Source organism: Belnapia moabensis DSM 16746 (genome assembly GCF_000745835.1).
In the GTDB taxonomy this organism is placed as follows: Bacteria; Pseudomonadota; Alphaproteobacteria; order Acetobacterales; family Acetobacteraceae; genus Belnapia; species Belnapia moabensis.
In genome coordinates, this window is record NZ_JQKB01000016.1 from 1 (window position 1) to 108,356 (window position 108,356).

A 108,356-nucleotide genomic window follows, 5' to 3' on the forward strand; every position below is an offset into this window, starting at 1 on the left:
GGACAGGATGTACATCACCCCGTTCAGCACCGCTCGTATGTCCACCGTCCGTTTGTTGCCGCCGCTCTTCGCCAGTGGGATCAGCGGACCGATGATCGACCATTCCTCGTCGGTCAGATCGCTCGGGTAGCGCAGTTTGCTGCGGTCGTATTTTGGCCGGCTCTCGGGCGTCCACATGGACGCCCTTCTTCCCGCACCCGCCGCTCGGAGCCAATCACAACCGATTCAGATGCCTCGATTTGTTCCCGGATGGACACTCAGACTTCCGCCTTCCTTAAGTCATGCACAAGCAGGAAGGAGACACCGCCGCCATGCCGCAAATGTTCGACTGGATCTTTTACGCGATCATGCTTCCCGTGCCGATTCTTCTGCTTTGGGATTGGATGAGAACCCGATAAGGTTCTTTCCAATCGGCCAGGTACGGCTTGGCCTGCCGCTTCCGTTGAGGCCGTTTTTCTCCGTCCCCTGCACGGACCCGCCTGTCCCCTCGGCCAGTCGGGTAAATAGCGCCGGCCAGGTGCTTCCACCCGGCCGGAGTTTGCTCTAGCACCCGCCCCCTTTTCACCATCAGGGGCGGCGCCCGGTGCAACCCATCATCGGCATCGATTTCGGCACCACCAACAGCGTCGTCGCGCGCCTCGCGCCCGACGGACGCGTCGAGGCCGCCCGCTTCCCCTTCGGCGGGGAAATGCTCGACGTCTTCCGCACCGTCCTCTGCTTCACCCCCGGCCCCGGCGGCGCCCCGCGCCATGCCGCCGGCCCCGCCGCCATCGAGGCCTATCTCGAGGACCCGCTGGCCAGCCGCCTCATCATGTCGATGAAGTCCTACCTGGCGCAGCGCAGCTTCAGCGAGACGCGCATCCTGACGCGCAGCTTCACGCTGGAATCGCTGATCGCCCAGTTCCTCCGCGCCCTGCTGCCCGCCGAGCCCGGCGCCCGCATCGTCGCCGGCCGCCCCGTCCGCTTCGCCGGCGACATGCCCGACGACGCGCTGGCCGAAGCCCGCCTCCGCGCCGCCTTCGCCGAAGCGGGGTGGGAGGATGTCGACCTCGCCCTCGAGCCCGAGGCCGCCGGCTATCGCTTCGCCCACACCCTCGGCGCGGCGGCGACGGTGCTCGTCGGCGACTTCGGCGGCGGCACCAGCGACTTCTCCGTCCTCCGCTACGAGCCCGGCGGCGTCACCCCGCTCGGCCATTCCGGCGTCGGCATCGCCGGCGACAGCTTCGACTTCCGCATCATCGACCATGTCGTCTCGCCCCTGCTCGGCCGCAACGACAGCTACCGGGTGATGGGCAAGCCCATGCCGATCCCCGCCGCCTGGTACACCGGCTTCGCCCGCTGGCACCGCCTGTCGCTGATGCGCGCCCCGCGCGTGCTGCGCGACATCGCCGAGGTCGCCCGCACCGCCGACCACCCGGAGCGCCTGCGCCACCTCATCGCGCTGATCGAGGAGGAGGCCGGCTACGCCCTCTACCGCGCCGTCTCCGGGGCGAAGGCCACGCTCTCCCGCGCCCCGCGGGCGACGCTCGCCTTCCGCCACGAAGATTTCACGGTGGAGGCCGAGATCGCCCGCGCGGATTTTGAGTCTTGGATCGCCCCCGACCTCGCCCGCCTCGGCACCGCCATCGACGCCGCGCTCGCCGAGGCCCGCCTGCCGCCCGAGGCCATCGACCGCGTCTTCCTCACCGGCGGCACCTCGCTGGTGCCCGCCGTCCGCGCCCTGTTCGAGGCCCGCTTCGGCGCGGCGAAGCTGAGCGGCGGCGGCGAGTTCGTCTCCGTCGCAGAGGGGCTGGCGCTGATCGGCCGGGCCCGGGCTTCTGCTTGACAGTAAAGGACAGTAGTCCTAGAATTCCCATCGCAACCAGCCCGGAAATTCGCTCTCTGCAAGCCCGCCCCGCCAGGGCCGGGTATCCCCGGGTTCGGTGTGCGGCCTGAGCCGCTTCAAACCATAAAACCCTTAAACGGCCGACCGGAACGCAGGCTTTTCAATGCCTTCGTCACTTCGTGCTTCAAGGGTTGAGGCCGGTTGAGGAGTTGAAGCCCCCGTTGCGCCGCTCCGCTCAATCCGGCTGAATGTGGCCTCACGGAATTGGGAGCAACCGCACGACCCCCGAACAGGCCGGCCTCGTCCAGGACAGCTTCCGCCAGGTGGCGCCGATCAGGGAGAAGGCCGCCGAGCTGTTCTACGCCCGGCTCTTCGAGACCGACCCGACCACGCCGCCGCTCTTCGCCGGCAAGGACATGCGCGAGCAGGGCGCGAAGCTGATGGCTACCCTCGGCATGGTCGTCGCCGGCCTCAGGCGGCCGGAGGAGATCGTCCCCGCCGCCCAGTCGCTGGCCCGCCGCCACGTCGCCTATCGCGTGACCGAGGCGCAATACGCGACGGTCGGCGCGGCCCTGCTCTGGACGCTGCACCAGGGCCTCGGCGAGGGCTTCACGCCGCAGGTGGAGGCCGCCTGGACGGCCGCCTACACCCTCCTCGCCGGGGTGATGATCGAGGCGGCGAAGACCGCCTGACGCTCAGCCCCGGAAACCGGCCAGCACGAAGAGGAAGATCAGGAAGCCGATGAAGGCGAAGCCCTGTAGCAGATAGGCGCCGGCGCCCATCCGCTCGTCCTGGTGGCTGGCATGCTCGCGGGCGGGGCGGACGGTGATCGGGGTGGCGTGGGACATCGATGGACTCCGTTCTGGGGTGGACCTGCCATCCACCCAGCAGCCGCCGTGCCATGCAGATTGCAATTAAGCCCCGCCGCGCGCCTCGGCGATCTGGCCCTTCATGCGGCGGATGACGGCGGGCATCCCCTCGAAGACGCTCTGGCCGATGAGGAAATGGCCGATGCTGACCTCCACCACCTCCGGCATGGCGGCGATCGGCGGCAGCGTCTCGTAGGAAAGCCCGTGCCCGGCATGGCAGGCCAGCCCGGCCGCCGCCGCCGCCGCGGCGCCCTGCCGCAGCCTTGCAAGATGCGAGTCTCGCTCGGCCGGGGCGGCGTCGGCATAGGACCCGGTGTGCAATTCAACGGCCTGCGCCCCCATCCGCGCCGCCGCCTCGATCTGCCGCGCATCCGCCTCGACAAAGAGCGAGACCTCGATCCCCACCCCGGCCAGCCGCGCAATTGCATCCTGCAAGGGCGCCCCGGCGGCGATGACGTCGAGCCCGCCCTCGGTCGTCAGCTCCTGCCGCTTCTCGGGGACGATGCAGCAGGCCGGCGGCCGCAGCCGCAGCGCGATGCCGACCATCTCCTCCGTCGCCGCCATCTCGAAATTCAGCCGCGTCGCCACCTCGGCCGAGACGCGCTCCAGGTCCCGGTCGCGGACATGCCGGCGATCCTCGCGCAGATGCATGGTGATGCCGTCGGCCCCGGCCGCCATGGCGATGCGCGCCGCCTCCACCGGGCAGGGGAAGGCCCCGCCGCGCGCGTTCCTCAGCGTCGCCACATGGTCGATGTTCACGGATAGGCGCATCGGCGTCATCGGGCTGAATTCCTGCGGTGTGCGGCGATCTCGACGGCGAGGCGCAGCGCGGCGACGAGGCTGCCGGGGTCGGCGATGCCCCGGCCGGCGATGTCGAGCGCCGTGCCATGGTCCGGGCTGGTGCGGACGATGGAGAGGCCGAGGGTGACATTCACCCCGCCCGCCATGTCGAGGGTCTTGATCGGGATCAGCGCCTGGTCGTGGTAGAGGCCGAGCGCCACGTCATAGCCCGGCCGCGCCTTGGCGGTGAACATGGTATCCGGCGGGATCGGCCCGCGCGCATCGATCCCCTCGGCCCTCAGCATGGCGACCGCGGGCGCCACGATGTCGCGGTCCTCGGTCCCGATCGTCCCATCCTCCCCCGCATGCGGGTTGAGCCCGGCGATGGCGAGGCGCGGCGCCGCGATGCCGAAATCCTGCCGCAGCCCCGCCGCCGTCAGCCGCCCGCATTCGGCGATCAGCGCCGGGGTAAGGCGGGCAATGGCCTGCTTCAGCGGCTCGTGGATCGTCACCGGCACCACGCGCAGCTCCGGGCAGGCGAGCAGCATCACCGGCGGCCGCCCGGTCCCGGCGATCTCGGCGAGATACTCGGTATGCCCGGGATGGGCGAAGCCGGCGGCATACAGGGCGGATTTCTGAATCGGATTGGTGACGATGCCCGCCGCCCGCCCGGCCTTCGCCAGCGCCACCGCCTCGTTGATGGCGGCGATGACGGCCGGCGCATTGGCCGGGTCGAGCTGTCCCGGCCGGGCCGGGCGGGGCAGGGGGCGGTGCAGCACCGGCAGCGCCTCGGGAAAGCAGTTGGCGGCCTCCTCCGGCGCCTCGATCCGGCGGAGCGGGACGCCGGCAAGCCGCGCCGCGTCGTCGATCAGGAAGAAGGCGGGCCCGCCCTCGCGCAGCGCCCGCCAGGCGCCGGCCGCGATCTCGCCGCCGATGCCGGCGGGCTCGCCCATGGTCAGGGCCAAGGGAGGCAGCGGGGAGGGGCTCATATCCCCTGATCTAGAGCAAACCCCGGGCGGGTGAAATCACCCGGACCCGGCATTCCGCGCCGCCGAAGCACAGGCCCGGGCGGCGGATCTGCTCATCCCGGTATCGAACAGGCTCGATTCCTGGGACGAATTCCATTAGAGGAGAGCAAGGAACCGCAATGCGTCACACGGCCAGGCAGGGTGACCACACCGCAATACGACCCCATGGCGCCCGCTCTGAGCGATCAGCCCCGCCGTCGCTTGGGGCTGAGCGCGCATCTGCTCGCCTTCGGCCTGGCGCTGCTGCTGCCGGTGCTGGCACTGGGCGCGGTTTCGGCCTGGCAGGTCGCGCTGTCCTATCAGGGTGCCTTCACCGCGCGGCTGCGGGACACCGCCCGTGCCCTGTCGCTCGCCCTCAACAGCGAACTGGAGGCGATGCAATCGGCGGCGCTCGCCGTCGCCTCCGCTCCGGCGGTGCGGCAGGAGCGCGACGATGCCATGCGCCGGGCCTGGCTGGAGGGGCTCGGCCAGGCGCTGGGCGATGCCAGCATCGCCATCCATACCGAGGCGACCGCGCCGGAGGACGAGGGCGGCGCCCTGGTCCGCCGCGTGCTGCGGACGCGGCAGTCGGGGCTTTCCAACCTCTACCGGGCAGGCCCTTCTACGGCCCGGCCGGAAGGCGGGCTGGCGATCTCGGTCGCGGTGGCGGTGCCGGAGCTACCGCAGGCGGTGCTGGTCACCATTGGCCCGGCGCGGCTGGCCCAGGTGCTGATGGCGCAGAGGTTGACCAGCGGCGTGGCCGGGCTGGCCGACGGCCGCGGCATCAACGTCGCCCGCTCGCACGGCAACGAGCGCTTCGTCGGCGCGCCGGCGCCCTGGTACGGCCTGGCACAGGGGATGACGGAGGGCGTCTTCCGCGGCCGGAATTTCGAGGGGGTTGAGATCCTCTTCGGCTACCACCGCCTCGCCATGGGCGAGGGCTGGGGCGTCGTCCTCGGCGAGCCCTGGGCGACCTACCAGGCGAGCTGGAGCGCGCCACTGACCCGCTTCGGAATCGGGGCGATAGTGGCGGTGGCGCTGGCCATCGCCGCGGCCCTGGTGCTGGCGCGGCGCATCCTGGCGCCGGTGCGGGCCTTGCGCCACCAGGCGGAGGAGGTCGCCGCCGGGCGCGGCCGGACCGAGAGCCTCGCCGCCGCGGTCTCTGCCGCGCGGATCGCCGAATTCGAGGCGCTGCGCTGCGCCCTGCTCCGCGCCGATGTCGCGCTCCGGGCCGGCGAGGCGGAGTTCCGTGCCGCCTTCGAGCAGGCGGCGATCGCCATGTCGCAATCAGACCCCGGGACGGGCCGGCTGCTGCGGGTGAATGCCGCCTATGCTACCCTGGTCGGCCGCCCCGCGGAGGCGCTGATCGGCCAGCCCTTCGCCGAGTTCATCCATCCGGACGACCGCGAGACGGAGATGGCAGGCTGGCGTGCCATGGCGCGGGGCGAGATCGGCGTCTTCGAGACGCACAAGCGCTATGTCCGGCCGGATGGCAGCATCCGCTGGGCGAGCGGCACCGTCTCCGCTGTGCGGGACCCGGTGACGGGGCGCATCGTCCGCACCCTCGGCGCCTCGCAGGATATCACCGAGCGGAAGGCGGTGGAGGAGCGCCAGACGCTGCTGACACGGGAGCTGGACCACCGGGCGAAGAACGTCCTCGCCGTGGTGCAGGCGGCGCTGCGGCTGACGCCGCGCACCAGCGCCGCGGACTATGCGCAGGCGGTGGAGGGGCGCGTCGCCGCCCTGGCGCGGGCGCATACGCTGCTTGCCGAGGCGCACTGGACCGGGGCAGGGCTGCGCGACCTGGCGACGGCGGAGCTGGCCGTCTTCCTCGGCGATGGCTCGGGCCGGGCGGTGCTGGAGGGGCCGGCGGTGACGCTCTCGCCGACCGCGGTGCAAGCCGTCTCCATGGCGCTGCACGAGCTGGCGACGAATGCGACGAAGCATGGCGCGCTCTCCGTGCCGGAAGGGCGGCTGCACCTGTCCTGGAGCCTGACGGAGCGGCCGGGCTTGCTGCTGCTGCGCTGGGTGGAGCGGGGCGGGCCGCGCCTCGGCGGCCCGCCAGCGCGGTGCGGCTTCGGCACGCGCGTGCTGCGGGCGACGGTGCAAGACCAGCTGGGCGGCCGCGTGGAGCAGCGCTGGCCGCCCGAGGGCATGGAATGCGACCTCGCCGTGCCGCTGGAGCGGATCGGCGCGGCCGGCTGATCAACGCGCCCGCTCGATGTTCCAGATCACCGGGAAGCCGAAATCGATCACGCCCCGCAGCTCCGCCCGCCACACCGCCGGGGCCTGGAACTGGCCGTCGAGCGGGAAGGTGACGTTCTCGATGGACAGCCGCTGCAACTCCGCCGCCAGCTCGCGGCGCCTGGCCGGGTCGCTCTCGGCGGCGAAGCGGTCGAGCACCGGCGTCATCTCCGGCACGCAATAGCCCCAGGGCTGGTTGTTCGAGCAGTTGTAGCCGATGCCCATGTTGGAGAGCGGGTCGGCCATGTCGAAGCCGGTATAGACCACCGAGATGAGATTCCAGCCGCCCTCGGCGATGGGCTGCCGCCCGACCCAGCGCTGCGCCAGCGAGGACCAGTCGGAGGCCTGGACATCGAGGTTGAAGCCGGCGCGCTTCAGCCGGTCGATGACGACGAGCGCCATCGGGTTGATGAGCGCGCTGTCGGCCGGCTGGAGGTAGACGATGCGCTCGTTGTTGTAGCCGGCCTCGCGCAGCAGGGCGCGGGCGCGCTCGAGGCTCGGCTTGCGGATGGCCTCGGCCCCGGCATCGGTGCTGTAGCGCGTGCCGCAGAGATAGACCGAGACGCAGTTCGGGTCCGCCATCCCCTCCGGCAGGCCATGGCTGGCGACGATCTCCTCGCGGTCGAGCGCCGCCTGCAGCGCGCGGCGCATCGGCAGCCGGTCGAAGGGCGGGAGGTAGTGGTTGATGCTGACGCCGCCGACGATATGCGCGATGCCGCCAGGTCGGGCGATGACGAGGTTCCGGTCGCGGCGGAAATTCGCCAGGTAGTCGATCGGCGCATATTCGAGATAGTCCACCTCGCCACGGGTGATGGCCGCCGCCCGCAGCGCGATGTCGGGCAGGGTGACGAACTCGACGCGCTCCATCTTCGCCACCTTGCCGCCGGCGAGGCCATCGGCCGGCTCGGCGCGCGGCACGTAGCGCGGGTTGCGGCGGAAGAAGGTGCGCTCGCCGGGCACCCATTCCTCCTTGATGAAGAGATAGGGCCCGCTGCCGACCACTTCCGGCACCGCCTGGGTCGGCGGCGTCGCCGAGGCGAGGCGGGCCGGCATGATGAAGGGGACGTGGACGCTCGGCTTGCCGAGCGCATCGATGACGCCGCCGAAGGGCTGCGCCAGTTGGAGAACGAAGCGGTTCGGCGCCTCGACGCGGAACTCCTTCGTCGCCGCGATCAGCCGCCGGCCGATGGCATCCCGCGCGCCCCAACGCTTGAGCGAGGCGATGACGTCATCCGCCGTGACGGGCGTGCCGTCGCTGAACTCGAGCCCGGGACGGAGGGTGAAGGTCCAGGCGAGCCTGTCCTCGCTCACCTGCCAGCCCTCCAGCATCTGCGGCCGGTATTCGCCCTTGCCGTCCATTGCGACGAGCGTGTCGTAGACCATGTAGGCGAAGTTGCGGGTGACGAAGGAAGGGCTGGCGATCGGGTCGAGATTCTGCAGCCCGACATTGAGGACGAGGCGCAGCGGCCGCTCGCGCGGCTGCGCGGCGGCCGAGAGGGCGAGGGCGGAGCCGGCGACGAGGCCAAGCAGCAGGCGGCGCAGCATCATCCGTCACTCTCCCTCATGCGCCGCGGACCAGGCCTCGGCGACCTCGGTGCCCGTCGCGAACCACACATCGGGGAAGGTCTTGATCCACTGGATCATCTCGCGCAGCAGCGCCACGCGGCTCGGCCTTCCGCTGACCTGTGGGTGCATCACCAGGTTGTAGAGCCCGCCCCAGCGATAGATCTCGCGGAACTCCTCCTGGAAGATCTCGCGGATATGGCTGTTCGGGAAGATCGGCCGCGGCGACTTGATCGAGAACAGCGCATGCGGCGCGTCGTCCAGGCTCCAGTGCCAGGGCAGCTCGATCGGGCCGGGGCTGCCGTCCGGCATGACGTGGCGGTAGGGGTTGATGTGATCGAGCAGGGAGCTGTCGTAGAGGAAGTCGTGCTTCTTCAGCAGCCGGATGAGGTTGTCGCTGGTCTCGCCGGCGGGCGAGCGGTAGCCCTTCGGCACCACGCCAAGGGTACGCTTCAGCGCCTCCAGGCCCTTCTCCATCTCCTCGACCTCCTTGTCGGGGAAGGCCGGGTCGATCCAGCTGTGCGAGTAGCTATGGTGGGCGATCTCATGCCCCTCGCGCAGGATCATCTCGGCCCGCGCGGTGTGCTTCTCCGCGGTCCAGCCGACGACGAAGAAGGTGGCCTTCACCCCCTCCTGCCGCAGCACTTCGAGGATCATCGGCACGCCGACCTTGGCGCCATAGGCGCCCTGGCTGAGGATGCCGGGGCGGCGGGCATTCTCCGGGTCGCGCGAGAGCCAGAGCGTCTCCGCATCGAAGTCGAAGGTCAGCATCACCGCGACCTTGGCGCCGCCCGGCCAGTTCACCTTCATGTCGATCATCGCTCGCCCCTTCGCCCGTTTCAGCCAGCCTCGCGCGGCGGGTGCCGCGCCGCAAGCCACCCGCCGTCGACGGCGATCACCTGGCCGGAGACATAGGCGGCATCCGGCGAGGCGAGGAAGGCGATGACGGCCGCGACCTCCTCCGGCTGGCCCGCGCGGCGCAGCGGCGTCGGCTCCAGCACGGCGCGGCGGTAGTGGTCCTTGGTGAGGTGCCCCTCGGTCATCGCCGTCTCGATGACGCCGGGCGCCACGGCATTGACGAGGATGCCCTCCGGCCCGAGCTCGGCGGCGAGCTGGCGCGTCATCTGCGCGATGCCGGCCTTGGCGACGGCATAAGCCGTGGTGCCGGGATAGCCTGCGATGCCGAAGGTGGAGGAGACGGAAACGATCCGCCCGCCCGGTCGCGCCAGGTGCGGAATGGCCGCGCGTGTCAGCCGCAGCACCGCCTTCAGGTTGACCTCGACGAAGCGGTCGATGAGGTCGTCATCGGACTCGACGAGCGGCTTCGACCCGCCGATGCCTGCATTGTTGACGAGGATGTCGAGCCGGCCGAAGGCATCGAGCGCGGTATCCACCACCGCCTCGCCAGCCCCGCGCGCGGCGAGGTCGATGCGCAGCCCGACGCCGCCGATGGCTTCGGCCTGGGCCATCACCTCCGGCGACAGGTCGGCGAGCAGCACCTGCGCCCCCTCCTCGGCCAGCCGTGCGGCGGTGGCGGCGCCGATGCCGCGCGCCGCGCCGGTGACAATGGCGGTGCGGCCGGCAAAACGCTCGGGATCAGGCAAGCCGGCCTCCATCGACGGGGAGCGCGACGCCGGTGACGAAGCTTGCTTCGGCGCTCAGCAGGTAGAGCACGGCATCCGCCACCTCCTGCGCGCGGCCGAAGCGGCCGAGCGGGTGGCGGGCGCGGAAGACCGCCTCGCGCGCGGCGCGGGCCGCCGGGTCGCCGGCGCTGGCGAAGGTCTCCTCCAGCATCGGCGTCTCGATCGAGCCGGGGCAGACGCAATTGACGCGGATGCCCTCCGCCGCATGGGCGACGGCGAGGCTGCGCGTCAGCAGCACCACGGCTCCCTTGCTTGCCGAATAGGCCGGCATGGTGGGCGAGCCGACCAGCCCGGCGGCTGAGGAGAAGGCGACCATCGCCCCGCCGCCGGCCGCGCGTATCAGCGGGAAAGCGGCGCGGGCGGCAAGCCAGGTGCCCTTCACGTTGACGGCGAAGAGCCGGTCCCAATCCGCCTCCTCCACTTCGGTCGCGGGGCGCACCGGGCCGAGCAGGCCGGCCGCCGTCGCCAGAAGGCGGAGCGGGCCGAGGCTCGCAGCCTGAGTGACGGCCGCCTCGACATCGGCAGCCTTCGAGGCGTCGCCGACGAGCGTCAGCGCGCCGGGACATTGCGCCGCGGTTTCGGCGAGGCCGCCCGCGTCGCGGTCGAAGAGCATCAGCCGGGCGCCCTCGCGGGCGAGGCCGAGCGCGGTTTCGCGGCCGAGGCCGGAGGCGGCGCCGGTGACGAGGGCCACCTGATCGGTGAAGCGGTCGGGCCTCATGCCGCGAGCATCCGGGCGGCGACCTGCTCGCCGATCATCACGCAGGTGAAGTGTGTGTTGGCCCGGCAGTCGGCCGGCATGATGGAAGCATCGGCGACGCGGAGGCCCGCGATGCCCTTCACCCGTCCGTCCGGGTCGACGACGCCGCGCGGCTCCTCATAGGCGGTCATCTTGCAGGTGCCGGCGGCGTGCTGGATGTCGCCGGCCTGTTCCAGCAGCAACTGGTCCAGCGCGGCCTCGGGCAGCACGGCCGTCTCGGCCAGCGACAGCACGGTGTCGCCGAAGACGATGCGACCGGCGAGGCGCCGCGCGGCGGGATGGGCGACGAGGGCGGCGAGCCGCCCCACGGCATCGCGCATGCGGAGCATGTCGCGCGGGTCGGAGAGCATGTTTTCCTCCACGATGGGGTCGTCCTCCGGCCGCGGCGAGGCGAGGGTGACGGTGCCGCGCGAGAATGCCTCGAAGACGGCGGCGCCGATGCCGCCCAAGGGGTTCGGCCGCGCGCCCGGGGCGGCGACGCCGCGATGGTTGAAAGCAACGAGGATCATATCCCGCCGCCCGGCTCCGCCGAGGCCGCTGCTGTAAGTGACGCAGCAATTGGTGTGGCGCGTGTCCGGGTCCGTCGGCGCGTAGTCCGGGCGGAGGTCGATGCTGGCGCGGATGATCGGATGGTCCATCAGGTTGCGGCCCACCTCCGGCAGGTCCCGCACCACATCGATGCCCATCGCCTGCAACGCAGCGCCCGCACCGATGCCGGAGCGGAGCAGGATGGCCGGGCTGTGGATGGCGCCGGCGGAGAGCACCACCTCACGCGCCGGCAGGTCCACCCAGCCCTGGCCCGCGAGATGGACGCGGACGCCGGTGGCGCGGCCATCCTCCACCAGCACCCGGTCCACCAGCGCCTCGCCGCGGATCTCGAGGTTGGGGCGGGTGCGGGCGGGCTCCAGGAAGGCCTCGTTGGCGGAGATGCGGCGGCCGTCGCGGCTGTTGATCGGGTAGCAAGAGACGCCCTCGCCCTCGGCGGCGTTGAGGTCGGGGTTCCAGGGATAGCCGCAAGCGAGCGCGGCCTCCTTCAGCGCCAAGTCCACCGGGCCCCAGCTTGCTTCTGGCGCGCGGTAGACCGGCAGCGGACCGCCGCGGCCGTGGCCGGGCAGTGGGTCGTCCTCGATGGCGTCGAAGACGGGTGCCACGGCGCGGGCCGACCAGCCCTCGCAGCCGGCCTCGGCCCAGGCGTCGAAGGCATCCGGCACGCCGCGGATGGCGATCTGGCCGTTGATGACGGAGCTGCCGCCGAGCGCCCGGCCGCGCCAGTAGAATTTCGGCGGCTGCGCGGCGGTGCGGCGGGAAAGCAGCTTCGGCCAGTGCCATTCCTGCTGCATGCCGGGGTCGTGGATCAGCGGGATGGGGTTGGGGCTCTTCACCGCCTGCGGCGCCTCGGCGGCACGCCAGTCGCGGCCGGCTTCCAGCAGCAGCACGCGGCGATGGGGATCGGTCGAAAGCCGGGCTGCCAGCGCCGCGCCCGCCGAGCCGGCGCCGACCACGATGACGTCATGCATGGGGAGGTCTCCAAGTCGCCGCCATGCTAGTGGCCGGGAGGGGGCTGGCAATGGGCGCGGCGCCAATCCTGCCCCGGCCAGTTGCGCGGGCGGCGGAGCCTCGGCATGAAGGCGGAACCCGCAACCCGCCTTCAGGGAGCGCCCTGCCTTTGCCCCGTATCCTCCGCCTCGCCGCCGCGCAGATGGGCCCCAACCAGCGGGCCGACAGCCGCGAGGCCATCCTCGCCCGCATGATCGCCCTACTGGAGGGCGCGGCGCGGGAGGGGGCGCAGCTGGTCGTCTTCCCGGAGCTCGCCTTCACTACATTCTTCCCGCGCTGGCTGCTGGAAGGGGCGGAGCTCGACCAGTATTACGAGAGCGGGATGCCCAACCCGCAGGTGCAGCCACTCTTCGACCGGGCGCGGGCGCTCGGCATCGGCTTCTATGTCGGCTATGCGGAGCGGACGCCGGAGGGGCGGCGCTTCAACAGCGCCATCACCACCAAGCCGGATGGGACGATCCTCGCCAAATACCGCAAGGTGCACCTGCCGGGCTCGGTGGAGCCGCGCGCGGCCGACCGCTTTCAGCAGCTCGAGAAGCGCTACTTCGAATATGGCGATCTCGGCTTCCCCGCCTTCCGCGGCCCGGCCGATTGGGGCGCGCCGGTGATGGGGATGCTGGTCTGCAACGACCGCCGCTGGCCGGAGGCCTGGCGCGTCTACGGCTTGCAGGGCGTCGAGCTGATGGTGATGGGGTACAACTCCGCGGCCTATGACCCGAATGGCGGCAAGACGGAGGACGGGACGCTCCGCACCTTCCACTCCACCCTCGCCGCGCAGGCCAATGCCTATATGAACGCCACCTGGGCCGTCTCCGTCGCCAAGGCGGGGGATGAGGATGGCTCCGGCCTCATCGGCGGCTCTTGCATCATTGACCCGAACGGGCTGTTGGTGGCGCAGGCGAAGACGCTCGGTGACGAGCTGCTGGTCGCCGATTGCGACCTCGACCTCTGCCGCCAGGGCAAGGAGAAGATGTTCAACTTCGCCGCTCACCGGCGGCCGGAGCATTACCGCCGCATCGTCGACCAGGTGGGCGCCGAGCCGCCGGCCTGAGGCCGGGGGCCGGCTTGGCGGGCGGTGGCGTGGCGCGTAGCCTGCCGCCGTCAATCAATGGAGCGTCCGAAGGCCATGATCCACGTCCTCGCCATCATCACCGCGAAGCCCGGCATGCGGGAGCAGGTGCTGGCCGCCTTCCGCGCCAACATGCCGGCCGTCCATGCCGAGCAGGGCTGCATCGAGTACGGGCCCGCCATCGATGCGGAGGGCATGGGCGCCATCCAGACGCCGGTCGGGCCGGACAGCTTCGTCGTGATCGAGAAGTGGGAGAGCATCGAGGCGCTGAAGGCGCATGGCGCCGCGCCGCACATGAAGGAGTATGCGGCGAAGACCAAGGAGATGCTGGCAAGCCGCGTCATCCACGTCCTGACGCCGGCAGCTTAGAGCCCCGCGAAGCCTTCCGCGGCGACGCCGCGGAAGGGCATTCGGGCCTTAACGTTTGAGCGCGGCGAGCACCTCCTCCGTGTGCTCGCCGAGCTTCGGCGCGGGGCGGGTGGACCAGGGGCGGGCGCGGTCGATGTTGATCGGCAGGCCGAGCACCTTCACGCCACTCTCTGGCAGGGTCTGCACCATGTCGACGGCGGCGAATTGCTCGCTCGCCACCAACTCGCCGATGTCGTTGACCGGGGCGCAGGGCACGCCGACCGCCTCGAGTGATGCGATCCAGTGGTCGCGCGTGTTGCCGCGCAGCGCCTCGGCGACGAGCGGCAGCAGCTCGGTCTTGTGGCGGACGCGGCTGGCGCTGCGGGCGAAGCGCGGGTCCTCGGCCCATTCGGGATGGCCGAGCACCTTCGCCGCGCGGGCGAAGAGCCGGTCATTGCCGGCGGCGAGGCAGAGCGGGCGATCCGCCGTCTCGAAGACCTGGTAGGGCACGATGACGGCGGCGCCGGTGCCGTGGCGCGTCGGCACCTCGCCGGTCGCGATGTGCTGGTTGATCTGGCCCTCGACCCAGAAGGAGGCCGTCTCCAGCAGCGAGGTGTCGATCAGGCAGCCCTGGCCGGTCTTGTCGCGCTGGCGCAGGCCGGCGAGGGCGCCGACCGCGCAGAACAGGCCCGTCGCCTTGTCGTTGATGGAGGCGCCGCAGAAGGTCGGCGGATCCTGCGGCCGGCCGGTGACGCTCATCATGCCGCCGAAGGCCTGCAGCAGCGGGTCGAAGCCCGGGCGCAGCCGCATCGGCCCCTGGTAGCCAAAGGCCCAGATGGAGCAGTAGACGAGGCGCGGATGGCGCGCGAGCATCGCCTCCGGGCCGATGCCGATCTCGTCCACCACGCCGGGACGGAGATTCTGGATGAGGATGTCGGCGGTTTCGCAGAGCGCGTGCAGCGCCTCGATGTCCTCGGGCTTCTTCAGGTCGAGCACGACGCTGCGCTTGTTGCGGTTCTGGCTGAAGAAGTAGAGCGAGGTCTCGCCATCCGGCCCGAAGGGAGGGCCCCAGATGCGGGCATCGTCGCCGCCATCGGGCTTCTCGATCTTGATCACGTCGGCGCCGAGGTCGGCCAGGATCACGCCGGCCAGCGGCCCGGCCAGGGCCTGGCCCACCTCGATCACCCTGACGCCCTCCAATGGCAAGCTCATTCCTTGGACCTCCCTCGATAGGTGGCTAAGCATAGTCGGGGATGGCGGGCGGGGGTATCCTCGCCGGGAGGAAACGGCCAAGGGAACGGTGCCATGAGCCACGCGAATTCGCATTACGCCCCGGTGCGGGAGGACTGGCTGGCCCGCCATGTCGAGGAACCCCTCGATGCCGGGCTGCCGATCGTCGACCCGCATCATCACCTCTGGGACCGCGAGGGCTGGCGCTACCTGCTGCCCGAGCTGCTGGCCGACACCAACCAGGGCCACAATATCGTCGCCACTGTCTTCGTGCAGTGCCGCGCCATGCACCGAGCCGATGGGCCAGAGGCCTACAAGCCGGTCGGCGAGACGGAATTCGTCAACGGCGTCGCGGCGATGAGCGCCAGCGGCGGCTATGGCCCGACCAAGGTCTGCGCCGGCATCGTCGGCCATGTGAATCTGATGATTGGGGCCGAGGCGCGCGACGTGCTGCAGGCGCATATCCGCGCCGGCGGCGACCGCTTCCGCGGCATCCGCCATATCACCAGCTGGGACCCGGACCCGGAGGTGATGAACCCAGCCTATACGCCGCCGCGGGACATCTACTTCCGCGAGGATTTCCGCGCCGGCTTCGCGCAGCTCACGCCGCTCGGCCTCAGCTTCGACGCCTGGCTCTACCATCCCCAAATCCCGGACCTGACGGCGCTGGCCCGTGCCTTCCCGGAGACGCCGATCGTTCTCGACCATGTCGGAGGCCCGCTTGGGATCAAGGCCTATGCCGGCAAGCGGGATGCGATCTTCACCGAGTGGCGGGCGGCGATGGCCGAGCTCGCCACCTGCCCGAATGTCTCGGTCAAGCTCGGCGGGCTGGGGATGCGGATCAACGGCTTCGGCTTCGAGGACCGCGCCGAGCCGCCGGATTCCGACACGCTCGCCGCGGCGTGGAAGCCCTACATCCACAGCACTATCGAGCTCTTCGGGGCCGAGCGCTGCATGTTCGAGAGCAACTTCCCCGTGGACAAGGGCAGCTACAGCTACGGCGTCTTCTGGAACGCCTGCAAGAAGCTGGCCTCCGGCGCCTCCGCCGAGGAGCGTCAGGCGCTCTTCAGCGGGACGGCGAGCCGCTTCTACCGGCTCGCCTTGGCGTAGATGCCCATGGCGTTGTATGGCGCGTAGGGCGGGAAGGCGCCGATCGCCGCCATGTCCACCTCGATCAGCGAGGGGCCGGGGGTGGCGACGGCGCGTTCCACCACGCCGCCGAGTTCGGCGATGGAGGAGACCTTGAAGCCGGGCAGGCCGGCAACGGCGGCAAGTTGCTGGAAGTCCGGCCCCTGCAGATCGCCGAAGAACATCCGCCCGTCCTGCAAAGCGCCCTGGATGTGCTTGATGACGCCGTAGCCGCGGTCGTTCATCACCATGACGATGAGCTCCGCACGCTCCTGCACGGCGGTCCAGAGCTCGGTCTGGTTCAACGCGAAGCCGCCATCGCCGACCATGGCGATGGTCTTGCGGGTGCCTCCCGCCATCGCCGCGCCGATGCCGAGCGGCAGGCCGGGGCCGATGGCGGCGCTCACCGGATGCACCGCGTCGCGCGGACCATAGACCGGGAAGATGCGGTTGCCCCAGGAGGAGTTGCTGAGCGTCACGTCGCGGACGAAGAGCGCGTCGCGCGGCAGGGCGGCCCGCAGCGCGGCGGGGAATTCGGCATAGGGGCCGAGCGTCGTGCGGTATTCCTCCGTCGCGCGGCGACGCATCTCGCCGAAGTCGGCGGCGAAGGCCGGATCGACGCTCATGCGGCCGGCGAGGCGATCGGCGAGGCCCTGCATCACCAGCGCGGCGTCGCCGCAGAGGAACAGCTCGCTTGGATAGGTGCGGCCATTGGCGCGCGGGTCGATATCGGCCTGGACCAGCGTCTTCGGCAGCTTGAGCGAGAAATCCATCGTCTCGTGCCCGCGCAGGCGGCTGCCGACGACGAGCATGGCATCCACCGTGCCGTAGAATTCCTGCACGCGGGGCGATCCGTTGCCATGCATCCCGCCGAGGGTCATTGGATGGTCCTCGGGGACGATGCCGCGCCCGTTCCAGGAGGAGACAGCGCCGAAGCCGAGCTCCATCAGCCGCATCGCCGCCGCGCCCGCCTCCTTCGCGCCATTGCCGAGCCAGAGCATGGGTCGGCGCGCCCTGGCGAGGATGGCGGCCGCTTCGTCCAACGCCGCCGGGTCGGGCGGCAGGGCCGGCGGGATGGGGAGCGCCAGCCGGTCCAGCTCCGCCGGGCGGGGGATGGCGGTGCGCTGGATGTCGATCGGGATCTCGATGCTGACCGGGCCGCGCGGCGGCGTCAGGGCGAGGGTCGCGGCCCGCGTCAGCAGGCCGAGCGCCTCCTGCGCCGAGCGGATGCGGAATGCCGACTTGCAAACGGCGGCGAGCATCGCGGTCTGGCCCGGCAGGTCGTGCACCGTGCCCATGTCGCGGTCGATGTACTTCGTCGCGGTCTGGCCGGTGATGTGCAGCACGGGGCTGCCGGCGAACTGCGCCTCGGCGAGGCCGGGGACGGTGTTGGCGGCACCGGGCCCTGTCGAGGAGAAGATCACGCCGAGATGGCCGGAGGCGCGCGCATAGGCATCCGCCATGTGCCCGGCCCCCATCTCGCCGCGCGCCATGACGTAGCGGATGGCGTTGCGCCGACCGATTCCGTCCAGCATCGGGATGTTGTGGACGGAGACGATGCCGAAGCAGGTGGTGACGCCGATGCGGGCGAGGAATTCGGCGACCAGGTCGCCGACGGTGTAGGGGCTGTCCGCCATGTCTCTGCTTCCTCCGGGTTTGGAGGAAGTCTGCCAGCGATCAGGCGGGGAGGAAACGCAGTCCGCTCGCCCGCGCCCCGTTCACGGTGAAGCCGGCGACGCGGCCATCGGCGCCGCGCTCCGCCAGCGCATCGACCCAGCCCTGGAACAGCATGCCGGGCGTGCGGATGCGGAAGGCGTCGCCCGTGATCGCCTGTAGGGGCCAGGGGCCGGCGCTGGCGACCGGGCCGCGTACGCACACGGCGAGGCCGCCTTCCTCCGGCGCGATGGTCCAGGCCGCCCCCAGCTCCTCGCAGTGCCAGGTGCCGGTGAGCCCCTCGGGCAGGCTGGCCTCGGCCGGGGCGCGGCGGAAGCGGGTGAGGGTGCCGGCATCGGTCTCGAGGGTAAGGCTGTCGCCCTCCGGCAGGCCGACGGTGAAGGGGAAGACGCCGCGCATGGCGGCGAGGCGGCCATCCCCGGTCGGCGCGAGGGGGAAGGGGACGCCGTGCTGCGTCGCCACTGGCCCCTCGGCGAATTCCACCGTCGTGCCGCTTTCCGGCGCGACCCAACGGCCGAAAAGGCCATCGAGGCGGGGCATGGGCGGGACGGCGTGGAAGCCGGGCATGCCCTCCAGCGCCGCGTCGAGCAGGCGGTGGGCGAGGGCATGGGTATCGATCCCGCCATGGTTGGCGATGGCGATCACCGTCATCTCCCGCTCCGGCACGCGGAGGAAGCAGGTCTTGTAGCCGGGCCAGAGGCCGCCGTGGTTCACGGTGCGGAGGCCGCGATAGCTCGTCACCTCCAGCCCGCGGGCGTAGAGGTTCGGCTTTCCGTTGGCGAAAGGCTGCTGCTCCACCAGCGTCTCGGCGAGGCCCGGGACGCGGTGGATGGTGAAGTTGCGGTCCCACAGCGCCAGATCCTCGACGCAGGAGACGAGGCCGCCCTCGCCACCGAGGGGGAAGCCGTGCTGGGCGCGGCGGAAGCTCTCGCCTTGCGGCAGGTAGCCGGTGGCGAGGCCAGGCACGACCTCGGCGATGCTCGGCGTGTGGCGGGTGCGGGTCATGCCGAACGGGGTGAAGATGCGGCGGGCGAGGAAGTCGTCCAAGGACTCGCCGCTCACCCGCTCGACGATGCGGCCGAGCAGGAGGAAGCCGGTGTTGGAATAGCGGAAGCGGGTGCCGGGGGCGAAGTTGAGGCTCCGTTGCCGGCCGATGGCGGCCAGCAGGTCCTCGGTGTGGCAAGGGTGGGAGAGGTCGGCGCCGCCGAAGCGCATCAGCTCCAGCATGTCGCGCAGACCGGAGACGTTGTGCATCAGCTGGTCAATGGTGATGCGGGCGCCGAACTCCGGCAGTTCGGGCAGGTGGTCGTGGACGGAATCCTCGACCGAGAGCCGGCCCTCAACCGCCAGCAGCAGGATGGCGGCGCAGGTGAACTGCTTGCTAACCGAGGCGACGCGGAAGCAGGTCCCCGGCCCGATCGGCACGCCCAATTCGAGGCTGGCGAGGCCGGCGCTCTCATGCAGCACCAGCGCACCTTGGCAAACCAGACCGAGCGTCGCGCCGGGCGAGCCGGGCCGATCCCAGGGGGCCAGCAGGCGGCGGGCCTGGCGGCGGAGCGCGAGGTCGTCGAGCCCGGCCATCAGTGCAGCCTCGGCGGCTTGAGGAAGCTGCGCCGGTCGATGGAGGCGATGGTGAGGTCGCGCGGCATCGCGTCCCGCGCGATGCTCACCGGCACCCGCGCCCCGGCCGAGCCGCAGGCCCAGACCGCGCGCCAGAAGCCGGCGAGGTCGGAGACGCGCTGGCCACCGACGGAGACGAGGCGGTCGCCCTCCATGAGCCCCGCCTTCTGCGCCGGCCCGTTGCGGGCGGTGGCGGAGACCAGCACGCCCTCCTCGTCCTCGCCGGCATAGAGGCCGAGCCAGGGCCGCGCCGGGCGGTTGGGGCGGCCGTAATTCAGCAGGTCGTCCAGCACCGGGGGCAGCAGGCTGGCGGGGACGACCATGTTGAGGTCCACCCGGCGCCCCTTGCCGTCCTGCTGCTGCATGACGAGGGAGCCGATACCCATCAGCCTGCCGTCGCCGCCGATCAGCCCGGCACCGCCCCAGGAGGGGTGGGCAGGGGCGGTGAACAGCGCCTCGTCCAGCATGTATTCCCAATAGCCGGCGAATTCCTGCCGGGCGGCGATGGTGCAGCGCAGCGCGTGCTTGCGGCCGCCGGCGCTGGCCAGCACGCAGACATCGCCCGGTTGCGGCGCGTCGCCGGCCTCCATCGGCAGGGCGGGCAGGGCCAGCTTGCCGAGTGCCTGGATCAGGCCGAAGCCCGTCTCGAAATCATGGGCGAGGGCATGGCCGGGGATGGCGCGCCCGTCATGCGTCGTGAGCCAGATGCTCTCAGCCTCGGTGACGATGTAGCCGATGGTGGCGATCAGCCCGTCCGGCCGGATGACGACGCCGCTGCCGACCCGCTCCGTCCCCAGGCTCTGCGCGGTGAAGGCATCCGGCGGGACCAGCGCCTTCACCCCGACGACGGATTGCAGCGCCACGTCCAGATCGAAGGCGTGATCGGTCGGGTCCGGCTGCAATTCCGGCGGGATCTCCCATTCGCTGGATGCCATGCATGCCTTCCGTTCCGGTGGGGGTGGTGTTCTCGGGGTCAATATCGGCGGTCGAGGGCACTTCGCCAACGCGGGAGATGCGATCCGCGGCAATCGGATGACAATCGCCAGTGTGGGTGTTATATTATAACAATGATGCTCGCCCCCCGCCGTGCCCTCCTCGCCCTGCCTGCCCTCCTGCTGCCGGGGAAGGGCCGTGCGCAGGCGCGACCAGACGGGCGGCCCGTGGTGGTCGCCTCCTTCTCCATCCTCGGCGACATGGTCAGGCAACTGGTCGGGGATGCGGTGGAGCTGCGGGTGCTGGCCGGGCCGGAGACGGATGCCCATGTCTTCCAGCCCAGGCCCTCGGAGGCACGGGCGATCGAGGGGGCGGCGCTCGTCATCCGCAACGGGCTGGGTTTCGAGCCCTGGCTGGACCGGCTGCTGCGGAGCACGGGCTATCGCGGGCCGTTGGTGACGACGAGCGAGGGTATCACGGCACGCGGCACCGATCCGCATGCCTGGCAGGACGTGGCGCGGGGGCGGGCCTATGCGGCGGCGATCGCGCTCGGGCTCGGCCGGGTGCTACCGGCGGGGGCGGTACGCGCCGAGGCCTATGACGCGCGGCTGGCGGCGCTCGATGCCTGGGTGCTGGGCGAAGTCGCGCGCGTGCCGCCGGAGCGGCGCGTCGTCGTCACCAGCCATGAGGCCTTCGACTATTTCGCCGCTCGTTACGGCGTGCGGGTCCTGGCGCCGCAGGGCATCGCGCCCAATGCCCAGCCCTCGGCGGCGCAAGTGGCGGCGCTGATCCGGCAGATCCGGGCGGAGCGGGTCTCCGCCGTCTTCATCGAGGGACGGGGTAGCCAGGCGGTGATGGAGCGGCTGGCGCGGGATGCGGGGATCGCGGTGCGGGGGCGGCTCTATGCCGATACCCTCTCGGCGCCGGATGGGCCGGCGCCGACCTATGAGGCGATGATGCGGCATAATCTCGGCCTGCTGGTCCCCGCCATGCTGGGGGCAACCGCGCCCTGAGTCCGGGCGTATCGGCCTGCATGGATTTGCCGCCCGACTGGATCGACCCGCCCGACCTCGCCACCGCCCGCGCGGCGCAGATGGCCCTCGCCGCCCGGGTGGTGACCGAGGATGCGCTGGGCCCGGTGCGGCTGATCGGCGGGGTCGATATCAGCAATACCCGCTTCGATCCTGAGAACCTGGTCTTCGCCGCCGTGGTGGTGCTGAACTGGCCGGGGCTCGAGGTGGTGGCGAGCGCCTCCGCGGTGCGGCGGGCGACGATGCCCTATATCCCCGGCTTCCTCGGCTTCCGCGAGGTGCCGGCGCTGCTGGAGGCCTGGGCGAAGCTCGGCGAGCGGCCCGACCTGGTGCTGGTCGATGGGCATGGGGTGGCGCATCCGCGGGGGCTCGGCATCGCCTCGCATCTCGGGGTGGTGCTCGATGTGCCGAGCATCGGTGTCGCCAAGTCGCCCCTGGTCGGGCGGCCGGAGGGCGAGCTGGGCGCGGAGCCCGGCGCCGCAGTGCCGCTGGCCTGGAAAGGGCGGGCGCTCGGCACGGTGCTGCGGACGCGGTGTCGGTCCAACCCGCTCTATATCTCGCCGGGGCACCGGGTTTCGCCGACGGCGGCCGTCGAGTGGGTGCAGCGCTGCGGGACCGGCTACCGGCTGCCGGAGCCGACGCGGCAGGCGCATCTGGCGGCCAATGTCGCGCGGCGGGCGCATGGGGTCGTCAAGCCGGAAGGGCCGGAGTAAACCGCGACCCATGCATCGTCTCTGGATTGCCCTTGGCGCCGTCGCCGGGCTCACTGCCGTCGGCCTGGCGGCCTGGGCTGCGCATGGGGCGCCCACAAGGCTCGACCCGGCGCGGCTCGGCATGCTGGCGAACGGCATCCAGATGCAGGGTTGGCATGCGCTGGCCCTATTGGCGACGGGGCTCTGGGCGGAGCGGCGCGGTGGGGTGCTGGTGCAGCTTGCCGGGGCGGGCTTCGCGCTCGGGCTGATCCTGTTCTGCGGCGGGGTCTATGCCGTGGCGATCGGCGGAGTCTCGCTCGGGGCGGTGGCGCCGGTTGGGGGCATGACGCTGATGGCGGCCTGGGCGCTGCTCGGCCTCTCGGCGCTGGTACGGCGATGATCGGGGCGGCCTATCTCGCAGCCGAGGGCTTCGAGGCGGAGCTGGCCGAGGAGTTGCGCCTGGCCGGAGGGAGCATCAGCGCCTGGCACGGGCGCCTCGCCCTGTCGCCGGAGCCGCCGCGGAGCCTGGCCTGGGCGCTCGAGGCCTGGACGGCGCCGGAGGAGGTGCCGGCGCCTTCGGTGAAGGCGGCGGCGGATGCGCTGCGGGCGATCCAGCGGAATTGGGCGCTCTATGCCCATGGCCAGCATCGGCGGGCGGCGCTGATCGCCGAGCGGTTGCCGCCGGTGAAGGCGAGGCCGCTGCACTTCCCCGAGCCGGCGCCGGCCGCGCATCTTGGCGCCTGGACCTTGCTGGCACCAGACCGTCTGCTGCTGAGTGCGACCAAGACCAGTCCCTTCGTCAACGGCGCCGTGCAGTTCGTCGAGGACCGGGAGGGGCCGCCGAGCCGGGCCTATCTCAAGCTTTGGGAGGCGCTGACGCGGGCCGGTCGTTGGCCTTTGCCGGGGGAAAGCTGCCTCGACCTCGGCGCCTCGCCCGGCGGGTGGACCTGGGCGCTGGCGCAGCTTGGTGCTCAGGTGATTGCGGTGGACAAGGCGCCGCTCGACCCGGCGGTCGCGGCACTGCCGGGCGTCTCCATGCGGCAGGAGAGCGCCTTCGGCCTCGACCCGCGGCAGATGACGCCGGTCGATTGGCTGTTCAGCGATGTCATCTGCTATCCGCAGCGTCTGCTCGCCCTGGTGCGGCGCTGGCTGGAGGCGGGGCGGGTGCGGAATATCTGCTGCACCATCAAGTTCCAGGGCGAGACGGACCATGCGGCGGCGGCCGAATTCGCGGCCATTCCCGGGGCGATGGTTTTCCACGGCGCGCGCAACAAGCATGAGCTGATGGTGGTGCGGCTCGACTGAGTTGGCACGGCGGATGCTGTGCAGCCCGGCGCTGCGGACCGGCATAGGGCCGGGGGCAGCGGAGGCAGGACGGCCATGCAGGTCTCAAGCGCGGGCAGTGGCGGCAACACGGCCTTGATCCAGCAGATGTTCAGCCGCGCCGACAAGGACCGCGACGGCAGCATCTCACTCAATGAGTTCCAGGCCTTTGCCAGACCGGCAGCTTCTGCCGGGACGAGGGCAATGGATGCCGTCTTCAAGGCCCTTGATACCGATGGCGACGGCAAGCTCGGCGCCGCCGAGATGGCCAAGGTCAGGCCGCACCACCATCATGGCGGGAGCCGGCCGGTCATGGGGGTGGATGGCCTGTCGGCGCTGCTTGGCGCGCAGGAGGGCGGCCAGGCCGCGGCCGGTGGTGGAATCGAAGGCGTCATGGCGCGGATGCTGCAGGCCTATGGCGGCAAGGTGGCCGCCTGATCGCGCCCCGCATGCCGGGGCCAGGACCGGAAGACCCGCCGTGGCCCCGCATTCCCTGGCGCTGAGGCTGGACCTCTTGCCGCCCGGCGTTACGATGCCGCGCATCGGACCTGCCGGGGATACCTGCCATGCGCGCCTTATTCGTCGATGCCAACCCGTCGCTTGCGGCGGTGACCGAGCGGCTGCTGCGCCCGGGCGATCCGGAGGTGGTCATCCACCGCGACCCGGACATCAAGGCCGAGGACCTGCCGCGGCTCCTGGCCGGCTATGAGATCGCCATCGACGACCATACGCCCTTCCCGACCGATATCGTGAAGCAGTGCCCGTCGCTGAAGCACATCGTCTTCCTCGGCACCGGCGCGCGCAGCTACATGAATCCGGAGGAGCTGGAGGCGCTCGGCGTCACCGTCCATATCATCAAGGGCTATGGCGATACCGCGGTGGCCGAGATGGCCTTCGCCCTGATGTGGGACGCAGCACGGAAGACTGCGCATATGGATGGCGCCATCCGCGCCGGCGGCTGGCCGCGGGTGGTGGGGACGCAGCTGACTGGCAAGACGGTCGGCCTGATCGGCGTGGGCGGGATCGGCGCCGAGATGGCGCGGCTCTGCGCCGGAATCGGGATGAAGGTTATTGCCTGGAACCGCTCAGCCAAGGCAGTGCCAGGGGTGGAGTTCGTGGACCTTGACCGGCTGCTGGCGGAGAGCGACGTGGTGTCGCTGCACCTGCTGCTGAATGACGAGACGCGCGGTTTCCTCTCCAGCGAGCGGCTGGCGAAGATGAAGCCGGGGGCGATCCTGGTGAACACCGCCCGCGGGGCCATCGTCGATGAACTGGCCCTGGCTTCGGCGCTTGAGGCCGGGCATCTGGGCCATGCGGGCCTTGATGTCTTCACTGAGGAGCCGCTGCCGGCGGGCCATCCGCTGACCCGCCTGGAGAATGCGACGCTCACCTCCCACGCCGCCTTCCGGACGCCGGAGGCGAGCGACAACCTGATCGGGGCTGCGCTCGACCATTGCCGCCGGATCCTGGCAGAAGGGAAGTAACCCCTAAAGCCAGAGGAAGGCGCTGGAGTCCAGATCGGCGAGGTTCACGCCGGTCAGGACCATCTTCATGTCGGCCGTGCCGTCGCCGCCGAGATCGATGGACAGGACCTTGGTCGTGTCGTCGAACCGGGCCTGCGTCGACCCGCTTGCAGTCATTGCGGCGGAGCCAAGGAAGGAGAAGGCGCCCGTCAGCATTCCGGTGAAGACCAGCAGATCGTTCGCCGGGTTGAAGTCCGTGATCGTGTCGCCGGCTATGATTGGCGAGTCGTTGACCGCGCCGAAGGTGAAGCGGTCCACCCCGGCACCGCCCGTCAACACATCATTGCCAAGTCCGCCGCTGATCTGATCGCCGCCACCGCCGCCGACCAGCGTATCGTTTCCGTCGCCGCCCGTGATCCGGGTGGAGACGGAGCCGGTGACTGTGATGGCGTCGGCACCGCTGCCGCCGGTGATGACCTCGGTATTGGTGACGGTGACCGTATTGGCGCCGTTGGCGAGCACCAAGCGGTCCGTCCCTGCGCCAAGATCGATGCTGGATCCCGAGATTGCAGCATTGAAGCTAATAATGTCGGCGCCTGTGCCGCCTGTGATGGTCTCGGCGCCGGAGACGGTGAGGGTGTTGGCGCCGCTGGCCAGGGTGAGGGTGTCGGTGCCGGCGCCGAGGCTGATGGTGGCGCCGGAGATGGCGGCGCCGAGGGTGACGTCGTCGTCGCCGGTGCCGCCGGTGACGGTCTCGACGCCGGTGACGGTGACGGTGTTGGCGCCGTGGGCGAGGGTGAGGCTGTCGGCGCCGGCGCCGAGGCTGACGGTGGCGCCGGAGATGGCGGCGGCGAAGGTGATGGCGTCGGCGCCGGTGCCGCCTGTGACGGTCTCGACGTTGCCGAGGGTGAGGGCGTTGGCGCCGCTGGCGAGGATGAGGCTGTCGGCGCCGGCGCCGAGGTTGATGCTGCCGCTGGTCTGGGCGTCGGTCAGGGTGACGTCGTCGTCGCCGGCGCCGCCGGTGACGGCCTCGACGGCGCCGATGCGCAGGGTGTTGCCGCCATCGGCCAGGGTGAGGCTGTCGGTGCCGGCGCCGAGCCTGACGGTGGTGCCGGAGACGGCGGCGGAGAGGGTGATGGTGTCGGCGGCGGAGCCGCCGGTGATGGTCTCGATGTCGGCGCCGAGGGTGAGGGTGTTGGCGCCGGCGCCGGAGAGGACGAGGCTGTCGGTGCCGCTGCCGAGGGTGATGGTGGCGCCGGAGACGGCGGCGCCGAGGGTGACGGCATCGGCGCCTGTGCCGCCTGTGATGGTCTCGGCGCCGGAGACGGTGAGGGTGTTGGCGCCGCTGGCCAGGGTGAGGGTGTCGGTGCCGGCGCCGAGGCTGATGGTGGCGCCGGAGATGGCGGCGCCGAGGGTGACGTCGTCGTCGCCGGTGCCGCCAATGATGGTCTCTACATTGGATACGGTCAGCGTATAGCCACCGTTACCTAGGGTCAGCCGGTCCGCGCCGGCGCCAAGATTGACCGTGCCTCCGGAAATCGCGCCGGTCACCGTGACGATGTCATTGCCAGTTCCACCCGTCAGGCTGTCGAAGCTGCTGAGGGTGATGATATTGGCGGAGTCTCCAAGCGTGACCGTGCCGGACATGGGCTGATTCCTGCGTTCTGATTGCAGAGATCGGCATCTTGCCGACGGCGAGACCCTTTGGGCCGATGCAGCGGTATAATGGGCTACTGGTAACTTTCCGCTTAACGTCCGGGGAGCCGTTCGGCGATTTCTGCGACTACGCTTGCCCAATTACCCGGAGCGGGCTGACGCCAGAGCCGCAGGCTTTCGTACCAGGCGCAGCTTTCGCCTTGCTGACCCCAGCGCCAATCCGGCGCGAAGGGCAGCAGCAACCAGCACGGCAACCCAAGCGCGCCGGCAAGATGGGCCACCGCGGTATCGACGGCGACCAGCATGTCGAGCTGCGCCAGGGCCGCCGTCGTCTCTGCGAAATCGGTCAGAGTAGGTGCGAGGTCGACCAACCGACTGCCGAAGCCTGTCGAAGTGATATCTGCGGCACGAGGCCCGACCTGCAGCGACACCCACCGCAGATCGTCCCGCTTCAGCAGCGGCGCCAGCAGGCCGAGCGGGACAGAGCGATTTCGGTCATTCGAGTGGCATGGATTGCCGGCCCAGACCAAGCCGATCAGGGGGGCCTCGCCCTGCAGCCTTGTGGCCCAGCGCGCCGCTCGTTCAGGTTCCGCGAAAAGGTATTGCTGAGCGGGAGAGGGCGTCGGGTCGTCAAGCAGGTGCGGCATGCTCAGCAGCGGCGCATGGGCTGCATGGGGCGGCAGCGAGGTGCCAGTAGGCAATACGAGATCAGCGCCGGGCAAATTGTGCAGCAATGGAAGGAGAGGCCGCTGGACTTCCAGCACCAGTCGGCCGACGCGCCTGCGCGCAGCTTGAATATAGCGCAGGAATTGGATCGTATCGCCCAGGCCTTGTTCCCAATGCAGCAGCAGCGTGCCGTCCATCGGGTCGCCGTCCCAGACCGGGCTGTCGAAACGCCGACGTGGAGAGAGGAAGCCAGGCGCCCGCCAACGCCATTCATGTTCGCTCCAACCCGCTGCCCAGCGGCCCATCAGCATCAGCAGCAGCGAGCGGTTGTAACGAAGATTGGCATGATCCGGTGCGAGCGCGATGGCATGGTCCAGCAGCGGCAGCGCCGCGTCGAGCCGGCCGGCGGCTTGCAGGGTGGTGCCGAGGTTGTTCAGGGTTTCCACCGCATAGGGTTTTACGGCCAATGCCTCGCGATAGGCGGCTTCGGCACCGGCCAGGTCGCCGCGGGCTTGGCAGGCGCGGCCGAGGCCGTGCCAGCGCTCCCAGCCCGGGCGCAGGGCAGCGGCCCGGTGGAGATGCAGGAAGGCCTCGTCCACCTCACCCTGATCGAGCAGCAGCCGGCCCAGATTCCAGCTGGCATCGGCATGCTCCGGAACGGCGGCGATGGCCTGGCGGTAGCGGCGCAGCGCTGCCGCCTGCGCCCCCTGTTGACGGAGCAGCACGCCGGCATTGTTCGCCGCATCGGCTGCACCAGGATCCTGCGCCAGAACCCGGTCGTAGAGGGAGAGCGCATCGGCCGCGCGCCCGGCGGCGGCGAGGCGATGCGCCTCCGCCAGCAGTGGCCCGGTCATGCTGCGACGGGACGCAGATCGACCTGCCAATCCGCCGAGCGGACCGGCGGCAGGCCGTTCACGGTGAAGCCGGGCGGCGCCGCCAGCAGGTTCACCGCGACGATGTTGCGGAAGAACTCCACCGGTCTGCCGTAGAAATTGCCCGTCTGCACATAGGGCACAACATGCCAGTAGGGCGCATAGCCGAGCGCGGCCACCTCCTCGAGCAGCGCTGGCACGCCCTCCTTCAGCTCGGCTTCAAGATAAAGCAGCGGGCGATGACGAGCGATGGTCTCACGGGCGCCGCGCAGCACATGCGCCTCCATCCCCTCCACATCAGCCTTGATGAGGCGGCAAGCGGGAAGATTGAGGCCATCCACCGTCATCACCGGAACCAGCACGCCGCGGGCCGCATCCGCTGCATCATCGCGCCGGTTGGGGTCGAGCGCCACGCTGCCGAAGCTGTGACGTGCGTTCGGGTCCATCCGTGGCACCTCGATGGTGCCAAGCGCTTCGCCCACCGCGGCGTTCCAGCATTCAAGCTGGTCGAGCTCGTTGAGCGCCGCATTGGCGACGAGGTTGCGATAGACATGCGGCTGCGGCTCGAAGGCATGCACCCAGCCGCGCGGGCCGACCTGCCGCGCCATGGCAACGGAGAGGCTGCCGATATTGGCGCCGGCATCCACCGCCACATCGCCCGGCCGCAACAGGCGGGCGAAGAGCGCCACCTCATGCTCGGCATACTCACCATAGGTGTCGAGCAGCCGGCCGACATTGGTGTCCTGGCTGTTGAACAGCATCAACCCCTGGCGGCAGGATTTCAGCCGAGTGCGGCCGATGGGCGGGATCAGGCTGCGGTCGGCCGCACCATGCAACATCGGCGCTGGCATGGCCTCCGACCGGCGGCGCAGTACCAACTCGATCGCGCATTCGGCGACCGGGCCCATGGTCTGGTCGCCAGGCACATCCGGGCGGAAGAAGTCACGCACCACCTGGATGCGCTCCAGTTCCACCAGCCCGCCGACTTCACGGACGAGATCGACGATGTTCACCGATTTCGGCGCCCAACTCTCGGCCTTGAAGGTGGTGAAGCTCCATTTGTGGTCGGCATTGGCACGGCTCGGCCAGTGGCCGCGCTCGTACATGTCCTCGTCGGGGATGGTGATGACGAGATGGCCGCCCGGCTTCGTCACCCGGATCCAATGGCCGAGCGCAACCCGCGGATCGACCATATGCTCCAGGCAGTGGCTGGCATGGACCAGGTCGAAGCTGGCATCGGCGAGGCCCGCCAGGTACTGCGCGTCCCCATCCGGCATGTCCCATTCGCGGACGCTCTTCAGCAGCGGGAAGGCGCCGATATGGCGCGAGAGCCCGTCCGGCCCGGCGCCGATATCGAGAGCGTCGCCGACTATGTAGCGGATGAGGAACGCAGCATCGGCGATGCGACGCTTGGCCGCCTTGGATTGCTCATGCATGGGGCTACTCCGCGGCCAGGGCCGGAAAGGGGGCGAGTTGGGCGAGATCGGCGGCAAGGGCCGAAAGCGGGGCCGACCAGTCGCCCGGCCGCGCCTGGCGCAGCAGGCGGCCGGAGGGGTACCAAGGCGTGTCTTCCCAGCCGAGCATCCAGCGCCAGTCCGGCGCGAAGGGCAGCAGCAGGCGGAAGGGCCGGCCGAGCGCGCCAGCGAGATGCACGACCGAAGTATCGACCGAGACCAGGAGGTCGAGCCGCGCCAGCGCCGCCGCCGTCTCGCCGAAATCGGTCAGCTGGGGGGAAAGGTCCTCGATCTGCGGCTCGAGGCCGAGCCTGGCGATATCCGCTGCCCTCGGCCTGGCCTGAAGCCCGTAGAAGCGCAGCCCCGGCATGGCCAGCAACGGGGCGAGGGCGGCCAGGCCGATCGAGCGGTTGGCGTCGTTCTTATGCGTCGGCCGCCCGGCCCAGACGAGGCCGATCCGCGGCGGGCCGCCATCGCTTGGCAACCGCCCGCTCCAGCGCGCCAAGGCCTCGACGGGCGGGGCGAGATAGGGTGAGGGGAGTACCGTCTCCGGCAGGGTGGCGAAGGCGCGAGGCAGGCTGAGCAGCGGGCAATGCAGGTCGAAGCCCGGCAGCGGCGTGCCGGCGGCGATGACCTCCACTGGCAGGCCGGCGGCCAGGGGCAGCAGCGGCGCGGGCAGTTCCAGCAGCACATGGGAGCCGCGGGCGGCGACCAGCGGCAGGTAGCGCAGCATCATGATGCTGTCGCCGAAGCCCTGCTCGGCATGCAACAGCAGGGTGCGGCCCTCGATCGCCTCGCCGCCCCAAAGAGGCTGGGTGAAGCCGCGCGGCCGGGCAGGGAAGCCGGGAACGCGCCAGCGCCATTCCGCCCCGTCCCAGCCCGATGCCCAGTCGCCGGACAGCAGGTCGGTGACGGCGAGGTTCCATCGCGTCTCAGCATGGTCCGGGGCGATGGCCAGGGCAGCGCGATAGGCCGCCCGCGCCTCATCCAGGCGGTTCTGCCCACGGAGCGCCCAGCCAAGGTTGGAATGCGCCAGGGCATGGTGCGGGTCGAGCGAGAGGGCGTGGCGCAGCGCCGCCTCGGCCTCCTCCGCCTGATTGAGCATGAGCAGAGCGGTGGCGAGGCTGTGCCAGGCCTCCGGTTGATCCGGCGCCAGGCCGGTGGCGCGGCGCAAGGGCGCCAGCGCCGCCTCGGCCTGGCCGCGATGCTGCAGGGCAAGACCGAGATTGGCCCAGCCGACCCACCAGCCCGGTGCGGCATCGGTGGCCGCGGCGAATTCCGCCTCGGCTTCCGCGGCCAGCCCGCGGTCCAGCAGGACGCCGCCAATGCCGGTGCGAACGGGAGCGAGGCCGGGGGCGAGGACGCGAGCACGGCAAAGGGCGGCCATCGCCTCGCCCGGCCGACCGAGGGCTTGGAGGGCAAGGCCGGCGCCGGCCCAGGCTGCGGCATCTTCCGGCACGAGGGCCGTAGCGTGATCGAAAAGGGAGAGTGCCCGGCGATGATCCCCGGCGGCCGCGCAGCGGCTGGCCATGGCGATCAGCCCGGCGGGATCCCGCGCGGGCACCGGCGGCAATGGCTTTTCCATATCCGCTCCTGCGCCGGCGCGCCGGGGAGCGGTATGCCCCAGGATCGTGCCGGACCGTATCCGGCTGCGACCCTAGGGTACCGAAAGCTTAGGAAGCGTTAAGCCGTTCCTTGGGCGTTCCCGCCTCAGCGGATGTAGAAGCCGAAGCCGGGCGGGGGCGGCGGAGGGGCGTAGTAGCGCGGCGGCGGCGCGTAATAGACGGGCGGCGGCGGCCGATAATAGACCGGCGGCGGAGGCGGCGCGTAATAGCGCGGAGGCGGCGGGCCCCAGTAGCGTGGCGGCGGCGGGCGATAATGGCCATAACCATGGCCATGCGGGCGGCCATACCAGTAAGGTTGCGCCTCGCCCGGCGAGGGTGCGAGCGCCAGTCCGGCGACGAGACCGGCCAGGGCGAGAATGGTCAGTCGAAGGGCGCGCATCGCAGCCGATCCTCCTTGCATGCAGGGAGAATAGCGCCCCGCTTGCGGCGGAAACGCGGCAACTGCGCGGTACCACCGGGGCCGCGGATCACTCCGCCGCGAAGACCCGGTCGAATATGGTGCGCACATGGGCGAAGTCGCGCGTCGGGTCCATGGCCGCGTCCAGCTCCGCCCCGTCCATCACCGCCGCGACGCCTGGCTCGGCGAGCAGGTTGTCGCGGAACCGTCGGAAGTCCGGCCGGCCGAGCGCCCGCCAAGTGGCCATGGCGGCGGCCTGGACGGCAGAATAGGCGGCCTCGCGGCTCATCCCCGCCTGGGTCAGCGCCAGCAGTACCTTCTGCGAATGGACGACGCCGCCGAGGCTCTCCAGGTTCTCCGTCATCCGCTCGGGATAGACGGTCAGCTTCTCCATCATGCCCGTCAGCCGGACGAGGGCGAAGTCGAGGCCGATGGTGGCATCCGGGGCGATCACCCGCTCGACGCTGGAATGGCTGATGTCCCGCTCATGCCAGAGGGCGACATTCTCCATCGCCGGGACGACATGGCTGCGAACCAGCCGGGCGAGGCCGGTCAGGTTCTCCGACAGCACCGGGTTCCGCTTGTGCGGCATGGCGGAGGAGCCCTTCTGCCCGGCATGGAAGAACTCCTCGGCCTCGCGCACCTCGCTGCGCTGGAGGTGGCGCACCTCGGTCGCCAGCCGCTCGATCGAGGAGGCGACGACGCCGAGGGCCGCGAAGAAGGCGGCATGCCGGTCGCGGGGGATGACCTGGGTGGAGACCGGCTCCACCGCGAGGCCGAGCTTCCCGGCGACATAGGCCTCGACCCGGGGATCGACGCTCGCGAAGGTGCCGACCGGGCCGCTGATGGCGCAGGTGGCGATCTCCGCGCGGGCGGAGACCAGCCGGTCACGGTTGCGGCGGAACTCGGCGTAATACCCGGCCAGCTTCAGCCCGAAGGTGGTCGGCTCGGCATGGATGCCGTGGCTGCGGCCGATGGTGGGAGTGAATTGGTGCTCGAAGGCACGCGCCTTCAGCGCCGCCAGCAGCGCGTCGAGATCGGCGATCAGCAGGTCTGCCGCCCGGGTCATCTGAACGGCGAGGCAGGTGTCCAGCACGTCGGAACTGGTCATGCCCTGGTGCATGAAGCGCGCCTCCGGCCCGATTCCCTCGCCCATCCAGGTGAGGAAGGCGATGACGTCATGGCGGGTGACACGCTCGATGGCGTCGATCGCCTCCACCTCGGCCGGGCCGATCGAGGCGGCGCGGGGCGCGCCCTTCTCGCGGATGACCCGGGCGGCCTCCTCCGGGATGGTGCCAAGCTGGGCCATGGCCTCGGCAGCCAGCGCCTCGATCTCGAACCAGATGCGGAAGCGCTCTTCCGGCGACCAGATCGCGGCCATCTGCGGGCGGGTATAGCGGGGGACCATCCGGGCCTCGGGCGTCAGGAGTGGGGAGGGGGGTTTGAACCGCACGGAGGCGGATGGCAAGACCGACAGCTTGTTGCTGATTGGGCTTGCACAAAGATTGCTTGATATTTATCTGCGGCCGGCTTCCACAAGGAACCTTCTTCCATGCCCGAATGGCTCGTCCCGCTCGCCCAGGTGCTGTTCATCGACCTCGTCCTGGCTGGCGACAATGCCATCGTCGTCGGCATGGCCGCGGCCGGGTTGCCGGCGGAGCAGCGGCGGAAGGCAATTCTCTGGGGCATCGCCGCGGCGACGGTGATGCGCATCGGCTTCGCCGCCATCACCGCACAACTTCTTGCCATCGTTGGCATTACCCTGGCGGGCGGCGTGCTGCTGCTCTGGGTCTGCTGGAAGATGTTCCGCGAACTCCGCTCGCATCACGAGGTCCCGTCCGAGGCGGCGCTCGCCGAGGCCGAGGTCACGGCGCCGCCGAACAAGACGCTCGGGCAGGCCATCCTCCAGATCCTGATCGCCGATGTGTCGATGAGCCTCGACAACGTCCTCGCCGTGGCCGGGGCGGCCAAGGAGCACACCTGGGTGCTCGTTTTCGGCCTCGCCATCTCGGTGGTGCTGATGGGGGTGGCGGCGACGCTCATCGCGAACCTGCTGAACAAGCACCGCTGGATTGCCTGGGTGGGTCTCGCCGTCATCCTTTACGTGGCGGTGGACATGATCTGGGAAGGGACGCATCAGGTCGCCGGTCAGGTGCCCGGGGCCTATGCCTACCTGCTGCTGCCGCTCGGCTATCTCGCCTTGCCGCATGTCTTCCCGGCTTGGATCTGGGCGGCGGCGACGGCGCTGCAGGTCATCGTGGTCGCCGCCCTGGCAACGGCGACGGTGACGTTGCTGCGCCGGGCCGCCGACCGGGATTGATGAAAAATTGGCAATGTAATGAGCTACTTGGCGCCCGGTCGTATGCCGGGCGCCGACTTCACAGGCTGGAATCGCTCCCCTAGGGTGCGCCGCGCCGGAAGCCCGGCCGTTGTCGCCATCGTCACCCGGCCGGAGCCCGCCGCATGGATTCGTCGTCTATCGCCGAGAGTTGGAATTGGCTGCTGCTGGGGCAGATCCTCGGCGTCAACATCATCCTCTCGGGCGACAATGCGGTGCTCATCGCCCTCGCCGCCGCCGGCCTGCCGGCCGAGCAGCGCGGCAAGGCTATCATGTTCGGCATGGTGCTGGCGGTGGTGCTCCGCATCTTCCTCAGCCTCGCCGCGGTCTGGCTGCTTGCGGTGCCGGGCCTGTTGCTCGTGGGCGGGCTGGTGCTGCTGTGGATCGCCTACAGCTTCTTCAAGGAGCTTCGGAACGAGGACAAGGCCGATGCCGAGGGAGCTCACGCCCCGCAAGAGACCAAGACCATGGCCACGGCGCTGCGCCAGATCGTCATCGCCGATGTCTCGATGAGCCTCGACAACGTCCTTGCCGTGGCCGGAGCCGCAGTCGGCAACATGCCGATGCTGATCGTCGGCCTCATCATCTCCATCCTGCTGATGGGTGTTGCGGCGACGCTGATCTCGAAGCTGCTCGAGCGCTACCGCTGGATCGCCTATCTCGGAGTCGCACTGATCGTCTGGATCGGCGTCAGGATGGTCTACGAGGATGCGCACCGGCTGGTGGGGATGTACGGCGCCGGCCATGCGGCGCTGGAGCGAAGCCCCGCCCTGGTCCACCAGCGGGAAGGTTGAGGGGTGAGGCCCGGCCGGGCGGCCATCGCGGCCGCGCTGCTGCTGGCCGGCTGCCAGATGCCGGCCCAACCCCCCGCCAGCACGGCGGCCGCTCCCGTTGACCTGGCTGCTCGCCTGCCGGAGGAGGCAGCCGGCTTCCTCCGCGGTGCCACCACTTCGCTGCCGCGCGGCGAGGCCGGGCGTGAGATCGGCTATCGCACGCCGGGCCTGATCGCCGCCGGTGCCACGGTGGAGCTCTACCGCCAGCCCGGTGTGACGCTGCCCGAGGGCGCCGGCAGCGCCGATGCCGAGGCGGCCTTCAACGAACTGGTGCAGGAGGCGCTGCGCCCCGTGCCGCCCCGCCGGATGCGGGAGGAGGGGCGCTTCACCCTGCCCTCCCGAGGGCCCGCCCTGCTGCGCTGCGCCGAGATATCCGGCTCCTACGGGCGAGAGCGGGTGCAGGGTCTGGTCTGCGCCGGCGCGATGGGCGGCGGGGTGCTGCGGCTGCGAGTGGCGATGCCGCGGCGGGAGCCGCCTCCGGCCGATGCCCGTGCCTTTGCCTCGGCCATCCTCGCCGCGCTGCGTACCCCGTGACTTCGGCGCCCCGGCGCCCTACCTGCGGGAGATGAGCAGCCCCGACCCGATGCGTGTCTTCGACCGCCGCCTAGTGCGCCTCCGTCGCGACCGGGCCGCCGCCACCGTCGCCCAGGTGGCGCCGGTGCTGGAGGAGGCGGCCGACCGGCTGCTCGACCGGCTGGACGATATCACCCGCCGCTTCACCCGAGCGCTCGACCTCGGCGGGCGTGGGGCGGTGGCGCCGCGGCTGCGGGCACGGGGCATCCCCTTCGTCGTCTCGATGGACCTCTCGGCGCGCATGGCGGCCGGGGCGGGTGGCCTACCGTTGGCCGGTGACGAGGAGGTGCTGCCCTTCGCGCCGGAAAGCTTCGACCTGATCGTCGCCAACCTCTCGCTGCATTGGGTGAATGACCTGCCGGGGGCGCTGGTGCAGATTCGCCGGGCGTTGCGGCCGGATGGGCTGTTCCTCGCATCCTTGCCGGGCCTCGGCACCCTGCAGGAGCTGCGCGAGGCGCTGGCCGGGGCGGAGAGCGCGTTGCGGGGCGGCCTCTCGCCGCGGGTCTCGCCCTTTCCCGAATTGCGTGACCTGGCGGGGCTGTTGCAGCGGGCCGGCTTCGCCCTGCCGGTGGCGGATGGGGAGACTTTGCCGCTCCGCTATCGGACGCCGCTCGGCCTGCTGCGGGACCTGCGCGCGGCGGGGGAGGCCAATGCCGTCCTTGCCCGTGACGGCCGAACCCCCCCCCGCGCCCTGCTGCCGATGGCGCTGGCCGGGCTGCCGCAGGAGCCGGAGGGCATCCCCGCCTCCTTCCGTCTGCTGATGATGACCGGCTGGGCGCCGCATGGGAGCCAGAGCCGGCCGGCTCGCCCCGGCAGCGCCAATGCCCGCCTTGCCGATGCGCTCGGCGTCGAGGAGCGCAGCGCGGGCGAGCGGGCCGGGGGCTGACCTCGCGCGTCCGCGACATGTCGTGGGCCTCGCAAGTATTGCGCCCGGGGCGCCCCGCGATCATCTTGGGCGCAACCGCCGAATGCAGAGACAGTCGAAGACCATGGACCAGCAGGGCGGCGACGCGCGCCGCATCACCCTTCATTCCGCCGATGACTTCGCGGGCATGCGGCGGGCCGGCCAGCTGGCCGCCGAGACTCTCGACCTCATCACCCCGCATGTCCGCCCGGGCGTGAGCACGGCGGAGCTGGACCGCATCTGCCACGAGCACATCCTGTCGAAGGGGGCCGTGCCGGCGCCGCTCGGCTATCGCGGCTATCCGAAGTCGATCTGCACCTCGATCAACCATGTGGTCTGCCACGGCATCCCCGGCGAGCGGGTGCTGATGGATGGCGATGTGGTGAATATCGACGTCACCGTCATCCTCGATGGCTGGCATGGCGACACCAGCCGGATGTATGTCGCCGGCACCGCCTCGACCAAGGCGCGGCTGCTGCTCGACGTCACCTATGAGTCGCTGATGCGCGGCATCGAGGTGGTGAAGCCAGGCGCGACGCTCGGCGATATCGGCTATGCCATCCAGAGCTTCGTCGAGCGCAACCGCTTCGCCGTGGTGCGGGACTTCTGCGGCCACGGCATCGGCCGGCGCTTCCACGAGCCGCCAAACGTGCTGCATTTCGGCCGCCCGGGCGAGGGACCGACGCTCCGCCCCGGCATGTTCTTCACCATCGAGCCGATGGTGAATGCCGGCCGGCCGGAGGTGAAGGTCCTCGACGATGGCTGGACGGCGGTGACGCGCGACCGCAGCCTTTCCGCTCAGTTCGAGCATATGGTCGGCGTCACCGAGACGGGGGTGGAGGTCTTCACCTATTCCCCGGCCGGGCTGCACAAACCGCCCTACGAGGTCTAGCCGCTTTTCGTTGGCGTGCCGCATCGTGTAGTCTGGCTCCGTTCTGGTGGGGCCAGCGATGTCGAGGGGCGGGAAAGCGAAGGGCTTCGCCGATATGGGGCTGATCGCCCTGCCGCTCGAGATGCCGGGGGCCGAGGCGCCGCCGGGCCATCTCGGCCATCGCGCCCGCATGCGCCAGCGCCTGCTCACCGCCGGGCCCGAGGCGCTCGCCGATTACGAGCTGCTGGAGATGGTGCTCTTCCTCGCCCTGCCGCGGCAGGACACCAAACCGATCGCCCGCGCGCTGATCGCCCGCTTCGGCAGCTTCGCCAATGTCATCGCCGCGCCGGCGGCCGAGCTTTGCCAGGTCGACGGGGTGAAGGAGGCCGGGGCCGCCGCGCTGAAGACCGTCCAGGCCGCCGCTCTTCGTCTGGTGCGGGCGGAGTTGCTGGACCGGCCGCTGCTGAACTCCTGGGAGCGGCTGCTCGAATACCTCGCCGCGAGCCTCGCCCGGGCGCGGGTGGAGGAGGTGCATGTGCTCTTCCTCGATGCCCGCAACCGGCTCATCGCCGATGAGGTGCAGGGCCGCGGCACCGTCAACCACGGCCCGCTCTATCCGCGCGAGGTGGTGCGGCGGGCGCTGGAGCTGCAGGCGACGGCGCTGATCCTGGTCCACAACCACCCCTCCGGCGATCCGACGCCGTCGCGCGCCGATCTGGAGATGACGGCGGAGGTGAAAGCCGCGGCTGCGGTTTTCGACATCCTCCTGCATGACCATCTGATCATCGGCAACGGGCGGCAGCTCTCCTTCCGGCGGGAGGGCCTGCTTGGGGCGTGAGCGAGGCGAAGCTGTTGTGATGTTGACCCGAACCGTTTGGCGGTCGCAGGCTCGCGCCATGCGAAAGCTCGTGCTGCCCGCTGCAATCTGCCTGATCGCCACCGGGTTCGGCCCGGCTTGGTCCCAGGGGAAGCCGCCGCCGCTCGGGGTGGAACCTGCTCCGGCCCCGGCAGCTCCCAGCGGCAAGCCTCCGCCGCTCGGCGCGGCCCCGCCCCAGGGGCCGGCCGTGGCTGCCGTGCCTGGTGGGAAGCCGCCGCCCTTGCCGCCGGGCAGCGGGCCCTTCGGTGTGGCGCCGGGCGGGCGGCGCGCGGTCTCCTCCGGCACCGGCTTCGTCGTCGCGCCCTCGCGCATCCTGACCAACCACCATGTGGCGCGGGAATGCTCGGAGATGCGCGTGCGCACCTCGACCGGGGCGGAACTCACCGCGCGCGTCGGGGCGACGGACGAGCAGCGGGACCTCGCGCTGCTGACCGTGCAGGGCGGTGACCCGGGCCCGGTTCTGGCCTTCCGCAGCGGGCCGGAGGTGCGGCGCGGCGAGGGGGTCGTCACCTACGGCTTCCCGCTGGCCGGCCTGCTCTCCTCCGGCCCGACGCTGACCACCGGCGAGGTTTCGGCGCTGGCCGGGCTGCGCGACAACCAGAGCCAGTACCAGATCAGCGCACCGGTGCAGCCGGGCAATTCCGGCGGGCCGCTGCTCGATCTCGGCGGCAATGTCATGGGCGTCGTCGTCTCCAAGCTGAACGCGCAGCGCATCGCCCAGAGCACGGGCGATATCCCGCAGAACGTCAATTTCGCGGTGAAGGGCAATGAGGCGGTGGATTTCCTGCGCCGGAACGGCATCCAGCCGCGCCTGGCGCCAACCAGCGGCTCTGCCCTCCGCGGCGCGGCCGAGGTCGGCGAAGTCGCGCATCCGTCGACCGTCTTCCTCCGCTGCATGCGGTGATGCCTCGGCCGCTTGCGCGTGCTAGGAATCGGCTCAGGCGGGGGCGTGCCGAAACGGTAGCCGGAAGGGACTTAAAATCCCTCGGGCGCGAGCCCGTGCGGGTTCGAATCCCGCCGCCCCTACCATCTTCACGACGCATTCTCCTGTCGGCGCTAACCTCCCCAGCGTAGATGCCGGCGCGAGAGGGGTTCGTCGATGCCTTCGGTCCGAGAGGTCGTACGAAGCGGTTGAACCGCCGCTTTGGGGTCTGTTGATCGTGCTTGGCTTCTGCATCCTGTCGCTCGCCGTCATCCTGGAGATGCGGGCGATCGCTGGGCTCAGGCGACCGAGGCGGCGTTGAACCTCAACCGCGCCGTCGGCCAGGACATCGCCCGGATCATCGGCGCGCTCGACCTGGCCTTGCGCGGTGTTGCCGAGCGATTGCGCTAGGACGAGGGCGCCTACCAGGAGGACATCCTCAACAACCCGATCTTTAAGCGTTCGACGACGGCACGGCATCTCGGCTCGGCCTTCGTGCTGAATGCGGCATCGCAACCGTCGGCGTCGGCTTCGTTGCAATGTAGCTCGCCTCTGCCGTGCTGCCTGCGGGCTGGGGTCCTGTTCGAAGCCGCCGACCGGGCCCCCTACCGGGCCAAGCAGGGCGGAGGGAACCGCGTCATGCGCACCTCTTGGGCCGGCCCGCTCGGTCCGGCCTCTGTCCTTGACCGGAGGTTGCCATCCTGTGCTGACCTTGGAATGCCTCATGCCGTTGGGCCTTACGGATGCGGATGTCCCTACCCGCACTGCCCCGGCCGGCCCTCGATGAAATCAAGCAGGCAGGGCGCGTAGCGATCGGTGAAGGTCGGCTCCGCTCCGCCGCCATGGCCGGCCAGCCCTGCCGGCCGGTCGAGGAAGAGCAGCCCCTTCACCCGCCGCGTCAGCGCCCTAAACAGCCGGGCGCGCGCCGCTGGGTCCGGGTCGTACTCATCGCCCTCGAAGGTGGCGACAGCGACGCGGGCTTCCTGGTTGCGGGCGCGCTCCAGCACCTCGCGCAGCTCCGCCACCGCCCAGCCCCAGGCCGGGCTGCCGCGCGGCCCATGCGCCGCCGGGGCGATGGCCACCACGCCATCGACCAGCCCCGGCTCGTCCAGCGCCTGCAAGGCGTTCCAGGCGCCGCGCGACTGCCCACCGACGACGATGCGCTGGTAGCCCTGTGCCCGCAGCGCCCGCAGGGCGCCGCGCAGCCAGCCGGCGGCGATCTCGGTCTCGTCAAGCATCGGGTCGCGGTCGAAGCGCAGCACATCCCAGCCGGCATTGTTGAAGACGCGGACATGCGGCTGCGGCTGGCTGCCGCGGCTGTCCTGTCCGCCGGCGGCGCGGCCATGCGCCCAGACATAGGCGCCGCGCGCCGCCCTTGCTCCCTGCCAGAGGAAGCGCCCATCCGGCACCAGCGCCCAGCCCGGCCCGCCCTGCATCGGCCGGGCCGGCGCTGCCGGGGCTGCCCCTTCCTGCCCCGGCCATACCACGGCGAGGTCCCGCGCATAGATCCGGCAGCCCTCGTCCCGCTTACCCTCGCCGACCCACTGCGCGCAGAGAGCGATGGCCCGCGCCTCGGTGGTAGCGAGGTCCAGCTGCGCTGCTGCCCAGCCCCAGGCGCCGCTCGGGCTGAGGGCGAAGGCGCGCGGCGTCGATTGCTGCAGGAACCGGACATAATCGGCATGGCCTTCGGTGCCGAGATGCGGCACCGCGCCGACATCCAGGACGGAGGCGGGTTCGGCGGCGGCAGGGGAGGCAAGGGCCAGCGTCAGGGCTAGCCACAAAAATATGTGATATCCCATGATTGTGATGAAACCATGAGCGCTGCCGCCAAATCAACATATTTGGTGTTGGTCAGCCCCGGCGCGGCACCACCAGCCGCGGCACGATTACCTGCACCGGCTCATCCCGCTGGTTGAGTGTGGTGCAGCGTGTCCGGAGCATCCCCTGACGCGGCTTCGACTGGCTCGGCCGTACTTCCAGCACCTCGATCTCCAGCCGCAGCTCATCACCCGGCCGGACCGGCCGCGGCCAGGCGAGTTCCTCCATCCCGCCGCCGATGATGCCGCCCACCGGGCGGAATTCGCTGCCGACCAGCAGCTTCATGGTGAGTGAGGCGGTGTGCCAGCCACTGGCCGCCAACCCACCGAACAGCGTGCCTTGCGCCGCCGCGTCATCGAGATGGAAGGGCTGCGGGTCGTACTCGCGCGCATAGGCGATGATCGCCTCCGCCGTCACCACGAGCCGGCCGGAGCGGAAGATCTGCCCCGGCGTGAAATCCTCGAGGTAAAGCTCCGCCATCGCCTCGCTCCTTCAGCTGCGGGCGGAGTTTGCCCTCGCCGCGAGCGCCAGCGCCAGCACCCCGCATCCGGCGACAGCGAAGGCGGCACGGTAGCCGATCACCGCCAGCCCCAGGCCGAAGGCGAGCGAGCCGACGCTCTGCCCGAGAAACAGGGCGAGCGCGAAGGCCCCGACCGCCGTGCCGCGCGCCTCCGGCAGCGCTTCCGTCGCCCGCGTCTGCAAGACGCCGTGGAACATGTAGAAGGCGAGGCCCAGCACCACCTGCAGCCCCGCCACCACCTCCCACCGTCCGGCGAGCGCCAGCATGCCAAGGCAGAGGCCGATCGCTGCACCGCCCAGCGTCAGCAGCCCACGCTCGCCGAAGCGCGCCAGCAGCGGCCGCGCCATCCGCGTATAGGCGAAGGCGCCGAGGCCGAAGCCAGCGACGATCAGCCCCGCCTCCGCCGCGTTGCGGCCGAAGCCCTCGATCAGGAAGGAGCCGGTGAAGGGAAAGGCGCCGCCGAACAGCAGGAACCCGTCGAAGAAGGCAAGGCCGATCAGCCATCGCCCAGAGGGTTTGCGGAGCAGCTCCAGATAGGCCCGCATGCCGCGCCCGCCGCCGCTCCCCTCCGGCCGCTGCCAGAGCGCCGGCCCCAACCGCCAGGCGAGCAGCCCGCCCACCGCCAGCGCCATCCCGCCCAGCAGCAGGAAGGGCAGGCGCCACCCCGCCGCCTCCGCCACAACGCCGCAGGCCGGGCCGGCGAGGAGCTGCGCCATCACCATCCCGGTAAGGAAGCGGCTGATCGCCACCTGCCGCTCCGCATAGGGCACCGCATCGGCGATATGCGCCATCAGCAGCGGAATGACGGCGCCGGCGAAGAACCCGCTCCAGGCCCGGAGCGCGATCAGCCCGGGCAGGGTCGTGGCGAAGCCGCTTGCCACCAGGCCGAGGCCGAAGAGCAGCACCGCGAAGCAGGCGATCCGCACCTTGCCCAATCGGTCGCCGAGCGGCCCGGCGACCAGCTGCACCAGCCCATAGGGCAGCACGAATCCCGCCACCACCGCGCTGGCATGGGAGACGCTGACATCGAAGGCCCGGGCGATGGCGGGCAGCAGCGGGTCCAGCATCCGCATGCCGGAGCCGGTGGTGAAGCCGGCAAGGGCCAGCAGGGCGATCGGGATGGCAGGTGGCATGTGGGGGCGATAGGGGCTCGGCCGCCGCGGCGCGTCAAGCGGCGGCGCTTCCGTTGACAGCGGCGCAACGGGCGCCGAGCCTGACAGGCGGGAGGGATCATGACGGATCGGACGACTTTACTCGGGCGCGGCTTCACCTGGCAGCAATTGCAGGTGGGACAACGCTTCCGCACCTTCGGCCGCACCGTCACCGAGCATGACTTGATGGGCTTCGTGGCCCTCACCGGCATGCAGGAGCCGCTCTTCGTCGATGCGACCCATGCCGGTGCGCTGGGGCCCCGCCCGGTGCCCGGGGCGCTGACTCATGCGCTGATCGAAGGGTTGGTGCTGCATGGCATGGCCCACGGCACCGGCCTCGCCCTGCTCGAGACCCATATCCGCCCGCTGGCGCCGGTGCGGGTCGGCGACACGATCCATGCCGAGATCGAGGTTACCGACATCCGCCCCACCAGCCGAGGCGGCCGCGCCGTGGTGCGGAGCGCCGTGCGCGTGCTGAACCAACGCGACGAGCCGGTGATGGACTACGATGCGACGCGACTGATCCGGGGAGAGGACGCAACATGATCCACCGCCGCCACCTGCTGGCGCTCGGCGCTACAAGCCTCGCCGCGCCGGCCATGGCGCAGGGCAGCTTCCCCGACCGGCCGGTGCGGCTCGTCGTCGCCTTCCCGCCCGGGGGGCCGACCGATGTCGTCGCCCGAATCCTTGCTGAGCGCATGGCGCGTGAGTTGGGCCAGGCGATCGTTGTCGAGAATCGCGGTGGCGCCAACGGCAACATCGCCGCCGAGGTCGTGGCGAAGGCGGAGCCGGATGGCTACACGCTGCTCTACAACACCTCCTCCATCGTCATCAGCCGGGCGCTCTACCGGCGCCTCAGCTACGACCTGCTGAAGGATTTTGCACCTGTCTCGCTGACCGCCGCCTCGCCGCTGGCGCTGGTGGTGAATCCGGCTGCGCCGCCGCGTACGCCTGCCGAGTTCGTCGCCTGGCTGCGCGCCAATCCAGGGAAGCTGAGCTATTCCTCCGGTGGCGTCGGCAACATATCGCACCTCGTCACCTTCCTGGTGCTGAACCATATCGGCGGCGAGGCGGTGCACGTCCCCTATCGCGGCACCGCCGCGGCGCTGACCGACACGGCGGCGGGCAACGTGCAGTTCACCTCCGACACGGTGGTGACGGCGCTGCCGGTGATCCAGGAGGGGCGGGTGCGCGCCATCGCCGTCTCCAGCGCCGAGCGCTCGCCGCTGCTGCCCGAGGTGCCGACCATGGGCGAGGCGGGGCTTACACCGCCCGGCTTCGATCTCGGCGCCTGGCAGGGCATCCTCGCCCCGGCGCGGACGCCGCCGGCAGCCATCACCCGGCTGAATGCGGCGATGGCCGTGACGCTTGCCGATGCGGATGTCCGCGCCCGGCTCGCCGCCCAGGGCGCCAAGCCGACCGGCGGCAGCGCGGCCGACTATGCCGCCTACATCCAGTCCGAGATCGGCCTCTGGACCAAGGTGGTGGCCGATAGTGGCGCGACGGCGGAATGAGCGGCGGCATCACCATCCGGCCGGTGGAGGAGGCTGATCTTCCGGCGCTCCCTAGCCTGCTGGCCCAGCTTGGCTACCCGATGGCGGCGGAGGAGGCGGCTCGCCGTCTTGCTGCCGTCCTCGCTGCGCCCGGCCATGCCGTGCTGGTCGCGGTGCGGGACGGGGCGGTGCTCGGCCTGATGCACCTCTTCCTGCGCCCGGCGCTCGAGAAGCCGCCTGAGGTTGTGGTGCAGGCGCTGGTGGTGGAGGCGGGGCTGCGCGGCTCCGGCCTCGGAGGACGGCTGCTGCGCGCCGCCGAGAACTGGGCGCGGGCGCAGGGCCAACCCTCCGTCTCGCTGCATTCCGGCGCACAGCGCGAGGTGGCGCACGCCTTCTACGTAGCACAGGGCTATGCGCGCGTCGGCGGCGCGGTGCTGTTCCGCAAGGCCGTCTAGGCGACGACGCGCCGGGCCCGCTCGCTCTCCGTTTTCAGCTGCCCACAGGCCGCCAGGATGTCCCGTCCGCGCGGCCGGCGGATCGGGCTGGAATAGCCGGCATCGTTGAGGATGGTGGCGAATTTTGCCGTCTGCTCGTAGGTGCTGGTCTGGTAGGGGCTGCCCGGCCAGGGGTTGAAGGGGATCAGGTTGATCTTGGCCGGAATGCCCTGGAGCAGCCGCACCAGCTCCCGCGCCTCGGCCTCGCTGTCGTTCACCCCGCGCAGCATGACGTATTCGAAGGTGATGCGCCGCGCATTGCTCGCGCCTGGATAGCGCCGGCAGGCATCGAGCAGCTCCTTGATCGGGTACTTGCGGTTCAGCGGCACGATCTCGTCGCGCAGCTCGTCCGTCACCGCATGCAGCGAGACGGCGAGGTTGACGCCGAGCTCCTGCCCGCAGCGGTCCATCATCGGCACGACGCCCGAGGTGCTCAGAGTGATGCGCCGACGCGAGAGGCCGATGCCCTCGCCATCCATGACGATGCGCAGCGCTTTCGCCGTGTTCTCGTAATTGTAGAGCGGCTCGCCCATGCCCATGACGACGATGGTCGAGAGCAGCCGCGGCTGATCGTCCTTCGGGCTCGGCCATTCGCCGTAGCTGTCGCGCGCCGCCATGAACTGGCCGACGATCTCGGCGGCGCCGAGGTTGCGCACCAGCTTCTGCGTCCCCGTGTGGCAGAAGCGGCAGGAAAGGGTGCATCCCACCTGTGTGCTGATGCAGACGGCGCCGCGGTCAGCATGGCGGTCGGGGATGTAGACAGTCTCCACCTCCTGCCCGTCGCGCCAGCGGAACAGCCATTTGCGCGTCTCGTCGGCGCTGGTCTGAACCGTCGCCGCCTCGGGCCGGCCGACGGTGAAGCGCTCGGCGAGCTTCGCCCGCATCGGTCCGGCAATGCTGGTCATGGCGGCGAAGTCGGTGACGCCCTGATGGTAGATCCAGTGCCAGAGCTGCTTCGCCCGGAACGGCTTCTCGCCGAGCGTTGCCAGCTCCGCCACCAGCTCCTCGCGCGAGAGGCCGACCAGCTCCCGCCGCCCGTCCGGCAGCGTGGCCTCGGGCGGGTTGAAAAGCGCGGACTTGGCGAGGATGCGCTCGCGCTCGGCGCTGGTAAGATCGCTCATCCACGGCCTCCCGACGGACATTCCTTGCTGATCGCCTCATAGGCAGCGGTGAAGCCGGCGAGGGGGAAGGTGTCGGAGGTAGTGCCCCGCCCGTTCGCCCCCGGACCGCGCAGCAGCATCTCCCGCCCGTTGCGCATCGCCCGGACCGTGGCGCTGCCATCCCGCGCCGCGGCGGTGGAGCCGGCGGTGTAGAAGGGCAGGTCCGTGCCGCCGATCACCGCCATCGCCTCGGCATTGCGCGGATAGGTGTAGCCGGCCGAGACCGTCACCGTATCCCGCCGCCCCGGCCGATGGGTCACCGTCAGCAGCACCCCCTGCCGGGTGGTGCGGGTGAAGGCGTAGCAGACCTTCTGCCCGCCCTCCGTGTAGGTCGCCGCAATCCAGGACTGGTAGTCGCCGAGCTTCTGCGGCCGCGCCTGTTGCGCATGAGCCGCCGGAGCGAGGGCAAGGGCGAGGAGGAGGCCGGAAAGCGCACGCATGCCGCTGGAAGCACCTATCAAAGCCGGACCAGCACGGCCGCGGGGGAGGCGGCGCCGGGTCGGCGGAGGTCGGATGAAGGTGGGGCCGCGGGGGAAGCGGTCTTGGTCGCTAGATAGGCCCGCTGTCGCGCCGCAGCAACCGGGCTGGTGCCCCGGCGCGCCCCGCCTTATGCAACCCGGCCATGACCGACGCTCCCGACCGGCACCTGGCCGCCCAGTACGAGGCCTTTCCCTACCCCGCCCGCGACCCGCGGGAGGAGGCGCGCCGCCTGATCGTCGGCAGCCCGAGCCACCTTCGAGAGATCGACCACTGGATCTTCGGCAGCCGGCGTCCGGCCTCCACCCCGCTGCGCGCCCTCTTCGCCGGTGGCGGTACAGGCGACGGAACGATCATGCTGGCGCAGCAGATGGCCTGGGCCGGCCGGCCCGGCGAGGTCACCTGGCTCGACCGTAGCACCGCCGCCCGCCGCATCGCGGAGGGCCGCGCCGCCGCGCGCAAGCTCGGCAATATCCGCTTCGAGAACGGCTCGCTGCTCGACCTGGGGGAGAGCGGCCTCGGCCCATTCGACTACGTCGATTGCTGCGGCGTGCTGCACCACCTGCCGGACCCGCTGGCCGGACTCCGTGCCCTGGTCTCCGTGCTGGCGCCGGGCGGCGGCATCGGGCTGATGGTCTATGCCCCGCATGGCCGCACCGGCGTCTACATGCTGCAGGACGCCCTCCGCCTGCTCGCGCCCGAGAGCGAAGCGCCCCCGGCCCGGATCGACATCGCCCGTCGGCTCTGGCGCCAGGTGCCGGAGACCGCCTGGCTGAAGCGCAACCCCTGGCTGACCGACCACATCTCGGGCGGCGATGCCGGGCTCTACGACCTGCTGCTGAATCCGCGCGACCGCGCCTACACCGTTCCCGACCTCGCCGCCCTCGTCGCCGCGGCGGGCCTCCGCATCGCCTGCTGGGTGGAGCCGGTGCGCTACGACCCGGATGCCTATCTGCCCGATCCCCGCCTCCGCGCCAGGACCGCCGCGATGACGCCAATCGAGCGCGCGGCGCTGGCCGAGGCCATCACGGGCAATATGGGCATCCACATCCTCTATTGCCGCCGCGCCGAGGAGCCGGAGCCGGAGCGCCTCTGGGAGGATCCGGATTCCGTCCCCACCCTCCGCGAGATGGATGGCGCGGCGCTGGCGAAGGGCCTGCCGCGCGACGGCACGTTACCTGTCACTTTCGACGGGCTCCGGGTGAACCTGCCGCTGCCGCGCCTTGCCGGAGCCATCCTGCAACGGGTCGATGGCCGCCGCAGCTTCGGCGCCATCGCCGACGAACTGGCGACGAACGGCGTCTCCCGCGAGGCCGTCTGGCGCGACCTCGCCGGCCTTCGCCGCAGCATGGAGGCGATGAACCGCCTGCTGATCGCTGCCCCGGCGTGAGGGCGGCGATCATCATCTTCGGCGCCGCCGTCCGCCCCGATGGCAGCGCCAGCCCGACGCTTCGCCGCCGCGTCGAGGCCGCCGCCCGCTTCGGCGCCCGGCTCGCGGACCCGCTCTACATCCCGACCGGCGCACAGGGCCGCTTCGGCCCCGCCGAGAGCCATGTCATGTCGGAACTGCTGCAATCTTTCGGCGTGCCCGCCGGCAGCATCGTCGAGGAGCCGACGGGGACCGATACGCTCTCCTCCGCGCTCGCCAGCGAGGTCCTGCTGCGCCGCCTCGGCCATGCCGGCCCGGTCTATGCCGCGACCAGCCGCTTCCATCTGCCGCGCTGCCTGCTGCTGCTACGGGTCATGGGCCTGCAGGCGCGCCCGGTGCCGATCGGCGGCTCCGCCGGGGCGGAGGGCTGGCGGCGCCGCTGGTACTGGCGCCTGCGCGAGGTACCGGCCATTCCTTACGACGCTGCCCTGGCGCTCTGGCACCGGCTGCGCGGGCGGTAGCTCGACAGCCCCGTCCCGCCTTGCCATCCTCCGCGTGCGGAGGAGAACCAAGAATGATCCAGCCTGTCGCAACCGCGGCGGCCTGGCGGCCGGCTGCGCTCGAAGCATCCGGCGCCTGGCTCCGCCGCCTCGCCCCCGCCGAGATCGAGGATCTGCGCAGCGCTTTCCGCCACCTCCAGGCGTTGGGTAAGCCGATGCTGGAGATTACCCGCGAGGACTTCCCCCTCGGCCCCTTCGGCGCCGTGCTGGCCGAGGCGGCGCGGGAGCTGGAGCGGGGCATCGGCTTCCGCACCCTGCGCGGCATTCCCGTCACCGACTACACCGCGGAGGAGGCGCGGCTGCTCTTCTGGGCGATCGGCACGCATCTCGGCGTCGCCCGGCCACAAGGCAAGGCGAGTCAGCTCATCTCCGACGTGCGCGATGCCGGCGGCACCTACCGGGGCCATGGCGGCCGTGGCTACAACACCAATGCCGAGCTCGACTTCCACACCGATGGCAGCGATGTCGTCGCCCTGCTGTGTCTCAAGACGGCGAGGAGCGGCGGCCTCAGCCGCCTCGCCAGCTCGGTCGCCATCCATGACGCGCTGCTGGCGGAACGCCCGGAGCTGGTCGAGACGCTCTACGGCCTCCTGCCCCATAGCCGACAGAAGGAGGAGGCCGCCGACGAGACGCCGACCTACATGGCGCCCGTCTACAGCCTGAAGGATGGCCATTTCGCCGCCCGCTACATCCGCAACCACATCCGCGCGACGCAACAGATCGAGGGCGAGCCGCGCCTGACCGAGCGGCAGCACGAGGCGCTCGACGCTATCCAGGAGATGGCGAGCAGCGATGCCTTCTGCTTCTCCATGTGGCTGGAGCCGGGCGACCTGCAGCTCGTCAACAACCACGTCCTCATCCACAGCCGCACCCATTACGAGGATTTCGAGGAGCCGGAGCGGAAGCGTCACCTGCTCCGGCTCTGGCTTGCCGTGCCGGAGGGCCGCCCGCTCTGCGACGCGATGCAGGAGGTCTACAAGAGTACAGCCCCCGGCAGCGTGCGCGGCGGCTTCAAGGGGCAGAACCTGCCGCCTGGCCTCGCCGCCTAGCAGGCCCGCGCCGCCGCCGCGCTCGGCATGCGCGACACCCCTTACTGAGGAGCAGGCCGATGACCGTCACGCGCCGCGCCGCCCTCGCCACCGCGTTGCTCGCGGGCAGCGCGCGGGCCCAGCCCGCCTGGCCGAGCCGCCCCGTCACCATCATCGTCCCCTATGCGCCGGGCGGCGGCACCGACATCTTCGCCCGCGCCCTCGCCGAGGGAATGCGTGACGGGCTCGGCCACCCCGTCGTCGTCGAGAACCGCGCCGGCGCCAATGGCGTGGTCGGCGCGGAGTTCGTGCAGCGCTCGCCGCCCGACGGCCACATGCTGATGATCGCAACCGGCGCGCATGTCATCAACCGTTACGCCATGCCGGCCATTCCCTTCGACCCGGTGAAGGATTTCGCGCCGATCTCGATGCTCTCCGGCTACCCGCTGGTGCTCGCCGCGCATGGCGGCCAGCCCTACAGCGACATCGCCGGCCTCATTGCCGCAGCGAAGGCGCGGCCCGGCAGCATCGCCTTCGGCTCCACCGAGGCGGCGACGAGCTACGCGGGCAACGCCTTCGCCCGCCAGGCCGGCATTCAGCTGATCGAGGTGCCCTATCGCGGCAGCGGACCGCAGTTGAACGACCTGGTCGCCGGCCACATCCTGCTCGCCACGACCAGCACCGTCGCCGTGCTCCAGCATGTGGCGAGCGGCGCGGTGAAGGTGCTCGCCGTCACATCGGCACGCCGCTCCGCCCTGCTGCCGCAGGTGCCGACGATGCAGGAGGCCGGGATGGCCGGCTACGAATTCAACGGCTGGTACGGCCTGTACGGCCCGCCCGCGCTGCCGCCGGCGCTGGCCGCACGCATCTTCGCCGCCGTGCAGGCTGCGCTGGCGAAGCCTGCCATCGGGCAGCGCCTGGCCGAACTCGGCGCCGATCTGGCGACGCTCGGCCCCACCGATTTCGCAGCCTTCCTCGAGCGCGACAACCGCCGCTGGGCCGAAGCCGCCGCCGCCGGGCTGATCACCACCGCCAACTGACCGATCCCTTACGCCGGACGAAACTCCTCCATCCCACGACTTCTCTACCCCAGCCCGCGCCATCGCATCCTCGGCGCGCAGAATGCGCCGCGGCGGGACCAGAACGCGGGCCTCCTGAACCCGCCGCCCACCGCTCACGGTACGCTGCCCAATCTCCGCTGCGCCTGTTCCGACGCGCATCGCTGCCTCGAACCAGGAATTGCATCTTCCAGACTTACGGCTTGCCGGTTTGGACACCCTGGCTGTTCGGACCCTGGATGGGACGCACGGATTTATTTCGGTGCCGGGCAGGGCCGCGATACAAGCTTCGGAGATGGTCCGAACCCGATCCCCCGGCTTCGATGCCGGCTTCGGCCGGCGCCATGCCGTTCTCGGGCGTTAACAAGATCACCGGCAGCCCATGCTCAGCTTCGGTGTATATCGCTGCTGCGCGGCATGTGGGTTGCCCTGGCCTAGCAGCCGGTGATGCGGCCGGAGGCGATGCAATCCTGGTAGCCCATGACGGACTGGATATGGGGAAAGAGGAAGTATCCGCCGACCAGCACGCCGACAATGAGAAGCAAGGCGATCAGGCCGATCAGGTCGGGGCGTGAGCGATTCGACAAGGCGGGGGTCCGGAGGGGAAAGGCGCCAACCTATCCTCTGCGGCTGGACCCTTCCAGGCTGGCCGCATAGGCTTGGCTGAGAACGATAAGCTTTCGAGGAACCGTCATGGCCCGTCATCGCTGGCCCCTGCCGCCCGGCGATGCGACCGCGGGCCCGCCACCCGTTGAGCCACCCATGCCCTGGGCGCTGCTGGCCGCGGCCTGTTTCGGCATGTTCGCCGCCTCCTCCAGCGGCACTACCCGGGCGCCCTTCCTGCTCGAGATGTCGCGCGACCTGGCGACGAGCCTGCCGCTGGTCGGCAACCTCATGGCCGTGACCTCGGTCGCCTGGGGCATCGCCTCGGTGCTGGCGGGGGCGGGGTCGGATCGATGGGGGCGGCGGCCCTTCCTCATCGGCGGGCCGGTGGCGCTGGCGCTCTGCCTGATGGGCGTGGCGGGGGCGGGAAGCTTCCTCTGGGTTGCGGTCTGGGGTGCATTGGCGGGCGGCTGCGCGGGCGCCTTCACCGGGGTGCTGATGGCCGAGGCATCTGCACGGGTGGTTGACCGGCAGCGCGGGCGGGCGCTCGGCTGGGTGATGGCGGGGCAGTCGCTGACGCTGCTGCTCGGCGTGCCGATGGCGGCCTGGATCGGCGCCTCGCTCGGCTGGCGCGGGGTGAACCAGGTGGTGGCCGGGGTGGCGCTGCTGGCGGGATTGGCGCTGTGGGTGACGACGCTGCGGCCGGCCCCGGGTGGGGGCGGCCTGCGCAAGGCGGGGACGGTGCGGGGCAAGGCGCTCACCGGGCCGGTGCTGCGGCTGCTGACGATGGGGGTGGCGGAGCGGATCTGCTACGGGCTCATCGCCGTCTATTTCGCCACCTTCCTGCAGTCGTCCTATGAGCTGTCGCTGGCCGGCGTGGTGGTGCCGCTGGCGGTCTTCGCCATTGGGAGCATCCTCGGCACGGTGCTTGGCGGGCAGCTGGCGGACCGGCTCGGCAACCGGCGGCTGACCTTCGCCGGGGCGATGTTCGGCTCGGCAGCGCTGGCCATCGCGCTGTTCGGCTGGCTGCCGGGGCTGGAGGGGTCGGTGGCGCTCGGCTTCGCCTATGTCTTCGTCAACGCCATCGCCCGGCCAAGTCTGATGGCGGCGCTGGCTGAGGTGCCGGAGGATGTGCGAGGGACTGTGCTCGGGCTGAACGTCACCTCGGCGAGCGTCGGATGGCTCGGCGCGGCGGCGCTTGGGAGCTGGATGATCGCCCAGCACGGCTTCGCCGGCTTCGGGCCGCTGGCGGCGGGGATCGGCATCTTCGGCGGGTTGCTGGCGGTGGTGGGGCGGCGCTAGGCCTTTTCCTTATCCGCCGCCCGCTTCTCGGCGATGACATCGGCCAGCGCCCGCAGTGCCTCGGGCACGCCCTCGCGCGTCGCGCCTGAGAGCAGCAGCACCGGACGGCCGACGGCGCGCTCCAGCGCCTTCAGCCGGCTGCTGCGGGCCTGCGGCGTCATGGCGTCGAGCTTGTTCAGCGCCACCAGCTCCGGCTTGTCGGCGAGGCCGTTGCCATAGCCTTCCAGCTCCTCGCGCACCGTGCGCCAGGCGCCGGCCGGGTCCGGCTGGCTGCCATCGACCAGATGCAGCAGCACGGCGCAGCGCTCGACATGGCCGAGGAAGCGGTCGCCGAGCCCGGCCCCCTCATGCGCGCCTTCGATCAGGCCGGGGATGTCGGCGAGGACGAATTCCTCCGAGGCGTTTAGACGGACAACACCGAGCTGCGGATGCAGCGTGGTGAAGGGGTAGTCGGCGATCTTCGGTCGGGCGGCGCTGACGGCGGCAAGGAAGGTCGATTTCCCGGCATTCGGCAGGCCGACCAGCCCGGCATCGGCAATCAGCTTGAGGCGCAGCCAGAGCCACTTCTCCTCACCCGGCCAGCCCTTGTCGGCACGGCGGGGTGCGCGGTTGGTGCTGGTCTTGTAGTGGGCGTTGCCGTGACCGCCATCGCCGCCGCGGGCGATCACCACGCGAGCGCCGGGCGTGTCGAGGTCGGCGAGCAATGTCTCCTTGTCCTCGGCGAGGATCTGGGTGCCGATCGGCACCTTGAGGACGACATCCTCGCTGCCGGCACCTGAGCGGTCCTGGCCGGCGCCGTTGCCGCCCTTGCGGGCCTTGAAATGCTGGGCGTAGCGGTAGTCGATCAGCGTGTTGAGACCATCGACCGCCTCGATGACGACATCGCCGCCGCGGCCACCATTGCCGCCGTCAGGCCCGCCGAACTCGATGTACTTCTCGCGGCGGAAGGCGATGACGCCGTCGCCGCCGTCACCGGCCTTCACCCAGACCTTGGCTTCGTCGAGGAATTTCATGGGGGATTGGACCCTTGGAAACAAAAAAGGGGGCCTCGCGGCCCCCTTCGCGTCACCGCTGGCGGTGAGGCTTATTCGGCCGCCTGGGCGACCGGCAGGACGGAGACGTGCACGCGACCTTCGGCCTTGCGCTCGAACTTCACCGTGCCGTCGACCATCGCATGCAGCGAATGGGTGCGGCCGACGCCGACATTGCGGCCCGGCAGCATCTTGGTGCCGCGCTGGGTGACGATGATGTTGCCGGCGCGGACAACCTGCCCGCCGAACAGCTTCACGCCGAGGCGCTTGCCGGCGCTATCGCGCCCGTTGCGGGAGGAGCCGCCCGCCTTCTTATGTGCCATGGAGAATTCTCCTTCTGCTTCAGGCCGCGGCGATGTCGGCGATGCGGAGGACCGTCAGATCCTGGCGATGGCCCCGCTTGCGGCGGCTGTTCTGCCGGCGGCGCTTCTTCAGGATCAGCACCTTCTCGCCGCGGGCGTGCTTCTCGACGGTCGCGGTGACGCTGGCGCCGGGGACGGTGGGAGCGCCGAGGGTCAGGCCGGCCTCGCCGCCGATAGCCAGCACGTCATGGAAGGTGACGGTGGCGCCGGGCTCGGCTTCGAGCTTCTCGACGGTGAGCACGGCGTTCGGCGTCACCCGGTACTGCTTTCCGCCGGTGCGGATCACTGCGAAGGTCATCGTGCGGCCTCAACTGGTCGCGCCAGGATCATAGGCCGGGGTCGGCGCTGCCCCGGGCAAGGGTTCGGTTATGGGATCGGCCAAAACAGGCCGCCGGCGGAGCCAGGGCGCCGCCGGGAGGCGAGGCATATAGACGGGACTTCCCCTCCGGTCAACCACGGAGGCCTATCCGGCGCGGGCGCGGAACAGCAAAGCGAGGCCGGACAGCGTCACCAGCCCGCCCGCCACATCGGCCCAGCCCAGCACCTCGCCGAGCAGCGCCCAGCCGAGCAGGGCGGCGACCGGTGGGGCGAGCAGCTGCAGGGCAGCGGCCGTCGCCGGCGGCAGGCGCTTCAGCATGGTGAAGTAGAGCGCGTAGCCGCCGATGCCGACCACCACCACGCCATAGGCAAGGGAGAAGAGGGCGACCGGGCTCGGCGCCCCGGGCAGGCGGGTCTCGACCAGGCTGGCGAGCAGGGTCAGCGCCAGCGCGGCGACCGCCGCCTGCACGGCATTGGCCGTCCAGGCATCCACCCGCCCGCGTGCCGGGGCAAAGATCAGGATGCCCGCCGCCTGGGAGAGCGCCCCGCCGAGCGCCAGCAGCACGCCATGCAGCTCGAACCCCGCCGCGCCGCGCCCGATGCCGAGCACGGCGACGCCGAGCCAGCCGAGGGCGAGCCCGGCCCAGGCCATCGCCGGGACACGGCGGCCGAGGAAGATCACCTCGCCGAGCGCCACGAAGAGCGGCGCAGTGGAGGAAAGCAGGGCGATCAGGCCGGAGGGCAGCGTCAGCGCGGAAAGCCAGGCCCCTGCGAGATAGCCGGCCGAGCCGAAGAGTCCCATCGCCCCGAGCCGCGCCCCGTCGCGCCGCCCGGGCCAGCGCAGCCCGCGCCAGGCGAGCACGCCGCCGAGCAACAGGGCGACCAGGCAGAAGCGGATGGCCAGCGCCCAGAGCGGCGGCCATTCCGGCACCAGTCCCTTGATGGCCGTGAAGGCCGAGGCCCAGATCAGGACGAAGAGCAGGCCGAGGCCGAAACCCGCCAAAGGAGTCACTCCGCCGGCAGGCTCCGCCGGGCGAGCGCGGCCTCGAGCGTGTTCTCGAGCAAGCAGGCGATGGTCATCGGCCCGACGCCGCCCGGCACCGGGGTGATGGCCGCGGCCCGCGGCAGCGCCTCGGCGAAGGCGACGTCGCCGACCAGCTTGCCATCGGCCCTGCGATTGATGCCGACATCGATGACGGTGGCGCCCTCGGCCACCCAGTCGCCTCGCACCAACTCCGCTTGTCCGACGGCGGCGACCAGGATTTCCGCCCGCCGGCACTCGCCCGGCAGGTCGCGGGTGCGGGAATGGACCACGGTGACGGTGCAGTCGGCGGCGAGCAGCAATTGCAGCATCGGCCGGCCGACGATCTGGCTGCGTCCGAGCACCACGGCGCGGGCGCCGGGCAGGGGCATGCCTGCCTCCCGCAGCAGGTGCATCACCCCCTTCGGCGTGCAGGGGACGAGGCCGGGCTGGCGGCTGGCCAGCCGCCCGGCACTGACCGGATGGAAGCCGTCCACATCCTTCGCCGGATCGACCGCGGCGATGACCGCATCAGCCCTGATCTGCGGCGGCAGCGGGAGCTGAACGAGGATGCCGTCCACCGCCGGGTCGGCATTCAGCCGGGCGACCAAGGCCAGCAGGTCGGATTCGCTGGTCGTCTCGGGCAGGTGGATGGTGGCGCTGTCGAAGCCGGCGGCGAGGGCTGCGCGGTCCTTGTTGCGGACATAGACGCCGCTCGCCGGGTCCTCACCGATGCGGACGACGCGCAGCCCGGGGCGGAAGGGCAGGGCCGCGATGCGCTCGGCGAGGCCGGCGCGCAGCCGCTCCGCCACGGCCTTGCCGTCGATGATCCGTGCCGTCATGCCCAATCCCTCACCCTTGCGGCCAGCGCCTCGGCGTCTCCCGTGACCTGCACCAGCTTCTCCCGCGCGGCCGGGCCCTGGAGGATGCTCACCGCCGAGGCGGGGAGGCCGAGCGCCGCGGCGAGGGCAGCGCAGACCGCGCGGTTCGCCCGCCCATCCTCCGCCGCCTCGGTGACGGCGAGGCGGAGCCGGGGCCCGTCCACTCCAGGCGCCAGCCCGCTGATGCCCGGCCGCCGTGCCCGGGGCTGCACCTTCACGCGGACGGTGATGCCATCCGGGCCCGGCCGCCACCAGCCATCGGTCAAAAATACATGCCGTTCAGGAAGAGCGAGCGGCGGATGGCGCCGAGCAGCATCTGACAGGCGGTGATCAGCAGCAGCACCACCAGCGGCGAGAGATCGACCGGTCCGAAATTCGGCAGCACGCGGCGGACGCGGCCGAAGAGCGGCTCCGTCACCCGGTAGAGGAAGTCGGCAATCATCCAGACGATGCGGTTGCGCGTGTCGAGCACGCCGAAATTGACCAGCAGCTGCACCACGACGGCAAGCATCACCGCCCACCACAACAGGTCCAGCACCGCGCCGGCCAGGTAGAACACCACATCCAGGAACATGCCGATGACCTTGTCTCGTTGGCGGGGTTTGGGCCGGAGCCGTGAACGCGGGCGCAACCTAATGACGGGTCCCGCTGCGGACAAGCGGGCTTGACTCAGGGGCCGCGCAAGGGCATCTAGCGCGCCCTGCGGGACCCCAAGCCCGCGGGTTGGTACGGGGCTGTAGCTCAGTTGGGAGAGCGCGTCGTTCGCAATGACGAGGTCAGCGGTTCGATCCCGCTCAGCTCCACCACCCGCCCTTCCGTGGCGCTCCTGGCCGAAGCCTTCCGCCGCAACCGCCACTGGGGTCTGCTGCCATCATGACATCACCGCCCGACTTCCGGCCGCTCCGCACGGAGCGTCTGGTCCTGCGCCCGCTGCGCCTCGAGGATGCGACGGCGCTGCACCGCCTGGTCAATGACTGGGAGGTGGCGAAGAACCTTGCCCGCGTGCGCTACCCCTATGAGCTGGCCCGCGCCGAGGAATGGATCCGCTCCACCTGGGCGCAGATCGAGGCCGGCGAGGCCTGGCACCTGGCAATCGTCGGCGAGGAGGAGGGCCCAGGGGGCCAGGTCGAGCGGTTGGTCGGCTGCGTCGCGCTGACGCTCGACACGGACCGCAAGGGGGCGGAACTCGGCTACTGGGTCGGACGGAAATTCTGGGGCCATGGCGTGGCGCCCGAGGCGGCCGCGGCGCTCTGCCGCTGGGCGCTGGAGACGCGGGAACTGCAGGCCATCCATGCCAGCGCGTTGAAGGACAATGCACGTTCCGCCGCCGTGCTGCAGCGGGTCGGGCTGCGGCCGGCAGGGGAGGCGATGCAGACCTTCCTCTCCCGCGGCGGGCCGATGCCGGTGCTGCTCTTCCGGGCGGAGCGGGAGGCGCTGCTGGCCTCTCCTGTCACCGAGGTTCCGCGGGCCGAGAAGCCGATCCTCCTTGTCGCCGCCGTCGCGCTGGTCGATCCGGATGGGCGGGTGCTGCTGGCGCGGCGGCCGGAGGGCAAGCCGCTCGCCGGGCTCTGGGAATTCCCCGGCGGCAAGGTGAAGCCGGGCGAGAGCCCCGAGGTGGCGCTAATCCGCGAGCTGAAGGAAGAGCTCGACATCGATGTCAGCGAGAGCTGCCTCGCGCCCTTCACCTTCGCCTCGCATGGCTACGAGGCCTTCCACCTGATGATGCCGCTCTATCTCTGCCGCAAATGGGACGGGGCGGTGCGGCCGGTGGAAGGCCAGGCGCTGGCCTGGGTGAAGCCGCGGCAGATGGGTGGCTATGCCATGCCGCCGGCGGACAAGCCGCTGGTGGCGATGCTGCAGGACTTCCTGTAGCCGCCAACGAAAAGGGGCGCCCGGAGGCGCCCCTTCCCATCTCGACGCCGATCGTCGCTGCTTAGCGCAGCACGATCTCGACGCGGCGGTTCTGCGGCTCGCGCACGCCATCCGCGGTCGGGACCAGCGGGCGGCTCTCGCCGAAGGCCGTCACGCTGATGTCGTTGCGGCTGACGCCCTGCGCCACCAGCTCGGCCGCGACCGCATCGGCGCGGCGCTGCGACAGGCGCTGGTTGTACTGCGGCGTGCCCGAACGGTCGGCGTGGCCGGCCACCTCGATGCGCGTCGCCTGCACGCGGCGGGAATTCTGCGCCGCCTCGCTGATGATTTCGCGGGCGCGGGTGGTGAGGTCCGCCCGATCCCAGTCGAAGAACACCAGATAGGTCCGCGCCGGAGCCGGAGCCTGGGCGGCCTGCGGCGGCGCGGCGACGACCGGCGGCGGGGCCGGCGGCGGCTGGAACAGCGCGTAGCGCAGGCCGAGCATGACCGAGTGGTTGTAGTTGTCGGACTCGATCTTGCCGGACTGCAGCCGGGCACCGGTCGCGGTGCTGACAGTGGTCGCCAGCTCGGGCTGCAGCGTGCCGAAGAAGCGGTATTCGGCGGTCAGCGACAGGCCGGTGACGCCAACCCAGGTGAGCGGCACAGCTGCGCCGACGATGCCCTGGAAGGCGAACTGGCCGTCGTCGCCATCGGCGCTGATGACCCGGTTGCCCGTGCCCACGCCACGGATGTTCTGCCAATCGGTCCAGGCATAGCCGGCGCCGATACCGACATACGGCTGCACGACGCTCTGGCCCAGGCCGAAATTGGCGAGGTCGAAGTCATAGAAGACGTTCGCCATCACGCCATAGGTGGTCTGGAAGCCACCGACGCGCGACACCGGAGCCAGGCCGAAGCCACGGATGCTGTCGATCTCGTTGCTGCGGTAGTTGCCTTCGATTTCAGCCCGGACACCATTGCCGAAGCCCCAGCCGAGGCTCACCACGCCGGTCCAGCCGACGTTGAAATTCGCCTTGCCGACATTGTTGAGGGTGGTGTTGGGCGCCAGCCCGAAGTTGCCGGGAACAGTCTCGCCGCTCAGGTCGAACTTCGAGGGATTGTTGATCCAGTTCGCACCGGCGCCGACGCCGATGTAGAGGCCGGTCACCGGCTGGGCGCTGGCCGTACCAATCGACGCCAGCAGGGGGGCCGAGACCAGGGCGGTGGCCAGCAGTGCCCGTTTCAGACTCATCCGTATTGCTCCAAGCAAGAGACACAACCCGCCGGGCACCGGCCATCCGGTTCGGCGCGGGGTGCGTTCCCTCGTCTGAAGAAAAAATTTGCGGTCTAGTTCACTGTCGAAAACGCGACCGGCAGGCTTGTGGCATCCAAGCCACAGTTAGGTTACATGGCGAAACAGGCCGTAGGACGCAGTATCCCGGAACGAAAAAAGGGGCGCCCGAGGGCGCCCCTTCCAATCTCCGTGAGGAGGAAGTGCTGCTTAGCGCAGCACGATCTCGACGCGGCGGTTCTGCGGCTCGCGCACACCGTCCGCGGTCGGGACCAGCGGGCGGCTCTCGCCGAAGGCGGTGACCATGATCTCGTTGCGGCTCACGCCCTGGCGAACCAACTCAGCGGCGACCGCATCGGCGCGGCGCTGCGACAGGCGCTGGTTGTACTGCGGGGTGCCCGAACGGTCGGCATGGCCAGCCACTTCGATGCGGGTGGACTGCACGCTGCGGGCGGCACCGGCGGCCTCGGAGATGATCTGCCGGGCGCGGTCGGTCAGGTCCGCCCGATCCCAGTCGAAGAAGACCAGGTAGGTACGAGCGACCGTCGGCGCCGGGGCGACCGGCGGGGCGGCCACGACCGGCGGCGGGGCGACCGGCGCATTGAAGGCGTAGCGAATGCCGACCAGCGCGCTGTGGTTGTAGTTGGTCGGCTTGTAGCTGCCGCCCGGGGCGCCGACGACGCTGGTGCGGTCAACATTCAGCGACGGCTCGAGCGTGCCGTAGAAGCGGTACTCGGCAGTCAGGGCGAGGCCCGGAACCGGAAGGTTGAAGGCAGCGCCGGCGATGCCCTGGTAGGCGAAGCGGCCGTCGGTGTCCTCGATCCGGTAGCGGCTGCCGCCCGGGCCGGCGATGTTCGCCTTGTCCACATCGACCCAGCCATAGCCGACGCCGACGCCGAGATACGGGACGATCGGCAGGCCGAGGTTGAAGTCATAAAGGACATTGGCCATCGCCGCGTAGTTGCGGAGGTAGCCGCCGTTGCCGCGCACCGCACCGCCGTTGGAGGTGATGTTGCGGATGTCGTTGGTGCGGTAGCTGCCCTCGATCTCGGCGCGGAGACCGTTGCCGAAGCCCCAGCCGATCGAGGCGAGGCCGACGGCGCCGACATCGTCGAACTTCGTCCTAACGCCGTTGTTGTTCGAATCCTGGTGGAAGTTCAGACCACCGCCGGCGCCGATGTAGAGGCCGGAGACCGGCTGCGCCTGCGCGGCGACCGGCAACGCCAGCACCGTCGCGGCCAGGAGGGCCTTCCTGAGGGTCATCGAAATCTCTCCTCGGTTCACAAAACGCCTGTGTCGCGACGCCTACCGTGAATGTGAGACGGCGACAGCGCTGCGTTCAGGGAACCTAGCACCGCCAGCGTGAACCTGCATCGGGGGCCTAACCATTTCCGCATCGATGTGGCAAAGACGCCACAGCGGATGATGGCAAATACGTCACAGCCCCTTCAGGGCAGCCGCGTCATCGAGGGTGGAAAGGCTGCCGAAGGGCAGCAACCTGTTGGCATGGCCTAGTTTCCGGCCCGGCCGGGCTTCGGACTTGCCGTACCAATGGGGCACCACGCCTGGCTCGCGCAACAGGGCGGGCCAATGGGCCATGCCATCAGGCCCGACCAGGTTCTTCATGACAACGTCGTGATGGCGCGTGGTTGCGGCCAGCGGCAGGCCGGCGACGGCGCGGACATGCTGCTCGAACTGGCTGGCGGCACAGCCATCCATCGTCCAATGGCCCGAATTATGAGGCCGTGGGGCGATCTCGTTGCCCAGCAGACGGCCATTGGGCAGGACGAAGAGCTCCAGCGCGAGGACACCGACCAGGCCGAGCGAATCGGCGACCCGCATGGCATGGCCACGGGCCGCCTCGGCGACCGGCAGGCGCGCCGGGGCGAAGCTGAGGTCGAGGATGTGGTCGCGGTGCCGATTCTCCACCGCGTCGTAGACCTCGGCCGAGCCATCCTCGCCGCGGGCGGCGATGGCCGAGACCTCGGCGACGAAAGGGACGAAGGCCTCAAGGATCAGCGGCTTCGGCGCAAGGCGGGCGAAGGCGGAAGCGGCATCCTCCGGGCGGCGGATCACCGCCTGGCCGCGGCCGTCATAGCCGAGCCGCGTGGTTTTCAGCACGGCGGGAAGGCCGATCTCGGACATGGCGGCGGCGAGTCCCGCCTCGTCTTCCACTGCGCGCCAGGGGGCGACGGGAACGCCGGCGCGTTCGAGGAAGGCCTTCTCCGCGAGCCGGTCCTGGCAGATGCGCAGCACCTCGACGCCCGGCCGGCAGGGAGCGAGGGGGGCGAGGGTGGCGAGCGTCCCAGCCGGGACGTTCTCGAACTCGAAGGTGACGACATCGACCGCGGCGGCGAAGCGGGCCAAGGCCGCTTCGTCCTCATAAGGGGCGACGGTGCAGTCGGCGGCGACCTGCATGCCGGGGCTCTCCGCCTCCGGCGCATAGACATGGCAGCGATAGCCGAGCTGCGCCGCAGCCATGGCGGACATCCGTCCGAGCTGCCCGCCGCCGAGGATGCCGATGGTGCTGCCCGGCGGCAGCGGCGCGGTCATGCCGGCTCCTCCGGAACGCCCTCGGTCTGCGCCGCGCGCCAGGCATCGAGCCGGGCGGCGAGGGCCGGGTCGGAGAGGGCGAGGATGGCGGCGGCCATCAGCCCGGCATTGATGGCGCCTGCCTTGCCGATGGCGAGCGTCCCGACCGGAATGCCGCCCGGCATCTGGACGATGGAGAGAAGGCTGTCCATGCCCTTCAGCGCATGGCTCTCGACCGGCACGCCGAGCACCGGCAGCGGCGTCATCGCCGCCGCCATGCCCGGCAGGTGAGCCGCCCCGCCGGCACCGGCGACAATCACTTTGAGCCCCCGGCCGCGCGCCTCGGCGGCATAGGCGTGCAGCCGTTCCGGGGTGCGATGGGCTGAGACCACCCGGGTCTCGTGCGGGATGCCGAGCTTCTCCAGCACCTCCGCAGCATGGCGCATCGTCTCCCAGTCGGAGCGACTGCCCATGATAACGCCGACGAGGGGGAGCACGGTACTCATGCGCTGATATCGGGCAGGAGCCGGCTTTCCAGCCAGGCAATTTCATCCTTCAGCTTCAGCTTGCGCTTCTTGAGGCGTTGGACCTGGAGTTTGTCCGTCAGGCTGTCCGACAGCCGGGCGATGACCGTGTCGAGGTCGCGGTGTTCACTTCGCATCTCGTGCAGGCGTCGCAACAGGCTGTCTCGGTCATCGAGCATCGGCGTGCAGGCTCGTGGCTGGACGGTGAAGGAAAGGATGCAATCCGGGCGCGGAGGCCATTACCATGCTCCGGCGCAGGCGCAACAGCGGGCGACAGGCCGCCGAAGCGTCTGACGCATCCCAGGACGGCAAAGGAGATGTCCGCATGATGACTTCGCCACGGCTCCGGTCCCTCGAAGACAAGCATGCCATCCTTGAGCGGGCGATCGGCGCACAGGACGCCCGGCCCCGGCCGGATGAGCTGGAGCTGGCGCGGCTGAAGCGGGAGAAACTGAGATTGAAGGAAGAGATCGAGAAGCTGCGCCGGGCCGGCTGAGGCCCGGGGTGCGGCCGGGCTCTCGGCCGCACCGCCTTCTCAGGCCGCTGAATCCTCGGCGGTGTCCTGCAGCGGGGGCGGCACGGCGCCCGGCCGCTCGCCTGCGGCGATCAGCGCGGCATTCAGGTCCGATTGGGTGCAAAGACCGAGGATCACCGGATCCCGCGGCTTGATGTTGGCGCTGTTCCAGTGCGTCCGGTCACGCACCTTGGCGATGGTGTCCTTGGTGGTGCCGAGCAGCTTGCCGACGGTGGTATCCGAGAGCTGGGGATAGTGGCGGATCAGCCAGGCGATGCCGTCCGGCCTGTCGTTCCGCTTGGAGACGGGCGTGTAGCGGGCGCCCTTGCCGCGCGCCTTCGGCGCCGGGAGGCTGGAGGACTGGATCTGCAGCCGGAGGGCAGGGTCGGCCTCGCAGCGGGCGATTTCCTCACGGGTGAGCTGGCCGTTCAGCACCGGGTCATAGCCGATGATGCCCTGGGCGACCTCGCCATCGGCAATGGCCTGGACTTCCAGCGGATGCATGCCCACGAAATCGGCAACCTGTTCGAAGGTCAGGGAGGTCTTGTCGATCAGCCACACGGCGGTGGCCTTCGGCATCAGCGGCTGGGTCATTGAACGAACCTATCAGAGCAGTGCCGGCGGGGCGGGGCCCTTCACTGCGGCTTGGCGTGGCATATAGAGGCGGCATTGGGCGGGGTCAAAGCCCGCGCGTCATACGAGGTGCCGCATGATCGAGGAGGAAATCCCGCGCCCAGCCGCCAGCCGCTTCACCCCGGCTGTGCTGGACCGATGGGACGTGGCCGATCTGCAACGCTATATTGCCGAGTTGCAGGCCGAAATCGCCCGGGCGGAGGCCGCCATCGCGGCGCGACAGGCGCATCGCAGCGCGGCAGATGCCTTCTTCAAGAAACCGGGGACATAGAAAAGCCGGCGGGGTTGCCCCCGCCGGCCGGTCGAGAACCACTCGCCTTGCTTAGGCGGCCTGGGACTGCGGCGCCTGGTCTTGGCTGCCCTCGTTGGCGATCACCGGGCGGCCGGGCTGCACCGGGATGCGGCGGGGCTTCAACGCCTCGGGCACCACGCGCTTCAGCGAGAGCTGGAGCAGGCCATGCTCGAGATTCGCACCATCGACCACGATATGGTCGGCCAGGGCGAAGCGGCGCTCGAAGGCGCGGCCGGCGATGCCGCGATGCAGGTAGCTGCGACCTTCCTCGGCCTGCGGGGCGCGGCCAGCGACGGTCAGGACGTTGTCCCGCGCGACAATCTCGAGGTCGTCCGGGCCGAAGCCGGCGACGGCCATGGTCAGGACGTAGCTGTCCTCACCGACCTTCTCGATGTTGTAGGGCGGGTATCCCTGAGGGTCCTGCGAGGCACGCGCGGTCTCGAGCGTGCGGGCCAGCCGGTCGAAACCGATGGCGGTGCGGAGCAGGGGGGCGAAATCGAGGGTATTCATACGCGGAACCTCCTTGATGGAAGCAAGGTCCTGATTGTGCCGGCGGCTCCTGCCTTCGTCGGCCCCGTCCGGGCGCCGCGAGTGGCGATGAACCGCGCCAGAAGCCCCGTTCGGGCGCCTCTGACAGAGCTAAAATTAGCAAACGCCGCCCCCCGTTCAAGAGGGGGCGGCGTTCCTAAACAGCGCAGGCGGTGAGGCCGGAGCTTACTTCTTGCGGGCACCGATGCCGGCGAACTTCTTGTTGAACTTCGCCACCTGGCCGCCCGTGTCCATCACGCGCTGCACGCCGGTCCAGGCCGGGTGCGACTTCGGGTCGATATCGAGGCGGATGGTGTCGCCTTCCTTCCCGTAGCAGGACCGGGTCGTGTAGGTGGTCCCGTCGGTCATGACGATGGTGATGTCGTGGTAATCGGGATGGATATCGGGCTTCATGGCGCGCTCGCGGAATAGGGCGCAGCCGATACCGACCGGCCGCGGGAAACGGCGCGTATAGGGGAAGGCGCCGGCTGGCGCAACCTCATCGCCGCCCGCGCTGACTCCCGCTGACATGCCCGCCGTGGAAACCCCGGTGGATGCCGCCACGGCCAATCAGCCCGCTGCGGTAGTGGCCCTGATGGCTGCCCAACAAGTGCCGCGGCGGATGCCGGTCCCGACGCTCACTGCTGGCCCGGCTTAGGGCCAGGAATAGGGGCCGTAGCTGGATAGGTCTCGGGTGACGGAACCCAGGGCAGGTCCTCCAGGCCACAGGGTGGGCCGTGCTCCTCCTCATGGGCTGCGAGGATTTGCGGGTTGGGAAGGAGGCGGTGGTCCGGCCGGCGCATTTTGCCAGACCGGCCAGCAGCAGCACCGCGGCCGCGGGTTTCAGGACGATGAAGCGCCAAATGGCGCGCGCCTCACCCCGGCGCCATCTCCCCGCGTTCGATCACATAGGTGGCCTGGACGAGAGGACGCAGCAGTTCCGGGTTGCTCTCGGTGATGAGGATGGCGACGTCGGGCAGTGCCTGGCGCAGCCGGGCCAGCGCCTCGGCGTAGCGGAGGGCCAGCGCCGGGGCGAGGCCCTGGAATGGCTCGTCCAGCAGCACCGCCCGGGTGCCGACCATCAGCGCCCGGCCGAGCGCCACCATCTTCCCCTGGCCGCCCGAGAGCCCTGCGGCGCGGCGCGGCGCGAGGTCGCGCAGCTCCGGCAGCAGGGTGAAGACCGCCTCCAGCCGCCGCGCCGTCTCGGCCGCGGGCAGCCTGAGCACCTGAGCCGGCAGCAGCATGTTCTCCTGCACCGAGAAGCTGCCGAAGAGCCGCCGCTCCTCCGGCGCATAGCCGATGCCAAGCCGGGCACGGTGGTGCGCCGGCACCGAGGTCGCCTCCTGCCCGTCGATGACGATGCGGCCCTCGCGGGTGGGCACCAGGCCCATCAAGGTGCGGAGCGTCGTCGTCTTGCCGGCGCCGTTGCGACCAATCAGCGCCACCCGGCCGCCGGGCGGCACGGTGAGCGAGACGCCACGGAGGACGGGGATGCCGGCGATGTCGGCTGAGACGCCGGAAAGCTCAAGCATCGGCCGCGATCCCGATTACCTCGCGCCGCACCTTGGGGTCGGCCAGCACCTCGCCGGGTGGGCCGAGGGCGGCGATGCGGCCCTGGCTCCAGACCGCCACGCGGTCGGCGAAGCGGGCGACCACATCCATGTCGTGCTCGACGAAGACGGCCGTGACGCCGGTGCTGCGCAGCACGCGCACGAGCGTCTCGACGATCACCATCTTCTCGGCCGCGGCGACGCCGCTGGTCGGCTCGTCCATCAGCAGCAGGCTCGGCTCGAGTGCCACGGCCATGGCGATGTCGGCCAGCTTGCGGGCGCCCTCGTTCAGCGCATCGGCCCGGAATTCGGCGACAGCGCGGAGGCCGAAGCGGTCCAGCAGGTCCATCGCCTCATCGCGCCAGCGCGGGCGGAGCAGGGGATTGAGCGGCGACCAGATGCCGCGCCGGGCGGCGATGGCGAGCGCGGCATTCTCCAGCACCGTATGCTCGCTGAAGAGCTGCGGCAGCTGGAAGCTGCGGCCGATGCCCCGCCGGACGATGGCACGCGGCGACAGGCCGAGGATCGGCTTGCCGTCGAATTCGATCCGCCCAGCTTGGGGCCGGAGATAGCCGGTCGTCATGTTGATGAAGGTGGTCTTGCCGGCGCCGTTCGGCCCGATGATGGCGAGGAACTCGCCATGCCGGACATCAAGGTCGATGCCGTCCGCCGCCTTGACGCCACCGAAGGCGAGGCGGAGGCCCTTCGCGGAAAGCAGCACTTCGCTCATGCCCGCCACCGCCGCGAGAGCAGGCCCCAGACGCCACCCGGGGCAAAGAGAATCACCAGCAGCAGCACGGCGCCGAGGATCATCTGCCAGGCCTCGGCAACGGCCGCCGCGGCATAGACTCGCACCAGCTCGAAGGCCACCGAGCCGAGGAAGGGCCCGAGCGCGCTGCCCGCTCCGCCGAGGATGGCGATGAAGACCAGCTCGCCGGAGGATGTCCAATAGGCGATTTGGGGTGTGACGTGGCGCGTCGTCATGGCGATGAGCGCGCCGCCGACGCCACCCATCAACGCCGAGAGCACATAGGCGAAGAGCAGCACGCGGCGGGCCGACACGCCCATGAATTCCAGCCGCGTCTCCCGCGTCTTGATGCCCGCCAAGGCCCGCCCCATGGGCGAGCCGAGATAGAAGCGGACCAGCAGGCCGAAGAGGATGGCGAGCCCGAGCGCGATGCCGAAAACGACCCACTCCTGCGTGCCGCGCTCCGGCTCCGTGCCGGCGAAGGTGAGGGCCGCGACGCGGATGCCATCGGTTCCCTTGGTGAAGTCGTAGAGCTTCTCCAGCAGCGAGTAGAGCACCATGGCGAAAGCAAGGTTGAGCATCCCGAAGAAGATGTCGCGGTAGCGCACCAGGAAGAGGCCGATGACGAGGCCGACGCCGCCTGCAACCAGCGCCGCGGCGGGCAGCAGCAGCAGGACCTCGTTCTCGGCCGGTGCCAGGAAGGCCACCGTATAGGCGCCGAGCGCGAGGAACATCGAATGGCCGAAGCTCACCTGCCCGGCGCGCAGCAGCAGCAGGATGCCGAGCACGGCGATGCCCTTGGCCAGCGCAATGGTGAGGACGAATTTCAGCCAGGGCACCGCCCAGGCGCAGGCGACAAGGCCGATGGCGCCGAGCGCGGCGAGCAGGCTCTCGCGCTTCATACCCGCCGTGTCTCAATCACGCCGAAAAGCCCCTGCGGTCGGACCAGCAACACCGCCACCATGATGAGATAGGGCACCACCACCTCGAATTCCGGGGCGAAATAGACCGCAATGCTGCGCCCGAGCCCGATCAGCAGCGCAGTCAACGCGGCGCCCTCGATCTGGCCGAGCCCGGCCGTCGCCACCACGGCGAAGGAGAGCACGATGGTCTGCGCCCCGATGCCCGGCACCAGCGCCAGGGTCGGCGAGGCCAGCGCCCCGCCGAGGGCCGCCAGCCCGGCGCCGAAGCTGAAGGTCAGCAGGGTGATGCGCGCGGCGTCGATCCCCATGGCCGTCGCAGCCTCCTTATCCGTCGTCACGGCGACGATGACGCGGCCCGTCAGCGTCCGCCGGAGGAACCAGGCGAGGCCGAGCAGCGTGACCACGGCAACGCCGGGGATGACGAAGAGCTGGTAGGCGGTGAAGGGGATGACATCCTCGCCGAAGGGGATGTCGACGGTGCCGAGGAATTTCAGCGGCGCATCCTGCGAGACCGGCTGCACGCCCCAGACCAGCTTCTGCACATCCTCGAGAATCATGAAGAGGGCGAAGGTGACGAGGAGCTGCAGCACATCCTCATGCCCGTAGATGCGGCGCAGCAGCAGCCGCTCGATCAGCGGGCCGAGCACGGCTCCGATGGCGACGGCCGCCAGCACCAGCGCGACGTAGCCCGTCCAGGGCGGCAGGCCGCGCGCGGCGAAGAACATGCCGATCGAGGCCGCCGTGTAGGCGCCGATGGCGAAGAGGCTGCCATGCGCCACGTTGACGATGCGCAGCACGCCGAAGACGAGGTTCAGCCCGACCGCCACCATGAAGATCAGCGCCGCATTGGCCAGCCCGTCCAACAGGGCGAGGCCGAACAGCAGGCTGTTATCGGCGAACCAGTCCGTCATCAGCCGGCGATCGGCGCCGGGATCTGGTTGAGGAAGTCGGGCGTCAGCGACTTCAGCCAGTCGACGCTCTTCCGCCCGACCGGGGTCGAGACCATGGCGGCGGGGAAGAGGATCATGTCCTTCGGCACGGCAAAGGGATATTGCGTGTTGAAGCTGCTGATGCCGACGATCTGGTCCTCAAGCCCCTGGCCATCCTCGCGGAGGGTGATGCTGGAGGTCGGCGTGTCGAAGGTGAGGCCGCGGAAGGCGGCCGCCAGCTCAGCATCGTTCGGCCAGCCGCCGCCCTTGGCCGCGATGGCCTTGGCATAGGCCGCCTGCGTCGCCGAGATGGCCTGCGCCATGTGGTGGCAGGGATAGATCGGGTACTCGTTGTACTTCGCCCGGTAGGCATCGACGAAGCGCTTCAGCCGCGCCGGGTCCTTGGGCGAGGGGTGGTTGTTCCAGTGGTCGCCTCGGGTGCCGATGATGTGCCCGGCCGCCATGGTGCGGCCGAGGGTCGGGAGCGATGGCTCGCAGACCGGCAGGACGAAGGTCGAGCGGTCGAAGAGCCGCCGCTCGGCGGATTGCCGCAGCAGGGTGACGAGGTCGCCACCCCAACTTGTGGAGAGAATCACGTCGGGCCGGGCGGCCAGCAGCCGCGTCACCTCGGTGCTGTAGTCGGTGGCGCCGAAGCGAGGGAACATCTCCGCCACGACGCGGACACCGGGCTTGAGGACGTCCATCGCCGACTTCCACAGCTCCCAGCTGTCGCGGCCCCAGGCGTAATCCTGGTTGATGACGGCGAGCGTGCGGAAGTCCGGCTTGTGCTTCAGCAAGTAGAGCAGCGGCGCCAGCACCTCTGGCGTGCCGTAGCCCTGGGTGCGGAAGGCATAGGGGTGCTGGCCCTCCTCGAAGATGCGCTGGGTGCCGCAATCCCAGAGGATCGTCGTCTTTTTCATCTCGTCCGAGAGCGGTGTGCAGGCAAGGCAGGAGCCTGACGAGATGGAGGCGAAGATGAGCTGCACGCCCTCGTTCTGCACCAAGCGGCGGAACTCGCCGACCAGATGGTCGGTGCCCGGCGCCTCGTCGACGAAGATCGGCCGCACCGGCACGCCGCCGATGCCGCCCGCCTTGTTCAGCTCCTCGAAGAGCAGTTCCGCCGCCTGCTTCGCCGGCACGCCGAAGACGCTGGCCGAGCCGGAGAGGAAGGTGGTGATGCCGACCCGCAGCTCGCTCGGCTTGCCTTGCGCCTTCGCGCCGCTGCCGGCGAAGAGCAGGCTTCCGGCGGTGGCGCCGGCGCCAAGCATGGCGGCGCGGCGGGTGACGGCTTCGGTCATGGCGGCTGGTCCTCCCTGGGGTGCCCACTCTGCCCGGGCTTTCCACGCATCCTGCCGGGCGATGCGGAAGGAGGGAAGGGGCCTCCTCACTCATTGACCTTCGAAATGTTCCAGTAGACCGGCACCGGCGCGTCGAGGATGCCGGCGAGGCGGGCGGAATAGCCGCGCACCAGACTGAACTGGCCGAGCGGCACATAGGGCACGCTCTCCAGCGCGCGGGCATGGTAGGCCGCTGCCGCAGCCCGCCGCGCATCGGCGTCCGGCGCCGCAAGGAAGGTACCGCGCAGCCGCTCCATCTGCGCGTCGCAAGGCCAGCCGGGCAGGCCGGTGCGCTCGCAGGCGGAGCGCATGGCATTGTGCCCGGCCGGGTCCATTGCATCGAGGCCGGAGGGTGCCGAGACGAAGAGGTTCCAGCCCTGCGGCCCCGGATTGCGCGAGAGGCGGCGCTGCACCAGCGTCGTCCAGTCCATCGCCTGCACGTCGACGGTGAGCCCGGCCTGCTTCAGCAGGTCGGCCGAGACGAGGGCGAGGGTGTGGCTGATGGTGCTGTCCTGCGCGTCGAGCACCACCACCGGCGTGCCGTCATAGCCGCTGGCGGCGACGAGGCGGCGGGCTTCGGCGAGGTCGGGAGTCACCCAACCCGCCTCGGTATGGTAGGGACTGCCGCAGACATAGAAGGAGCGGCAGTCGCGCCAGAGCGAGGGATCGTTCAGATAGGCCGGCAGCACCTTGGCCGGGTCGACCAGCCGCAGCATCGCCTGGCGCAGGCGAGGATTGTCGAAGGGCGGCACCGCCTGGTTCATGCGGAAGATCGGCTGCACCCCGACATTGTCCTGAGGCCCGAGCCGCAGGTTGCGGTTGCGCCGCACGACGGGAAAGAGGTCGGGCGGCAACTCCTCGAAGATATCGATCTCGCCGGAGGAGAGTGCGTTGAGCGCGGTCTGCGCATCCGGCAGGTAGACCCACTCCACCCGCTCGATGCCGGCGCGCTTGCCGCCGGCAAGCCCGTCCGGCGGCTCGGCGCGCGGGACATAGGCTGGGTTGCGGCGATAGGTGACACGGTCGCCCGCCCGCCAGTCCTCGCGCCTGAGGGTGAAGGGACCGGAGCCGGTCGGGTCGGTGATCGGCGTCGCGGCGGGCGTGGCGGCGACGCGTGCGGGCATGATGAAGGCCGGCTGGCCGGAGGGCTTGGCGAGCGCCTCCAGCATCAGGCCGAAGGGCGATTTCAGCGTAATGCGGAAGGCATCCGGCGCGGTCGGCTCGATCGCCGTGGCGAGGCCCATCAGTTGCTGGCCGAGCCCGTCCCGCACCGCCCAGCGGCGCAGGCTGGCGACGACATCCTCGGCGGTGACCGGCGCGCCGTCATGGAAGCGCAGCCCCTCGCGCAGGGTGAAATCCCAGCTCAGGCCGTCGGCGGAGGTGGCCCAGCGCGCCACCATTTGCGGCTGCGGCCGTAGCTTGGAGTCGAGCGCGAAGAGCGTGTCGTAGACCATGTAGCCATGGTTGCGCGCCATGTATTCGGGGCTGATGAATGGGTCGATGGAGCGCAGGTCGCCGAACAGCTTGACGCGGAGCGCATTCGGGTCGCCACGCCCCTGCGCAGCGGCCTCCGGCACCGGCAGCAGCAGCGCCGCCGCCAGCAAAGCGATGATGCGGCGCATCGGCCGTCTCTCCCCAGGTTTTCGTTGCAGGCAGGATGCCCTAGCCTTGCCGGCGTGAACATCCTTTCGATCCAGTCCTGGGTGGCCTATGGCCATGTCGGCAATGCGAGCGCCGTCTTTCCGCTGCAACGGCTGGGGGCGGAGGTCTGGGCGGTCAACACCGTGCAGTTCTCCAACCATCCGGGGTATGGCGCCTTCCGCGGCTCGGTCTTCCCGGCGAGCCTCATCCGCGACTGCGTGCAGGGCATCGAGGAGCGCGGCGTGCTCCCGGCCTGCGACGCCGTGCTCTCCGGCTATATCGGCGATGCCGAGACGGGGGAGGCGGTGCTCGATGCCGTCGCACGGGTGAAATCCGCCAACCCTGCCGCGCTCTATTGCTGCGACCCGGTGATCGGCGACGACGGCCGCGTCTATGTGCGGCCGGGGATCGCCGAGCTGCTGCGCGACCGCGCCCTGCCGATGGCCGACCTCGCCACGCCCAACCAGTTCGAGCTGGAATGGCTCACCGGCGGCGCGATCGGCACGTTGGCCGCCGCGAAGACTGCCATCGTAGCTTTGCAGGCGCGCGGGCCGCGCTGCGTGATGGTGACGAGCCTCCGCACCGAGGAGACGCCGGACGATTCCATCGATCTGCTGGCAGGTGAGGGCGGGCGCTTCTGGCGGCTGCGGACGCCGCGGCTCGGGCAATCCTTCAACGGCGCGGGGGATGCGATCGCGGCGCTCTTCCTGTTCCACCGGCTGCGCGGCGAGGCGGCGGGGGCGATGGCGGCGGCGGCCTCCTCCATTCATGGCCTGCTGCGGCGGACGATGGAGGCCGGCTCGCGCGAGTTGCTGACCGTCGCGGCGCAGGAGGAATTCGTCCATCCGTCCCGCTGGTTCGAGCCGGAAGGCGTGTAGCCCCGCTGGTCAGGCGCCGATGAAAGCGGTCGGCAGCCCGGCCGCATCGCCACACAGGGTGAAGAGGCGCGTCCCCGGCTTCCGCCCCGTCCGCAGCGGCGAGACGGGCAGGCCCGCTGCCCCGAGCCGCGCATGGCTGGCGGCGACATCCGGCACGCGCCAGGTGAGGCCCCAGAGGCTGTCGGGCCCGTCGCCGATCCCGCTCTTCAGTTCATGCGACACCTCGATCACCAGGTCGCCGCAGCGGAAGAAGAGCAGCCGCGTGCCCCAGTCCGGGTTGCTGCGGTCGAGGCGCAGTTCGAGCCCGAGCCTGCCGCCCAGTAGGGCGAGCGTCCGCTCCGGGTCGGCGCTGCGGATGACGGCGTGGTCGAGGCGGATGGCGGAGGCCGGGTCCCCGGCTGGCCGCGCGCCGATCACCAGGAGATGGAGGCCGCGGGCGGCGGCGGGGTCCAGCGACCAGGTCTCCGCTTCTTGCCAGGGCTGCACCGGACCGCCGGGCAGGCCGCGGCGGTCCAGCAGGCGAAGGACGCTCTCCGGCTCTGCCACGGCGAGAGCGAGGCCCGTCCGCACTTCGCCTTCGGTCAGTACCAGGCCGGTATTGGCCAGGTTGAAGCGCATCCAGGACCCACCTCGCGCGGCGGGATGCTGCTCGAACAGCAGTTCATAGGCCGCGACCGCGGCATCGAGCCGCGGCACGGCGAGGATGACGTGGTCGAGGCCGAGGATGGGGCCGGCGGCTCCCGGTGCCATGCGGCTTCAGCCCCGGACCAGCGGGCAGCCGCCCTCGGCGAGCGGCCGCATCGCCTCCTCGGCCTCGATGGTGCCGGCGAGGCGGTAAAGGTCCCATTCGGCTTTCACCTCGCCGGGTGCCTTCACCTCGAAGAGATAGACCGGGTGGATCTTGCGGCCGTCCTCGCGCACCCGGCCGGGGCCGAAGCAGTCGTCATCGGTCGGCAGCGCCTTCATTCGCGCGATGGTGGCGCGGCCGGAGGCCTTGGCCCCGGCCGAGCCCATGGCGGCGGCGGCCTTCAGGTAATGGGTCACGGCCGAATAGGCGCCGGCATGGTTGGTGCTCGGGTAGATGTTGGGCGGCATCCTCGGCAGCACCCGCCGCGTGAAGGCGCGGGTGCGGTCGTTGAGATCCCAGTAGAAGGGCTCGGTCAGCATCAGGCCCTGCGCCGCCTCGGCCCCCATCGCCCGGACATCGCCGAGCAGGCAGAGCAGGCCGACCAGCTTCATCCGCCGCGTCAGGCCGAATTCATGCGCCTGCTTCACGCAGTTGACGGTGTCCGTCCCGGCATTGGCGAGGCCCAGCACCTTGGCGCGGGAGGCCTGGGCCTGCAGCAGGAAGGAGGAATAGTCGGTGGTCTGCGGGAAGGGGTAGCGCGACTGGCCGAGCACCTTGCCGCCGGCCGCCTCCACCGCGCGCGCCGTGTCGCGTTGCAGCGCATGGCCGAAGGCATAGTCGGCGGTGAGGAAGAACCAGCTGTCGCCGCCCGCCCTGACAGCCGCGGTGCCGGCACCATGCGCCAGCATCCAGGTGTCGTAGGTCCAATGCACATGGTTCGGGCTGCAGCGCGGGCCGTGCAGGTCGGCGGTGGCCGGGCCGGTGGCGAGGAAGACCTTGTCCCTCTCCCGCGCCAGGTCGGCGACGGCGAGGGCGATGGCGGAGTTGTTCACCTCGAGGATCGCATCCACCCCGTCGCGGTCGTACCACTGCCGGGCTATGGCGGCCCCGACATCCGGCTTGTGCTGGTGGTCGGCATGGACGACCTCGACCTGGAGCGGCAGGCCGGCATCCTCGATCGCCTGCCGCACGCAGGCCATGGTGCCGAGGCCGGAGAGGTCGCGATAGGGGCCAGACAGGTCGCCGAGGATGCCGAGGCGCAGCGCTGGAGCGGATTGGGCACGGGCCGCGCCGGCCCCGGCCAGCGCGCCGCAGGCCGCCAATATGTCCCGCCGGGTATTGAGCATTGTCGTGTCTTCCTCCCATCCCTCGCCGACAGCCTTGCGCCTTCGGCCTGAAGGCGCAATGGGCTGCGCCGCTCAGCCGGGACGGAAGCCTTCCATCACCCGCAGCACTTCCTGGCGGAGCGCGGCCCAGTCGGCCTCGGGCGCCGAGGCGATCAGCAGGTAGCTCCGCTCCCGCCCGTAGAGGCCGACGGCGCGGACCGTCACCGCCTGGCGGCTGCCGATGCCCATGGCCCGCGTCTCGATGGCGGCGCCTGGAAGGCCGGCAAGCTCCACCCGCTCCTCCGCCGGCAGCGCGGCGAAGTGGAAAGGGCGGAAGGCGCGGAGCGTCGCCGCCAGATGGCCTGGCCGACTCGCCGGCGGCACCGGGCGCTGGGCGCGGATCAGCACCATCCCCGTCTCCGGCGCCTCGCGGCTCGGAGCCCGGTCGCGCAGGATGGTCCAGCCGAGGACGCGGCCGGTGAGGCGGAGATGCTCGCCCTCCGGCACCTGGAAGGGCAGGGCGGCAGCGAGGAGGAGATGGCGGCGGTTCATGGGAGCAGGCCAAGCCTAGCCTTGGGGCTAAGGGTTGCCCATCATGCCCGACATCACCGGGAGATGATGGATGAAAGCCTTCCTGCTTGCCGTGGCGCTCGCGGCCGGCCTTGCTCCGTTCGCCGCCGAGGCCCAGACGCAGAGCGCCGGGCCGACCCTGGCCGCGGTGCGGCAGCGGGACCTGCTGGTCTGCGGCACATCGACGGGTGCGGCCGGCTTCTCCCTTCCCGACAGCCGTGGCGAATACCGGGGCCTCGACAACGATCTCTGCCGGGCGCTGGCCGGCGCCGTGCTCGGTGATGCGACGAAGATCCGCTGGGTGCCGCTGACCACGACGGCGCGGCTGCCGGCGCTGCAATCCGGCCAGATCGACGTGCTGATCCGCACCGTCACCTGGACACAGTCGCGCGACACGGCGAACGGGCTGAACTTCACCGGCGTCAGCTTCTATGACGGGCAGGGCTTCCTGCTGCGAAGCTCGCTCGGGCTGAAATCGGCGCTGGAGCTGGGCGGCGCCTCGATCTGCGTCGTCGCCGGCAGCACCAACGAGCTGAACCTGACCGACTGGGCGCGGACCAACAAAATCGACTACCGCCCCGTCGTCTTCGAGCAGAATGACGAGGCGCGTCGCAGCTACCTGGCCGGCCGCTGCGACGCCTACAGCACGGATGCGAGCCAGCTCGCCGGTCTTCGCGCCTCCTTCCCGCATCCGGAGGAGCATGTGATCCTGCCGGAGATCATCAGCAAGGAGCCGCATTCGCCAGTAGTGCGTCACGGCGACGACCAGTGGTTCGACATCATCCGCTGGACCTTCTTCGCCCTGCTCACGGCGGAGGAGCTCGGCATCACCCAGGCGAATGTCGACAGCTTCCTCACCAACCAGAATCCGGAGGTGCGGCGGCTGCTCGGCCTCGTCGGCGACCATGGGCCGCTGATGGGGCTCGACCGGCGCTGGGCCTATTGGGCCATAAAGGCGGCGGGGAATTACGGCGAGATCTTCGAACGCAACCTCGGCATGGGCAGCCCAATCGGGCTCCGGCGCGGGCTGAACGACCTCTGGACCCGCGGCGGGCTGATGTATGCGCCGCCGATTCGGTAACGGCGGCGCGTCCGCTTTCGTACCGCCTTCGGCGCAACTAATCCGGCCCTGATCGCTTCTGTGCCGGCGGCGCGATCCCGGCCTGTGGCGGCACTCAGCCGCCCAAGCCAACGGAGGCGCATCGGCACGACAACGAGAGGGAAGGCACCGCATGAACACCGACAAGATCGAAGGCGTGGCGCGCAATGTCGTCGGCAAGGCGCAGGAAGGCCTCGGCAACCTCGCTGGCGATAGCAACAACCAGGCGGAGGGCATGGCGCGGCAGGTGGCCGGCCGGGCGCAGGAAGCCTATGGCGACGTGAAGGACGGCGCGCAGGACGCGCTGCGCCAGGTCGAGTCGGCGGTGGAGAAGCAGCCGCTCCTGGCCCTGCTGGTGGCCGGCGCCGTCGGCTTTGCCCTGGGCAGCCTGCTCACCGCCTCGGCCCCGTCGCGCCGCTGGTAGGCGGCACCGGCCTGGCTATGGCACCGCCACCGGCGGCGCCATCAGCCAGGCCGTCGCCGGGAAGGCGAAGGTGGCGATCAGCGTGGAGAAGAGCACCACGGCGGAGACCTCGTCGGCCGCCGCCTGGTTGCGCTGGGCGAGGACGAAGGCATTGGTCGCCGTCGGCATCGCCGCCAGCAGCACGCCAGACTGTACCCAGATAGGGGCGAGGCCGAGGGTCTGCCCCAGCACCAGCCAGACCAGCGCCGGGTAGAGCAGCAGCTTCGCCGCCACCGCCCCGCTCGCCGCGGCTAGCAGCCGCCGGTCAATCCGTAGCCGGGCGAGGGTGCCGCCGAGGGCGAAGAGCGCCGTCGGCCCCGCCGCGCCGCCGAGGAAGCCGAGGAAGCGATCGACCGGTCCCGGCAGCGAAATCTCCATCGCCCCGAGCAGCGCGCCGCCGCCGATGGAAAGCAGCACCGGGTTGCGGATGAGGATGCGCCCGACCCGGCCCATGGTGCGGAGCCCTGCCCCCGGCGCCATCAGCACCGAGCCGAGCGCCAGCACCACCGCGACCTCGGACATGATCGACATGGCGATGGGCCCGGCGCCGCGCTCGCCGAGCAGGGGCAGCAGGAGCGGCGGGCCGAGATAGCCGACATTGCCCATGGCCGCCGCCGCGCCAATCGCCGCCGCCGGTGCCCGCCGCCGGAAGGGCAGGGCGGCCGCCATCACCAGGGCGAAGACGGCGAGGCAGGCACCGAGATAGCCGAGGAAGAAGCCCAAGTCGAAGCTGCGGCTGAGCGGCTGGGCTGCCATCAGCCGCAGCAGCAGCGCCGGCAGGGCAAAGAAAAAGGAGAAATGGCCTACCGCATCGACCATCGCCGGGGTGATCGTGCCCCGCCATGCTGCCGCCCAGCCCACTCCGATGACGGCGAAGATCGGCAGGCAGAGGGCGAGGAAGGCGATCACGGTCCCTACCATAGCGGCAGCGGCGCGGCAGGGAAGCTTGCCCCGGCCGGCCCGTCGCGCTTCGCTGAGGGAAAGGGCGGAGGGAACAAGCTTATGGAATTCGGCATCGCCATGGCGACGGACGCCGAAAGCTGGCGGCTGGCGCAGCGGGCGGAGGAGCTCGGCTTCCGCTCCGCCTGGTTCTACGACACCCAGATGCTGAGCGCGGACTGCTTCGTCGCCATGGGCGCGGCGGCGGTGAAGACCAGCCGCATCCGGCTCGGCACCGGGGTGCTGATCCCCTCCAACCGCATCGCGCCGGTCACCGCCAACGCCTTCGCCTCGCTGAACAAGCTGGCGCCGGGGCGGATCGACATGGGGCTGGGTACCGGCTTCACCGGGCGGCGGGCGATGGGGCTCGGCGCCATGAAGCTGAAGGATTTCGAGGAGTATCTACGGGTGATGCTCGCCCTCCTCGCCGAGGAGACGGTGGAGGCGGAGGTCGAGGGGCAGCGGCGAAGGATCCGCCTGCTGAACCCCGACCTCGGCCTGATCGACACCCGGACGCCGATGAGGCTGCATCTGGCCGCCGCCGGGCCGCGGGCGCGGGCGCTGACGGCGCGGCTTGGGGCGGGGTGGATCAACTTCTTCTCCGATGTCCCGGCCGCCGTCGCCATGCTCGGCGAGATGCAGCAGGCCTGGGTGGTGGCCGGGCAGGCGAAGGCCGACCTGGAGGCGACGGCCTTCGTCCTCGGCTGCGTGCTGGAGGAAGGCGAGCCGGCGGACAGCGACCGCGCCGTGGCCCAGGCCGGGCCGCGTGCCGCCGTATTGCTTCACCGGGCGGCGGACGAGGTGCTCTCCGGCCTGCCCAACATCTCGCCGGTGCCGGAGAGCTGCCGCGCGGCGGTGGAGGGCTATGTGGCGGTGGCGCGTGGCTTCGAGCCGAAGGATGCCCCATGGCTGCACAACCACCGGGGGCACCTGATGTTCGTGAAGCCGGAGGAGCGGCCCTTCGTCACCGCGGAGATGATCCGCATCAGCAGCTTCACCGCGACCGAAGCGGAGCTGAAGCGCCGCGTCGGTGACCTCCGGGATGCCGGCTATACCGAGTTCACCGTCCAGATCGTCCCCGGCCAGGAGGCAGCGATCGAGGACTGGGGGCGGATCATGCGGGCGTTTCGCTGAGCGCCGCCTCCACCGCAGCGGCGGTGCGGAAGAGGGCCGCATCCGCCATCGTCTCGCCAGTCAGCATCAGCCCGACCGGCGCCTCACCGGGCCGGTGGATCGGCAGGCTGATGCTGCAGCGGTCGAGGAAATTGCCGACCGCGGTGTTCCGCAGCAGCAGCAGGTTGATGCGGTTGTACTCCGCCTCCTGCTCCACCTCGGCCAGCGCCGGGGGGATGATGGGGCAGGTCGGCGTCACCATCGCGTCGAACTCCCGGGTGCGGCGGGCGACGGCCTCGCAGAGCCGGGCGCGGGCGGCGACCAGGTCGATGTAGTCGGCGGCGCCCATCCGCTCGCCGCGGCGGATGCGGGCCAGGATGCGAGGGTCGTACTGGCTGGACTTCTCGGCGATCAGCGACCGGTGCCAGGCCCAGGCCTCGCTGGCCGCAAAGCCGCCGGTCGCGTTGACCGCGGGCAATTCGGCAAGCTCGGGGATGTCGAACATCTCGATCCGGGCGCCGGCGGCGGAGAGCCGGGAGAGGGCACGCTGGAAGGCATTGCCGACCGTGGTGTCCACGTCGTCCGTGAGGAAGGTCCGCCGCGGCAGGCCGAGCCGGAGGCCAGCGAGCGGCTGGGCCTGCAGGGGTGCCGGGTTCTCCTCGCCACTGATGACGGCATCGAGCAGGTGGCAGCAGGCGACGCTGCGGGCCAGCGGGCCGACCGAATCGAGCGACGGCGCGAGTGGCAGGACACCCGCGATCGGCACACGCCGTGCCGTCGGCTTGTAGCCGACCACGCCGCAGAGCGCCGCCGGAACCCGGCAGGAACCGCCTGTATCGGTGCCCAACCCGCCGAAGCCCATATGGTCGGCCGCGGCGACCGCGGCGCCGGAGGAGGAGCCGCCCGGCAGCCGCCCCGTCGCCCGGTCCCAAGGCGAGAGGGGGGTGCCGTAATGCGGGTTCACCCCGAGGCCGGAGAAGGCGAACTCCACCATGTTGGTCCGGCCGATGACGACGAAGCCCATCCGCCTGAGCCGCGCCACCGCCGGGGCATCCTGCGCCGCCGCGGGTGCATCCTTCAGGACGACGGATCCGGCCGGCGTCGGGTGGCCGCGCTCGTCGAAAAGGTCCTTCACCGTGATGGGAATGCCAGCCCAGGGACTCGGCGCACGCCCGGCATGGCGTAGCGCGTCCATGGCGCGGGCCTCAGCCCGGGCTGCCTCGGCGTGGACGGCAGTGAAGGTCCGGCGGCCCTCGCCCTCAGGGGCGGCTATGCGGTCGAGCGCTGCGTCGACCAGGGATTCGGCGGAGATGCGGCCGCTGGCGAGGGCGGCCGCGGCATCGGCGATGTGCTGCATGGGCGGGATGCTGGCCAGGATCGCCGGCCCGGGCAAGCCCGCCTGACGCCTTCAGTCCCGGTCGTTGGCGGCCGGGACCCGTTCGATCTCTTCCATCGCCAGCGGGAAGAGCAGGGCGCCGAGCATCCAGCCTTCCAACAAATGGAACTCGGTATCGTTTTCGTCGTCGGTCACGGGAATGCCTCTCGATCAAGGCAACCTACCGACCACTCGTTAAAACATCGAGACACGCTTCAGTGAATTTCTGGCTCCGGCGTCGGCGCCCCATGCCCGAGGAAGTCGAAGTCGCAGCCCTCGTCGGCCTGGCCGACATGGTCCAGGTAGAGCGAGGTCCAGCCGCGGGTATAGCGGCGGGGCGGTGGGGTCCAGGCGGCGCGCCGCCGCTCCAGCTCCGCCGGCTCGACCAGCAGGTCGAGGCTGCGATTCGGCACGTCGAGACGGATGAGGTCGCCGGTGCGGACCAGGGCGAGGGGGCCTCCGACATGCGATTCGGGCGCGACATGCAGGATGCAGGTGCCGTAGCTGGTGCCGGACATGCGGGCGTCCGAGAGCCGGACCATGTCCCGCACACCCTGCTGGAGCAGCTTCTTCGGGATGGGCATCATCCCCCATTCCGGCATGCCGGGCCCGCCCTGCGGCCCGGCCTGGCGCAACACCAGCACGCTGTCAGGCGTCACCTCGAGCGCCGGGTCGTCCAGTCTGGCATTCATGTCGTTGTAGTCCTCGAAGACCACGGCCGGGCCGGTATGGCTCAGCAGCCGCGGGTCGGCCGCGCTGGTCTTGATGACCGCGCCGCGCGGGGCGAGCGAGCCGCGAAGGATGGCGACGCCGCCCTCCGCCTGGAGCGGCCGGTCCAGCGGGCGGATGATGTCCTCGTTGTAGCACTCGGCGCCCTCCAGGTTCTCGCCGAGCGTGGCGCCCGTGACGGTGCAGGCCGAGAGGTCGAGATAGGACGCGAGGCGGGCCAGGAAGGCGCGCGCCCCGCCGGCATAGTAGAAGTCCTCCATCAGCCAGGTGTCGCCGTTCGGCCGGAGGTTGGCGATGAGCGGGGTGCGGCGGCTGATGGCGTCGAACCGGTCGAGGTCGAGCTGGAAGCCGCCGCGCCGGGCCATGGCGATGAGGTGCGGTATGGCGTTGGTCGAGCCGCCGAACGCCATGGTCGCCGTCACCGCGTTGTCGATGCTGGCCTGGGTCAAGAGGCTCCCGGGCGTTGAATCCTCCCAGACCATCTCGACGATGCGGCGCCCGGCGGCCGTCGCCATGCGCGGATGGGCGGAATCGGCCGCCGGGATGGAGGAAGCGCCGGGCAGGGCGAGGCCCATCGCCTCGACCGCCAGCATCATCGTCGCCGCGGTACCCGCCGTCATGCAGGTGCCGAAGCTGCGGGCGATGCCGCTCTCCATGTCCTTCCACTGCGCCTGGGTGATGTTCCCGGCGCGGAGCTCGGCATTGTACTTCCAGACGTCGCTGCCGCTGCCGAGCTTCTTGCCGTGCCAATTGCCCGACAGCATCGGGCCGGCCGGGACGAAGATGCAGGGCAGGTTGGCGGAAAGCGCGCCCATGACGAGGGCGGGGGGCGTCTTGTCGCAACCGCCCATCAGCACGAGCCCGTCGCAGGGATGGCTGCGTGCCAGTTCCTCCGTCTCCATCGCCAGGAAGTTGCGATAGAGCATGCTGCTCGGCTTCTGGTACTGCTCCGTCACCGGATGCGCCGGCAGCTCGACCGGGAAGCCGCCGGCCTGCCAGACGCCGCGCTTCACCTCTTCCGCCCGGGTGCGGAAATGGGCGTGGCAGACGCTGAGGTCGGACCAGGTGTTGATGATGCCGATCACCGGCTTGCCGCGGAAATCCGCCTCGGCGAGGCCGGTCTGCAGCAGGCGGGAGCGGTGGCCGAAGGCACGGAGGTCGTCCACCCCAAACCAGTGGTGGCTACGCAATCCCTCGGGCCTCTTGCGGGGCATGACATTTCCTCGACGGCAATGACTTCCAGCCTACCCTGCCAGCTGCTATAGCAGTTGTCCATGTCCGCTGGCGCAATCCCGGTCGAACCGCTTGCCGAGGAGGAGACGCTCTCGCTCGGGGAGCGGGCCTACCGGCGGCTGCGCGACGGCATCGTCCAGGGCACGCTGCGGCCGGGCAGCCGGATCTCCGAGCGCAGCATGGCCCATGCCCTCGGCATCTCCGCCCAGCCGGTGCGGGAGGCGCTGCGGCGGCTGGAGCAGGACGGCATGGTCGTCACCCTGCCGCGCCGCGGCACGGTGGTGGCAGAGATCGGGCCGGAGCGCCTGGCCGAGCTCGGCCGCATCCGCGCGGCGCTGGAGGGCGTGGCCGCGGCGCTGGCCGCCGAGCGCATGTCGGGCGAGGTCCTGGCGGAGCTGGCGCAGATCGTGCGCGGCATGCGCAGCGCGACGGCCGCGGCCGACACCGAGGCACTGGCCGAGCTGAACGAGCGCTTCCATGCCATTCTCCAGGGTGCGACGGGCAACCTCTTCCTGGTGAAGTCGCTTGAGGCGCTCCGGGCCTATGACGATCTTGGCCGGTTGCGCGCTCTCGGAAGTACGCCGAAGGATATGCCGAAGGCGCTGCGCGAGCATGCCTCGATCCTCGCCGCTCTCAAGGCGCGCGATCCGGCGCTGGCCGAGGCGCGGATGCGCCATCACGTGCTCCGTTCCCTCACGACCAACGGCGTCCTAGCCGCCCCGCGCCAGGGACGTTGACTTCCCTTCCGGGCGGGGCGCAGACTGCTATCTGCTATTGCAGTTGATCGGGCGGCGGAGATCGCCCCGCTGGAGGAATGATCCAATGGAGAGCGTCACCATCCGCCGCCGCCTCATGATCGGCGCCGCCCTTGCCGCCCCCTGGATCGGTGGCCGGGCCAGCGCCCAGGGCGTCACCCTCCGTGCCGCCGATGTCCATCCCGATGGCTACCCGACCATCGAGGGCGTGAAGTACATGGGTAAGCTGGTCGAGGAACGGACCGGCGGGCGGATCAGGATTCAGATGTTCCACTCCCGCCAGCTCGGTGACGAAAAGGACACGCTGGAGCAGACGCGCTTCGGCGTCATCGACATCACCCGCGTCAACACCGCGCCGCTGAACAACTTGGTGCCGGAGACACTGGTTGCGGGCCTGCCGTTCCTATTCCGCGACACCGCGCATATGCAGCAGGTGATGGACGGACCGATCGGCGAGGATATCGGCAAGGCGACCTTGCCGCATGGCCTCGTTACCCTCGGCTACTACGATGCCGGCGCGCGCAGCTTCTATACGCGCGGCCGCCCGGCACGCAATCCGGAGGAGATGAAGGGCCTCAAAATCCGCGTCCAGCAATCCGACATGTGGGTGGCGATGATGCGGGCCTTCGGCGCCAATGCGACGCCGCTGCCCTATGGCGAGGTTTACTCCGCGCTGCAGACCGGCGTGGTTGACGGTGCCGAGAACAACTTCCCCTCCTTCCTCACCGCCCGCCACTTCGAGGTGGCGAAGCATTATGCGATGACGGAGCACAGCCTGACGCCCGAGATCGTGGCGATGAGCAAGCGCAGCTTCGACCGGCTTTCGAAGCCCGATCAGGAGATCATGCGTCAAGCGGCGAAGGAGAGCGTGCCGCATATGCGCGCCCTCTGGGTCAAGATGGAGCAGGATGCACGGAAACAGGTCGAGGCCGGCGGTGCACAGGTGGTGGAGGCCGACAAGCCGGCCTTCGCCAAGCTGGTGCAGCCCGTCTACGATCAGTTCGTGCGCGACGCCAAGCTGAAGGCACTCGTCGACCGCATCCGCTCGGCCTGAGCGCATGCAGGCACTGCACCAAGGCCTCTCCTCGGCGCTGGCGGTCGCGGCGCGGGCTGCGGTCCTCATCGCCGGCATCGCCATGGTGGCGATGACCGCGGTCGTCGCCTGGGGTGTCTTCGGCCGCTTCGTGCTGAACGATACCCCGGCCTGGGCGGAAGCCTCGGCACTGCTGCTGATGGGCTGGGTCATCCTCGGCGCCGCCGCGGCGGGCGTGCGCGAGGGTTTCCACATGGGCTTCGAGACGCTGCGCGACACGCTGCCGCCGGGCCTCGCGCTGGCCTTCCATATCATCTCGGACGTGACCATCACCGTCTTCGGCGGGGCCATGGCCTGGTATGGCAGCGACCTTGCGCTCACCGTCTGGGACGCGACCCTGCCGACGCTCGGCCTGCCGGGCACGGTGGAATACATGCCGATCACGCTCGGCGGCGCGCTGATGGCGCTGTTCGGGCTGGAGCGGCTGGTAGCGCGGCTGGCGACGGGTCGGGCACCGGTCGGCCTTCCCGCCGATACCGTCCTGACCGATAGCTGAGGGGCACGCGCCGTGGAACTCACCCTGCTGCTCGGCAGCTTCACGCTGCTGCTGCTGATCGGCGTGCCGGTCGCGTTCTGCCTGGGCGCCGCGGCCTTCGCCACGGTGCTCTACATGGACCTGCCGCCGATCGTGGTGTTCCAGCAGCTCTCCTCCGGCATGAACGTCTTCTCCATGCTGGCGATCCCCTTCTTCATCTTCGCCGGCGACCTGATGATGCGCGGCCAGATCGCCGACCGGCTGGTGGCGCTAGCCGCCGCCATGGTCGGGCATCTGCGCGGCGGCCTCGGACAGGTGAACATCGTCGCGGCCACCTTGTTCGGCGGCGTCTCGGGCTCCGCGGTCGCGGATGCCAGCGCGGTCGGCGGCGTGATGATCCCGCAGATGAAGGCGCGCGGCTACGCGCCGGACTATGCCGTGAACATCACCGCTAATGCGGCGCTGATCGACCTGCTGATCCCACCCAGCCACAACATGATCCTCTACGTCATCGCCGCGGGCGGCGCGATCAGCGTGGCGGACCTCTTCACCGCCGGCATCGTCCCCGGCATCGTGATGATGGCCTCGCTCATGGTCGTCGCCTGGCTGGTGGCGGTGAAGCGCGGCTATCCGCGGGAGGCCTTCCCCGGCTGGTCGATCCTGGCGCGGCTGGTCTTCAACGCCATCCCCGGGCTGATGCTGATCGTCATCATCTTCGCTGGCGTCCGCAGCGGCGTCTTTACCGCGACGGAGAGCGCCTGCGTCGCGGTGATCTATGCGTTGCTGGTGGTGCTGCTGGTCTATCGCAGCCTGAGCTGGCAGGGCTTCGTCCACGCCGTCGGCGGGGCGGTGCGGACGACGGGCATGGTGATGCTCATCATCGGCACAGCCTCGGCCTTCGGCTGGCTGATGGCGCTGCTGCAGGTGCCGGCGCAGACCGTCGCGTTGATGAAGGGCATCACCGACGACCCGTTGATGACCCTGCTCATCATCAACATCGTGCTGCTGCTGCTCGGCACCTTCATGGATATGGCGCCACTCATCATGATCGGCACGCCGATCTTCCTGCCGGTGGTGAAGGCGATCGGCATGGACCCGGTGCAGTTCGGCATCGTGCTGATCGTCAACCTCGGCATCGGCACCATCACGCCGCCGGTCGGGCCGGTGCTTTTCGTCGCCTGCGCGGTCGGCAAGGTCTCGATGTGGGACGCGACGAAGACCTCCGCGCCCTTCTATGCGGCGATGGTCGTGGTGCTGCTGCTGGTCACCTATGTGCCGGCGCTGAGCCTCTGGCTGCCGGCGCTGTTCAGATAGGCAGCGCGCCGGGCACGGCATTGCCGTGCCAGAGCGCCTCGAGCAGGGCCGAGGCTGGGCCTGCGCCGAGAACTGGGGCGACCAGTTCCTCGAACTTCGCCGAAAGATCGGCATCGGAGAGCGGGGCGTCCGGATCGCCCTTGCGGGTCGGCTGGAAGCGGTCCAGCACCCGCCCGTCGCGCAGGGTCAGCCTCACCTTGGCGGCTCGGCGGGCGGGGTAGGCATCGGCCAGCTCCGGATCCAGCTCCACCGTCACCCGCGGCATGATGGCGCGGATGGTGGGGTTGCTCAGGTTCTCCGGCGCGAAGGCGGCGAGGCGGACGCCGCCGAGCACCAGCAGCGCGCCCATGCAGTACTGGGTGGAAAAGCGGCATTCCTGCTCGGTCTGCGCCTCGGGCCGATCGCAGACGGTCTTGGTCGGGCCATAGCCTCCGACATGGATGGCGGCGACGTCATCGGCGCTGAAGCCGTGCTCCCGCCGCAGGTCGTCCACCGCGTCGAGCGCGGCGAAGATATGGCCGCAGCAGCCATGGTTCTTGAAGGTCACCTCGGTGATGCAGATGCGCCGGCCGAGATCGGCGAAGGCCACCTCCCACTTGCCGGTATCCTCGCTCGTCGCCGCCGCGAAGCCCTTCGGCCCGTGCAGCACGTCGAGCGCGCCGGTCACGCCCGCCGCGGCGCCGATGGCGGCGAGGGCCCCAGCCTCGGCGGCATGGCCGGGATGCAGAGGCTTCGACATGCCGTCGGAGAGGAAGGCCTGCTGCAGCCCGCCGGCGAAGGTGGCTGCCGTGGCAATGGCATGGGCCATCTGCCGGGCGTCGCAGCCGAGCACCAGCGCGGTCGCCGCCGCGGCGCCGAAAGTGCCTACGGTGCCGGTGGTGTGCCAGTTCTTGTAGTGGCTCGGCTGCACCGCCATGCCGATGCGGCAGGAGACCTCATAGCCCGCGGTGATGGCGCGGAGCAGCATCTCCATCCCGCCGCCCTGCTGCTGGATGGCGGCGAGGGCAGGGGGGATGGTCGGGCAGGCCGGGTGATAGCCGGCATCACGGAAGATGTCGTCGAACTCGACCGTGTGGCTCGCCGTCGCGTTCAGCAGCGCGGCATGGCGCAGCGGCCCGGGCTTGCCGTCGACGTAGCAGATGGAACGGCCGGGGCCGCGTTCCGCCGCCAGCGCCGCGGCGAGCAGCGTGGCGGGCGGGCGGGAGCAGCCGGTCAGGAGGGCCGCGAACCAGTCGATCAGCGCCCGCCGTGCATGATGCGCGACCTCCAGCGCCAGCGGCCGGTCACGCCAGGACACGGCGTGATCGGCGAGGACCAGCAGCGGATTTTCCATGGGCCGCCGCTACGCGTTACCGCGCAGCACCTCCTGGTTAATGACCACATCCGGATCGAGCTTGCCGTCGAAGACCTGCAGGATGCTCTCGGCGCAGGAGAGAGCCATGCGGCGCAGGCTCTGCTCCGTTGCCGCGGCGGTATGCGGAGTGACGATGACATTCGGTAGCTTGAGCAGCGGGTTGTCGGCGGTGGCGGGTTCGTCCCAGAACACGTCGAGGCCGGCGGCGGCAAGGTGCCCGCTGGTCAGCGCACCGGCCAGCGCCTTCTCGTCGACCAGGGTGCCGCGCGCCGTGTTCACCAGCACGGCGCCGCGCTTCATGCCGGCGAGGAACTCGCCATTGACGAAGCCACGGGTCTTCTCGCTGCTCGGCACGTGCACCGTCACCACATCGGCCTCGGCGAGCCCAGCGGACAGGTCCTTCACCGGAATGAAGCCGGCGCCCTTGATGGTGTTCTGCGGAATGAATGGGTCCCGCACCAGCACGCGCATGCCGAAGGCGGCGCAGAGCCGGGCGACCCGGCCGCCGATCCGGCCGAAGCCCATGATCAGGATGGTGCGGCCGGCGAGGTCGAAGGTGCCGGGAACCGGCGGGTTGCTCCAGCGCAGCTCGCGCGTCGCCTTGTCGTAGAAAGCGGTCTGCCGGGCGATGTTCAGCAGCAGCATCATCGCATGCTCGGCGACGCTCTGCGCATTCGCATCCGGCGTGACGGTGAGCGGGATGCCGCGCTCGGTCAGCGCCGGCACATCGACCGCGTCATAGCCGACGCCGTGGCGGGCGACGATGCGGAGGTTCGGCGCATGGGCGAGGAAGGCGCGGTTGATCGGCGTGGCGCGGACGATCACCGCCTCCGCCTTCGGGATGGAGGCGGCGATGGTTTCCTCGTTCACCGGGTCCAGCACCTCGACCGTCACGCCCTCGCGGGCGCCGAGCAGGGCGAGGGCCTCCGGATGGACGGGGCGCAAGCAGACGACATGAGGCATCGGGGCGGCCTTACTGAAGGTGGGCGGCGGGGCCCATGATGGCCTCGCGCATGCGGGCCTGGAGGATCGAAGCCTCGCGCGGCGGCAGGACCAGCGGCACCGGCGCCTCGTCGATCTTGACCTGGGCGAAGAGCGGGCCCGCGCCGGCATGAATTGCCTCGCGCAGGGCGGTGACCTCCTCGGCGGTCTTCACCAGGCGGCAATCACCGATGCCGGCGCCGCGAGCCATGGCGGCGAGGTCGACGCCGTGCCGCGTGGCCGTCTCCTGCATGCCGGTCTCGCCGTAATGCTCGTTGTCGAGCACGATGATGGCGAGGTTGCGCGGCCGCTGCACGGCGATGGTGGCGAGGCTGCCGATGCCCATCAGCATCTCGCCGTCGCCGGTGATGACGGCGACAGGGCGGGAGGGCTGGGCCAGCGCCAGGCCGAGGCCCATCATCGCGGCGGCGCCCATGCCGCCCCAGAGCGGCAGGTTCTCCGGCACGTCGCCGGCGGCGGTGATGTCCCAGGCCGGGGCGCCGAGGCCGCCGATCGCCAGCAGGCCACCGCGGTCCCGCAGCAGTTCCGCGACCACGTCGCGGCGGAGGAGCTTGCCCGTGGGTCCGGTGCGCATGGCTGTCACTTCCCGAAGGTCTTGGCGCCGATGACCCGCTGGCCGATCAGGGTCGCGGTCGGGCGATAGGTGTTGAAGGCCATCCGAAGCGTGGCGTTGACGGTCGGCGCCACATCCTCCGGCGCGTCGGCGCGCTTCACCAGCGTGCCCATCGCCTCGAGCACCTGCTGGGTGGCATTGCCCATCGGCACCTGGAAGGGGTTGAACTCGCCGTAGTCGCCGCGCATCGTCACGATCATCGGCAGCGGCGTGCGGTGGGCGATCGGCACCGAGAGCATGTTGATGCAGTTGCCGACGCCAGAGCTCTGCATCAGCAATACACCCTTCTCGCCGCCGAGCCAGGCGCCGAAGAGCATGCCGATGCCCTCCTCCTCGGTGGTCAGCGTGACCACCCGCATGTCGTTGTCGGCGAGGCAACGCTTGATGAGGCGCGAATGTCCGGCATCGGGCACCAACGCCACCTGGCGGATGTCGTGCTCCTTGAGCAGGCCATAGATCTGGTCCGGCCAATCTTCGGTGGCGTCCGGCATGCGTTTCCCCTCGGTCCTTGCCGGCATCCTCCCGCCGACCGGTCGCGCTGGCAAGAGCGGCCCGGGGCTTGCTAAACCGTTTGCATGGGCTTCGCGCATGCCGTGGGTGGCACCCGCTACCTCTTCCCGGACCTTCGGACCCTGCTGGCGCGGGCGACGCCGCTGCGCTCGGGCGACGTGCTGGCCGGGCTGGCGGCGGAGACGGCGCAGGAGCGGGTGGCCGCGCAACGGGCGCTGGCCGACCTGCCGCTGCGGCATTTCCTGAACGAGGCGGTGATCCCCTACGAGGCGGATGAGGTCACAAGGCTGATCCTCGACCGGCACGACGCGGCGGCCTTCGCCCCCGTCGCGCATCTGACCGTGGGCGGCTTCCGCGATTGGCTGCTGGCCGCCGAGCCGGCGGCGCTCGCCGCCCTCCGCCCGGGTCTGACGCCGGAGATGGCGGCCGGCGTCTCCAAGATCATGCGGCTGCAGGACCTGGTGGCGGTCGCGGCCCAGTGCCGCGTCACCAGCCGCTTCCGCAACACGCTCGGCCTGCCGGGGCGGCTCTCCATTCGCCTCCAGCCGAACGACCCGGTGGACGACCCGCGCGGCGTCGCCGCCGCCATCCTCGACGGGCTGCTGCTTGGCGCCGGGGATGCGGTCATCGGCGTGAACCCGGCGACCGACAATCTCGAGACCACGATCCGCCTGCTCGACCTGCTGGATGCCGTCCGGGACCGCTATGCCATCCCGACCCAGAGCTGCGTCCTCGCCCATGTCACCACCAGCCTGCTGGCGATGGAGCGGGGCGCGCCGGTCGACCTCGTCTTCCAGTCGATAGGCGGGACGGAGGGGGTGAACCGCAGCTTCGGCGTCTCCCTCGCCCTGCTGCGGGAGGCGCATGAGGCGGCGCTCGCCCTCGGGCGAGGCACGGTCGGCACGGATTGCATGTATTTCGAGACCGGCCAGGGCAGCGCCCTCTCGGCCGAGGCGCATCAGGGCTGCGACCAGCAGACCGTCGAGGCGCGGGCCTATGCCGTCGCGCGGGAATTCGCGCCTCTGCTGGTCAACTCCGTCGTCGGCTTCATCGGCCCGGAATACCTCTTCGACGGCAAGCAGATCACCCGTGCGGGGCTAGAGGACCACTTTTGCGGCAAGCTGCTCGGCCTGCCGATGGGGGTGGATGTCTGCTACACCAACCATGCCGAGGCCGATCAGGACGAGATGGACTCGCTGCTGACCCTGCTCGGCGTGGCCGGCGTCACCTATGTGATGGGCGTGCCCGGGGCGGATGACGTGATGCTGGCCTACCAGTCCACCTCCTTCCATGACGGGCTCTACCTGCGGGCGGCGCTCGGGCGGAAGCCGGCGCCGGAATTCGAGGATTGGATGGAGCGCATGGGAATCGAGGCGGCGAGCGGGGCAGGGCAGCTGCCGCTGGCCCCGGCGCTGATCGGCCTGCGATGACGACGCCGACGCCTTGGGTGGACCTGCGCCGTTTCACCTCGGCCCGCGTGGCGCTTGGCCGGGCGGGGCATGGGCTGCCGACCGCGGCGCATCTCGACTTCCAGGAGGCGCATGCGAGGGCGCGGGATGCGGTGCATTCGGCCCTCGACCTCGATGCGCTGGAGGCGGCGCTCGGCCAGCCCGCCATCCGCGTCGCCAGCCAGGCGGCGGACCGGCGGACCTATCTCCTGCGTCCCGATCTCGGCCGCCGCCTGCGCGAGGCCGACCGCGCCCGCCTGCCGCCGGCGCCCGGCGCCTTCCTCTTCGTCGTGGCGGACGGGCTCTGCGCCATCGGCGTGCAGCGCCAGGCGCCGACGCTGATCGCCGCCGCTCGGCCGCTGCTGGTGGCGAACGGCCTCGCCCTCGCCCCCATCGTCATCGCCAGCCAGGCCCGCGTCGGCCTCGGCGACGAGATCGGCGAGGCGATGGGCGCCGCCTTGGTTGCCGTGCTGATCGGCGAGCGGCCCGGCCTCTCGGCCACCGACAGCCTCGGCCTCTACCTCACCCTCGGCCCCCGTCGCGGCCGCACCGATGCCGAGCGGAACTGCATCTCCAACATCCGCCCCAGCGGCCTCTCGCCAGCCGCGGCGGCGGAGAAGCTGGCCTGGCTCAGCGGCGCAGCGATGCGCCTCGGCGCCACCGGCGTCGCGCTGAAGGACGAGCAGCCGGGCGGGCCGCTGCTGCCATGATCCGGGTGACTCAACGCATCGCCATCGCCGAGGACGAGCTGACCGAGGATTTCATCCGCGCCTCCGGCCCCGGCGGGCAGAATGTCAACAAGGTGGAGACGGCGGTGCAGCTCCGCTTCAACGCCCGCCTCTCGCCCAACCTGCCTGATGCGGTGCGGGCGCGGCTCGAGCGGTTGGCGGGGCATCGGCTGACCCAGGACGGCGTCGTCATCATCACCGCCCAGCGCTTCCGCACGCGGGAGCGGAACCGGGAGGATGCGCTGGAGCGCCTGCTCGAGCTGATCCGCGAGGCGGCGACCCCACCCCCTCCGCCGCGCCGGCCGACGCGGCCGACCCTGGCCTCGAAGAAGCGCAGGCTGGAGGGGAAGGCGAAGCGGGCGGATGTGAAGAAGGGGCGGGGGCGGCAGCCGATGGACTGATCCTGGGGAAGGCCTTGCCTTCTCCAGACCCCATCCACCAGGCCGGAACCCGGCCTGGACCGGCCTGAGTTCGCTATTCCTCCAAAGCTGAGGCGCTTTCTATCCAGTTCCCAAGGGCCAACCCACCATCGACGGGCAGCACCGAGCCGGTCACATAGGGCATGCAACGGTCGGAGAGCAGGGGCACGACCGCCCGGGCGATGTCCTCCGCGCTGCCGACCCGCCCCATCGGTACCTTCCGCGCCAGCGCCGTGAAATCGCCCTGGAAGCCGCCGGGGATCGCCCCCGGCGCGACGGCGTTCACCCGGATGCCGGCCGGGCCGAAATACCGCGCCAGCTCCCGCACCAGCATGACCTGCCCGGCCTTGGCTGCACTGTAATGCGGCAGGTTCCGCGGCGTCGCCGCATGCAGCGAGGCAATGAAGACCATCCGCCCGCGCAGCCCGGCCTGCACCATCTGCTGGCCGAGCTTGCGGGCGAGGAAGAAGCCGGAGCGGAGATTGGTATCGACCATCGCATCCCACTCCTCGGGTGTGACGGCGCCGACCGTCTGCCGCTCCATGCGCGGCGGCGAGGCGCTATGGACCAGCATCGACACCGGCCCCCGCGCCGCGGCTGCCTCTGCCAGCGCCGCATGGCCGTCCGGGCTCGCCAGGTCGGCCTGCAGGAAGGCCGCGCGGCCACCGGCGGCCCGCACGGCTCCAGCCACCGCCTCGCCCCGCTCCGGATGGAGGTCGCTCGCCAGCACCGTCGCCCCGCAGCGGCCGAGCCATTCCGCGACGCCCCGGCCGATGCCGGAACCCGCGCCGGTCACCAGCGCCACCTCCCCGGCGAAGAGATCGGTGGAATAGGGGTTGTCCTGGCTCATCCGCGTCTCCTCCGTCATCGGGCCGCAACCAGCGCGGCGAAATGCCGCTGCATCCGCCCCGCATCCGGCTCGATGCCGGTGAAGAGGCGGAAGGCGCCGACCGCCTGGAACACTGCCATGCCGCCGCCATCCAGAGTCCGGCAGCCGAGCGCGCGCGCCGCCCGCAGCAGCGCCGTCTCCAGCGGGAAGTAGACGATCTCGGCGACCCAGAGCGCCGGCCTCAGCAACTCCGCCGGCAGCGGCAGGCCGGGATGGTTTGCCATGCCGACCGGGGTGCAGTTCACCAGACCGTCCGCCCTGGCGATCGCCGAGGCCAGGTCGCCCCCAGCCACTGCCCGCCCTGCGCCGAAGCGGGCGGCAAGCGCCTCGGTCAGCCGGGCCGCGCGGTGCGGATCGATGTCGAACACAATGAGCCGCTCCGCCCCGAGCACCAGCAGCGCATGCGCCACCGCAGCTCCGGCGCCGCCGGCGCCGAGCTGCACCACCTGCCGCCGTGCCGCATCCGGCAAGCCGCGGCGGAAGCCCTCCGCGAAGCCAAACCAATCGGTGTTGTGGCCGATCCGCCGGCCGTCCCGGAACACCACGGCGTTCACCGCGCCCAGGGCCCGCGCCTCGTCCGACAGCCCGTCGAGCAGCGGGATGACGGCCTGCTTGCAGGGATGCGTAACATTCACCCCGGCGAAGCCCAGGCGCTGCGCCGCGACCAGCAGTTCCTCCAGCGCCTCGGGCCCGAGGCCGAGCGCGGTGAAATCCAGCAGGCGGTAGATGGCGCGCAGACCCTGCTCCGCGCCTTCCCGCTCATGCATGGCAGGCGTCAGCGAGGCGCCGATATCGCTGCCGATCAGCGCGGCCAGATAGGCGGGCCTCCGGTCCCAGCTCTCGGCCACCGCACGCTCCCCGCCTTCCCACTTGCGGGGCACGGTACTCGCGGTTAGCTGCGGGTCAAGGAAAGCGGGAGGACCCATCGCAATGACCCTGCATCGCCGTGCCGTCCTGGCCGGGCTCGTCCCGCTCGGTGCCCGCACTGCCCTGGCGCAGGGCGAGCCCTGGCCCGCACCGGGCCGCCCGATCACCATCGTCGTCGCCTGGGCTCCGGGCGGCTCCACCGATTTCGTTGGCCGGGTGGTGGCGCAGCAACTCTCGAAGGAGATCGGCGGCAATGTCGTGGTGGACAACCGCCCCGGCGCCTCGGGCACCGTCGGCCATGCGAGCGTCGCCCGCGCCCGGCCGGATGGCTACACGCTGCTGCTCGGGGTGAATTCCACCTATGCCATGTCGCGCCACCTCTTCCCGCAGCGCGGCTATGACGACGAACGCGCCTTCGCCCCGATCGGGCGCATCGCCGTCTCGCCCATCTTCCTCTGCGTGACCCCGAAGCTCGGCACGCCGACCATCGCCGCCTTCATCGCCCGCGCGAAGTCGATGCCGGGCAAGCTGAGCTACGGCTCCTCCGGCGCCGGCTCCTCCGCCCATCTGGCGACGGAGCTCTTCCTCCGCTCGGCTGGTATCACGGTGCAGAACGTCACCTATCGTGGTGGGGCGCCGGCGGTGCAGGCGCTGATCGCCGGCGAGGTGGAGATGGCCTTCGTCGATGCCGTCACCGCCCTGCCGCTGATGGCGAGCGGGCAGATCGCCGCCATCGGCGTCAGCACGCCGGAGCGCAACCCCTTGGCGCCCGATGTGCCGACCATCGCCGAGAGCGGCTTGCCCGGCTTCCAGGCGACCAGCGACTTCGCCCTGCTGGCCCCGGCCGGGACGCCGGAGCCGATCATCCACCAGCTCTCGGCCGGACTGGCCGCGACGATGCAGAACCCGGAGGTGCTGGGCCGGCTGCGCCAGGGTTCCATCTTCCCGACCTTCGGCACTCCCGAGGAATTCCCGGCCTACCTCGCCACCGAGAGCGCCAAGTGGGGCGAGGTGATCCGCAGCCGCGGCATCATCCTGGAATAGGCCCTGGCCGCGGGGATCTAGTCGAGGCTGATGCCAAGCTCCCGGATGAGCGGCACCCAGACCGCCCGCTCCGCCTCGATCAGCCGGCGGAATTCCGCCGGCCCGCCGCCCAGCGACTCGAGCCCGATGCTGCGCAGCTTGCCGCTCACCGCCTCCTCCCGCAGCGCCGCGGCGAGTTCCGCCGTCAGCCGGCCGGCGACGGGCTCCGGCGTGTTCGCCGGCACGACCAGTCCCTGCCAGGCATAGGCCTCGAAGCGGGCGAGGCCGAGCGCCTCGGCGATAGTCGGCACGTCGGGCAGGTCCGGATGGCGCTGCGCCGAGCAGAGGGCGAGCGGCTTCACCCGGCGCGAGCGCAGGTGTTCGAGGCCGGATGGCAGGTCGAGGATCATCGACTCGATCGTGCCCGCCAGCAGGTCGTTCAGCGCCGGCGCCGCGCCGCGATAGGGCACATGGGTGAAGCGCGCGCCCATCTCCTTCGACAGCCGCTCCATCGCCAGGTGATGCGGCGAGCCGATGCCGGGCGAGCCGTACTCGATGGTGCCGGGCCTGGCCTTCGCCGCATCGAACATCGCGCCGGCATCGGCATAGGGCGAGGCCTGCTTCACCACCAGCACCAGCGGGAAGCGCGCCATCAGCCCGATCGGCTGGAAGTCGCGCGCCGGGTCGTAGGGCAGGCGGCGGAACAGCGCCGTGTTGAAGACCAAGGTGCCGTTGTCGGCCGAGAAGACGGTATAGCCGTCCGGCGCCGACTTGGCCGTGGCCTCGGCGCCGATATTGGTGGCGGCACCCGGCCGGTTGTCGACCACCATGGGCTGGCCGAGCCGCGCCGAGATGGCGGCGCCGAGGATGCGCGCCAGCGTGTCCGTCCCGCCGCCCGCTGCATAGGCGACGATCCACTTGATCGGCCGGTCCGGATAAGACTGGGCTCGCAGGGCACGCAGCGGCAAGGCGGCACCGAGGCCGGCCACGAGGGCGGAGCGGCGTGAGATTTCCATTCTCGTTGTTTCCTCCCGGATGCAGCGGTCAGGGCGATGGCAGGATGGTGCCGCGGCACTCGCCGAAGCCGATGGAGGCGAAGCCCTCGCGCCGGGCGCGGGCGCGCAGCACCAGCGCATCGCCGTCCTCGAGGTAGCGCCGCTCTTCGCCCGAGCCGAGCCGCAACGGGTGTTGGCCGCCGCGGGTGATCTCCAGCAGGCTGCCGAGGGCGGTGTCCTCCGGGCCGGAGAGGGTGCCGGAGCCGAGCAGGTCGCCCGGCTGGAGGTTGCAGCCGTTGCTGGCGTGATGCGCGACCATCTGCGCCACCGTCCAGTACATGTGCCGCGTGCCGCTGAGGCCGAGCCGGTGCGGCGGCAGGCCCTGCTCGCGCAGGCCGGGGGTCTCCAGCAGCACCTCCAGCTCCAGGTCGAGGGCACCCTCGCGCTGGTCGGCCTCGTCGAGCAGGTAGGGCAGGGGGGCCGGGTCGCCCTCCGGCCGCGGCGGCTGGGCGGTGCGGAAGGGGGCCAGCGCCTCGGGCGTGATGACCCAGGGGCTGATCGTCGTGCCGAAGCTCTTGCCGAGGAAGGGGCCGAGCGGCTGGTACTCCCAGGCCTGGATGTCACGCGCCGACCAGTCGTTCAGCAGGGAGTAGCCGGCGACGTGCCGCGCCGCCTCGCCGATGGGCACCGGCTCGCCGAGCGCATTGCCGGGGCCGACCCAGATGCCGAGCTCCAGCTCGTAATCGAGGTTGCGGCAGGGGCCGAAGCTCGGCGCATTGTCTTCCGGCCGCTTGCGCTGGCCCTGCGGCCGGCGGATCGCCGTGCCGGAGGGCACCACCGAAGAGGCCCGACCGTGATAGCCGATGGGGACGTATTTGTAGTTCGGCAGCAGCGGGTTTTCGGGGCGGAAGACCTTGCCGACATTGGTCGCGTGGTGGATGCCGACATAGAAGTCGGTGTAGTCGCCGATCCGTGCCGGCAGGTGCAGCGCGCAGCCTTCGGCAGGGTGGAGGCAGGGTCCGAGTCTGGCCCGCTCCGCACTGCCTTCGGCCAGCAGTGCCGAGAGCCGGGCACGCAGCGCCCCGCGCGGGCCCGCGCCGAGGGCGAAGAAGGCGTTCAGCGTACCGCCTGCCATCGCCTCGACCGCACGGGCCGCCTCGCCCTGGAACAGCCCGGCCGCCCGCGCCGCACCGAGATCGAGGATCATCGCCCCGATGGCGACGCCGGCCCGCGGATCGCCACCCGGCGGCGCGAAGATGCCGAGCGGCAGATTCTGGATCGGGAAGTCCGGATGGCCGTTGGCCGAGGCCACCCAGCTCCGCAGCCGGGCGTTGTGCGTCGCATCGATCATGGGCACGCTGCTCACCACTCGCGCCGGCTGGGGTCGAAGTGGCGCTGCAGCGCCTGGCCGTAGCCGCCATAGTCGCGCTGCAGCTCCGGCAGGCCGGCGGCATAGGCGGTGACGCGCTGCATGAAGCGCGTCTCGAACATGAAGGCCAACGTGCCCTCCAGCTTGTGCGGCTTCAGCTCCGCCTTGCTCGCACCCTCGAAGGCGGACATGTCCGGCCCGTGCGGCAGCATGGTATTGTGCAGCGAGAAGCCGCCTGGGGCGAAGCCGCCGCCCGTCTTGGCGTCATAGACGCCGTAGATCAGCCCCATGAACTCCGACATGACGTTCATGTGGTACCAGGGCGGGCGGAAGGTGTTCTCCGCCACCATCCAGCGCTCGGGGAAGATGACGAAGTCGATGTTGGCCGTGCCGGGCGTGTCGCTCGGCGAGGTAAGCACGGTGAAGATCGACGGGTCTGCATGGTCGAAGAGCACCGGCCCGACCGGCGAGTAGCGCCGGAGGTCGTATTTGTAGGGCGCGTAATTGCCGTGCCACGCGACGACGTCGAGCGGCGAGGCGGGGATCTCCGCCTGCCAGAGCGTGCCGCCCCATTTCACCGTCAGCCGGCTCGGCACCTCGCGGTCCTCATAGGCGGCGACGGGGGTGAGGAAGTCGCGCGGATTGGCGAGGCAGTTGGCGCCGATCGGCCCGCGCTCCGGCAGGGTGAGGGCGCCGCCGTAATTCTCGCAGACATAGCCGCGCGCGCGGCCGCCGCGGAGCTCCGCGCGGAATTTCACCCCGCGCGGGAGCACCGCGATCTCGCCAGGCGCGATGTCGATCATGCCGAACTCGGTCGCCAGCCGCAGCGCGCCCTGCTGCGGGACCAGCAGCATCTCGGCATCGGCATTGTAGAAATACTCGTCTTCCATGGAGCGGGTGACGAAGTAGAGATGCGCCGCCATGCCGGTCTGGCTGCCGGCATCGCCCGCGGTGGTGACGGTATGCATCCCCTCGATGAGGGAAAGGCCCCGCTCCGGGATCGGCACCGGGCTCCAGCGCATCGGCGCGGGCGGCACCTCCACCTCGGTGCAGGGCGCCGTGCGCCAGTGCCCGGCATCGATCCGGTGGAACTGCCCCCAATTCGCGACGGTCGGGCGAATGCGGTAGAGCCAGCTCCGCTCATTCGCCGCCCTCGGCGCGGTGAAGGGAGAGCCACTGAGCTGCTCCGCATAGAGCCCGTAGGCGCAGCGCTGCGGCGAGTTGCGGCCAACCGGCAGGGCGCCCGGCAGCGCCTCCGTCTCGAACTGGTTGCCGAAGCCGGAGAGATAGGCCGGCTCCGCCGTGCCCGCGCCGAAGGTGCTGAAGGGTTGGACGATGTTCATGTCTGCCGTTCCCTCTCAGGACTGCGCTTCGGCGGATTTCATGCTGCTGCCCTGCTCCAGCGCGCGCCACATCTCGACGTCGCGCTCGGCGGTCCAGATGCGCGGGTGGTCGATGCCCTGTGCCTCGTCATAGGCGCGGCTCACATCGAAGGGCATGCAGTGCTCGAAGATCACCCAATGCCCGTATTTGGGGCGCATGGCCGCCATCGCCTCGTCATAGACCTGCTTCAGCGTAGCGCCCTTGGCTACGCCCGCCTTGGCGATGGCGAAGAGGTCCGAGGTAAAAGCGATGGTGCCGGCGATGGCCTCCTCGACCTCCGCCCGGTTCATCAGGCTGCGGCCGCGACCGGGCACCAGCTTCTCGGCGCCGAGCGCCCGCACGGCCGCGAGCGTCGCCGGCCAGTCGGTGAAATGCGCGTCGCCGCAATAGGGCGTCGCGCCGAACTCGACGGTGTCGCCGGCGAAGAGCACGCGCTCCTTCGGCAGCCAGACCACCGTGTCGCCGGCGGTGTGGCTGCGGCCGATATGGATGATCTGCACTTCGCGCCGGCCCATCCAGAGCGTCATCCGCTTGTGGAAGACGATATGCGGCCAAGTGAGGCCGGGGATGCTCTCCTTGCCGCGGAACAGGCGTGGGAAGCGGCCGATCTCGCTGTCCATGTCCTGCTGGCCACGCTCGACGATCAGGTCCCTCGTCACGTCGGAGGCAATGATCTCCGCCCCCTCATAGCCCGAGGCTCCGAGCACGCGGACGGCGTGGTAGTGGCTCAACACGACGTGGCGGACGGGCTTGTCGGTCACTTGGCGGATGCGGGCGATGACATCCCGCGCCATGGCCGGCGTCGCTTGGGCATCGACGACGAGCACGCTGTCATCGCCGATGACGATGCCGGAATTGGGGTCGCCCTCCGCCGTCCAGCCATAGAGGCCGGGGCCGAGTTCCCCAAAGGATACCTGCTTGTCGGCGAGGTCCTTGGTGCTGGCGAAGCCTGACATGGGGTCGCGTCCTCTCGATCGGGTTCAGGCGGTGGCGCGCAGGGTGGCATCCTGCCCGACGGGGTTGATGCCCTCGCGGGACCTAGCCATGGCCTGTCGCAGAACGGTGGCATCACCGATATGGTTCGCCAGCAGCAGGATCAGCCGGGCATTGACGAGCTGGTTCTGCTCCGGTGTCAGGTCGCGGTGCAGCGCGACCAGCGCCTCGTAGAAATCATCCGGCGCGGCGATGTTGAGCTCGGTGTTCAGCATGGCACCCTCTCAGCCCTGGCCGGTGGCGCGGGCCAGCGCGGAATGCACCAGCGCCGGCTCGCAGCGGCGCCAGCGGGCGGCGACATGCTGGTCCGGCCGCAGCAGGTAGGTGGTGCCCGGCCTCGCATCGTAGCGCTGGGCGAGCAGTCCGTCGGCATCCTTGATGACCGGCAGCCCGACCGCCTCGCGCGGCGCGGTGCCGGCCGACACGACCAGCAACGGCCGCAGTGGGATCCCGCCGGTGCCGGGAAGGGCATCCGGCGCCGTCTCGCCGAAGCAGAGAAGCGTGAAGCCGCCATGTTCGATTTGCGAGAGGAACCAGCCCTCCTCGCCACGCACCAGAACCGGCGCGTCGATGGCCGGGGCGCCGGGCCGCATCGGGCCGTCGAAGGCGTCGCTATCGGGCGTGTTCAGCGTCGAGTCCCGGTAGGTGCTGGGCAGGGACAGCCGCCCGCTGTTCACCAGCCGCCGGGCGAAGGCGCAATCGCGCGCAAGGCCGAGTGCGGCGTCGCGGAAGGCGCGGCTCGCCTCGTTCTTCGGCGTGATGAAATCGGTGCTGCGGGTGGAGTTGAGGATGTTTTCCTCCGCCGCATGAACCCGCTCGGCATCGTAGCTGTCAAGCAGGCTCTCCGGCGCCCGGCCCTCCACCACCAATGCCAGCTTCCATGCGAGGTTCTCCGCATCCTGCACGCCGCCATTCGCTCCACGCGCCCCGAAGGGCGAGACGCCATGCGCGCTGTCGCCCGCAAAGAGCACGCGGCCATGGCAGAAGCGGTCCATTCGCAGGCAGGAGAAGGTATAGACGCTGACCCATTCCAGCTCGAACCGCACCTCCGGCCCGAGCAGCGCCTGCACGCGCGGGATCACCCGCTCCGGCTGGCGCTCCGCTACTGGGTCGGCATCCCAGCCGAGCTGGAAGTCGATGCGCCAGATGCCGTCCGGCTGCTGGTGCAGCAGCACCGACTGGTTGGGGTGGAAGGGCGGGTCGAACCAGAACCAGCGCTCGGCGGGGAAGGGGGCATCCATCCGCACATCGGCGATGAGGAAGCGGTCGCGGAAGGTCTGTCCCTTGCTCTCCAGCCCCAGAATCTTGCGCACTGCGCTGCGCGAGCCATCGGCGGCAACCAGCCAGTCGGCCTGCAGCCGATAGCCGCCCTCGGGCGTCTCGACCTCGAGCAGCACGCCATCCTCCCGCGACTGCAGGCCCGTCACCCGGTTCTTCCAACGCAGGTCGATCAGCGGCAGCGCCTGCGCCCGCTCCAGCAGGAAGCCCTCGACGTAGTATTGCTGCAGGTTGACGAAGGCCGGGCGCCGGTGCCCCGCCTCCGGCAGCAGATCGAAGCTGTAGACCGGATCCTCGCGGAAGAAGACCTTGCCGCGGTTCCAGGTGATACCCTTCTCCACCATGCGCCCGCCGCAGCCGAGCCGGTCGAAGATTTCCAGCGTACGCTTGGCGAAGCAGATGGCCCGCGACCCGGTGGAAAGCCGGTCGTCGTCATCCAACAGCACGACGCGGATGCCCTGCTGCGCCAAGTCGATGGCGGCGGCGAGACCGACCGGCCCGGCGCCGACGATGACGACGGGGTGGCGCACCGGCCGCGGCGCATCCTGATCGGGCGAGCGCGCATAAGGCAGGACGAGGGCTTGGTAATCCACCCGTTCGGCCAGGCTGCCATCCATTCCCGCCCCTCCGCGACTTGGCTTCATCGCCAATCTTGCTACGTATTATGTAATGCGCTATGAATATTGTAGCAAAATGAGAGGGGCCATCGTCAAGTGGCGTTCGATGGGCAGGCTGGGCCGGAGGATCTGCGTGGCGGGGTCAATTCAGTCGAGGTCGCGGGGCTTCTGCTGCGCATCCTGGCTGAGGCCGGCGGACCGATGCGCCTGGCCGAGCTGGCCCGCGCCGCCGGGATGCCTTCGGCCAAGGCGCACCGCTACCTCGTTAGCTTGGCGCGGGTCGGGCTCGCCGAGCAGGATGCGGCGACGACACGCTACGAACTCGGCCCGCTGATGCTGCGTGCCGGCTTGGCCGCGCTCGGCCGCTCCGACGCGCTGAAGCGGGCGGAGCGGGCCTTGGAGGCCATCGCCGCCCGCACCGGCGAGACCGCCGCCGCCGCGGTCTGGGGCACCCACGGCCCGACCCATGTGCGCCTGGTCGCGGCCAGGCACGAACTGGCCGCCAGCGTCCCGCCCGGCCATGTCTGCCCGATGACCTATTCGGCCTCCGGCCTCGTCTTCTGCGCTTTCGGCGAACCTGGCCTGGTCCGCCCCCTGGCCGAGCGGGAGCTGGCGCAGAACCGCGCCATCGCCCGCCCGAGCGCCCCCGCCTCGATGGCGGAGCTGGACCGGCTGGTGGCCACGGTGCGCACCCGCGGCTTCGCCACGGTGGAGAATGAGGGAAATGGCGGGCTGGCCGCCGTCTCCGCCCCGGTCTTCGAGGCCGATGGCCGCCGCATCCGCCTGGCGCTGACGGTCTTCGGCAGGGTCGGGCGGCTCAATGTGGCGGCGAATGGGCCGGTCGTCGCGCTGGTGATCGAGGCGGCCCGCGCCCTGGCTGCCGAGCTGTAGGGCTCAGGCCGGCAGCAGCCCCTTGGCCTGCAGCCGCTCCGGCGTCATGCCCTCGACCATGGCCTCCAGCAACCCGGCCGCTTCGGTCGTGAACAGCCCGGCAGAGAAGACTGCCCGCGTATTCAGCGCCTCCGGCAACGGCCCGACGATATCGATGCCCGGTACCGCCATCAGTTCGCTCACCTGTTGGATGGCGATTTCCGCCTCGCCCCGCGCCGCCAGCTCCGCCGTCAACCCCTGCGGGATGACGATCGCCTTGGTGTTGACCGCCTCGGCGATGCCCAGCCGCTCGATCAGCCCAGCGAAGAAGATGCCGCTCGCCCCCGCCCTCGAGTAGGCGATGGAGCGGGCGCCGAGCAGCGCCTCCCGGCAGGCCTCGGGCGTGGCGATGTCCGGCCGCGGCGCCCCGGCTCGCACCGCCATGCCGATGAGCGAGATGCAAAGGTCCCGCCGGCTGCCGGGAAGCAGGCGGCCCTCCGCCACCAGCGCCTCCACCGCCTCGGCCGTCAGAATGGCGATGTCCGCTGCCTCGCTCGCCTCGATGCGGCGGAGCAGGGCGGCGGTCGGGGCAAAGTCGGCGGCGATGAGGCGGCCGGTCCCAACCTCCAGCCCTGGCAGCATCTCCTGCAGCAGCCCCATCACAGCGAGGGTGGAGAAGAGCCGGACGGGCGCACGCGGTTGTTCCTGCATGGTCAGCCTCTCCGGCCTGCAAGCGTTGACTTTGAGGGTCAGAGTGTGGCGGGCTGGCAGCAGGGATCAAGCAGAGTGCCGAAACAGGCCCGGAGAGGAAGCATGTCCGAGACCAGGATCGATGCGGTGATTGTCGGCGCCGGCTTCGCCGGCATGTACATGCTGCATCGGCTGCGCGGCCTCGGTATCGCGGCCGTGGTGCTGGAGCAGGGTGAGGATGTGGGCGGCACCTGGTACTGGAACCGCTATCCCGGCGCCCGGTGCGACGTCGAGAGCATGCAGTACTCCTTCTCCTTCCTGCCGGAATTGCAGCAGGAGTGGCGCTGGTCGGAACGCTTCGCCTCCCAGCCGGAGATCCTTCGCTACGCCGCCCATGTGGCGGAGCGGCTGGACCTCAGGCGCGACATGCGCTTCCACACGCGGGTGACACGGGCGGCCTTCGACGAGGCGAGCGCGCTCTGGACCGTCGAGACCGATGGCGGCGACCGCTACATCGCGCGGTACTGCGTCATGGCGACGGGCTGCCTCTCCACCGCCAAGCTGCCGGAGATCGAGGGGCTCGGAAGCTTCGAGGGCGCCACCTACCATACCGGCGCCTGGCCGCATGAGGGCGTCGATTTCAGCGGCAAGCGCGTCGCCGTCATCGGCACCGGCTCCTCCGCCATCCAGGCCATTCCGGTGATCGCGCAGCAGGCGGCGCATCTCACCGTCTTCCAGCGGACGCCCAATTTCAGCATCCCCTCGCGCAATGCGCCGATGGATGACGACTACGAGTCCTGGTGGAAGTCCGACTACGAGGCGCACCGGGCCAAGGCGCGGATGATGCGCACCGGCATCCTCTACGGCCTCAACGACAAGTCGGCGCTGGAGGTGCCACCGGAAGAACGCGAGGCGGAGTACGAGGCGCGCTGGGCCCGGGGCGGCACGGCTTTCATGGGCGCCTTCAGCGACCTCATCACCAACCGTGAGGCGAACGACACGGCGGCCGAATTCGTCCGCCGCAAGATCCGCGGCATCGTCAAGGACCCGAAGGTGGCGGAGCTGCTGGCGCCGAAGGGCTACCCGATCGGCACCAAGCGCATCTGCGTCGACACCGAGTATTTCGAGACCTTCAACCGCCCCAACGTCACGCTGGTCGATGTGCGCGAGGCACCGATCGAGGCGATCACCCCGCGCGGGGTCCGCACCCGCACCGGCGAATACGAGTGCGACGCGCTGGTTTTCGCCACCGGCTTCGATGCGATGACCGGAGCGCTCACCCGCATCGATATCCGCGGCCGCGGCGATGCCGGCCTTGCCGAGGCCTGGGCCGATGGGCCGCGCACCTATCTTGGGTTGATGGCGGCCGGTTTCCCCAATCTCTTCATGATCACCGGGCCCGGCAGCCCGTCCGTGCTGTCGAACATGATCGTCTCGATCGAGCAGCATGTGGACTGGCTGAGCGATTGCCTCGCTCATATGCAGGCCCGTGGCCTGACCACCATCGAGGCGACGCTGGAGGCGCAGGAGGCCTGGGTCGCCCATGTGAACGAGGTCGCCGACCGCACGCTCTACCCGCAGGCAGCCTCCTGGTACATGGGCGCCAACGTTCCAGGCAAGCCGCGCGTCTTCATGCCCTATATCGGCGGCGTCGGCACTTATAGGGAGAAATGCGCCGAGATCGCGGCGAAGGGCTATGAGGGCTTCCGCCTTTCCGCCGGCGCGATGCCGGCGGCAGCGGCCGAATAGAGCCTACTTCTTACGCGCCTTGCGGGCGGCGTAGCGCGCATCGCGCGCCGCCTTCTGCTCGGCCGCCAGAGCCAGGGCGCGCTCGCGCTTCTCGTTGTCGAGAATTTGGGCGCGCGTCTCGCGGTCGGCATTTTCGAGGGCAAGCGCACGGGCCTCCTCGGCGCGGCGGGCTGCCTCCTCGATCTCGCGCTGGCGGGCCTCGGCGGCGAGACGCTCCTGCTCGGCGCGGCGGGCGGCCTCCTCAGCGGCTATGCGGGCAAGTTCGGCTTCCTTGGCGGCCTTGCGCTCGGCGATGCGGGCCTCGCGGGCCTCGGCGATCGCCTTCTGCTGCGCCAACCGCTCCTGCACGGCAGGATCATCGGGCTTCGGCTGGTTGCGGAAGCGCTCCATCAGCGCCTGGCGTGCTTTGGTGGCGTTGCTCAGGCGGTCATTGAAATTGTCGGACTTAAAGGCGGGCATGGCGGGCTTCTACTCAACCGGCGCCGAGATGTACAGGCCGTAGCAGCGGCCGAGCCATGACGGTTCGGCATGGCACCGACCCATCACGAATAGGCGAAGGCGCCGCGGTGGTGCGGTTTCGTGCCGATCATCCTCGACAGGCCGCGGCCGCAGCCCCTATTTCGACGTAACCCAAACAACATCGAACCCTCGCACCGACCGGCACTCCGGCGGCACCGGAGATATTGCCTTGCCCGCTACCGTCCCAGGCTGCGGCTGACCGCATGCCGGTCCTCGCCGTTCAGCACGTCACTACCTATCGCTACCGCCAGCCGGTCGCCTTCGGCGAGCACCGGATGATGCTGCGGCCGCGGGAGGGGCATGACCAGCGCCTGCTGGACCAGCAGATCATCATCACGCCGAAACCGCTGGAACTCCGCTGGCTGCACGATGTCTTCGGCAACAGCGTCGCCGTCGCCCGCTTCGGCGGCAGGGCGCGGGAGCTGCGCTTCGACAGCCGGGTGCGGCTGGTGCATTCGCCGGGCAATGCCCTCGACCTGCCGGTGGGGGAGGGGGCCGAGACCTATCCCTTCTCCTATGGCGTCGAGGAGATGCCGGACCTCGCCCGCTCCATCGAGCGGCAATATGCCGATCCGGATGGCGAGCTGGACCGCTGGGCCCGGCAATTCCTCCGCAAGGACGGCCCGACCGGCACGCGGGAGCTGCTGGCCGACATCACCCATGCCATCCGCGCCCGCTTCACCTATGTGGCGCGGCAGGAGAAAGGCGTGCAGGAGCCGCTGCGCACGCTCAGGCTCGGCAGCGGCAGCTGCCGCGACTTCGCCGTGCTGATGATCGAGGCGGTGCGCGCCCTCGGCTTCGCCGCCCGCTTCGTCACCGGCTACCTCTACGTGCCGCGCGAAGGCGGCCGGATCGGCGGCGGCGCGACCCATGCCTGGCTGCGCGTCTACCTGCCCGGCGCCGGCTGGGTGGAACTCGACCCGACCAACGGCATCATCGGCAACCGCGACCTGATCCGCGTCGCCGTCGCCCGCGACCACCACCAAGCGGTGCCGCTGCACGGCACTTGGTCCGGCTTCCCCTCCGACAGCCTCGGCATGACCGTCGAGGTGACCGTCACGGAGGCGACGCCGGACGGGCCGCCCCGCACCCAACCCGCCCCGACCTGATAAAAGAAGGACCCGCCCGATGCGCATCCGCGCCGGCTACCACATCGTCTATGATTGCCCGCGGCCAACGCCCATGCTGCTCATGGTCAGCCCGCACCCTGCCCGCATGCCCGATCTCGAGGCACCGCATTACGTGCGCTTCGATCCGCCGGTGCCGCTGCGCCAGTATAACGACAGCTTCGGCAACCTCTGCTCGCGCATCGTCGCGCCGGCGGGGCAGCTCACCATCTCGACCGACCTCGTGGTGCGCGACCCGGGCACCTGGGACCGCGTGGTGCCCGAGGCCATGCAGCATCCGGTCGAGGAGTTGCCCGACGAAGCCGTCGTTTTCCTGCTCGGCAGCCGCTATTGCGAGACGGACCGGCTCTCCGACACCGCCTGGTCGCTCTTCGCCCATACGCCGCCCGGCTGGGCCCGCGTGCAGGCGGTCTGCGACTGGGTCAACAACCACATCACCTTCGGCTACGGGCACGCCAATTCCCAGCGCACCGCCTGGGGCGCCTATATGGACCGCCATGGCGTCTGCCGCGACTTCGCGCATCTCGCCGTCACCTTCTGCCGCTGCCTCAACATCCCGGCGCGCTACTGCACCGGCTGGCTCGGCGATATCGGCGTGCCGCCGGCCGGGCCGATGGACTTCGCCGCTTGGTTCGAGGTCTATCTCGGCGGCGAGTGGCACACCTTCGACCCACGTAACAATCAGCCGCGGATCGGCCGCATCCTGATGGGCCGCGGCCGCGATGCGACCGATGTGGCGATCTCCACCACCTTCGGCCCCTGCACCCTGGCCGACTTCCAGGTCGTGACCGACGAGATCGCCGGTTAAGGCAGGTCCAGCCGGACGGCGATGGCGGCGCTGGCGATCACCGCCACGTCGCTGCCCTCGTCATCCGGCACGTCGAGCCCGCCCTTCACCACCTGAACCGTGACGATGCCATGGGGGAGGGAGGCTCGCACCCGCTCGGCATCGACGCGCGCCGGATCCTGCACGCCAATGGTGACATCCACCAGCATGGTCTTCGGGTCGACCTTCAGCGAGCGCAGCATGGTCAGGGAGGAATGGTGCAGCGCATCCTGCACCGCCCGCAGCGCCGCCTTGGTATAGTCACCGCCATGCAAGTCGTTGCCGGCACCCATCTCCAGGATCACGCGCCGCGCAGTCATGCCGGCTGCTCCGGCAGGTCGAGCCGGACGATGGCCGCAGCATGGGCCATGACGGTGGAGCCGGTGCCCGCCTCGTTCGGAATCTCGAGCCCGCCTTCCACCACCGTCACCGTGCCGGTGCCATGCGGCAGCACGGCGAGCACCGCCTCCCTGTCCACCAGGTCGGGCTTCGGCACGCCGATCCGCACCTCGACCTCCATGCTGTCGACATGCAGGCCGAGCGCATGAGTGATGGTGAGGGAGTTGTGCCATAGCGCATCGCGCAGCGCCCGCACCGCGGCCTTGGTGTAGTCGGTGCCGCGGATATCGGTCCCCATGCCGAGCTCCAGCACCATGCGTTTCATCGGCATGCGCTACCCTTTCTCCACATTCCAGAACACCGGCACCGGCCCCTTCAGCAGCCCCTTGAGGCTGCTCCGCCAGGCCGCCGGCGGCAGGTACTGGCCGAGCGGGATGAAGGGCACCGTCTCGAAGGCGCGGCGCTGGATCGCCTGGTCGAGCCGGCGCAGCTCCGCCTCGTCGGTGCCCTCCATCCAGCGGTCGCGCATCGCCTCGAGCTCGGCATCCTCCGGCCAGCCGAACCAGGCACCCCGGCCGTTGCCGCGGATGTTGGAGGCGAAGACCGGGTCACGGTACTCCGCCGCCGGATAGCCGGCCGGGAAGACGGACCAGCCGCCGCGCTCCAGCGGCTCCATGCTGGTGCGGCGCTGGACGACGGTGCCCCAATCCATCGACTGGTCATCGATATTGAGCCCGACCGCGCGCCAGGCGGCGGCGGCGACGCTCGACATGGCGTCGTAGAAGGTCTGGTCCGTCGGGTGCATCAGCAGGATGCGCTCGCCGCCATAGCCGGCCTCGGCCAGCATCCGCTTGATTTCATCCGGGCTTCGGCGACGCCGCACCGCCTCCATCCCCGCCTCGCTGGCCGAGGGCGTGCCGGGTAGGAAGAACCCGACCGGAGCGCGGAAGAGCGAGCGGTCCTCGCCCATCACCGCCGTCATCACCTCCACCTGGTCGATCGCCGCCAGCATGGCGCGGCGGACGCCCGGATTGGCCGTGGCGCCCTGCAGGTGGTTCGGCCGAAACGCGCCGAAGGTGCCGTACTGGTCGAGCGCTCCGACCGTGACGCCCCGCGCCCGCCTCAGCCGCGGCAGCAGGTCCGGCAGGGGCTGGTCGACCCAGTCCACCTCGCCGTTGATGAGCGCATTCGCCGCCGTCCCGGCATCCGGGATGATGCGCCACTCGACGCGGTCCACCTTCACCCGGTAGCCGCCGGCGGCGTAGCTGGCAGGCTCGTCGCGCGGCCGGTAGGCATCGAAGCGGGCGAAGACGGCGCGGCTGCCCGGCACATACTCCTCTGCCACCCAGCGGAAGGGGCCGCTGCCGGTGATCTCGGTGATCTGCCTGAAGGGGTCCGTCCGTGCCACGCGCTCCGGCATGATGACGGGGCTCGGCTGGGTTTTCGCCAGGGCATAGGGGAGGGAGGCGAAGGGCTTGTTCAGCCGCCAGACCAGGGTGCGGTCATCCGGCGCCTCCAGGGCGTCGAGCCGGGCGGCGATAGTCTGGCCGATCGGGTCGCGCACCATCCACCGGCGCAGCGAGGCGATGCAGTCCCGCGCCAGCACCGGCTCGCCGGTATGGAAGCGGAGGCCGTCCCGCAGCCGCATCGTCCAGCGCCGCGCGCCGTCCTCGACCCGGTGCCCCTCGATCATCTGCGGCTGCGGGTTAAGCGCCTCGTCCCGGCCATAAAGCGTCTCGAAGAGCAGATGGGCGGCATTGCGGGTGACGACCGCCGTGGTCCAGACCGGGTCGAGGCTGGTGAGATTGGCCTGCGGCACATGGATCAGCACCCGCGGCTCGGCGGCGAGCGCCGGCAGGGCAAGGCCGGCGGGCAGGGCAGCCAGCAATTGGCGGCGTCGCATCCTCGGCATTCTCCCTCGTTGGCCCCGTGGCGGGCCTTGCTGGAGAGTGTCCACCCGCTTGCCGGTCGCTGCAATGCCTGCCGCAAGTCCAGGCAAAGGCGAGATGGCCGCTGCCGAAGGCCCGCCCGATGCTTGCGCCACCCGCGCAGCGGGGCATCATGCGCGCCCGCAGC

General features: G+C 70.5%; 115 protein-coding genes, 2 tRNA genes and 1 pseudogene. 48 read left to right on the top strand and 70 right to left on the bottom strand.

All coding sequences use genetic code 11. From position 1 onward, the window contains the following. Positions 1 to 177: transposase (locus EP26_RS12440; protein ID WP_043339019.1), on the bottom strand; the 177-nt coding region annotated here is incomplete at its 3' end. A gap of 406 nt (positions 178 to 583) precedes the next feature. On the opposite strand from EP26_RS12440, the gene EP26_RS12445 reads away from it, so the two are divergent. Next, positions 584 to 1,825, top strand: a complete 1,242-nt coding sequence (locus tag EP26_RS12445) for an Hsp70 family protein (protein WP_043338909.1) — start codon at positions 584 to 586, stop codon at positions 1,823 to 1,825. 323 nt (positions 1,826 to 2,148) lie between these two features. After that, a complete protein-coding gene (locus EP26_RS12450) occupies positions 2,149 to 2,517 on the top strand; it encodes a globin family protein (protein WP_211259437.1) in 369 nt (122 codons plus the stop codon). A gap of 3 nt (positions 2,518 to 2,520) precedes the next feature. Here the strand turns inward: EP26_RS12450 and EP26_RS34800 are convergent, their stop codons facing one another. From EP26_RS34800 to pdxA, 3 genes are all read right to left on the bottom strand, one after another. Next, positions 2,521 to 2,673, bottom strand: coding sequence for a hypothetical protein (locus EP26_RS34800; protein WP_157033516.1), 153 nt, complete (start codon positions 2,671 to 2,673; stop codon positions 2,521 to 2,523). Positions 2,674 to 2,739: 66 nt separating this feature from the next. Beyond that, complete coding sequence (locus EP26_RS12455; protein WP_084112507.1) at positions 2,740 to 3,465, bottom strand: pyridoxine 5'-phosphate synthase; 726 nt, start codon at positions 3,463 to 3,465, stop codon at positions 2,740 to 2,742. A gap of 5 nt (positions 3,466 to 3,470) precedes the next feature. Beyond that, on the bottom strand, positions 3,471 to 4,463 hold the full coding sequence (gene pdxA / locus EP26_RS12460) for a 4-hydroxythreonine-4-phosphate dehydrogenase PdxA (protein WP_043338913.1): 993 nt from the start codon (positions 4,461 to 4,463) through the stop codon (positions 3,471 to 3,473). 204 nt (positions 4,464 to 4,667) lie between these two features. On the opposite strand from pdxA, the gene EP26_RS31905 reads away from it, so the two are divergent. Further along, positions 4,668 to 6,686: an HWE histidine kinase domain-containing protein gene (locus EP26_RS31905; RefSeq protein WP_052389111.1), complete on the top strand. Its 2,019-nt coding sequence runs from the start codon at positions 4,668 to 4,670 to the stop codon at positions 6,684 to 6,686. Here EP26_RS31905 and EP26_RS12470 read toward each other — a convergent pair whose 3' ends face one another. From EP26_RS12470 to EP26_RS12490, 5 genes are read right to left on the bottom strand one after another with little or no spacing between them, the layout of a single operon-like run. After that, the gene (locus EP26_RS12470) at positions 6,687 to 8,273 is read right to left on the bottom strand and encodes an ABC transporter substrate-binding protein (protein ID WP_052389112.1); all 1,587 of its coding nucleotides are present in this window, start codon (positions 8,271 to 8,273) and stop codon (positions 6,687 to 6,689) included. Positions 8,274 to 8,276: 3 nt separating this feature from the next. Beyond that, positions 8,277 to 9,107, bottom strand: coding sequence for a polysaccharide deacetylase family protein (locus EP26_RS12475; RefSeq protein WP_043338914.1), 831 nt, complete (start codon positions 9,105 to 9,107; stop codon positions 8,277 to 8,279). A 20-nt stretch (positions 9,108 to 9,127) separates the two neighbouring features. Beyond that, positions 9,128 to 9,892: an SDR family NAD(P)-dependent oxidoreductase gene (locus EP26_RS12480; RefSeq protein ID WP_043339024.1), complete on the bottom strand. Its 765-nt coding sequence runs from the start codon at positions 9,890 to 9,892 to the stop codon at positions 9,128 to 9,130. Beyond that, complete coding sequence (locus EP26_RS12485) at positions 9,885 to 10,649, bottom strand: SDR family NAD(P)-dependent oxidoreductase (protein ID WP_043338915.1); 765 nt, start codon at positions 10,647 to 10,649, stop codon at positions 9,885 to 9,887. The genes EP26_RS12480 and EP26_RS12485 overlap by 8 nt, the downstream gene beginning before the upstream one ends. Beyond that, on the bottom strand, positions 10,646 to 12,205 hold the full coding sequence (locus EP26_RS12490; protein WP_043338916.1) for a GMC family oxidoreductase: 1,560 nt from the start codon (positions 12,203 to 12,205) through the stop codon (positions 10,646 to 10,648). The genes EP26_RS12485 and EP26_RS12490 overlap by 4 nt, the downstream gene beginning before the upstream one ends. Before the next feature lie 149 nt (positions 12,206 to 12,354). Here EP26_RS12490 and EP26_RS12495 point away from each other — a divergent pair, with 149 nt between their 5' ends. After that, on the top strand, positions 12,355 to 13,296 hold the full coding sequence (locus EP26_RS12495; protein ID WP_043338917.1) for an N-carbamoyl-D-amino-acid hydrolase: 942 nt from the start codon (positions 12,355 to 12,357) through the stop codon (positions 13,294 to 13,296). A 75-nt stretch (positions 13,297 to 13,371) separates the two neighbouring features. Then, on the top strand, positions 13,372 to 13,683 hold the full coding sequence (locus EP26_RS12500) for a putative quinol monooxygenase (protein WP_043338918.1): 312 nt from the start codon (positions 13,372 to 13,374) through the stop codon (positions 13,681 to 13,683). A gap of 48 nt (positions 13,684 to 13,731) precedes the next feature. On the opposite strand, the gene EP26_RS12505 is transcribed toward EP26_RS12500, so the two are convergent. After that, positions 13,732 to 14,874: a CaiB/BaiF CoA transferase family protein gene (locus EP26_RS12505; RefSeq protein ID WP_043338919.1), complete on the bottom strand. Its 1,143-nt coding sequence runs from the start codon at positions 14,872 to 14,874 to the stop codon at positions 13,732 to 13,734. 93 nt (positions 14,875 to 14,967) lie between these two features. Here EP26_RS12505 and EP26_RS12510 point away from each other — a divergent pair, with 93 nt between their 5' ends. Then, positions 14,968 to 16,002: an amidohydrolase family protein gene (locus EP26_RS12510; protein WP_043338920.1), complete on the top strand. Its 1,035-nt coding sequence runs from the start codon at positions 14,968 to 14,970 to the stop codon at positions 16,000 to 16,002. Here EP26_RS12510 and EP26_RS12515 read toward each other — a convergent pair. The 3 genes from EP26_RS12515 to EP26_RS12525 are packed head-to-tail and all read right to left on the bottom strand — an operon-like array spanning position 15,981 to position 20,249. After that, positions 15,981 to 17,657 carry a thiamine pyrophosphate-binding protein gene (locus tag EP26_RS12515; protein WP_043338921.1) on the bottom strand — a complete coding sequence of 559 codons (1,677 nt, stop codon included), beginning with the start codon at positions 17,655 to 17,657 and terminating at the stop codon, positions 15,981 to 15,983. The two genes, EP26_RS12510 and EP26_RS12515, sit on opposite strands and share 22 nt — an antisense overlap. A gap of 40 nt (positions 17,658 to 17,697) precedes the next feature. Next, the gene (locus EP26_RS12520) at positions 17,698 to 19,275 is read right to left on the bottom strand and encodes a serine hydrolase domain-containing protein (protein WP_043338922.1); all 1,578 of its coding nucleotides are present in this window, start codon (positions 19,273 to 19,275) and stop codon (positions 17,698 to 17,700) included. Continuing rightward, positions 19,275 to 20,249, bottom strand: a complete 975-nt coding sequence (locus EP26_RS12525) for a S1C family serine protease (protein ID WP_043338924.1) — start codon at positions 20,247 to 20,249, stop codon at positions 19,275 to 19,277. Before EP26_RS12525 ends, EP26_RS12520 begins: the two co-directional genes overlap by 1 nt. Before the next feature lie 132 nt (positions 20,250 to 20,381). On the opposite strand from EP26_RS12525, the gene EP26_RS12530 reads away from it, so the two are divergent. From EP26_RS12530 to EP26_RS12555, 6 genes are all read left to right on the top strand, one after another. Beyond that, positions 20,382 to 21,260, top strand: coding sequence for a metal ABC transporter solute-binding protein, Zn/Mn family (locus EP26_RS12530; RefSeq protein ID WP_084112495.1), 879 nt, complete (start codon positions 20,382 to 20,384; stop codon positions 21,258 to 21,260). Positions 21,261 to 21,280: 20 nt separating this feature from the next. After that, a complete protein-coding gene (nfi, locus tag EP26_RS12535; protein ID WP_043338925.1) occupies positions 21,281 to 21,991 on the top strand; it encodes a deoxyribonuclease V in 711 nt (236 codons plus the stop codon). Between the two features lie 10 nt (positions 21,992 to 22,001). After that, the gene (locus EP26_RS12540; protein WP_043338926.1) at positions 22,002 to 22,370 is read left to right on the top strand and encodes a DUF423 domain-containing protein; all 369 of its coding nucleotides are present in this window, start codon (positions 22,002 to 22,004) and stop codon (positions 22,368 to 22,370) included. After that, positions 22,367 to 23,275, top strand: coding sequence for an SAM-dependent methyltransferase (locus tag EP26_RS12545; protein ID WP_043338927.1), 909 nt, complete (start codon positions 22,367 to 22,369; stop codon positions 23,273 to 23,275). The genes EP26_RS12540 and EP26_RS12545 overlap by 4 nt, the downstream gene beginning before the upstream one ends. 75 nt (positions 23,276 to 23,350) lie before the next feature. Then, positions 23,351 to 23,731: an EF-hand domain-containing protein gene (locus EP26_RS31910; protein WP_052389114.1), complete on the top strand. Its 381-nt coding sequence runs from the start codon at positions 23,351 to 23,353 to the stop codon at positions 23,729 to 23,731. A gap of 128 nt (positions 23,732 to 23,859) precedes the next feature. After that, the gene (locus EP26_RS12555) at positions 23,860 to 24,777 is read left to right on the top strand and encodes an NAD(P)-dependent oxidoreductase (protein ID WP_043338928.1); all 918 of its coding nucleotides are present in this window, start codon (positions 23,860 to 23,862) and stop codon (positions 24,775 to 24,777) included. A 3-nt stretch (positions 24,778 to 24,780) separates the two neighbouring features. On the opposite strand, the gene EP26_RS12560 is transcribed toward EP26_RS12555, so the two are convergent. The 6 genes from EP26_RS12560 to purB form a co-directional block, all read right to left on the bottom strand. After that, on the bottom strand, positions 24,781 to 26,403 hold the full coding sequence (locus EP26_RS12560; RefSeq protein WP_043338929.1) for a beta strand repeat-containing protein: 1,623 nt from the start codon (positions 26,401 to 26,403) through the stop codon (positions 24,781 to 24,783). Positions 26,404 to 26,504: 101 nt separating this feature from the next. Continuing rightward, positions 26,505 to 27,932 (bottom strand): tetratricopeptide repeat protein, encoded by a 1,428-nt coding sequence (locus tag EP26_RS12565; protein WP_052389115.1) that lies wholly within the window; start codon positions 27,930 to 27,932, stop codon positions 26,505 to 26,507. Further along, entirely contained in the window at positions 27,929 to 29,386 is a 1,458-nt protein-coding gene (locus EP26_RS33065; RefSeq protein ID WP_084112496.1) for an FkbM family methyltransferase, read from the bottom strand. The genes EP26_RS12565 and EP26_RS33065 overlap by 4 nt, the downstream gene beginning before the upstream one ends. Positions 29,387 to 29,390: 4 nt before the next feature. Next, a complete protein-coding gene (locus tag EP26_RS12575; protein WP_157033518.1) occupies positions 29,391 to 30,989 on the bottom strand; it encodes a tetratricopeptide repeat protein in 1,599 nt (532 codons plus the stop codon). Between the two features lie 125 nt (positions 30,990 to 31,114). Beyond that, entirely contained in the window at positions 31,115 to 31,408 is a 294-nt protein-coding gene (locus EP26_RS31915) for a hypothetical protein (RefSeq protein ID WP_052389117.1), read from the bottom strand. A gap of 88 nt (positions 31,409 to 31,496) precedes the next feature. Beyond that, positions 31,497 to 32,834, bottom strand: a complete 1,338-nt coding sequence (purB, locus tag EP26_RS12585; RefSeq protein WP_043338930.1) for an adenylosuccinate lyase — start codon at positions 32,832 to 32,834, stop codon at positions 31,497 to 31,499. Between the two features lie 144 nt (positions 32,835 to 32,978). On the opposite strand from purB, the pseudogene EP26_RS12590 reads away from it, so the two are divergent. The 8 genes and pseudogenes from EP26_RS12590 to EP26_RS12625 all read left to right on the top strand — a co-directional run. Further along, positions 32,979 to 33,581: pseudogene (locus tag EP26_RS12590) on the top strand (TerC family protein); the annotation flags it as partial. A 308-nt stretch (positions 33,582 to 33,889) separates the two neighbouring features. Next, positions 33,890 to 34,558: a TerC family protein gene (locus EP26_RS12595; protein ID WP_052389118.1), complete on the top strand. Its 669-nt coding sequence runs from the start codon at positions 33,890 to 33,892 to the stop codon at positions 34,556 to 34,558. 3 nt (positions 34,559 to 34,561) lie between these two features. After that, positions 34,562 to 35,131 carry a hypothetical protein gene (locus EP26_RS12600; RefSeq protein WP_043338931.1) on the top strand — a complete coding sequence of 190 codons (570 nt, stop codon included), beginning with the start codon at positions 34,562 to 34,564 and terminating at the stop codon, positions 35,129 to 35,131. Between the two features lie 31 nt (positions 35,132 to 35,162). After that, positions 35,163 to 36,056 carry a methyltransferase domain-containing protein gene (locus tag EP26_RS12605; protein ID WP_043338933.1) on the top strand — a complete coding sequence of 298 codons (894 nt, stop codon included), beginning with the start codon at positions 35,163 to 35,165 and terminating at the stop codon, positions 36,054 to 36,056. 82 nt (positions 36,057 to 36,138) lie between these two features. Continuing rightward, positions 36,139 to 36,966: a type I methionyl aminopeptidase gene (map, locus tag EP26_RS12610; protein WP_408735100.1), complete on the top strand. Its 828-nt coding sequence runs from the start codon at positions 36,139 to 36,141 to the stop codon at positions 36,964 to 36,966. Between the two features lie 94 nt (positions 36,967 to 37,060). Further along, a complete protein-coding gene (radC, locus tag EP26_RS12615; protein WP_043338935.1) occupies positions 37,061 to 37,783 on the top strand; it encodes a RadC family protein in 723 nt (240 codons plus the stop codon). A 58-nt stretch (positions 37,784 to 37,841) separates the two neighbouring features. Beyond that, positions 37,842 to 38,726: a S1C family serine protease gene (locus EP26_RS12620; protein WP_052389119.1), complete on the top strand. Its 885-nt coding sequence runs from the start codon at positions 37,842 to 37,844 to the stop codon at positions 38,724 to 38,726. A gap of 39 nt (positions 38,727 to 38,765) precedes the next feature. Then, positions 38,766 to 38,851 (top strand) — tRNA-Leu (locus EP26_RS12625). 648 nt (positions 38,852 to 39,499) lie between these two features. Here EP26_RS12625 and EP26_RS12630 read toward each other — a convergent pair. The 3 genes from EP26_RS12630 to EP26_RS12640 form a co-directional block, all read right to left on the bottom strand. Continuing rightward, a complete protein-coding gene (locus EP26_RS12630; RefSeq protein WP_043338936.1) occupies positions 39,500 to 40,525 on the bottom strand; it encodes an alpha/beta hydrolase in 1,026 nt (341 codons plus the stop codon). Positions 40,526 to 40,595: 70 nt separating this feature from the next. Next, positions 40,596 to 41,042, bottom strand: a complete 447-nt coding sequence (locus EP26_RS12635) for a MaoC family dehydratase (RefSeq protein WP_043338937.1) — start codon at positions 41,040 to 41,042, stop codon at positions 40,596 to 40,598. A 12-nt stretch (positions 41,043 to 41,054) separates the two neighbouring features. Beyond that, a complete protein-coding gene (locus EP26_RS12640; protein ID WP_052389120.1) occupies positions 41,055 to 42,215 on the bottom strand; it encodes an MFS transporter in 1,161 nt (386 codons plus the stop codon). A gap of 99 nt (positions 42,216 to 42,314) precedes the next feature. Between EP26_RS12640 and EP26_RS12645 the strand changes: the two genes are divergently transcribed. Genes EP26_RS12645 through EP26_RS12655 form a run of 3 tightly spaced genes read left to right on the top strand, consistent with a single transcriptional unit; the run spans position 42,315 to position 44,181 of the window. Then, positions 42,315 to 42,779: a MaoC family dehydratase gene (locus EP26_RS12645; protein WP_043338938.1), complete on the top strand. Its 465-nt coding sequence runs from the start codon at positions 42,315 to 42,317 to the stop codon at positions 42,777 to 42,779. Then, a complete protein-coding gene (locus EP26_RS12650; protein WP_043338939.1) occupies positions 42,776 to 43,747 on the top strand; it encodes a Bug family tripartite tricarboxylate transporter substrate binding protein in 972 nt (323 codons plus the stop codon). The genes EP26_RS12645 and EP26_RS12650 overlap by 4 nt, the downstream gene beginning before the upstream one ends. Continuing rightward, complete coding sequence (locus tag EP26_RS12655; protein WP_043338941.1) at positions 43,744 to 44,181, top strand: GNAT family N-acetyltransferase; 438 nt, start codon at positions 43,744 to 43,746, stop codon at positions 44,179 to 44,181. Before EP26_RS12650 ends, EP26_RS12655 begins: the two co-directional genes overlap by 4 nt. Here the strand turns inward: EP26_RS12655 and rlmN are convergent. Beyond that, positions 44,178 to 45,341 carry a 23S rRNA (adenine(2503)-C(2))-methyltransferase RlmN gene (rlmN, locus tag EP26_RS12660; protein WP_052389121.1) on the bottom strand — a complete coding sequence of 388 codons (1,164 nt, stop codon included), beginning with the start codon at positions 45,339 to 45,341 and terminating at the stop codon, positions 44,178 to 44,180. The two genes, EP26_RS12655 and rlmN, sit on opposite strands and share 4 nt — an antisense overlap. Next, positions 45,338 to 45,820 carry an invasion associated locus B family protein gene (locus EP26_RS12665; protein ID WP_043338943.1) on the bottom strand — a complete coding sequence of 161 codons (483 nt, stop codon included), beginning with the start codon at positions 45,818 to 45,820 and terminating at the stop codon, positions 45,338 to 45,340. Before EP26_RS12665 ends, rlmN begins: the two co-directional genes overlap by 4 nt. Before the next feature lie 182 nt (positions 45,821 to 46,002). On the opposite strand from EP26_RS12665, the gene EP26_RS12670 reads away from it, so the two are divergent. Genes EP26_RS12670 through EP26_RS12685 form a run of 4 tightly spaced genes read left to right on the top strand, consistent with a single transcriptional unit; the run spans position 46,003 to position 49,854 of the window. Beyond that, positions 46,003 to 47,247, top strand: a complete 1,245-nt coding sequence (locus tag EP26_RS12670) for a methyltransferase (protein WP_043338944.1) — start codon at positions 46,003 to 46,005, stop codon at positions 47,245 to 47,247. Beyond that, a complete protein-coding gene (locus EP26_RS12675) occupies positions 47,244 to 47,747 on the top strand; it encodes a YdcF family protein (protein ID WP_043338945.1) in 504 nt (167 codons plus the stop codon). Before EP26_RS12670 ends, EP26_RS12675 begins: the two co-directional genes overlap by 4 nt. Before the next feature lie 53 nt (positions 47,748 to 47,800). Continuing rightward, a complete protein-coding gene (locus EP26_RS12680) occupies positions 47,801 to 48,835 on the top strand; it encodes a TauD/TfdA family dioxygenase (protein WP_052389122.1) in 1,035 nt (344 codons plus the stop codon). 59 nt (positions 48,836 to 48,894) lie between these two features. Further along, complete coding sequence (locus EP26_RS12685) at positions 48,895 to 49,854, top strand: tripartite tricarboxylate transporter substrate-binding protein (RefSeq protein WP_043338946.1); 960 nt, start codon at positions 48,895 to 48,897, stop codon at positions 49,852 to 49,854. Between the two features lie 452 nt (positions 49,855 to 50,306). Here the strand turns inward: EP26_RS12685 and EP26_RS34805 are convergent, their stop codons facing one another. Then, positions 50,307 to 50,459 (bottom strand): hypothetical protein, encoded by a 153-nt coding sequence (locus EP26_RS34805; protein WP_157033519.1) that lies wholly within the window; start codon positions 50,457 to 50,459, stop codon positions 50,307 to 50,309. Positions 50,460 to 50,565: 106 nt separating this feature from the next. On the opposite strand from EP26_RS34805, the gene EP26_RS12690 reads away from it, so the two are divergent. Then, the gene (locus EP26_RS12690; RefSeq protein WP_043338947.1) at positions 50,566 to 51,777 is read left to right on the top strand and encodes an MFS transporter; all 1,212 of its coding nucleotides are present in this window, start codon (positions 50,566 to 50,568) and stop codon (positions 51,775 to 51,777) included. On the opposite strand, the gene obgE is transcribed toward EP26_RS12690, so the two are convergent. From obgE to EP26_RS12725, 7 genes are all read right to left on the bottom strand, one after another. After that, a complete protein-coding gene (gene obgE, locus EP26_RS12695; RefSeq protein ID WP_043338949.1) occupies positions 51,774 to 52,790 on the bottom strand; it encodes a GTPase ObgE in 1,017 nt (338 codons plus the stop codon). The genes EP26_RS12690 and obgE overlap by 4 nt on opposite strands. Positions 52,791 to 52,861: 71 nt before the next feature. Beyond that, positions 52,862 to 53,131 (bottom strand): 50S ribosomal protein L27, encoded by a 270-nt coding sequence (gene rpmA / locus EP26_RS12700; RefSeq protein WP_043338950.1) that lies wholly within the window; start codon positions 53,129 to 53,131, stop codon positions 52,862 to 52,864. A 19-nt stretch (positions 53,132 to 53,150) separates the two neighbouring features. Further along, positions 53,151 to 53,468: a 50S ribosomal protein L21 gene (gene rplU / locus EP26_RS12705; protein ID WP_043338951.1), complete on the bottom strand. Its 318-nt coding sequence runs from the start codon at positions 53,466 to 53,468 to the stop codon at positions 53,151 to 53,153. 165 nt (positions 53,469 to 53,633) lie between these two features. Continuing rightward, positions 53,634 to 54,491 carry a DMT family transporter gene (locus EP26_RS31920; RefSeq protein WP_052389123.1) on the bottom strand — a complete coding sequence of 286 codons (858 nt, stop codon included), beginning with the start codon at positions 54,489 to 54,491 and terminating at the stop codon, positions 53,634 to 53,636. A 5-nt stretch (positions 54,492 to 54,496) separates the two neighbouring features. Next, positions 54,497 to 55,351 carry a bifunctional methylenetetrahydrofolate dehydrogenase/methenyltetrahydrofolate cyclohydrolase FolD gene (folD, locus tag EP26_RS12715; protein ID WP_043338952.1) on the bottom strand — a complete coding sequence of 285 codons (855 nt, stop codon included), beginning with the start codon at positions 55,349 to 55,351 and terminating at the stop codon, positions 54,497 to 54,499. Continuing rightward, positions 55,348 to 55,656 (bottom strand): DUF167 family protein, encoded by a 309-nt coding sequence (locus EP26_RS12720; RefSeq protein ID WP_043338954.1) that lies wholly within the window; start codon positions 55,654 to 55,656, stop codon positions 55,348 to 55,350. The genes folD and EP26_RS12720 overlap by 4 nt, the downstream gene beginning before the upstream one ends. After that, complete coding sequence (locus EP26_RS12725; protein WP_043338955.1) at positions 55,653 to 55,964, bottom strand: YggT family protein; 312 nt, start codon at positions 55,962 to 55,964, stop codon at positions 55,653 to 55,655. The genes EP26_RS12720 and EP26_RS12725 overlap by 4 nt, the downstream gene beginning before the upstream one ends. Positions 55,965 to 56,120: 156 nt before the next feature. Between EP26_RS12725 and EP26_RS12730 the strand changes: the two genes are divergently transcribed. Next, a tRNA-Ala gene (locus tag EP26_RS12730) sits at positions 56,121 to 56,196 on the top strand. 67 nt (positions 56,197 to 56,263) lie between these two features. Next, on the top strand, positions 56,264 to 57,262 hold the full coding sequence (locus EP26_RS12735; RefSeq protein ID WP_043338956.1) for a bifunctional GNAT family N-acetyltransferase/(deoxy)nucleoside triphosphate pyrophosphohydrolase: 999 nt from the start codon (positions 56,264 to 56,266) through the stop codon (positions 57,260 to 57,262). A gap of 61 nt (positions 57,263 to 57,323) precedes the next feature. Here the strand turns inward: EP26_RS12735 and EP26_RS12740 are convergent, their stop codons facing one another. From EP26_RS12740 to EP26_RS12760, 5 genes are all read right to left on the bottom strand, one after another. Beyond that, positions 57,324 to 58,493, bottom strand: coding sequence for an OmpA family protein (locus tag EP26_RS12740; RefSeq protein ID WP_043338957.1), 1,170 nt, complete (start codon positions 58,491 to 58,493; stop codon positions 57,324 to 57,326). 249 nt (positions 58,494 to 58,742) lie between these two features. Further along, on the bottom strand, positions 58,743 to 59,795 hold the full coding sequence (locus EP26_RS12745) for an OmpA family protein (protein ID WP_043338959.1): 1,053 nt from the start codon (positions 59,793 to 59,795) through the stop codon (positions 58,743 to 58,745). Positions 59,796 to 59,969: 174 nt separating this feature from the next. Further along, positions 59,970 to 61,085 carry a 5-(carboxyamino)imidazole ribonucleotide synthase gene (locus tag EP26_RS12750; protein ID WP_043338960.1) on the bottom strand — a complete coding sequence of 372 codons (1,116 nt, stop codon included), beginning with the start codon at positions 61,083 to 61,085 and terminating at the stop codon, positions 59,970 to 59,972. Then, entirely contained in the window at positions 61,082 to 61,570 is a 489-nt protein-coding gene (purE, locus tag EP26_RS12755) for a 5-(carboxyamino)imidazole ribonucleotide mutase (protein ID WP_043338961.1), read from the bottom strand. Before purE ends, EP26_RS12750 begins: the two co-directional genes overlap by 4 nt. Further along, complete coding sequence (locus tag EP26_RS12760; RefSeq protein WP_043338962.1) at positions 61,567 to 61,767, bottom strand: YdcH family protein; 201 nt, start codon at positions 61,765 to 61,767, stop codon at positions 61,567 to 61,569. Before EP26_RS12760 ends, purE begins: the two co-directional genes overlap by 4 nt. Positions 61,768 to 61,832: 65 nt before the next feature. On the opposite strand from EP26_RS12760, the gene EP26_RS33070 reads away from it, so the two are divergent. After that, entirely contained in the window at positions 61,833 to 62,084 is a 252-nt protein-coding gene (locus EP26_RS33070) for a YdcH family protein (RefSeq protein ID WP_342669098.1), read from the top strand. Positions 62,085 to 62,123: 39 nt separating this feature from the next. On the opposite strand, the gene EP26_RS12765 is transcribed toward EP26_RS33070, so the two are convergent. Further along, positions 62,124 to 62,696: a DUF1013 domain-containing protein gene (locus EP26_RS12765; RefSeq protein WP_043338963.1), complete on the bottom strand. Its 573-nt coding sequence runs from the start codon at positions 62,694 to 62,696 to the stop codon at positions 62,124 to 62,126. 115 nt (positions 62,697 to 62,811) lie between these two features. Here EP26_RS12765 and EP26_RS12770 point away from each other — a divergent pair, with 115 nt between their 5' ends. Then, on the top strand, positions 62,812 to 63,006 hold the full coding sequence (locus tag EP26_RS12770; protein ID WP_043338965.1) for a DUF1192 family protein: 195 nt from the start codon (positions 62,812 to 62,814) through the stop codon (positions 63,004 to 63,006). 51 nt (positions 63,007 to 63,057) lie between these two features. On the opposite strand, the gene EP26_RS12775 is transcribed toward EP26_RS12770, so the two are convergent. The 8 genes from EP26_RS12775 to EP26_RS12810 all read right to left on the bottom strand — a co-directional run bounded on the left by EP26_RS12775 (position 63,058) and on the right by EP26_RS12810 (position 70,664). Further along, entirely contained in the window at positions 63,058 to 63,537 is a 480-nt protein-coding gene (locus tag EP26_RS12775) for an Hsp20 family protein (RefSeq protein ID WP_043338966.1), read from the bottom strand. Between the two features lie 204 nt (positions 63,538 to 63,741). Continuing rightward, positions 63,742 to 63,969 (bottom strand): 50S ribosomal protein L31, encoded by a 228-nt coding sequence (gene rpmE / locus EP26_RS12780; RefSeq protein ID WP_043339039.1) that lies wholly within the window; start codon positions 63,967 to 63,969, stop codon positions 63,742 to 63,744. A gap of 461 nt (positions 63,970 to 64,430) precedes the next feature. Then, positions 64,431 to 65,087, bottom strand: a complete 657-nt coding sequence (locus tag EP26_RS12785) for an ABC transporter ATP-binding protein (protein WP_043338967.1) — start codon at positions 65,085 to 65,087, stop codon at positions 64,431 to 64,433. After that, positions 65,080 to 65,835 (bottom strand): ABC transporter ATP-binding protein, encoded by a 756-nt coding sequence (locus EP26_RS12790; RefSeq protein ID WP_043338969.1) that lies wholly within the window; start codon positions 65,833 to 65,835, stop codon positions 65,080 to 65,082. Before EP26_RS12790 ends, EP26_RS12785 begins: the two co-directional genes overlap by 8 nt. Next, a complete protein-coding gene (locus tag EP26_RS12795; RefSeq protein ID WP_043338970.1) occupies positions 65,832 to 66,755 on the bottom strand; it encodes a branched-chain amino acid ABC transporter permease in 924 nt (307 codons plus the stop codon). Before EP26_RS12795 ends, EP26_RS12790 begins: the two co-directional genes overlap by 4 nt. Further along, complete coding sequence (locus EP26_RS12800; protein WP_043338971.1) at positions 66,752 to 67,687, bottom strand: branched-chain amino acid ABC transporter permease; 936 nt, start codon at positions 67,685 to 67,687, stop codon at positions 66,752 to 66,754. The genes EP26_RS12795 and EP26_RS12800 overlap by 4 nt, the downstream gene beginning before the upstream one ends. Beyond that, positions 67,687 to 69,003 (bottom strand): ABC transporter substrate-binding protein, encoded by a 1,317-nt coding sequence (locus EP26_RS12805; protein WP_245624384.1) that lies wholly within the window; start codon positions 69,001 to 69,003, stop codon positions 67,687 to 67,689. Before EP26_RS12805 ends, EP26_RS12800 begins: the two co-directional genes overlap by 1 nt. Before the next feature lie 86 nt (positions 69,004 to 69,089). Next, positions 69,090 to 70,664, bottom strand: coding sequence for an ABC transporter substrate-binding protein (locus tag EP26_RS12810; protein WP_043338972.1), 1,575 nt, complete (start codon positions 70,662 to 70,664; stop codon positions 69,090 to 69,092). Between the two features lie 54 nt (positions 70,665 to 70,718). Here EP26_RS12810 and pdxY point away from each other — a divergent pair, with 54 nt between their 5' ends. Beyond that, the gene (gene pdxY, locus EP26_RS12815) at positions 70,719 to 71,561 is read left to right on the top strand and encodes a pyridoxal kinase PdxY (RefSeq protein WP_043338973.1); all 843 of its coding nucleotides are present in this window, start codon (positions 70,719 to 70,721) and stop codon (positions 71,559 to 71,561) included. A 9-nt stretch (positions 71,562 to 71,570) separates the two neighbouring features. Here the strand turns inward: pdxY and EP26_RS12820 are convergent, their stop codons facing one another. From EP26_RS12820 to EP26_RS12830, 3 genes are all read right to left on the bottom strand, one after another. Next, on the bottom strand, positions 71,571 to 72,311 hold the full coding sequence (locus EP26_RS12820) for a VOC family protein (RefSeq protein ID WP_043338975.1): 741 nt from the start codon (positions 72,309 to 72,311) through the stop codon (positions 71,571 to 71,573). Positions 72,312 to 72,317: 6 nt separating this feature from the next. Continuing rightward, positions 72,318 to 73,535, bottom strand: a complete 1,218-nt coding sequence (locus tag EP26_RS12825; RefSeq protein WP_052389124.1) for an ABC transporter substrate-binding protein — start codon at positions 73,533 to 73,535, stop codon at positions 72,318 to 72,320. A gap of 72 nt (positions 73,536 to 73,607) precedes the next feature. Continuing rightward, the gene (locus EP26_RS12830; protein WP_043338977.1) at positions 73,608 to 74,066 is read right to left on the bottom strand and encodes a hypothetical protein; all 459 of its coding nucleotides are present in this window, start codon (positions 74,064 to 74,066) and stop codon (positions 73,608 to 73,610) included. 70 nt (positions 74,067 to 74,136) lie between these two features. Between EP26_RS12830 and EP26_RS12835 the strand changes: the two genes are divergently transcribed. Then, positions 74,137 to 75,165, top strand: a complete 1,029-nt coding sequence (locus EP26_RS12835; RefSeq protein ID WP_043338978.1) for an amino acid ABC transporter substrate-binding protein — start codon at positions 74,137 to 74,139, stop codon at positions 75,163 to 75,165. Positions 75,166 to 75,316: 151 nt separating this feature from the next. Then, positions 75,317 to 75,607 carry a CsbD family protein gene (locus EP26_RS12840; protein ID WP_043338979.1) on the top strand — a complete coding sequence of 97 codons (291 nt, stop codon included), beginning with the start codon at positions 75,317 to 75,319 and terminating at the stop codon, positions 75,605 to 75,607. A 15-nt stretch (positions 75,608 to 75,622) separates the two neighbouring features. On the opposite strand, the gene EP26_RS34810 is transcribed toward EP26_RS12840, so the two are convergent. Beyond that, positions 75,623 to 76,567: an AEC family transporter gene (locus EP26_RS34810; protein ID WP_043338980.1), complete on the bottom strand. Its 945-nt coding sequence runs from the start codon at positions 76,565 to 76,567 to the stop codon at positions 75,623 to 75,625. 81 nt (positions 76,568 to 76,648) lie between these two features. Here EP26_RS34810 and EP26_RS31925 point away from each other — a divergent pair, with 81 nt between their 5' ends. Beyond that, positions 76,649 to 77,719 (top strand): LLM class flavin-dependent oxidoreductase, encoded by a 1,071-nt coding sequence (locus tag EP26_RS31925; RefSeq protein WP_052389125.1) that lies wholly within the window; start codon positions 76,649 to 76,651, stop codon positions 77,717 to 77,719. On the opposite strand, the gene EP26_RS12855 is transcribed toward EP26_RS31925, so the two are convergent. Genes EP26_RS12855 through araD form a run of 3 tightly spaced genes read right to left on the bottom strand, consistent with a single transcriptional unit; the run spans position 77,700 to position 81,016 of the window. Next, positions 77,700 to 79,055: an amidase gene (locus tag EP26_RS12855; RefSeq protein WP_043339049.1), complete on the bottom strand. Its 1,356-nt coding sequence runs from the start codon at positions 79,053 to 79,055 to the stop codon at positions 77,700 to 77,702. The genes EP26_RS31925 and EP26_RS12855 overlap by 20 nt on opposite strands. Before the next feature lie 51 nt (positions 79,056 to 79,106). After that, entirely contained in the window at positions 79,107 to 79,229 is a 123-nt protein-coding gene (locus EP26_RS38125) for a hypothetical protein (RefSeq protein ID WP_281177079.1), read from the bottom strand. 59 nt (positions 79,230 to 79,288) lie between these two features. After that, entirely contained in the window at positions 79,289 to 81,016 is a 1,728-nt protein-coding gene (gene araD / locus EP26_RS12860; protein WP_043338981.1) for an L-arabinonate dehydratase, read from the bottom strand. Positions 81,017 to 81,076: 60 nt separating this feature from the next. On the opposite strand from araD, the gene EP26_RS12865 reads away from it, so the two are divergent. The 4 genes from EP26_RS12865 to EP26_RS12880 all read left to right on the top strand — a co-directional run bounded on the left by EP26_RS12865 (position 81,077) and on the right by EP26_RS12880 (position 84,672). Continuing rightward, a complete protein-coding gene (locus EP26_RS12865) occupies positions 81,077 to 81,772 on the top strand; it encodes a GntR family transcriptional regulator (protein ID WP_043338982.1) in 696 nt (231 codons plus the stop codon). 85 nt (positions 81,773 to 81,857) lie between these two features. Continuing rightward, the gene (locus tag EP26_RS12870) at positions 81,858 to 82,844 is read left to right on the top strand and encodes a TRAP transporter substrate-binding protein (RefSeq protein WP_043338983.1); all 987 of its coding nucleotides are present in this window, start codon (positions 81,858 to 81,860) and stop codon (positions 82,842 to 82,844) included. Positions 82,845 to 82,848: 4 nt separating this feature from the next. Continuing rightward, positions 82,849 to 83,379, top strand: a complete 531-nt coding sequence (locus EP26_RS12875; RefSeq protein WP_052389126.1) for a TRAP transporter small permease — start codon at positions 82,849 to 82,851, stop codon at positions 83,377 to 83,379. 12 nt (positions 83,380 to 83,391) lie between these two features. Continuing rightward, positions 83,392 to 84,672 (top strand): TRAP transporter large permease, encoded by a 1,281-nt coding sequence (locus tag EP26_RS12880; protein WP_043338984.1) that lies wholly within the window; start codon positions 83,392 to 83,394, stop codon positions 84,670 to 84,672. Here EP26_RS12880 and EP26_RS12885 read toward each other — a convergent pair. From EP26_RS12885 to EP26_RS12900, 4 genes are read right to left on the bottom strand one after another with little or no spacing between them, the layout of a single operon-like run. Then, positions 84,665 to 86,005, bottom strand: a complete 1,341-nt coding sequence (locus EP26_RS12885) for an MmgE/PrpD family protein (protein ID WP_043338985.1) — start codon at positions 86,003 to 86,005, stop codon at positions 84,665 to 84,667. The genes EP26_RS12880 and EP26_RS12885 overlap by 8 nt on opposite strands. Positions 86,006 to 86,014: 9 nt before the next feature. Next, the gene (locus tag EP26_RS12890; protein WP_043338986.1) at positions 86,015 to 86,989 is read right to left on the bottom strand and encodes a hydroxyacid dehydrogenase; all 975 of its coding nucleotides are present in this window, start codon (positions 86,987 to 86,989) and stop codon (positions 86,015 to 86,017) included. 10 nt (positions 86,990 to 86,999) lie between these two features. After that, a complete protein-coding gene (locus EP26_RS12895) occupies positions 87,000 to 87,602 on the bottom strand; it encodes a thiamine pyrophosphate-dependent enzyme (protein ID WP_043338987.1) in 603 nt (200 codons plus the stop codon). A 5-nt stretch (positions 87,603 to 87,607) separates the two neighbouring features. Continuing rightward, positions 87,608 to 88,132, bottom strand: a complete 525-nt coding sequence (locus EP26_RS12900; protein WP_043358501.1) for a thiamine pyrophosphate-binding protein — start codon at positions 88,130 to 88,132, stop codon at positions 87,608 to 87,610. An 84-nt stretch (positions 88,133 to 88,216) separates the two neighbouring features. Here EP26_RS12900 and EP26_RS12905 point away from each other — a divergent pair, with 84 nt between their 5' ends. From EP26_RS12905 to arfB, 3 genes are read left to right on the top strand one after another with little or no spacing between them, the layout of a single operon-like run. Further along, positions 88,217 to 89,581 (top strand): ethanolamine ammonia-lyase subunit EutB, encoded by a 1,365-nt coding sequence (locus EP26_RS12905; RefSeq protein ID WP_043338989.1) that lies wholly within the window; start codon positions 88,217 to 88,219, stop codon positions 89,579 to 89,581. Next, entirely contained in the window at positions 89,578 to 90,309 is a 732-nt protein-coding gene (eutC, locus tag EP26_RS12910) for an ethanolamine ammonia-lyase subunit EutC (protein ID WP_043338990.1), read from the top strand. The genes EP26_RS12905 and eutC overlap by 4 nt, the downstream gene beginning before the upstream one ends. Continuing rightward, positions 90,306 to 90,728: an alternative ribosome rescue aminoacyl-tRNA hydrolase ArfB gene (arfB, locus tag EP26_RS12915; protein WP_043338991.1), complete on the top strand. Its 423-nt coding sequence runs from the start codon at positions 90,306 to 90,308 to the stop codon at positions 90,726 to 90,728. Before eutC ends, arfB begins: the two co-directional genes overlap by 4 nt. Positions 90,729 to 90,801: 73 nt before the next feature. Here the strand turns inward: arfB and EP26_RS12920 are convergent, their stop codons facing one another. Together EP26_RS12920 and EP26_RS12925 are read right to left on the bottom strand one after the other, a co-directional pair. Beyond that, a complete protein-coding gene (locus EP26_RS12920) occupies positions 90,802 to 91,596 on the bottom strand; it encodes an SDR family NAD(P)-dependent oxidoreductase (RefSeq protein ID WP_043338992.1) in 795 nt (264 codons plus the stop codon). A gap of 14 nt (positions 91,597 to 91,610) precedes the next feature. Continuing rightward, positions 91,611 to 92,483, bottom strand: coding sequence for a shikimate dehydrogenase (locus EP26_RS12925; protein ID WP_043338994.1), 873 nt, complete (start codon positions 92,481 to 92,483; stop codon positions 91,611 to 91,613). Between the two features lie 82 nt (positions 92,484 to 92,565). Between EP26_RS12925 and EP26_RS12930 the strand changes: the two genes are divergently transcribed. Beyond that, positions 92,566 to 93,546 (top strand): Bug family tripartite tricarboxylate transporter substrate binding protein, encoded by a 981-nt coding sequence (locus EP26_RS12930; protein WP_043338995.1) that lies wholly within the window; start codon positions 92,566 to 92,568, stop codon positions 93,544 to 93,546. A gap of 17 nt (positions 93,547 to 93,563) precedes the next feature. Here EP26_RS12930 and EP26_RS12935 read toward each other — a convergent pair whose 3' ends face one another. From EP26_RS12935 to EP26_RS12960, 6 genes are read right to left on the bottom strand one after another with little or no spacing between them, the layout of a single operon-like run. Next, a complete protein-coding gene (locus EP26_RS12935) occupies positions 93,564 to 94,541 on the bottom strand; it encodes a Bug family tripartite tricarboxylate transporter substrate binding protein (protein WP_043338996.1) in 978 nt (325 codons plus the stop codon). Positions 94,542 to 94,569: 28 nt separating this feature from the next. Beyond that, positions 94,570 to 95,871 (bottom strand): fumarylacetoacetase, encoded by a 1,302-nt coding sequence (gene fahA, locus EP26_RS12940; protein ID WP_043338998.1) that lies wholly within the window; start codon positions 95,869 to 95,871, stop codon positions 94,570 to 94,572. Between the two features lie 11 nt (positions 95,872 to 95,882). Further along, positions 95,883 to 97,232 (bottom strand): homogentisate 1,2-dioxygenase, encoded by a 1,350-nt coding sequence (gene hmgA / locus EP26_RS12945; RefSeq protein ID WP_043338999.1) that lies wholly within the window; start codon positions 97,230 to 97,232, stop codon positions 95,883 to 95,885. A 15-nt stretch (positions 97,233 to 97,247) separates the two neighbouring features. Next, positions 97,248 to 98,228 (bottom strand): MBL fold metallo-hydrolase, encoded by a 981-nt coding sequence (locus EP26_RS12950; protein WP_043339000.1) that lies wholly within the window; start codon positions 98,226 to 98,228, stop codon positions 97,248 to 97,250. Positions 98,229 to 98,252: 24 nt separating this feature from the next. After that, the gene (locus EP26_RS12955; RefSeq protein ID WP_043339001.1) at positions 98,253 to 98,480 is read right to left on the bottom strand and encodes a DUF2783 domain-containing protein; all 228 of its coding nucleotides are present in this window, start codon (positions 98,478 to 98,480) and stop codon (positions 98,253 to 98,255) included. A 9-nt stretch (positions 98,481 to 98,489) separates the two neighbouring features. Continuing rightward, a complete protein-coding gene (locus EP26_RS12960; RefSeq protein ID WP_043339002.1) occupies positions 98,490 to 100,160 on the bottom strand; it encodes an FAD-dependent oxidoreductase in 1,671 nt (556 codons plus the stop codon). Between the two features lie 96 nt (positions 100,161 to 100,256). On the opposite strand from EP26_RS12960, the gene EP26_RS12965 reads away from it, so the two are divergent. Next, positions 100,257 to 101,051 (top strand): IclR family transcriptional regulator, encoded by a 795-nt coding sequence (locus tag EP26_RS12965; RefSeq protein WP_084112506.1) that lies wholly within the window; start codon positions 100,257 to 100,259, stop codon positions 101,049 to 101,051. Between the two features lie 3 nt (positions 101,052 to 101,054). Here EP26_RS12965 and EP26_RS12970 read toward each other — a convergent pair whose 3' ends face one another. Further along, positions 101,055 to 101,741 carry a substrate-binding domain-containing protein gene (locus EP26_RS12970; RefSeq protein ID WP_043339004.1) on the bottom strand — a complete coding sequence of 229 codons (687 nt, stop codon included), beginning with the start codon at positions 101,739 to 101,741 and terminating at the stop codon, positions 101,055 to 101,057. Between the two features lie 102 nt (positions 101,742 to 101,843). Between EP26_RS12970 and EP26_RS12975 the strand changes: the two genes are divergently transcribed. After that, positions 101,844 to 103,469: a flavin-containing monooxygenase gene (locus EP26_RS12975; RefSeq protein ID WP_043339005.1), complete on the top strand. Its 1,626-nt coding sequence runs from the start codon at positions 101,844 to 101,846 to the stop codon at positions 103,467 to 103,469. Between the two features lie 3 nt (positions 103,470 to 103,472). Here the strand turns inward: EP26_RS12975 and EP26_RS12980 are convergent, their stop codons facing one another. Next, positions 103,473 to 103,928, bottom strand: a complete 456-nt coding sequence (locus tag EP26_RS12980; RefSeq protein WP_043339006.1) for a DUF6481 family protein — start codon at positions 103,926 to 103,928, stop codon at positions 103,473 to 103,475. Positions 103,929 to 104,191: 263 nt separating this feature from the next. On the opposite strand from EP26_RS12980, the gene EP26_RS12985 reads away from it, so the two are divergent. After that, entirely contained in the window at positions 104,192 to 105,097 is a 906-nt protein-coding gene (locus EP26_RS12985; protein ID WP_043339008.1) for a transglutaminase family protein, read from the top strand. Positions 105,098 to 105,116: 19 nt separating this feature from the next. Beyond that, positions 105,117 to 105,923 (top strand): transglutaminase-like domain-containing protein, encoded by an 807-nt coding sequence (locus tag EP26_RS12990; protein WP_043339009.1) that lies wholly within the window; start codon positions 105,117 to 105,119, stop codon positions 105,921 to 105,923. Here the strand turns inward: EP26_RS12990 and EP26_RS12995 are convergent. From EP26_RS12995 to EP26_RS13005, 3 genes are read right to left on the bottom strand one after another with little or no spacing between them, the layout of a single operon-like run. Then, positions 105,920 to 106,261 carry a Lin0512 family protein gene (locus EP26_RS12995; protein ID WP_043339010.1) on the bottom strand — a complete coding sequence of 114 codons (342 nt, stop codon included), beginning with the start codon at positions 106,259 to 106,261 and terminating at the stop codon, positions 105,920 to 105,922. The two genes, EP26_RS12990 and EP26_RS12995, sit on opposite strands and share 4 nt — an antisense overlap. After that, on the bottom strand, positions 106,258 to 106,611 hold the full coding sequence (locus tag EP26_RS13000) for a Lin0512 family protein (RefSeq protein WP_043339011.1): 354 nt from the start codon (positions 106,609 to 106,611) through the stop codon (positions 106,258 to 106,260). Before EP26_RS13000 ends, EP26_RS12995 begins: the two co-directional genes overlap by 4 nt. A 3-nt stretch (positions 106,612 to 106,614) precedes the next feature. Continuing rightward, entirely contained in the window at positions 106,615 to 108,183 is a 1,569-nt protein-coding gene (locus tag EP26_RS13005) for an ABC transporter substrate-binding protein (protein ID WP_043339013.1), read from the bottom strand. Positions 108,184 to 108,356: the final 173 nt, after the last annotated feature.

Coding starts and splice junctions, on each gene's coding strand:
- EP26_RS34800 (WP_157033516.1), bottom strand. CDS start 2,673: ATGTCCCACGCCACCCCGATCACCGTCCGCCCCGCCCGCGAGCATGCC.
- EP26_RS12455 (WP_084112507.1), bottom strand. CDS start 3,465: ATGCGCCTATCCGTGAACATCGACCATGTGGCGACGCTGAGGAACGCG.
- pdxA (WP_043338913.1), bottom strand. CDS start 4,463: ATGAGCCCCTCCCCGCTGCCTCCCTTGGCCCTGACCATGGGCGAGCCC.
- EP26_RS31905 (WP_052389111.1), top strand. CDS start 4,668: ATGGCGCCCGCTCTGAGCGATCAGCCCCGCCGTCGCTTGGGGCTGAGC.
- EP26_RS12470 (WP_052389112.1), bottom strand. CDS start 8,273: ATGATGCTGCGCCGCCTGCTGCTTGGCCTCGTCGCCGGCTCCGCCCTC.
- EP26_RS12475 (WP_043338914.1), bottom strand. CDS start 9,107: ATGATCGACATGAAGGTGAACTGGCCGGGCGGCGCCAAGGTCGCGGTG.
- EP26_RS12485 (WP_043338915.1), bottom strand. CDS start 10,649: ATGAGGCCCGACCGCTTCACCGATCAGGTGGCCCTCGTCACCGGCGCC.
- EP26_RS12490 (WP_043338916.1), bottom strand. CDS start 12,205: ATGCATGACGTCATCGTGGTCGGCGCCGGCTCGGCGGGCGCGGCGCTG.
- EP26_RS12500 (WP_043338918.1), top strand. CDS start 13,372: ATGATCCACGTCCTCGCCATCATCACCGCGAAGCCCGGCATGCGGGAG.
- EP26_RS12505 (WP_043338919.1), bottom strand. CDS start 14,874: ATGAGCTTGCCATTGGAGGGCGTCAGGGTGATCGAGGTGGGCCAGGCC.
- EP26_RS12510 (WP_043338920.1), top strand. CDS start 14,968: ATGAGCCACGCGAATTCGCATTACGCCCCGGTGCGGGAGGACTGGCTG.
- EP26_RS12515 (WP_043338921.1), bottom strand. CDS start 17,657: ATGGCGGACAGCCCCTACACCGTCGGCGACCTGGTCGCCGAATTCCTC.
- EP26_RS12520 (WP_043338922.1), bottom strand. CDS start 19,275: ATGGCCGGGCTCGACGACCTCGCGCTCCGCCGCCAGGCCCGCCGCCTG.
- EP26_RS12525 (WP_043338924.1), bottom strand. CDS start 20,249: ATGGCATCCAGCGAATGGGAGATCCCGCCGGAATTGCAGCCGGACCCG.
- EP26_RS12530 (WP_084112495.1), top strand. CDS start 20,382: ATGATGCTCGCCCCCCGCCGTGCCCTCCTCGCCCTGCCTGCCCTCCTG.
- nfi (WP_043338925.1), top strand. CDS start 21,281: ATGGATTTGCCGCCCGACTGGATCGACCCGCCCGACCTCGCCACCGCC.
- EP26_RS12540 (WP_043338926.1), top strand. CDS start 22,002: ATGCATCGTCTCTGGATTGCCCTTGGCGCCGTCGCCGGGCTCACTGCC.
- EP26_RS12545 (WP_043338927.1), top strand. CDS start 22,367: ATGATCGGGGCGGCCTATCTCGCAGCCGAGGGCTTCGAGGCGGAGCTG.
- EP26_RS31910 (WP_052389114.1), top strand. CDS start 23,351: ATGCAGGTCTCAAGCGCGGGCAGTGGCGGCAACACGGCCTTGATCCAG.
- EP26_RS12555 (WP_043338928.1), top strand. CDS start 23,860: ATGCGCGCCTTATTCGTCGATGCCAACCCGTCGCTTGCGGCGGTGACC.
- EP26_RS12560 (WP_043338929.1), bottom strand. CDS start 26,403: ATGTCCGGCACGGTCACGCTTGGAGACTCCGCCAATATCATCACCCTC.
- EP26_RS12565 (WP_052389115.1), bottom strand. CDS start 27,932: ATGACCGGGCCACTGCTGGCGGAGGCGCATCGCCTCGCCGCCGCCGGG.
- EP26_RS33065 (WP_084112496.1), bottom strand. CDS start 29,386: ATGCATGAGCAATCCAAGGCGGCCAAGCGTCGCATCGCCGATGCTGCG.
- EP26_RS12575 (WP_157033518.1), bottom strand. CDS start 30,989: ATGGAAAAGCCATTGCCGCCGGTGCCCGCGCGGGATCCCGCCGGGCTG.
- EP26_RS31915 (WP_052389117.1), bottom strand. CDS start 31,408: ATGCGCGCCCTTCGACTGACCATTCTCGCCCTGGCCGGTCTCGTCGCC.
- purB (WP_043338930.1), bottom strand. CDS start 32,834: ATGGTCCCCCGCTATACCCGCCCGCAGATGGCCGCGATCTGGTCGCCG.
- EP26_RS12595 (WP_052389118.1), top strand. CDS start 33,890: ATGGATTCGTCGTCTATCGCCGAGAGTTGGAATTGGCTGCTGCTGGGG.
- EP26_RS12605 (WP_043338933.1), top strand. CDS start 35,163: ATGAGCAGCCCCGACCCGATGCGTGTCTTCGACCGCCGCCTAGTGCGC.
- map (WP_408735100.1), top strand. CDS start 36,139: ATGCAGAGACAGTCGAAGACCATGGACCAGCAGGGCGGCGACGCGCGC.
- radC (WP_043338935.1), top strand. CDS start 37,061: ATGGGGCTGATCGCCCTGCCGCTCGAGATGCCGGGGGCCGAGGCGCCG.
- EP26_RS12620 (WP_052389119.1), top strand. CDS start 37,842: ATGCGAAAGCTCGTGCTGCCCGCTGCAATCTGCCTGATCGCCACCGGG.
- EP26_RS12635 (WP_043338937.1), bottom strand. CDS start 41,042: ATGGCGGAGCTTTACCTCGAGGATTTCACGCCGGGGCAGATCTTCCGC.
- EP26_RS12640 (WP_052389120.1), bottom strand. CDS start 42,215: ATGCCACCTGCCATCCCGATCGCCCTGCTGGCCCTTGCCGGCTTCACC.
- EP26_RS12645 (WP_043338938.1), top strand. CDS start 42,315: ATGACGGATCGGACGACTTTACTCGGGCGCGGCTTCACCTGGCAGCAA.
- EP26_RS12650 (WP_043338939.1), top strand. CDS start 42,776: ATGATCCACCGCCGCCACCTGCTGGCGCTCGGCGCTACAAGCCTCGCC.
- EP26_RS12655 (WP_043338941.1), top strand. CDS start 43,744: ATGAGCGGCGGCATCACCATCCGGCCGGTGGAGGAGGCTGATCTTCCG.
- rlmN (WP_052389121.1), bottom strand. CDS start 45,341: ATGAGCGATCTTACCAGCGCCGAGCGCGAGCGCATCCTCGCCAAGTCC.
- EP26_RS12665 (WP_043338943.1), bottom strand. CDS start 45,820: ATGCGTGCGCTTTCCGGCCTCCTCCTCGCCCTTGCCCTCGCTCCGGCG.
- EP26_RS12670 (WP_043338944.1), top strand. CDS start 46,003: ATGACCGACGCTCCCGACCGGCACCTGGCCGCCCAGTACGAGGCCTTT.
- EP26_RS12680 (WP_052389122.1), top strand. CDS start 47,801: ATGATCCAGCCTGTCGCAACCGCGGCGGCCTGGCGGCCGGCTGCGCTC.
- EP26_RS12685 (WP_043338946.1), top strand. CDS start 48,895: ATGACCGTCACGCGCCGCGCCGCCCTCGCCACCGCGTTGCTCGCGGGC.
- EP26_RS12690 (WP_043338947.1), top strand. CDS start 50,566: ATGGCCCGTCATCGCTGGCCCCTGCCGCCCGGCGATGCGACCGCGGGC.
- obgE (WP_043338949.1), bottom strand. CDS start 52,790: ATGAAATTCCTCGACGAAGCCAAGGTCTGGGTGAAGGCCGGTGACGGC.
- rpmA (WP_043338950.1), bottom strand. CDS start 53,131: ATGGCACATAAGAAGGCGGGCGGCTCCTCCCGCAACGGGCGCGATAGC.
- rplU (WP_043338951.1), bottom strand. CDS start 53,468: ATGACCTTCGCAGTGATCCGCACCGGCGGAAAGCAGTACCGGGTGACG.
- folD (WP_043338952.1), bottom strand. CDS start 55,351: ATGACGGCACGGATCATCGACGGCAAGGCCGTGGCGGAGCGGCTGCGC.
- EP26_RS12725 (WP_043338955.1), bottom strand. CDS start 55,964: ATGTTCCTGGATGTGGTGTTCTACCTGGCCGGCGCGGTGCTGGACCTG.
- EP26_RS12735 (WP_043338956.1), top strand. CDS start 56,264: ATGACATCACCGCCCGACTTCCGGCCGCTCCGCACGGAGCGTCTGGTC.
- EP26_RS12740 (WP_043338957.1), bottom strand. CDS start 58,493: ATGAGTCTGAAACGGGCACTGCTGGCCACCGCCCTGGTCTCGGCCCCC.
- EP26_RS12745 (WP_043338959.1), bottom strand. CDS start 59,795: ATGACCCTCAGGAAGGCCCTCCTGGCCGCGACGGTGCTGGCGTTGCCG.
- EP26_RS12750 (WP_043338960.1), bottom strand. CDS start 61,085: ATGACCGCGCCGCTGCCGCCGGGCAGCACCATCGGCATCCTCGGCGGC.
- purE (WP_043338961.1), bottom strand. CDS start 61,570: ATGAGTACCGTGCTCCCCCTCGTCGGCGTTATCATGGGCAGTCGCTCC.
- EP26_RS12760 (WP_043338962.1), bottom strand. CDS start 61,767: ATGCTCGATGACCGAGACAGCCTGTTGCGACGCCTGCACGAGATGCGA.
- EP26_RS33070 (WP_342669098.1), top strand. CDS start 61,833: ATGCTCCGGCGCAGGCGCAACAGCGGGCGACAGGCCGCCGAAGCGTCT.
- EP26_RS12765 (WP_043338963.1), bottom strand. CDS start 62,696: ATGACCCAGCCGCTGATGCCGAAGGCCACCGCCGTGTGGCTGATCGAC.
- EP26_RS12770 (WP_043338965.1), top strand. CDS start 62,812: ATGATCGAGGAGGAAATCCCGCGCCCAGCCGCCAGCCGCTTCACCCCG.
- EP26_RS12775 (WP_043338966.1), bottom strand. CDS start 63,537: ATGAATACCCTCGATTTCGCCCCCCTGCTCCGCACCGCCATCGGTTTC.
- rpmE (WP_043339039.1), bottom strand. CDS start 63,969: ATGAAGCCCGATATCCATCCCGATTACCACGACATCACCATCGTCATG.
- EP26_RS12785 (WP_043338967.1), bottom strand. CDS start 65,087: ATGCTTGAGCTTTCCGGCGTCTCAGCCGACATCGCCGGCATCCCCGTC.
- EP26_RS12790 (WP_043338969.1), bottom strand. CDS start 65,835: ATGAGCGAAGTGCTGCTTTCCGCGAAGGGCCTCCGCCTCGCCTTCGGT.
- EP26_RS12795 (WP_043338970.1), bottom strand. CDS start 66,755: ATGAAGCGCGAGAGCCTGCTCGCCGCGCTCGGCGCCATCGGCCTTGTC.
- EP26_RS12800 (WP_043338971.1), bottom strand. CDS start 67,687: ATGACGGACTGGTTCGCCGATAACAGCCTGCTGTTCGGCCTCGCCCTG.
- EP26_RS12805 (WP_245624384.1), bottom strand. CDS start 69,003: ATGACCGAAGCCGTCACCCGCCGCGCCGCCATGCTTGGCGCCGGCGCC.
- EP26_RS12810 (WP_043338972.1), bottom strand. CDS start 70,664: ATGCGCCGCATCATCGCTTTGCTGGCGGCGGCGCTGCTGCTGCCGGTG.
- EP26_RS12820 (WP_043338975.1), bottom strand. CDS start 72,311: ATGGCACCGGGAGCCGCCGGCCCCATCCTCGGCCTCGACCACGTCATC.
- EP26_RS12825 (WP_052389124.1), bottom strand. CDS start 73,535: ATGCTCAATACCCGGCGGGACATATTGGCGGCCTGCGGCGCGCTGGCC.
- EP26_RS12830 (WP_043338977.1), bottom strand. CDS start 74,066: ATGAACCGCCGCCATCTCCTCCTCGCTGCCGCCCTGCCCTTCCAGGTG.
- EP26_RS12835 (WP_043338978.1), top strand. CDS start 74,137: ATGAAAGCCTTCCTGCTTGCCGTGGCGCTCGCGGCCGGCCTTGCTCCG.
- EP26_RS12840 (WP_043338979.1), top strand. CDS start 75,317: ATGAACACCGACAAGATCGAAGGCGTGGCGCGCAATGTCGTCGGCAAG.
- EP26_RS34810 (WP_043338980.1), bottom strand. CDS start 76,567: ATGGTAGGGACCGTGATCGCCTTCCTCGCCCTCTGCCTGCCGATCTTC.
- EP26_RS31925 (WP_052389125.1), top strand. CDS start 76,649: ATGGAATTCGGCATCGCCATGGCGACGGACGCCGAAAGCTGGCGGCTG.
- EP26_RS12855 (WP_043339049.1), bottom strand. CDS start 79,055: ATGCAGCACATCGCCGATGCCGCGGCCGCCCTCGCCAGCGGCCGCATC.
- araD (WP_043338981.1), bottom strand. CDS start 81,016: ATGCCCCGCAAGAGGCCCGAGGGATTGCGTAGCCACCACTGGTTTGGG.
- EP26_RS12865 (WP_043338982.1), top strand. CDS start 81,077: ATGTCCGCTGGCGCAATCCCGGTCGAACCGCTTGCCGAGGAGGAGACG.
- EP26_RS12870 (WP_043338983.1), top strand. CDS start 81,858: ATGGAGAGCGTCACCATCCGCCGCCGCCTCATGATCGGCGCCGCCCTT.
- EP26_RS12875 (WP_052389126.1), top strand. CDS start 82,849: ATGCAGGCACTGCACCAAGGCCTCTCCTCGGCGCTGGCGGTCGCGGCG.
- EP26_RS12885 (WP_043338985.1), bottom strand. CDS start 86,005: ATGGAAAATCCGCTGCTGGTCCTCGCCGATCACGCCGTGTCCTGGCGT.
- EP26_RS12890 (WP_043338986.1), bottom strand. CDS start 86,989: ATGCCTCATGTCGTCTGCTTGCGCCCCGTCCATCCGGAGGCCCTCGCC.
- EP26_RS12895 (WP_043338987.1), bottom strand. CDS start 87,602: ATGCGCACCGGACCCACGGGCAAGCTCCTCCGCCGCGACGTGGTCGCG.
- EP26_RS12900 (WP_043358501.1), bottom strand. CDS start 88,132: ATGCCGGACGCCACCGAAGATTGGCCGGACCAGATCTATGGCCTGCTC.
- EP26_RS12905 (WP_043338989.1), top strand. CDS start 88,217: ATGGGCTTCGCGCATGCCGTGGGTGGCACCCGCTACCTCTTCCCGGAC.
- eutC (WP_043338990.1), top strand. CDS start 89,578: ATGACGACGCCGACGCCTTGGGTGGACCTGCGCCGTTTCACCTCGGCC.
- arfB (WP_043338991.1), top strand. CDS start 90,306: ATGATCCGGGTGACTCAACGCATCGCCATCGCCGAGGACGAGCTGACC.
- EP26_RS12920 (WP_043338992.1), bottom strand. CDS start 91,596: ATGAGCCAGGACAACCCCTATTCCACCGATCTCTTCGCCGGGGAGGTG.
- EP26_RS12930 (WP_043338995.1), top strand. CDS start 92,566: ATGACCCTGCATCGCCGTGCCGTCCTGGCCGGGCTCGTCCCGCTCGGT.
- EP26_RS12935 (WP_043338996.1), bottom strand. CDS start 94,541: ATGGAAATCTCACGCCGCTCCGCCCTCGTGGCCGGCCTCGGTGCCGCC.
- fahA (WP_043338998.1), bottom strand. CDS start 95,871: ATGATCGATGCGACGCACAACGCCCGGCTGCGGAGCTGGGTGGCCTCG.
- hmgA (WP_043338999.1), bottom strand. CDS start 97,232: ATGAACATCGTCCAACCCTTCAGCACCTTCGGCGCGGGCACGGCGGAG.
- EP26_RS12950 (WP_043339000.1), bottom strand. CDS start 98,228: ATGTCAGGCTTCGCCAGCACCAAGGACCTCGCCGACAAGCAGGTATCC.
- EP26_RS12955 (WP_043339001.1), bottom strand. CDS start 98,480: ATGCTGAACACCGAGCTCAACATCGCCGCGCCGGATGATTTCTACGAG.
- EP26_RS12960 (WP_043339002.1), bottom strand. CDS start 100,160: ATGGATGGCAGCCTGGCCGAACGGGTGGATTACCAAGCCCTCGTCCTG.
- EP26_RS12970 (WP_043339004.1), bottom strand. CDS start 101,741: ATGCAGGAACAACCGCGTGCGCCCGTCCGGCTCTTCTCCACCCTCGCT.
- EP26_RS12975 (WP_043339005.1), top strand. CDS start 101,844: ATGTCCGAGACCAGGATCGATGCGGTGATTGTCGGCGCCGGCTTCGCC.
- EP26_RS12980 (WP_043339006.1), bottom strand. CDS start 103,928: ATGCCCGCCTTTAAGTCCGACAATTTCAATGACCGCCTGAGCAACGCC.
- EP26_RS12985 (WP_043339008.1), top strand. CDS start 104,192: ATGCCGGTCCTCGCCGTTCAGCACGTCACTACCTATCGCTACCGCCAG.
- EP26_RS12990 (WP_043339009.1), top strand. CDS start 105,117: ATGCGCATCCGCGCCGGCTACCACATCGTCTATGATTGCCCGCGGCCA.
- EP26_RS12995 (WP_043339010.1), bottom strand. CDS start 106,261: ATGACTGCGCGGCGCGTGATCCTGGAGATGGGTGCCGGCAACGACTTG.
- EP26_RS13000 (WP_043339011.1), bottom strand. CDS start 106,611: ATGCCGATGAAACGCATGGTGCTGGAGCTCGGCATGGGGACCGATATC.
- EP26_RS13005 (WP_043339013.1), bottom strand. CDS start 108,183: ATGCGACGCCGCCAATTGCTGGCTGCCCTGCCCGCCGGCCTTGCCCTG.